The 109,906-nt window shown below is 70.1% G+C and carries 100 protein-coding genes, 2 pseudogenes and 1 riboswitch (1 of these 103 only partly in view); of the genes and pseudogenes, 51 read left to right on the top strand and 51 right to left on the bottom strand.

Translation table 11 applies throughout. The features are described from left to right. Positions 1-145 precede the first annotated feature (145 nt). Genes ACFVDP_RS13755 through ACFVDP_RS13740 form a run of 4 tightly spaced genes read left to right on the top strand, consistent with a single transcriptional unit; the run spans position 146 to position 3,793 of the window. Entirely contained in the window at positions 146-1,993 is a 1,848-nt protein-coding gene (locus ACFVDP_RS13755) for an ABC transporter ATP-binding protein (RefSeq protein ID WP_383488163.1), read from the top strand. Continuing rightward, entirely contained in the window at positions 1,993-3,114 is a 1,122-nt protein-coding gene (locus ACFVDP_RS13750; protein WP_383488160.1) for a serine hydrolase domain-containing protein, read from the top strand. Before ACFVDP_RS13755 ends, ACFVDP_RS13750 begins: the two co-directional genes overlap by 1 nt. Before the next feature lie 54 nt (positions 3,115-3,168). Continuing rightward, on the top strand, positions 3,169-3,408 hold the full coding sequence (locus tag ACFVDP_RS13745) for a toxin-antitoxin system HicB family antitoxin (protein WP_351448126.1): 240 nt from the start codon (positions 3,169-3,171) through the stop codon (positions 3,406-3,408). Positions 3,409-3,454: 46 nt separating this feature from the next. Then, the gene (locus ACFVDP_RS13740) at positions 3,455-3,793 is read left to right on the top strand and encodes a fic family toxin-antitoxin system, toxin component (protein WP_383488566.1); all 339 of its coding nucleotides are present in this window, start codon (positions 3,455-3,457) and stop codon (positions 3,791-3,793) included. 4 nt (positions 3,794-3,797) lie between these two features. Here ACFVDP_RS13740 and ACFVDP_RS13735 read toward each other — a convergent pair whose 3' ends face one another. The 4 genes from ACFVDP_RS13735 to bioB form a co-directional block, all read right to left on the bottom strand. Then, on the bottom strand, positions 3,798-4,469 hold the full coding sequence (locus tag ACFVDP_RS13735) for a class I SAM-dependent methyltransferase (RefSeq protein WP_383488157.1): 672 nt from the start codon (positions 4,467-4,469) through the stop codon (positions 3,798-3,800). A gap of 392 nt (positions 4,470-4,861) precedes the next feature. After that, on the bottom strand, positions 4,862-5,599 hold the full coding sequence (gene bioD, locus ACFVDP_RS13730) for a dethiobiotin synthase (RefSeq protein WP_383488154.1): 738 nt from the start codon (positions 5,597-5,599) through the stop codon (positions 4,862-4,864). 6 nt (positions 5,600-5,605) lie between these two features. After that, positions 5,606-6,883: an adenosylmethionine--8-amino-7-oxononanoate transaminase gene (locus tag ACFVDP_RS13725; RefSeq protein WP_383488151.1), complete on the bottom strand. Its 1,278-nt coding sequence runs from the start codon at positions 6,881-6,883 to the stop codon at positions 5,606-5,608. Further along, positions 6,876-8,018 (bottom strand): biotin synthase BioB, encoded by a 1,143-nt coding sequence (gene bioB, locus ACFVDP_RS13720; RefSeq protein WP_383488148.1) that lies wholly within the window; start codon positions 8,016-8,018, stop codon positions 6,876-6,878. The genes ACFVDP_RS13725 and bioB overlap by 8 nt, the downstream gene beginning before the upstream one ends. 143 nt (positions 8,019-8,161) lie before the next feature. On the opposite strand from bioB, the gene ACFVDP_RS13715 reads away from it, so the two are divergent. Further along, positions 8,162-9,352, top strand: coding sequence for an 8-amino-7-oxononanoate synthase (locus ACFVDP_RS13715; RefSeq protein WP_383488146.1), 1,191 nt, complete (start codon positions 8,162-8,164; stop codon positions 9,350-9,352). On the opposite strand, the gene ACFVDP_RS13710 is transcribed toward ACFVDP_RS13715, so the two are convergent. Together ACFVDP_RS13710 and ACFVDP_RS13705 are read right to left on the bottom strand one after the other, a co-directional pair. Next, a complete protein-coding gene (locus tag ACFVDP_RS13710) occupies positions 9,336-9,560 on the bottom strand; it encodes a DUF397 domain-containing protein (RefSeq protein ID WP_383488143.1) in 225 nt (74 codons plus the stop codon). The two genes, ACFVDP_RS13715 and ACFVDP_RS13710, sit on opposite strands and share 17 nt — an antisense overlap. A 58-nt stretch (positions 9,561-9,618) precedes the next feature. Next, positions 9,619-10,470 (bottom strand): helix-turn-helix domain-containing protein, encoded by an 852-nt coding sequence (locus ACFVDP_RS13705; RefSeq protein WP_383488140.1) that lies wholly within the window; start codon positions 10,468-10,470, stop codon positions 9,619-9,621. 283 nt (positions 10,471-10,753) lie between these two features. Between ACFVDP_RS13705 and ACFVDP_RS13700 the strand changes: the two genes are divergently transcribed. Then, positions 10,754-11,209 (top strand): ATP-binding protein, encoded by a 456-nt coding sequence (locus ACFVDP_RS13700; RefSeq protein WP_383488137.1) that lies wholly within the window; start codon positions 10,754-10,756, stop codon positions 11,207-11,209. Positions 11,210-11,216: 7 nt separating this feature from the next. Here the strand turns inward: ACFVDP_RS13700 and ACFVDP_RS13695 are convergent, their stop codons facing one another. The 4 genes from ACFVDP_RS13695 to ACFVDP_RS13680 all read right to left on the bottom strand — a co-directional run bounded on the left by ACFVDP_RS13695 (position 11,217) and on the right by ACFVDP_RS13680 (position 13,771). Beyond that, entirely contained in the window at positions 11,217-11,714 is a 498-nt protein-coding gene (locus tag ACFVDP_RS13695) for a DUF6328 family protein (RefSeq protein WP_383488134.1), read from the bottom strand. Positions 11,715-11,805: 91 nt separating this feature from the next. After that, positions 11,806-12,279, bottom strand: coding sequence for a C40 family peptidase (locus tag ACFVDP_RS13690; protein ID WP_383488131.1), 474 nt, complete (start codon positions 12,277-12,279; stop codon positions 11,806-11,808). Between the two features lie 3 nt (positions 12,280-12,282). Beyond that, positions 12,283-12,484: riboswitch (cyclic di-AMP (ydaO/yuaA leader) on the bottom strand. A gap of 335 nt (positions 12,485-12,819) precedes the next feature. After that, positions 12,820-13,128, bottom strand: a complete 309-nt coding sequence (locus tag ACFVDP_RS13685) for a hypothetical protein (RefSeq protein ID WP_383488128.1) — start codon at positions 13,126-13,128, stop codon at positions 12,820-12,822. 7 nt (positions 13,129-13,135) lie between these two features. Beyond that, a complete protein-coding gene (locus ACFVDP_RS13680; RefSeq protein ID WP_383488125.1) occupies positions 13,136-13,771 on the bottom strand; it encodes an ATP-dependent Clp protease proteolytic subunit in 636 nt (211 codons plus the stop codon). A gap of 83 nt (positions 13,772-13,854) precedes the next feature. Here ACFVDP_RS13680 and ACFVDP_RS13675 point away from each other — a divergent pair, with 83 nt between their 5' ends. Further along, entirely contained in the window at positions 13,855-14,145 is a 291-nt protein-coding gene (locus ACFVDP_RS13675) for a type II toxin-antitoxin system Phd/YefM family antitoxin (protein ID WP_383488122.1), read from the top strand. A 158-nt stretch (positions 14,146-14,303) separates the two neighbouring features. Here the strand turns inward: ACFVDP_RS13675 and ACFVDP_RS13670 are convergent, their stop codons facing one another. Beyond that, on the bottom strand, positions 14,304-15,296 hold the full coding sequence (locus tag ACFVDP_RS13670) for an ABC transporter permease (RefSeq protein ID WP_383488119.1): 993 nt from the start codon (positions 15,294-15,296) through the stop codon (positions 14,304-14,306). Between the two features lie 119 nt (positions 15,297-15,415). On the opposite strand from ACFVDP_RS13670, the gene ACFVDP_RS13665 reads away from it, so the two are divergent. The 8 genes from ACFVDP_RS13665 (at position 15,416) to ACFVDP_RS13630 (ending at position 22,643) form a co-directional block, all read left to right on the top strand. Continuing rightward, positions 15,416-16,036 carry a TetR/AcrR family transcriptional regulator gene (locus tag ACFVDP_RS13665; RefSeq protein ID WP_383488116.1) on the top strand — a complete coding sequence of 207 codons (621 nt, stop codon included), beginning with the start codon at positions 15,416-15,418 and terminating at the stop codon, positions 16,034-16,036. A gap of 197 nt (positions 16,037-16,233) precedes the next feature. Continuing rightward, entirely contained in the window at positions 16,234-16,536 is a 303-nt protein-coding gene (locus tag ACFVDP_RS13660; RefSeq protein WP_383488112.1) for an urease subunit gamma, read from the top strand. Between the two features lie 16 nt (positions 16,537-16,552). After that, the gene (locus ACFVDP_RS13655; RefSeq protein ID WP_383488109.1) at positions 16,553-16,864 is read left to right on the top strand and encodes an urease subunit beta; all 312 of its coding nucleotides are present in this window, start codon (positions 16,553-16,555) and stop codon (positions 16,862-16,864) included. Then, the gene (locus tag ACFVDP_RS13650; protein WP_383488107.1) at positions 16,857-18,578 is read left to right on the top strand and encodes an urease subunit alpha; all 1,722 of its coding nucleotides are present in this window, start codon (positions 16,857-16,859) and stop codon (positions 18,576-18,578) included. The genes ACFVDP_RS13655 and ACFVDP_RS13650 overlap by 8 nt, the downstream gene beginning before the upstream one ends. A gap of 22 nt (positions 18,579-18,600) precedes the next feature. Then, complete coding sequence (locus ACFVDP_RS13645; RefSeq protein ID WP_383488104.1) at positions 18,601-19,275, top strand: urease accessory protein UreF; 675 nt, start codon at positions 18,601-18,603, stop codon at positions 19,273-19,275. A 154-nt stretch (positions 19,276-19,429) separates the two neighbouring features. Beyond that, on the top strand, positions 19,430-20,107 hold the full coding sequence (gene ureG / locus ACFVDP_RS13640) for an urease accessory protein UreG (protein ID WP_383488101.1): 678 nt from the start codon (positions 19,430-19,432) through the stop codon (positions 20,105-20,107). Further along, positions 20,107-20,874, top strand: a complete 768-nt coding sequence (locus ACFVDP_RS13635) for an urease accessory protein UreD (protein WP_383488098.1) — start codon at positions 20,107-20,109, stop codon at positions 20,872-20,874. The genes ureG and ACFVDP_RS13635 overlap by 1 nt, the downstream gene beginning before the upstream one ends. 131 nt (positions 20,875-21,005) lie before the next feature. Next, a complete protein-coding gene (locus ACFVDP_RS13630) occupies positions 21,006-22,643 on the top strand; it encodes an alpha/beta hydrolase (RefSeq protein WP_383488563.1) in 1,638 nt (545 codons plus the stop codon). Positions 22,644-22,696: 53 nt separating this feature from the next. On the opposite strand, the gene ACFVDP_RS13625 is transcribed toward ACFVDP_RS13630, so the two are convergent. The 7 genes from ACFVDP_RS13625 to ACFVDP_RS13595 all read right to left on the bottom strand — a co-directional run bounded on the left by ACFVDP_RS13625 (position 22,697) and on the right by ACFVDP_RS13595 (position 29,187). Then, the gene (locus tag ACFVDP_RS13625) at positions 22,697-23,725 is read right to left on the bottom strand and encodes an NAD-dependent epimerase/dehydratase family protein (protein WP_383488095.1); all 1,029 of its coding nucleotides are present in this window, start codon (positions 23,723-23,725) and stop codon (positions 22,697-22,699) included. Between the two features lie 62 nt (positions 23,726-23,787). Continuing rightward, on the bottom strand, positions 23,788-24,504 hold the full coding sequence (locus ACFVDP_RS13620; protein ID WP_383488092.1) for a lysophospholipid acyltransferase family protein: 717 nt from the start codon (positions 24,502-24,504) through the stop codon (positions 23,788-23,790). A gap of 82 nt (positions 24,505-24,586) precedes the next feature. After that, positions 24,587-24,745: a hypothetical protein gene (locus tag ACFVDP_RS13615; protein WP_181512557.1), complete on the bottom strand. Its 159-nt coding sequence runs from the start codon at positions 24,743-24,745 to the stop codon at positions 24,587-24,589. Between the two features lie 101 nt (positions 24,746-24,846). Continuing rightward, positions 24,847-25,803 (bottom strand): cytochrome c oxidase assembly protein, encoded by a 957-nt coding sequence (locus ACFVDP_RS13610; protein ID WP_383488089.1) that lies wholly within the window; start codon positions 25,801-25,803, stop codon positions 24,847-24,849. Between the two features lie 125 nt (positions 25,804-25,928). Beyond that, a complete protein-coding gene (locus ACFVDP_RS13605; protein ID WP_383488086.1) occupies positions 25,929-26,954 on the bottom strand; it encodes a 6-phosphofructokinase in 1,026 nt (341 codons plus the stop codon). Positions 26,955-27,175: 221 nt separating this feature from the next. Then, the gene (locus ACFVDP_RS13600) at positions 27,176-27,910 is read right to left on the bottom strand and encodes a type 1 glutamine amidotransferase (RefSeq protein WP_111663520.1); all 735 of its coding nucleotides are present in this window, start codon (positions 27,908-27,910) and stop codon (positions 27,176-27,178) included. Positions 27,911-27,948: 38 nt separating this feature from the next. Further along, the gene (locus ACFVDP_RS13595) at positions 27,949-29,187 is read right to left on the bottom strand and encodes a MurT ligase domain-containing protein (RefSeq protein ID WP_383488082.1); all 1,239 of its coding nucleotides are present in this window, start codon (positions 29,185-29,187) and stop codon (positions 27,949-27,951) included. Between the two features lie 129 nt (positions 29,188-29,316). Between ACFVDP_RS13595 and def the strand changes: the two genes are divergently transcribed. Continuing rightward, positions 29,317-29,865, top strand: coding sequence for a peptide deformylase (gene def / locus ACFVDP_RS13590; RefSeq protein ID WP_383488079.1), 549 nt, complete (start codon positions 29,317-29,319; stop codon positions 29,863-29,865). 149 nt (positions 29,866-30,014) lie between these two features. Here def and ACFVDP_RS13585 read toward each other — a convergent pair whose 3' ends face one another. Then, entirely contained in the window at positions 30,015-30,668 is a 654-nt protein-coding gene (locus ACFVDP_RS13585; protein ID WP_383488076.1) for a TetR family transcriptional regulator, read from the bottom strand. A gap of 163 nt (positions 30,669-30,831) precedes the next feature. Here ACFVDP_RS13585 and ACFVDP_RS13580 point away from each other — a divergent pair, with 163 nt between their 5' ends. After that, positions 30,832-32,058 (top strand): acyl-CoA dehydrogenase family protein, encoded by a 1,227-nt coding sequence (locus ACFVDP_RS13580; protein ID WP_111663516.1) that lies wholly within the window; start codon positions 30,832-30,834, stop codon positions 32,056-32,058. A 9-nt stretch (positions 32,059-32,067) separates the two neighbouring features. Here the strand turns inward: ACFVDP_RS13580 and ACFVDP_RS13575 are convergent, their stop codons facing one another. The 6 genes from ACFVDP_RS13575 to ACFVDP_RS13550 form a co-directional block, all read right to left on the bottom strand. Further along, entirely contained in the window at positions 32,068-32,844 is a 777-nt protein-coding gene (locus tag ACFVDP_RS13575; protein ID WP_383488073.1) for an SDR family NAD(P)-dependent oxidoreductase, read from the bottom strand. A 5-nt stretch (positions 32,845-32,849) separates the two neighbouring features. Then, positions 32,850-33,413: a cupin domain-containing protein gene (locus ACFVDP_RS13570; RefSeq protein ID WP_383488071.1), complete on the bottom strand. Its 564-nt coding sequence runs from the start codon at positions 33,411-33,413 to the stop codon at positions 32,850-32,852. Next, complete coding sequence (locus tag ACFVDP_RS13565) at positions 33,410-34,630, bottom strand: cytochrome P450 (protein ID WP_383488068.1); 1,221 nt, start codon at positions 34,628-34,630, stop codon at positions 33,410-33,412. The genes ACFVDP_RS13570 and ACFVDP_RS13565 overlap by 4 nt, the downstream gene beginning before the upstream one ends. After that, complete coding sequence (locus ACFVDP_RS13560) at positions 34,627-35,709, bottom strand: type III polyketide synthase (protein WP_383488065.1); 1,083 nt, start codon at positions 35,707-35,709, stop codon at positions 34,627-34,629. The genes ACFVDP_RS13565 and ACFVDP_RS13560 overlap by 4 nt, the downstream gene beginning before the upstream one ends. A gap of 245 nt (positions 35,710-35,954) precedes the next feature. After that, entirely contained in the window at positions 35,955-37,277 is a 1,323-nt protein-coding gene (locus ACFVDP_RS13555; protein WP_383488062.1) for an SWF or SNF family helicase, read from the bottom strand. Next, on the bottom strand, positions 37,274-40,207 hold the full coding sequence (locus ACFVDP_RS13550; protein ID WP_383488059.1) for a DEAD/DEAH box helicase: 2,934 nt from the start codon (positions 40,205-40,207) through the stop codon (positions 37,274-37,276). The genes ACFVDP_RS13555 and ACFVDP_RS13550 overlap by 4 nt, the downstream gene beginning before the upstream one ends. Before the next feature lie 320 nt (positions 40,208-40,527). Between ACFVDP_RS13550 and ACFVDP_RS13545 the strand changes: the two genes are divergently transcribed. Both ACFVDP_RS13545 and ACFVDP_RS13540 read left to right on the top strand, forming a co-directional pair. Further along, positions 40,528-41,565 (top strand): fatty acid desaturase family protein, encoded by a 1,038-nt coding sequence (locus ACFVDP_RS13545; protein ID WP_383488056.1) that lies wholly within the window; start codon positions 40,528-40,530, stop codon positions 41,563-41,565. Between the two features lie 167 nt (positions 41,566-41,732). Beyond that, positions 41,733-41,915, top strand: a complete 183-nt coding sequence (locus tag ACFVDP_RS13540) for a hypothetical protein (protein ID WP_383488053.1) — start codon at positions 41,733-41,735, stop codon at positions 41,913-41,915. Here ACFVDP_RS13540 and ACFVDP_RS13535 read toward each other — a convergent pair. The 4 genes from ACFVDP_RS13535 to ACFVDP_RS13520 form a co-directional block, all read right to left on the bottom strand. Continuing rightward, positions 41,912-43,303 carry a tannase/feruloyl esterase family alpha/beta hydrolase gene (locus tag ACFVDP_RS13535; RefSeq protein WP_383488050.1) on the bottom strand — a complete coding sequence of 464 codons (1,392 nt, stop codon included), beginning with the start codon at positions 43,301-43,303 and terminating at the stop codon, positions 41,912-41,914. The two genes, ACFVDP_RS13540 and ACFVDP_RS13535, sit on opposite strands and share 4 nt — an antisense overlap. 112 nt (positions 43,304-43,415) lie before the next feature. After that, the gene (locus tag ACFVDP_RS13530) at positions 43,416-44,279 is read right to left on the bottom strand and encodes a hypothetical protein (RefSeq protein ID WP_383488048.1); all 864 of its coding nucleotides are present in this window, start codon (positions 44,277-44,279) and stop codon (positions 43,416-43,418) included. 202 nt (positions 44,280-44,481) lie between these two features. Further along, complete coding sequence (locus ACFVDP_RS13525; RefSeq protein WP_383488046.1) at positions 44,482-44,823, bottom strand: hypothetical protein; 342 nt, start codon at positions 44,821-44,823, stop codon at positions 44,482-44,484. 230 nt (positions 44,824-45,053) lie between these two features. Continuing rightward, positions 45,054-45,653 (bottom strand): class I SAM-dependent methyltransferase, encoded by a 600-nt coding sequence (locus tag ACFVDP_RS13520; RefSeq protein ID WP_383488043.1) that lies wholly within the window; start codon positions 45,651-45,653, stop codon positions 45,054-45,056. A gap of 217 nt (positions 45,654-45,870) precedes the next feature. On the opposite strand from ACFVDP_RS13520, the gene ACFVDP_RS13515 reads away from it, so the two are divergent. From ACFVDP_RS13515 to ACFVDP_RS13495, 5 genes are all read left to right on the top strand, one after another. Continuing rightward, positions 45,871-46,644: an MHYT domain-containing protein gene (locus ACFVDP_RS13515; RefSeq protein WP_383488040.1), complete on the top strand. Its 774-nt coding sequence runs from the start codon at positions 45,871-45,873 to the stop codon at positions 46,642-46,644. A gap of 48 nt (positions 46,645-46,692) precedes the next feature. Further along, the gene (locus ACFVDP_RS13510) at positions 46,693-49,194 is read left to right on the top strand and encodes a nitrate- and nitrite sensing domain-containing protein (protein ID WP_383488037.1); all 2,502 of its coding nucleotides are present in this window, start codon (positions 46,693-46,695) and stop codon (positions 49,192-49,194) included. Continuing rightward, positions 49,191-49,628, top strand: a complete 438-nt coding sequence (locus ACFVDP_RS13505) for a roadblock/LC7 domain-containing protein (protein WP_383488034.1) — start codon at positions 49,191-49,193, stop codon at positions 49,626-49,628. Before ACFVDP_RS13510 ends, ACFVDP_RS13505 begins: the two co-directional genes overlap by 4 nt. A gap of 124 nt (positions 49,629-49,752) precedes the next feature. Next, a complete protein-coding gene (locus ACFVDP_RS13500) occupies positions 49,753-50,097 on the top strand; it encodes a DUF742 domain-containing protein (protein WP_383488560.1) in 345 nt (114 codons plus the stop codon). Then, positions 50,078-50,680, top strand: a complete 603-nt coding sequence (locus ACFVDP_RS13495) for an ATP/GTP-binding protein (RefSeq protein WP_383488031.1) — start codon at positions 50,078-50,080, stop codon at positions 50,678-50,680. Before ACFVDP_RS13500 ends, ACFVDP_RS13495 begins: the two co-directional genes overlap by 20 nt. A gap of 40 nt (positions 50,681-50,720) precedes the next feature. On the opposite strand, the gene ACFVDP_RS13490 is transcribed toward ACFVDP_RS13495, so the two are convergent. Further along, on the bottom strand, positions 50,721-51,149 hold the full coding sequence (locus ACFVDP_RS13490) for a PPOX class F420-dependent oxidoreductase (protein WP_383488028.1): 429 nt from the start codon (positions 51,147-51,149) through the stop codon (positions 50,721-50,723). Between the two features lie 118 nt (positions 51,150-51,267). On the opposite strand from ACFVDP_RS13490, the gene ACFVDP_RS13485 reads away from it, so the two are divergent. Together ACFVDP_RS13485 and ACFVDP_RS13480 are read left to right on the top strand one after the other, a co-directional pair. Next, positions 51,268-51,681, top strand: coding sequence for a roadblock/LC7 domain-containing protein (locus tag ACFVDP_RS13485; RefSeq protein ID WP_383488025.1), 414 nt, complete (start codon positions 51,268-51,270; stop codon positions 51,679-51,681). A 143-nt stretch (positions 51,682-51,824) separates the two neighbouring features. After that, positions 51,825-52,733 carry a DUF6397 family protein gene (locus ACFVDP_RS13480; RefSeq protein WP_383488022.1) on the top strand — a complete coding sequence of 303 codons (909 nt, stop codon included), beginning with the start codon at positions 51,825-51,827 and terminating at the stop codon, positions 52,731-52,733. A 19-nt stretch (positions 52,734-52,752) separates the two neighbouring features. Here the strand turns inward: ACFVDP_RS13480 and ACFVDP_RS13475 are convergent, their stop codons facing one another. The 3 genes from ACFVDP_RS13475 to ACFVDP_RS13465 all read right to left on the bottom strand — a co-directional run bounded on the left by ACFVDP_RS13475 (position 52,753) and on the right by ACFVDP_RS13465 (position 56,811). Next, entirely contained in the window at positions 52,753-53,277 is a 525-nt protein-coding gene (locus tag ACFVDP_RS13475) for a tetratricopeptide repeat protein (protein ID WP_383488557.1), read from the bottom strand. A 5-nt stretch (positions 53,278-53,282) separates the two neighbouring features. Beyond that, on the bottom strand, positions 53,283-54,155 hold the full coding sequence (locus ACFVDP_RS13470; RefSeq protein ID WP_383488019.1) for an acyl-CoA thioesterase: 873 nt from the start codon (positions 54,153-54,155) through the stop codon (positions 53,283-53,285). Between the two features lie 82 nt (positions 54,156-54,237). Continuing rightward, positions 54,238-56,811: a DEAD/DEAH box helicase gene (locus ACFVDP_RS13465; RefSeq protein ID WP_383488016.1), complete on the bottom strand. Its 2,574-nt coding sequence runs from the start codon at positions 56,809-56,811 to the stop codon at positions 54,238-54,240. A gap of 133 nt (positions 56,812-56,944) precedes the next feature. On the opposite strand from ACFVDP_RS13465, the gene ACFVDP_RS13460 reads away from it, so the two are divergent. Further along, complete coding sequence (locus ACFVDP_RS13460) at positions 56,945-57,739, top strand: metal-dependent hydrolase (protein ID WP_383488013.1); 795 nt, start codon at positions 56,945-56,947, stop codon at positions 57,737-57,739. A 29-nt stretch (positions 57,740-57,768) separates the two neighbouring features. Here the strand turns inward: ACFVDP_RS13460 and ACFVDP_RS13455 are convergent, their stop codons facing one another. Beyond that, entirely contained in the window at positions 57,769-59,556 is a 1,788-nt protein-coding gene (locus ACFVDP_RS13455) for an ABC transporter ATP-binding protein (protein WP_383488010.1), read from the bottom strand. Further along, positions 59,553-61,460 carry an ABC transporter transmembrane domain-containing protein gene (locus ACFVDP_RS13450; protein WP_383488007.1) on the bottom strand — a complete coding sequence of 636 codons (1,908 nt, stop codon included), beginning with the start codon at positions 61,458-61,460 and terminating at the stop codon, positions 59,553-59,555. The genes ACFVDP_RS13455 and ACFVDP_RS13450 overlap by 4 nt, the downstream gene beginning before the upstream one ends. Positions 61,461-61,729: 269 nt before the next feature. On the opposite strand from ACFVDP_RS13450, the gene ACFVDP_RS13445 reads away from it, so the two are divergent. After that, complete coding sequence (locus ACFVDP_RS13445) at positions 61,730-62,473, top strand: hypothetical protein (RefSeq protein ID WP_383488005.1); 744 nt, start codon at positions 61,730-61,732, stop codon at positions 62,471-62,473. Positions 62,474-62,548: 75 nt separating this feature from the next. Here the strand turns inward: ACFVDP_RS13445 and ACFVDP_RS13440 are convergent, their stop codons facing one another. The 3 genes from ACFVDP_RS13440 to ACFVDP_RS13430 all read right to left on the bottom strand — a co-directional run bounded on the left by ACFVDP_RS13440 (position 62,549) and on the right by ACFVDP_RS13430 (position 67,534). Further along, on the bottom strand, positions 62,549-63,985 hold the full coding sequence (locus ACFVDP_RS13440; protein WP_383488002.1) for a Gfo/Idh/MocA family protein: 1,437 nt from the start codon (positions 63,983-63,985) through the stop codon (positions 62,549-62,551). Positions 63,986-64,090: 105 nt separating this feature from the next. After that, entirely contained in the window at positions 64,091-67,051 is a 2,961-nt protein-coding gene (locus ACFVDP_RS13435; protein ID WP_383487999.1) for an FAD-binding and (Fe-S)-binding domain-containing protein, read from the bottom strand. A 39-nt stretch (positions 67,052-67,090) separates the two neighbouring features. Continuing rightward, complete coding sequence (locus ACFVDP_RS13430; protein WP_383487997.1) at positions 67,091-67,534, bottom strand: MarR family winged helix-turn-helix transcriptional regulator; 444 nt, start codon at positions 67,532-67,534, stop codon at positions 67,091-67,093. 94 nt (positions 67,535-67,628) lie between these two features. On the opposite strand from ACFVDP_RS13430, the gene ACFVDP_RS13425 reads away from it, so the two are divergent. Beyond that, positions 67,629-69,446, top strand: a complete 1,818-nt coding sequence (locus ACFVDP_RS13425) for an ABC transporter ATP-binding protein (protein WP_383487994.1) — start codon at positions 67,629-67,631, stop codon at positions 69,444-69,446. 101 nt (positions 69,447-69,547) lie between these two features. After that, positions 69,548-70,384 (top strand): endolytic transglycosylase MltG, encoded by an 837-nt coding sequence (mltG, locus tag ACFVDP_RS13420; protein ID WP_383487991.1) that lies wholly within the window; start codon positions 69,548-69,550, stop codon positions 70,382-70,384. Between the two features lie 55 nt (positions 70,385-70,439). On the opposite strand, the gene ACFVDP_RS13415 is transcribed toward mltG, so the two are convergent. The 5 genes from ACFVDP_RS13415 to ACFVDP_RS13395 form a co-directional block, all read right to left on the bottom strand. Further along, entirely contained in the window at positions 70,440-71,633 is a 1,194-nt protein-coding gene (locus tag ACFVDP_RS13415) for an NAD(P)-binding domain-containing protein (protein ID WP_383487988.1), read from the bottom strand. A gap of 64 nt (positions 71,634-71,697) precedes the next feature. Then, complete coding sequence (locus tag ACFVDP_RS13410; RefSeq protein WP_383487985.1) at positions 71,698-72,867, bottom strand: LLM class flavin-dependent oxidoreductase; 1,170 nt, start codon at positions 72,865-72,867, stop codon at positions 71,698-71,700. Positions 72,868-72,869: 2 nt separating this feature from the next. Next, positions 72,870-73,916 (bottom strand): ABC transporter substrate-binding protein, encoded by a 1,047-nt coding sequence (locus ACFVDP_RS13405; RefSeq protein ID WP_383487982.1) that lies wholly within the window; start codon positions 73,914-73,916, stop codon positions 72,870-72,872. An 82-nt stretch (positions 73,917-73,998) separates the two neighbouring features. Then, positions 73,999-74,769 (bottom strand): ABC transporter ATP-binding protein, encoded by a 771-nt coding sequence (locus ACFVDP_RS13400; RefSeq protein WP_383487979.1) that lies wholly within the window; start codon positions 74,767-74,769, stop codon positions 73,999-74,001. After that, positions 74,742-75,644, bottom strand: a complete 903-nt coding sequence (locus ACFVDP_RS13395) for an ABC transporter permease (protein ID WP_383487976.1) — start codon at positions 75,642-75,644, stop codon at positions 74,742-74,744. Before ACFVDP_RS13395 ends, ACFVDP_RS13400 begins: the two co-directional genes overlap by 28 nt. A gap of 364 nt (positions 75,645-76,008) precedes the next feature. On the opposite strand from ACFVDP_RS13395, the gene ACFVDP_RS13390 reads away from it, so the two are divergent. Then, positions 76,009-76,431, top strand: a complete 423-nt coding sequence (locus ACFVDP_RS13390; protein WP_383487973.1) for a YjbQ family protein — start codon at positions 76,009-76,011, stop codon at positions 76,429-76,431. Positions 76,432-76,695: 264 nt separating this feature from the next. Here ACFVDP_RS13390 and ACFVDP_RS13385 read toward each other — a convergent pair whose 3' ends face one another. After that, a complete protein-coding gene (locus tag ACFVDP_RS13385; protein WP_383487970.1) occupies positions 76,696-78,588 on the bottom strand; it encodes a DUF262 domain-containing protein in 1,893 nt (630 codons plus the stop codon). An 821-nt stretch (positions 78,589-79,409) separates the two neighbouring features. On the opposite strand from ACFVDP_RS13385, the gene ACFVDP_RS13380 reads away from it, so the two are divergent. From ACFVDP_RS13380 to ACFVDP_RS13365, 4 genes are all read left to right on the top strand, one after another. Continuing rightward, positions 79,410-81,032 carry a GxGYxYP domain-containing protein gene (locus tag ACFVDP_RS13380; protein ID WP_383487967.1) on the top strand — a complete coding sequence of 541 codons (1,623 nt, stop codon included), beginning with the start codon at positions 79,410-79,412 and terminating at the stop codon, positions 81,030-81,032. Between the two features lie 341 nt (positions 81,033-81,373). Continuing rightward, positions 81,374-81,823, top strand: a complete 450-nt coding sequence (locus ACFVDP_RS13375; protein ID WP_383487964.1) for a DUF5710 domain-containing protein — start codon at positions 81,374-81,376, stop codon at positions 81,821-81,823. Positions 81,824-81,924: 101 nt separating this feature from the next. Next, a complete protein-coding gene (locus tag ACFVDP_RS13370) occupies positions 81,925-82,293 on the top strand; it encodes a hypothetical protein (protein WP_383487962.1) in 369 nt (122 codons plus the stop codon). Between the two features lie 728 nt (positions 82,294-83,021). Next, complete coding sequence (locus ACFVDP_RS13365) at positions 83,022-84,605, top strand: GGDEF domain-containing protein (RefSeq protein WP_383488555.1); 1,584 nt, start codon at positions 83,022-83,024, stop codon at positions 84,603-84,605. Positions 84,606-85,021: 416 nt separating this feature from the next. Here ACFVDP_RS13365 and ACFVDP_RS13360 read toward each other — a convergent pair whose 3' ends face one another. The 4 genes and pseudogenes from ACFVDP_RS13360 to ACFVDP_RS13345 all read right to left on the bottom strand — a co-directional run bounded on the left by ACFVDP_RS13360 (position 85,022) and on the right by ACFVDP_RS13345 (position 87,607). Then, positions 85,022-85,414 (bottom strand): hypothetical protein, encoded by a 393-nt coding sequence (locus ACFVDP_RS13360; protein WP_383487959.1) that lies wholly within the window; start codon positions 85,412-85,414, stop codon positions 85,022-85,024. A 1,090-nt stretch (positions 85,415-86,504) separates the two neighbouring features. Then, positions 86,505-86,672, bottom strand: a complete 168-nt coding sequence (locus tag ACFVDP_RS13355; protein ID WP_383487957.1) for a hypothetical protein — start codon at positions 86,670-86,672, stop codon at positions 86,505-86,507. A gap of 307 nt (positions 86,673-86,979) precedes the next feature. After that, a pseudogene (locus ACFVDP_RS13350) lies at positions 86,980-87,356 on the bottom strand (hypothetical protein). A gap of 71 nt (positions 87,357-87,427) precedes the next feature. Continuing rightward, positions 87,428-87,607 carry a hypothetical protein gene (locus tag ACFVDP_RS13345; protein WP_383487955.1) on the bottom strand — a complete coding sequence of 60 codons (180 nt, stop codon included), beginning with the start codon at positions 87,605-87,607 and terminating at the stop codon, positions 87,428-87,430. 296 nt (positions 87,608-87,903) lie between these two features. Here ACFVDP_RS13345 and ACFVDP_RS13340 point away from each other — a divergent pair, with 296 nt between their 5' ends. From ACFVDP_RS13340 to ACFVDP_RS13310, 7 genes are all read left to right on the top strand, one after another. Next, a complete protein-coding gene (locus ACFVDP_RS13340) occupies positions 87,904-88,218 on the top strand; it encodes a hypothetical protein (protein WP_383487953.1) in 315 nt (104 codons plus the stop codon). Positions 88,219-88,507: 289 nt separating this feature from the next. Next, entirely contained in the window at positions 88,508-88,834 is a 327-nt protein-coding gene (locus ACFVDP_RS13335; RefSeq protein ID WP_383487952.1) for a hypothetical protein, read from the top strand. A 584-nt stretch (positions 88,835-89,418) separates the two neighbouring features. Next, positions 89,419-90,207, top strand: a complete 789-nt coding sequence (locus ACFVDP_RS13330) for a hypothetical protein (RefSeq protein ID WP_383487950.1) — start codon at positions 89,419-89,421, stop codon at positions 90,205-90,207. A 27-nt stretch (positions 90,208-90,234) separates the two neighbouring features. Beyond that, positions 90,235-91,395, top strand: coding sequence for a sensor histidine kinase (locus ACFVDP_RS13325; RefSeq protein ID WP_383487948.1), 1,161 nt, complete (start codon positions 90,235-90,237; stop codon positions 91,393-91,395). Continuing rightward, positions 91,392-92,078 (top strand): response regulator, encoded by a 687-nt coding sequence (locus tag ACFVDP_RS13320; RefSeq protein ID WP_383487945.1) that lies wholly within the window; start codon positions 91,392-91,394, stop codon positions 92,076-92,078. Before ACFVDP_RS13325 ends, ACFVDP_RS13320 begins: the two co-directional genes overlap by 4 nt. Before the next feature lie 1,380 nt (positions 92,079-93,458). After that, a complete protein-coding gene (locus tag ACFVDP_RS13315) occupies positions 93,459-93,818 on the top strand; it encodes a transposase (protein ID WP_383488552.1) in 360 nt (119 codons plus the stop codon). A 546-nt stretch (positions 93,819-94,364) separates the two neighbouring features. Beyond that, entirely contained in the window at positions 94,365-95,291 is a 927-nt protein-coding gene (locus tag ACFVDP_RS13310) for an LLM class F420-dependent oxidoreductase (RefSeq protein WP_383487942.1), read from the top strand. A 22-nt stretch (positions 95,292-95,313) separates the two neighbouring features. On the opposite strand, the gene ACFVDP_RS13305 is transcribed toward ACFVDP_RS13310, so the two are convergent. After that, positions 95,314-96,300 carry a LuxR family transcriptional regulator gene (locus ACFVDP_RS13305; RefSeq protein WP_383487939.1) on the bottom strand — a complete coding sequence of 329 codons (987 nt, stop codon included), beginning with the start codon at positions 96,298-96,300 and terminating at the stop codon, positions 95,314-95,316. Between the two features lie 157 nt (positions 96,301-96,457). On the opposite strand from ACFVDP_RS13305, the gene ACFVDP_RS13300 reads away from it, so the two are divergent. Continuing rightward, positions 96,458-97,867, top strand: coding sequence for an aminopeptidase P family protein (locus tag ACFVDP_RS13300; protein WP_383487936.1), 1,410 nt, complete (start codon positions 96,458-96,460; stop codon positions 97,865-97,867). A 34-nt stretch (positions 97,868-97,901) separates the two neighbouring features. Here ACFVDP_RS13300 and ACFVDP_RS13295 read toward each other — a convergent pair whose 3' ends face one another. Further along, positions 97,902-98,894 (bottom strand): AraC family transcriptional regulator, encoded by a 993-nt coding sequence (locus ACFVDP_RS13295; protein WP_383487933.1) that lies wholly within the window; start codon positions 98,892-98,894, stop codon positions 97,902-97,904. Positions 98,895-99,020: 126 nt separating this feature from the next. On the opposite strand from ACFVDP_RS13295, the gene ACFVDP_RS13290 reads away from it, so the two are divergent. From ACFVDP_RS13290 to ACFVDP_RS13255, 8 genes and pseudogenes are all read left to right on the top strand, one after another. Continuing rightward, complete coding sequence (locus ACFVDP_RS13290; protein WP_383487930.1) at positions 99,021-99,995, top strand: quinone oxidoreductase family protein; 975 nt, start codon at positions 99,021-99,023, stop codon at positions 99,993-99,995. 26 nt (positions 99,996-100,021) lie between these two features. After that, a complete protein-coding gene (locus ACFVDP_RS13285) occupies positions 100,022-100,900 on the top strand; it encodes a TauD/TfdA dioxygenase family protein (protein ID WP_383487927.1) in 879 nt (292 codons plus the stop codon). Between the two features lie 87 nt (positions 100,901-100,987). Then, positions 100,988-102,040 (top strand): 3-keto-5-aminohexanoate cleavage protein, encoded by a 1,053-nt coding sequence (locus tag ACFVDP_RS13280; protein ID WP_383487925.1) that lies wholly within the window; start codon positions 100,988-100,990, stop codon positions 102,038-102,040. Positions 102,041-102,130: 90 nt separating this feature from the next. Next, positions 102,131-103,459 (top strand): MFS transporter, encoded by a 1,329-nt coding sequence (locus ACFVDP_RS13275; RefSeq protein ID WP_383487922.1) that lies wholly within the window; start codon positions 102,131-102,133, stop codon positions 103,457-103,459. A gap of 86 nt (positions 103,460-103,545) precedes the next feature. Continuing rightward, positions 103,546-104,136 (top strand): annotated as a pseudogene (locus ACFVDP_RS13270) (RBBP9/YdeN family alpha/beta hydrolase). Next, positions 104,133-104,897, top strand: a complete 765-nt coding sequence (locus tag ACFVDP_RS13265) for a CoA transferase subunit A (RefSeq protein ID WP_383487919.1) — start codon at positions 104,133-104,135, stop codon at positions 104,895-104,897. Before ACFVDP_RS13270 ends, ACFVDP_RS13265 begins: the two are co-directional and overlap by 4 nt. Further along, positions 104,894-105,586 (top strand): 3-oxoacid CoA-transferase subunit B, encoded by a 693-nt coding sequence (locus tag ACFVDP_RS13260; RefSeq protein ID WP_383487916.1) that lies wholly within the window; start codon positions 104,894-104,896, stop codon positions 105,584-105,586. Before ACFVDP_RS13265 ends, ACFVDP_RS13260 begins: the two co-directional genes overlap by 4 nt. Then, positions 105,586-107,115, top strand: a complete 1,530-nt coding sequence (locus ACFVDP_RS13255) for a long-chain fatty acid--CoA ligase (RefSeq protein ID WP_383487913.1) — start codon at positions 105,586-105,588, stop codon at positions 107,113-107,115. Before ACFVDP_RS13260 ends, ACFVDP_RS13255 begins: the two co-directional genes overlap by 1 nt. A gap of 262 nt (positions 107,116-107,377) precedes the next feature. Here the strand turns inward: ACFVDP_RS13255 and ACFVDP_RS13250 are convergent, their stop codons facing one another. Then, a protein-coding gene (locus tag ACFVDP_RS13250; RefSeq protein ID WP_383487911.1) for an ATP-binding protein crosses the window boundary here: on the bottom strand, positions 107,378-109,906 show its 3' portion. Its footprint extends 174 nt past the window's final position; 2,529 of the gene's 2,703 nt are visible here — the last part of the coding sequence; its start codon lies off the right edge, out of view; it ends in the stop codon at positions 107,378-107,380.

The raw sequence follows: 109,906 nt of genomic DNA, 5'->3' as shown, positions 1-109,906 counted from the left end.
TTGGGGGGGGGGAGGGTGGGGGGGGTCTCTGGGTGGTTCCCCTGGTTTTGGGGGGGGGGGGGGGTGGGGGGGGGGGGGGGGGGAACCCCCGCGACCAGCCACGACGCACCCGCAGCCCGCAACGCACATCAACGGGAGCCACCTCATGACCCCCCCGATCACCGACATAGAACCCGGCACCGGCACGGGTACCGCAGCCTCCTGCTCCGTCACCGGCCTCCGCGTAGTGCTCGGCCGTACCGGCCCCGACGTCGTCGACGACATCGCCTTCGACGTGGCCGCGGGCGAAATCCTCGCTCTGGTCGGCGAGTCCGGCAGCGGCAAGACCACCATCGCCACGGCGCTGCTCGCCCACACCCGCCGAGGCGCCCGCGTCGACGCGGGCCAGGTCGTCCTCGACGGACGCGAACTGCTCGGCGCCCCGCCCGCGGAGGCCCGCAGGCGCCGCGGCTCCGAGGTCGCCTACGTCCCCCAGGACCCGGCCGCCTCCCTCAACCCCGTGATGCGCGTCGGCAGCCAGATCCGCGAAGTGCTCGACGTCCACCACGCGGGCACCCCGGCCGAACGCGACGCCCGCGTCCGCGAGGTCCTCGCCGAGGTCGCCCTCCCCGACGACGACGCGTTCCTGCGCCGCTACCCCCACCAGCTCTCCGGCGGACAGTTGCAGCGCGTCGGCATCGCCATGGCCTTCGCGCTGCGCCCCAAGGTCCTCGTCCTGGACGAGCCGACGACCGGCCTCGACGTCACCACCCAGGCCCATGTCCTCGCCACCGTGCGGGAATTGTGCGCCCGGCATGACGTGGCGGCCGTCTACGTCACCCACGACCTCGCCGTCGTCGGCGAGTTCGCGCACCGCGTCGCGGTGATGTACGCGGGCCGCATCGTCGAGATCGGACCGCGCGAGACCGTCTTCGCGACGCCCTCGCACCCGTACACCCGCGCGCTGCTCACCGCCGTCCCCAGCGTCAACGAGGCCCGCGTGCTCACCGGCATCCCCGGCAGCACGCCCTCGCCGGGCCGGCGCCCCACCGGCTGCCGGTTCCGCGACCGCTGCGACTTCGCCGAAGAGGCGTGCGCCGAGGGCGAGCCGGAGCTGACCGCCGTCACCGGCAGCGACGTGCGCGCACGCTGCCGTCGGGTGGACCACGTCCGCGCCCGCCCGCTGACCTTCACCGTCGCCCCGCCCGCCGCCACCGAGCGCCCCGCCCCGGTCCTCACGGTCGAGGGGCTGACCGCCCACTACGGCTCCCGGCAGATCCTGCACGGCATCGACCTGACCGTCGGCCGCAACGAATGCGTGGCCGTCGTCGGCCAGTCCGGCAGCGGCAAGTCGACCCTCTCGCGGGCCATCGGCGGCCTGCACGACGAGTGGACCGGCAGCGTCACCTTCCAGGACGCGCCGATGCCGCCCGGCGCCCGGCAGCGCGGCCGCGACCTGCGCAAGTCCGTCCAGTACGTGTTCCAGAACCCGTATCTCGCGCTGAACCCCCGGATGACGGTCGGCAAGATCATCCGGCGGCCGCTCGAACTGTTCGGCCTCGCCCGCGGCGCGGCCGCCACCGAGCGCGTGCACGAACTCCTCGCCCAGGTCATGCTCTCGCCCGGGGTCGCCGACCTGCGCCCCGACCGGCTCTCCGGCGGCGAGCGCCAGCGCGTCGCGATCGCCCGCGCGCTGGCCTGCGAACCCGAGCTGCTGATCTGCGACGAGGTGACCTCCGCACTGGACGTCTCCGTGCAGGCCTCGATCGTGACCCTGCTCGACGACCTGCGCACCAGCCGCGGCCTGTCGATGCTGTTCGTCACCCACAACCTCGCCCTCGTCCGCTCCCTCGCCACCCGGGTCGCCGTCCTCTCCGACGGCCGGATCGTGGAGGAGGGCCCGACCGCCGAGGTGCTGGACCGGCCCTCGCACCCGTACACCCGGCAGCTCCTCTCGGACACCCCCGGCCGGAAGGGCGACAGCACCCCCGAACTCGTGGAAGAAGGCGCCTGATGGCCACGGCACCCGCCGATTCCCGGCCCCGCCCCGACGTCGAGTCGCTGCGCGAACCGCAGCGGCTGATCCCCTGCTCCACCGAGATCCCCCGGGCCGTCGCCCCGCAGCCCTGGCCCCGCGCCGAGCGTCCGCTCGCCGCCCGGATCACCGGCGCCGGACGGACCATGGACCTCGACGAGTTCCTCGACCTCACCTGCACCACCTCGCTCGTGGTGATCGTCGACGGCACCCTGGTGCACGAGCGCTACTTCCACGGCGTCACGCCCGAGGACCGGCTGCTCGGCAACTCCGCCACCAAGTCGGCCCTCGCCCTGCTGGTCGGGGACATCCCGGACCTCGACATCGACACGCCCGCACGGTCGTACGTCCCCGAACTCGACGACCCGGCCTGCGGCTACCGCGAGGTGACGGTCCGTCATCTCCTGGCGATGACCACCGGAGTGGACTGGGCGGAGGACCACCGCGACCCGGACTCGCCCGCCGCCCGCCTGGTCGCCCCCGTCCGCGAGGGCAAGGGCGGCCTGCGCGAACAGCTCACGTCCATCCCGCCGGGCCGGACACCGGGCACGTCCTTCACGTACTGCACCGCCGACTCGCTCGTCCTCGACTGGGTCCGCGAACGCGCCACCGGCCTCGACTTCGCCACCCACCTGTCCCGCCTCTGGGACGCCCTCGGCGCCGAGCACCCGGCGATCGTCGGCCACGACCCGCACGGCGTCGCCATGGCGGGCGGCTCGCTGGCGGCGACGGCCCGCGACTGGGCGCGCCTCGGCTGGCTCCAGATGGACGGCAGTTGGGGCGGTCGCGCCCTCGTCCCGCAGGAGTGGACCGACACGTCGAGCCGCCCCGGGGAGCCGTTCCTGCACCCGGGCCGGCTGCCGGTCTCGCTGACCGCGCACGCCGGGTTCGGCCACCACTGGTGGCCCCTGGACCCGGCGGGCCGGCGCGTCATCGCGGACGGCATGCGCGGCCAGTTCGTGTACGCCGACCGCGACCGGCGCGTGGTCGTCGTCAAGACCTCGGCCTGGCCGCACGGCGACGCCTGGGCCGACATGCAGTACCGCGACCTGTGCTACCTGGCGCTCCCGGCCATCGCGGAGGCGGCCCTGCACGGCTGACCCGGCGCCGTACCGCTCTTGCCGGTGCTAGCGGACGGACGCTAGCGTGATGGCATGCCGAAGACGCAGCTGAACGTCCGGGTGGACGCGGACACCGCGCGCGCCGCCCGGGAGCGGGCCCTGGCCCGCGGGATGAGCGTGAACCGCTACATCGAAGAGCTCGTCCGGCGGGACGCGGGCGAGCAGGGCCGCATGTTCGTCGACGCCGCGGCCGACTTCATGCAGCGCTACGAGACCGTCTTCGCCGAGGAGTTCGGCCCGGACACCGAAGGCCGGCGCCGCCCCGTTGAGTGACGCGAGCGGCGCCCCGCACTTCACGGTCGACCTCGCCTGGCTGCTGATGGTCGCCGAACAGAAAACCCCCGGCGACCCGCAGGTCACGGACTGGGGCGCCCTCGTGGCGGCGGTGTCCCGGCACTCCGCGCGGATTCTCGACCTCCCGGTCTACGACACCCCGCAGGCCCGCGCCGCCGCACTGCTTCAACTCCTCATCCACGTACCTGCGTTGGAGCGGTCGAACGCGATGTACGCCACCGCCGTCGCCTACGCCTACCTGGTCGCGAGCGGCGTCCGGGTGACCACGTCTCCGGAGCAGGTCAGAGAACTCGCCCGGCTGGTGAAGCACGACGGCGCGAGCGTCGCTGACATCGAGAAGGAACTGCACGGCTGGAGCCGGTGAGTTCTCAGTCGTGCTGGTACGGGCGTCGGGCCGTGCCGAGCACGCAGTACGAGGTCGGCAGCCGCGGCCCGCGATCCGGCACGATCAGCTCCCGGTACTCCCCGACCTCGAAACCGGCGGCGCGCACCTCGGCCACGGTGTCGCGCCCGGTGTGACAGCCGCCGAAGAGCAGCGGCCACACCGTCCGGTCGAGGCCCGTCTGCACCCCGCGCATCCCGCGGCCCGGAGCCCGCCCGTGCTCGAAGAACCGCACCTCGCCGCCGGGTCGCAGTACACGCCGTACCTCACTCAGCGCCCGCGCCACATCGCGCACGCTGCACAGCACGATGCAGAGCACGACGGCGTCGTAGCCCTCGCTCTTGACCGGCAGCGCCTCCGCGGCGCCCGGCGCCACATCCACCGGGACCTCCGCGCGCCGGCCCGCCTCGACGGCCAGCCTGCGCAGGGCCCGCTCCGGTTCGATGGCGACGACCTCGGAGACGGTGGCGGGGTAGTGGCCGAAGTTCAGCCCGTTCCCCGCGCCGACCTCGAGCACCCGGCCCGAGAGCCCGGCGAGCAGTTCGCTCCGCACGGGGCCCATGAACGGCTCGATCCGTTCACTGAGGCCCGCGTAGAACCGGGCGAACACCGGGTGACGTACGGCATCCCCTGCCACTTTCCGAGGCCGATCCGCCATCGTGCGCCTCCTTCGTCTCTCGACGTTTCCGGGGTCTGGAACGTGTTGCCCGGAGTGTTCCCCGCGCGGCGCGTTTCCAGTGGCCGGGTGCCGGTTTCGTCGTGGCTGGCCGCGCAGTTCCCCGCGCCCCTGGAGCGTGCGCTTCGCGCTGCTCTTCCTGGTGGTCGGGTGCGGCTCTCGCCCCTGAAGGCCTGCGCTGCGCGCGCCTTCCCCCCGACACCCCTGAAGGCTGCGCTCCGCTCGGCCGCCCCTGGGCGAGCGGAGCTCGCTTCCAGGGGCGCGGGGAACTGCGCGAGAAGCGGCCACCGGGCCGCGCGCGATCGACAACCCAGGGGCGCGGGGAACTGCGCGACCAGCCCCCACCGGCGCGCGGTCGAACGACAACCGTGCGATCAGCTCTCGGCGCGCGCCGGCGGACCCCACCTCCGGGCGAAGGTGGCCGCATCCCACACCCCGTCCAGCTCGGGACCGACCCACCCCCGGGCCGCGGCCCGAAACCCGGGCACCCCGAGCCGCCCGGCCCCCGCAGGCACCGCACCGAGCAGCGGCGCCCCGGCCACGATCGGCAGGTCAGCCACATTGCACCGCTCCGCGAGCCCCGGCTCCCCGGGCCAGCTGCCGATGACCACCCCGGCCTGCACCAGCCCCCGCGAGCGCAGCGCCTCCGCGGTCAACTGCACCGAGTTCAGCGTCCCGAGCCCGGCCCGCGCCACCACGAGCACCGGCGCCCCGACCAGCCGCGCGGCATCCGCGAGCGTGGAACCCTCCCCGTCGAAGTGCACGAGCAGCCCGCCCGCACCCTCGATCAGCACCAGATCGTGCGACGCCGCCAGCTTGACGGCCGCCTCGGCGATCTCGGCAGGCCGCACCGGCGGGAGCCCGGCCCGGGCCGCCGCCGTCCCCGGCGCGAGCGGCTCCGGATACCGGGCCAGCTCCACCCCGGTCACCTGCTCACCGGCAAGCCGCACCACCTCGTCGACATCGCCCGGCTCACCCGGCGCGACCCCGGTCTGGGCGGGCTTGAGCACCGCCACCGAACGCCCGGCCCGCACGGCGACCGCCGCCAGCGCCGCCGTCGTCACGGTCTTGCCGATCTCGGTCCCCGTCCCGGTGACCACCCATACGGTCATGTCCGTTCACCCTTCCCGCGCGGCGGCGCACACCGCACGCGTGATCCGCGCCAGATCCTCGTCACCGGTGACGTACGGCGGCATGGTGTAGACGAGATCCCGGAACGGCCGCACCCACACCCCCTCCGCCACCGCGGCACGCGTGGCCGCGGCGACATCCACCTCGTGGTCGAGCTGCACGACACCGATCGCGCCGAGCACCCGCACGTCCCGAACTCCGGTCACATCCAGGGCCGCCGACAGACCATCACGCAGTCCGGCCTCGATCCGCTTCACCTCGGCGAGCCAGTCCTGCCCGAGCAGCAGATCGATCGAGGCGCAGGCCACGGCGGCGGCCAGCGGATTGCCCATGAACGTCGGCCCGTGCGCGAGCACCGGCACCTCGCCGCGCGAGATGCCCTGAGCCACCCGCGCCGTGCACAGCGTCGCGGCCAGGGTCAGATAGCCGCCGGTCAGCGCCTTGCCGACACACATCACATCCGGGGTGAGCGCGGCATGCTCCGCCGCGAACAACGCGCCGGTGCGCCCGAAGCCCGTAGCGATCTCGTCGAACACCAGCAGCACGTCGTGCGCGTCGCACGCCTCCCGCAGCACCCGCAGATACGCGGGGGAGTGGAACCGCATCCCGCCGGCCCCCTGCACCACCGGCTCCACGATCACGGCGGCCAGCTCGTGCGCGTGCCGCTCGACGGTGGCCCGCAGATGCTCCGCGTACGACTCCTCGTACGCGCTCGGCGGCGCGTCCGCGAACACCTGCTCCGGCAGCACACCGGCCCACAGGCCGTGCATCCCGCCCTCGGGGTCGCACACGGACATCGGCTGCCAGGTGTCCCCGTGGTAGCCGCCGCGCCAGGTCAGCATCCGGCGCTTCTCCGGCCGCCCGAGCGAACGCCAGTACTGCAGGCACATCTTCAGCGCCACCTCGACCGACACGGACCCCGAGTCGGCGAGGAACACGTGTTCAAGACCGGCCGGTGACATCTCGACGAGCCGCTGCGCGAGCCGCACCGCGGGTTCGTGGGTGAGCCCGCCGAACATCACATGGCTCATCCGGTCCAGCTGCCCGCGCGCCGCCTCGTTGAGGACGGGGTGGTTGTAGCCGTGGATCGCCGACCACCACGACGACATCCCGTCGACCAGCTCGCCGTGCCCGGCGACCCGCAGCCGCACCCCGGACGCCGACTCGACGACCAGGGGCTGCTGCCGTCCCGGCATGGGGCCGTACGGATGCCAGACGTGATCCCGGTCGAGCCGGAGCAGTTCCTCGATACGCGGATCAGGCATTGGGCGCGAGATCCGTCCCGGCACCCCGGCGGCGTACGGCGACCAGGTCGGTCCGTGCCTCCGACACCTCGGGTGTCCCGGGGGCCTCGGCGTTCTCCTCGGACCCGCAGACCGAGCCGCAGCCACCGCCCGCCCGGTGCTCGGGCAGCGTCACCTGGTCGGTGCCCTCCACCTCGAACCCCGCGTCCGCGATCATCTCCAGGTCGGCCCGGCCCGCCTGGCCCTCACTGGTCAGGTAGTCGCCCAGGAAGATCGAGTTGGCGATGTGCAGCGCCAGCGGCTGCATCGTGCGCAGATGCACCTCGCGCCCGCCCGCGATCCGCACCTCCACGTCCGGGCAGACGAACCGGACCATGGCCAGAATCCGCAGGCAGCGCTGCGGCGTCAGGTTCCACTCCTTGGCCAGCGGCGTCCCCTCGAAGGGGATCAGGAAGTTCACCGGCACCGAGTCCGGGTCCAGCTCACGGAGCCCGAAGACGACGTCGACCAGGTCCTCGTCGCTCTCGCCCATCCCGGCGATCAGACCGGAGCAGGCGGACAGACCGGCCGCGTGCGCCTTCTGCACGGTGTCGACCCGGTCGGCGTACGTGTGCGTCGTGGTGATGTCGCCGTACGTCGCCTCGGACGTGTTCAGGTTGTGGTTGTAGGCGTCGGCGCCCGCGCCGCGCAGCCGCTCCGCCTGCCCGTCGGAGAGCAGACCGAGACAGGCGCACACCTCGACGCCCTCGTTCTCCGACTTGATCGCGTCGATGGTCGCCGCGACCCGGTCGACGTCCTTGTCCGTGGGGCCGCGCCCGCTCGCCACCAGGCAGACCCGCTTGGCACCGCCCGCGACCCCCGCGGCGGCCGCCTGCGACGCCTCGTCCGGCTTCAGCCAGGTGTACTTGAGGATCTCGGCCTTCGAGCCGAGCCGCTGGGAGCAGTACGAGCAATCCTCCGGGCACAGGCCCGACTTGAGGTTCACCAGATAGTTCAGCTTCACCCGGCGCCCGAACCACTGACGGCGCACCTTGCCGGCCGCGGCCACCACGTCGAGCAGTTCGTCGTCGGGCGTCGCCAGTACGGCGAGCGCCTCTTCACGGCTCGGCACCTCGCGCCGAAGCCCCTTGTCCACCAGCGTGTTCAGCAGGTCCATGGGCCCTGATCCTGGCTCATGGAGGTGTCCCGGCGAAAGGAGAGTTCGTACAAAGGACGGTGCTCGACGTGTGGGTATTGCCACATCCTGGGCCGGTGGCGGGGCGACTAGGGTCTGTGCATTACCTACAAACAGAGGGAGTCATGGCTCCAGCGCACAGCACCCCTGCCCCCGCCCTCGCCCCGGCCTTCGGCTGGCTCGGCGAGCAGCGGCGCGCCCGCGAGGCCGCCGGACTCGTCCGCACCCTGCGCCCGCGTCCCGCCGACTCCCCGCTGCTCGATCTCGCGAGCAACGACTATCTGGGCCTCGCCCGGCATCCCGAGACCGTCGCGGGGGCGGTCGAGGCGGCGCGCCGCTGGGGCGGGGGTGCCACCGGCTCCCGGCTGGTCACCGGCACCACCGAGCTGCACGCCCATCTGGAGCGCGAGCTGGCCGAGTTCTGCGGTTTCGAGGCCGCGCTCGTGCTGTCGTCCGGCTACGCGGCGAACCTCGCGGCCGTCACGGCGCTCGCCCCGCACGGCTCGCTGATCGTCTCCGACGCGGCCAACCACGCCTCCCTGATCGACGGCTGCCGGCTGTCCCGCGCCACCACCCGGGTCGTGCCGCACGCCGACCCCGAGGCCGTCCGCACGGCGCTCGGCACGCACGACGGCCCGGCCGTGGTGGTCAGCGACACGGTCTTCTCCGTGGACGGCGACCGGGCACCACTGGCCGAACTGGGTTCAGTGGCAGATGAGTTCGGGGCCGGACTGATCGTCGACGACGCGCACGGACTCGGCGTCCTCGGCACCGGCGGACGCGGCGCCGCGCACGCGGCGGGCCTCGCGGGCGCCCCCGGCACCGTCGCCACCGTGACCCTCTCGAAGTCCTTCGGCAGTCAGGGCGGCGCGGTCCTCGGCCCGGCGCCCGTCATCGAGCATCTCGTCAACACGGCGCGTACGTTCATCTTCGACACCGGCCTCGCTCCGGCCGCCGTCGGCGCCGCGCTCGCGGCGCTGCGTCTGCTGCGCCGCGAACCCCGGCGGGCGACACGGGCCCGTGAGGTCGCGGCGACGCTGCATCAACTCCTCGCGGATGAGGGCCTGTCGGCCGTCCGCCCGGAAGCGGCGGTGGTCTCGGTGCGCGCACCCTCGCCCGACGATGCGGTGCGCTGGGCCGCGGCCTGCCGGGCGGCGGGACTGGCGGTGGGCTGTTTCCGTCCGCCGTCCGTGCCGGACGGCGTCTCACGACTGCGGCTGACCGCCCGCGCCGACCTCACCGACGAGCAGCTCGCCGAGGCGGTGCGGGTGATCGGCCGAACGGCTCCCCGGGGCGCGGTCAGCGCAGGGAGCTGACGAACTCTTCCCAGGCGGAGGGAGCGAAGAGCACGGCGGGTCCCGCCGTGTTCTTGGAATCGCGGACGGCCAGCAGGCCGGCCGCGGGCCCCGAAGGCAAGGGGGCCGCCTCGACGCAGTTGTTGGCGCCCGTGCTGCGGCTGCTGCGCCGCCACCGTGCGCCGCTCAGCGACATGCTGTCGGAAACGTACCGAGGCAGTGCATTCATGGTGCCTCCCTGACGCAGGCCGGAGCGTGACGGAGCGTCGGCGACCCCGCACACCCGGCTATCCGGCGATCTGTGCGATGAACTCCAGCGAGTCCTCGGGCGAAAGAGCGTGCCCCTGAAGAGCTTCGAAGGCGTCCGTGTACGCCTTGAGGTCTTCTTTCCGCTCGAGGTAGAGACTACTCGTCAAATGGTCGAGAACAACCACATCCAGATCAGTTGTGTTCGGAAATGAGAACACAACGAAAGGCCCGGTGATGCCGATGTGCCCACCTGCCGAGAAGGGAAGCACCTGAATCCGGACATGCGGCATCCGGGCCACCTCGGCCAAATGTGCCAATTGCCTTTGCAGAATGCCTTTTCCGCCCACCTCGCGTCGCAGTACCGCCTCGTCGAGGATGGCCGTCAACTGCAGGGGGGTCTGTGCGCGCAACACCTCCTGGCGTGCGAGACGCACCTCCACCAGTGCCTCGATATGTCGCTCGGCCATGCCGCCCAGTACGGATCGCGTCACCGCGTAGGCGTACTCCTTCGTCTGCAGCAGGCCCGGCATCACACTGGTCTCCAGCGTCCTGATCCGGCACGCCTGCGACTCCAGACTGATGAAGTCGCGGTACGTGGGCGGCAGCAGCCCGCGGTACGCGTGCCACCAGTGATGCCCGCCGGCATCCTCCGCCCCCGCCAACGCCACCACGAGTTGGCGTAGTTGTGGGTCCTTCGCGTCGAAGGCGTCGAGCAGACGGAGTACGTCCGATGCCTTCACGCCGCTTCGTCCTGTCTCGATCCGGCTCACCTTCGACTGGTGCCATCCGACGAGTCGCGCGGCCTCACCACTGGTGAGCCCGGCGCCCACGCGCAGTGCGCGCAATTCGGCACCCAGCTTGCGGCGACGTACCGCGGGACCGTACTTCATGCTGACTCCTCTGGTCCTCAGGCCGCCTGGCCGTTCTCCCTCCCGGCCCGTCGGGGACGGCTCCAGAGCAGACGGTAGAGGAACCGGCGTTCGCTCGCCCAAATACGGGCTACCGTCGCAGAGTTCACCGCTTCGAGCGACAGATATATGCATATCTTGGGGGATCGCCACCCTGGAAGCGCATCCAAGTGGCACGCTGGCGCGAAGCAGTAGCCGGGGCCGGTGAATGAAGGATCCGCGGCGGGCGGTCGAGCGGCCCCGACAGGAAAGGGACGACTTCGCCATGGCAGACCACCAGGAAGCATCAGTAACACTGCCGAGCGATCCCGCGTCGGTCTCGACGGCCCGGAGGTACGTGAGCAACGTGCTGACGGAGTGGGGCATGCCGGGTGACGGCGACACCGCCGACACGGTCCGGCTGATCGTCTCCGAACTCGCGACGAACGCGGTGCAGCACACCCGCGGTCTGTCCCCCACCTTCACCGTCGAGCTGGAACTGGAGCGGGACGAGCGGCTGCGGATCGGCGTCACCGACAGCCATCCCCGCTACCCCAAGCGGCTGCCCGCCGCGGTGCAGCAGGACAATGGGCGCGGCATGGTCATCATCCGCTGTCTCACGGCCGAGTGCGGCGGCAGACTCTCGGTCTGTCCGACGCCCGAGGGCGGCAAGACGGTGTGGATCGCACTGCCCTGGAAGAGCACCGCGGCCGGCGGAGACATCCGCCCGGCCAGCCGCTGAGCGCGGGTCAGCCGGACGCCTCGTCGTCCGGGGGCGCTGCCCGCCCGGCCAGGGACCGGCGCAGGAGCCCGGGAAGAACCCCCCACAGCCCCACGCACACCAGGAACGTTCCGGCGCCCGCGGCGATGCCGCCGCCCCGGCCGACCGTCACATCGACCACGAGCAGCACCGAACCCGTGAGCGCGAGGGCGAGCGCGGCCATGCCGCAGGCGGCGAGCCGCGACGAGACCCGTACGATCCGGGACTTCGCCCCCAGCTGGAACAGCACCCGGTGCAGCGCCGCGGGCGCCATCAGCAGCGCGGCCGCCACGACCGCGAGGAGCAGCGTCGTCACATAGACGGCGCGCTGCACCGTGTCGAGTGCGGGAAAGCGCTGGGTGAAAGCGAGCGTGAGGAGAAAGGCGAACAGGAACTGCACCCCGGTCTGCGTGACACGGAGTTCCTGCAGAAGCTCGCCGAAGTTCCGGTCGGCTCGCTCCAGGGGCGTCTCGTTCCGTTCGTCCATGCTCTCCAGGTAACCCCTTCCGGCCGGTCGAGGCATGGTGGCGGGCCTGGCGCCCGGCCCGCCACCATGAAAAGGGGGCGACGGTGCCGGGTCAGCGCACCCGGCCGTACCAGACGCTCTTGGTCCAGATCTTCTGCAGCTTCACCACGTCCCCGGTCTTCGGGGAGTGCCACATGCGTCCCTTACCGGCGTAGATGCCGACGTGGTAGACGCTCCGGCCGGAGTGGAAGAAGACCAGGTCACCACGCTTGCGGTGGGATGCGGAGACATGGCGGGTCTTGTTGTACTGCTGCGCGGCGGTGCGGGGCAGCTTCTTGCCCGCCCGCTTGAACGAGTAGAGCGTGAGGCCCGAGCAGTCGAACCGGCGCGGCCCGGTGGCGCCCCACTTGTACGGCGCTCCCTTCTTCGAGGCCGCGACCTGGAGTGCCTTGGTCGAGGCCACGGCCGCCGACGCCTCGGGCGCGGCACCGGGGACCATGAGCCCGGCGCTCGCGACGGCGAGGGTCAGGGCCGAGGCGGTGCCGGCCCGGGTCAGCAGCGAGGGGACACGATTGAGCGCGGACATGCGCAACCCTTCGTCAGCCGCCTGCGAAGGATGACCTGTCGGGTTCGGGCTGGCGAAGATGCCCGGCCGCGGGACGCGGCTTCACCCCAAGGACTGCTCGCAGCGGCTGCTGCGGCGGCCCGTCGTGCCTGGGTCCTCCACTCCTGCCGATCCACTCCTGTCGACCTGGCATCCGGGCGGCGGCAGGACTCGGCGTCCGCACGGACCGCCCCGCCGCGGTGGCGGGGGCTTGTCGTCGGAAGGGATCTTGACCCACCTCTGAGGCGAAAGCCGAGCTGAACCGGCGGTAAGTGAGGCTCCTCACGCTTGACCCGTTCAGGTGGACAGTGCGGCTTTCGGGAACCGGCGGCCAGCCGCGACCATGCCCGCACCAGGGGCGGAACCGAAAATTCCGGGATGCGCCTACCGCCGTCGCGCAACTCTTACGGTCTTCAGGGTCTACGCACATCTACGCCATCCGGCGGTACCCCATCTGGGCCGTTTCGCAGGGGACGCGGACGACTTGGCCGCCAAAGGACGTCGGACGACTTCAACTGTCCGTCAGGTGACGTTTTCTGGCGGCAAAGTGACTGCCCGTGTTCGCCTCTCCCCGTCCAGAACGCGCAGCGCCCGCTCCAGGGTCGCCGCGTGCACCCGGCTCTCGCCCCGCTGGTGCATCAGGGTCAGGGCGTCCCGGAGCGCCGTCGCCCGGCTGACCAGCGCCTGGGCCGCGCGCAGGCCCCGATACGTGTCGTCGCCGCGCGCGGGGTTGATGCGCGCCAGCAGATCGACCACGGCCAGATAGCTGTCCACCAGCTCGCACTCGGCGCGGGTCAGCGCGGGCAGCGGCGGCAGTTCCGGTGGATACACGGCCGCCTCACCTCGCGCCCGGTGCGCCGTGCGTGTTCTTGCGGTTCTGCAGGACGTGATCCACCAGGCCGTATTCCAGGGCCTGTTGGGCCGTGAGTACGGTGTCCCGCTCGATGTCCGCGCTGATCCGCTCCGTCGGCCGGCCCGAGTGGCGTGCGAGCAGCTCCTCCAACTGCGCCCGCGTGCGCATGATTTCCCGGGCCTGGATCTCCAGGTCCGTGGGCTGTCCCTGGGCCGGCTCCGGCAGCGCGGGCTGGTCGAGCACCACGCGCGAGCCGGGGAGCATCATCCGCTTGCCCGGCGCTCCCGCGGCCAGCAGCACCGCGGCGACGGACGCGGCCTGTCCCAGACAGGTCGTCTCCACCTCGCAACTGACGTACTGCATCGTGTCGTAGATCGCCGTCATCGCGCTGAACGAGCCGCCGGGGGAGTTGATGTACAGCGAGATGTCCCGCTCCGGCGCCGTGTACTCGAGGTGCATCAGCTGCGCCATCACATCGTTCGCCGAGGTGTCGTCGATCGGTGTCCCGAGGAAGACGATGCGCTCTTCCAGGAGCTTGGAGTAGGGGTCGAGCGTGCGCTGGCCCGACGCGGTGCGCTCGGTGAACTCGGGCAGGACATAACGGCCGGACGGGCGGGTCATGGTGCCTCCAATGGCGATCCGGGCGCGGTGGACGCCGCCCCTGTAAAAAATGTACAGGACGTACATCACGTACGATGGGGAGCATGGCCTACGAGATTCCGGTGACGCAAGCCAGGGCTGAGCTCGCCGACCTGATCAACCGCGTGGTGTACGGCGGGGAGCGCGTGGTCGTCACCCGGCACGGCAAGCCGCTCATCGCCCTGGTCTCGGCGGCTGACCTGGAGCGACTCGAAGAAATGGGCGACCGGGCCGGGGTCCTGGCCGAGGAGCCGGTGATCAGTTCCGTCTCCCGCATGGGCTCCCTGTCGTCCGCTCCGGGCGAACGTCAGCGGTTCGGGATCGCGGCCGAGCGCCGCGGCCCCGAGACCAGGTAGCCGCATCCCGCCCTTGAGCGACCCGCCCCTGAGCACCCCGCCCCTGAGCACCCCGCCCCTGAGCGACCCGCCCTACTGAACAAAAAAGACCGCGCGTCCCCGTCCGCTACAGCGGGGACGCGCGGTCGATCGGTGTCCGCCCCTCTCGGGGCGGTGGCTCAGCCCACCGGCTGAGGTGTCCGGGCCGCGGCGGACGGCTCCTGGCGGGCCGGCTCCCGCCGGGCGCGCAGCCCCCCGAGCAGGACGGCGAGCAGCCCGAGCCCCGCCCACGCCGCGAGCGTGATCGCCGGCGCCCCGGCGCGCGCCCCGTCGAAGTAGGCGACCGACCGGAGCAGGGTGCCGCCGGCGCCGGGCGGCAGCAACTGGCCGAGCGATCCCACCGGTTCGGGCAGCAGCTGTGGCGCCGAGGCCACTCCGGAGAACGGGTTGCCGAGCAGCACCATCAGCAGTGCGCCGACCCCGATCCCGGCCGGGCCGATCAGCGCGGCGAGACCGGCGACGGTGGCGCCCACCGCGAGCGACGAAAGGCCCAGCACCCCGGCCTGGGCCCACCAGTCGCCGGTCAGCACTCCGAGCCAGCTGTCCGCGAGCGCGGCAGCCGCGATGCCCACCACGGCCGAGGCCAGGACCAGCGTGAGCGCGGCGCGCACCCCGCGCAGCCGGAACAGAGTGACGACCGAACCGCCCGCGACCCCCGCGATGGCGAGCGGCAGCACGCTCGAACTCAAGGCGGAGCCGCGGGGATCGGCGGCGGGCGCGGGCACCACGTCGACGGTGGTCACCTTCGTCCCCGCCGGTGCCTGGGCGGTCACCGCCTGCTCCAGCAACTGGGCGACGACCGGGCTCGCCGCCGACGCGGTCAGCAGCTTCGGTCCACCCGGGGTCACCACCACCGCCCCGTACACGGCCCGGTCCTCGATCGCGGCCCGTGCGGCGGCCTCGTCGGCGTACCGGTGTATCTCGAACGAGCCCTTCCGCGCGTCCAGTTGCCGGGCGAGCGGGGCCGTCGCGGCCGGCGGACCGGCGACGCCGAGCGGCAGATCGCGCGGTGCGGTCCGGGTGGCGGGCCAGGCGAAGGCCCACAGGGCGAGGGCGGCGAGCAGCGGGACGAGCAGGATGGTCGCGGCGGATTTCCGGGTCAGGGCTGGCATGGGGTCCCCTGGGGAGGCGTGATCGTCAAAGAATGAGCGTTCGTTTTACGAGCTGACCTCACTGTCGGCACCCGGACCCGCAGTTGTCAAGAATGAATGTTCGTTTTAACTTGAGCGGCATGGCCCGTGTATCCCAAGAGCACCTCGACGCCCGCCGCCGGCAGATCCTGGACGGCGCCGCGCTCTGCTTCGCCCGCAACGGCTTCCACGCCACCTCGATGCAGGACGTGCTGAAGGAGGTCGGCCTGTCCGCCGGAGCGGTCTACCGCTACTTCAGCGGCAAGGGGGAGCTGATCCGTGCCATCGTCACCGAGGTGCTCGCCGACGTCCGGTCGGTGTACGAAGAGGCCGGCCGGCAGACTCCGCCCCCGCCGCCGTACGAGCTGATCGACAAGGTGCTCCGCGATGTGCACGGGCTGCGCCCCGGGCTGCGCGAGGCGGGCGTTCCCGTCTTCGCCCGTCTGATGATCCAGGTGTGGACCGAGACGCTGCGCGATCCGGAGCTCGCGGAGGTCATCCAGGAAGGATTCACCAAGGTCACCGCGGCCTGGGTGAAGATCGTCGAGGGGTATCAGCGGGCGGGGATGATGAGCGCCGACGCGGACCCGGACGCCGTCGCGCGGGTGCTGGTCGCCGCGGCGCAGGGTTTCCTCGCCCAGCAGGCGCTCTTCGACCGGGTGCCCGTCGAGTCCCTCGAGGCGGGGCTGCGCGGCCTGGTGAGTATGCGGGAGGTCAGTTGATCACCATGGCGCGGTCAAGCAACGGTTAACGTCACCGAAACTCCGCAGCATTAGCCTGCGGCCCACGCCACCAGGGGTTTTCGTAACCGGGGTGCGCAAGATCATGCGCATTTCTTGTGTGTTACATCTATATCCGTCGCGGTGGCCGCGGCAGCCGGGCCCCGCACGGCCCGGAGCGAAGACTGTGAGGTGGGACCGTGCAGCTGACCCCGCACGAGCAGGAAAGACTGCTCATCCATGTGGCCGCCGACGTGGCCGAGAAGCGTCGGGCCAGGGGTCTGAAGCTCAATCACCCCGAAACCGTCGCGCTGCTCACCTCCCACATTCTGGAGGGCGCCCGAGACGGCCGCACCGTCGCGGAACTCATGGCGTCCGGGAGGAAGTTGCTCACCCGCGACGACGTCATGGACGGCATCCCCGAGATGATCCACGACGTGCAGGTCGAGGCCACCTTCCCCGACGGCACCAAGCTCGTCACCGTCCACGAGCCGATCGTCTGACGGGGAAGCGGCAGCCATGATTCCCGGAGAGATCCTCTTCGCCGACGCGCCCGTCGTCTACAACGAGGGCCGCGACGTCACCCGCATGACGGTGCTGAACGCCGCCGACCGGCCCGTCCAGGTCGGCTCCCACTACCACTTCGCCGAGGCCAACCCCGGTCTCGACTTCGACCGCGCCGCCGCCCGCGGCAAGCGGCTGAACATCGCCGCGGGCACCGCCGTCCGCTTCGAGCCCGGCATCCCCGTCGACGTCGAACTCGTACCCCTGGCGGGCCGCCGGATCGTCCCCGGCCTGCGCGGCGAGACCGGAGGTCCCCTCGATGCCTGAGCTGTCCCGCGCCGCCTACGCCGATCTGTTCGGCCCCACCACGGGCGACCGCATCCGGCTCGCCGACACCGACCTGCTCGTCGAGATCGAGGAGGACCGCTGCGGCGGCCCCGGCCGCTCCGGCGACGAATCCGTCTTCGGCGGGGGCAAGGTCATCCGCGAGTCCATGGGCCAGTCGCGTGCCACGCGCGCGGAAGGCACCCCGGACACCGTCATCACCGGCGCCGTCATCATCGACCACTGGGGCATCGTCAAGGCCGACATCGGCATCCGCGACGGCCGGATCACCGCCATCGGCAAGTCCGGCAACCCGGACACCATGGACGGCGTCCACCCGGATCTCGTCATCGGCCCCGAGACCGAGGTCCTGGCCGGCAACGGCAAGATCGTCACCGCGGGCGGCATCGACACCCACATCCACTTCATCTCGCCGACCATCGTCGACGAGGCCCTCGCCTCCGGCGTGACGACGCTCGTCGGCGGCGGCACCGGACCGGCCGAGGGATCGAAGGCCACCACCATCACGCCCGGCTCCTGGCACCTCGCCCGGATGTTCGCCGCGATGGAGAACAGCCCCGTCAACATCGGCTTCCTCGGCAAGGGCAACACCATGTCGAAGGACTCCATGCGCGACCAACTGCGCGCCGGAGTCTGCGGGTTCAAGATCCACGAGGACTGGGGCGCCACCCCGGCCGTGATCTCCGCCTGCCTCGACGTCTGCGAGGAGTCCGGCGCCCAGCTCGCCGTCCACTCGGACACCCTGAACGAGGCGGGCTTCGTCCAGGACACCTTCGACGCCGTCGGCGGCCGCACCCTGCACGCCTTCCACGTCGAGGGCGCGGGCGGCGGCCACGCCCCCGACATGATCACCGCCGTGCAGCTGCCCAACATGCTGCCGTCCTCCACCAACCCGACCCGGCCGCACACCGTCAACACCGTCGAGGAGCACCTCGACATGCTGATGGTCTGCCACCACCTCAACCCGGCGGTCCCCGAGGACCTCGCCTTCGCCGAGTCCCGCATCCGGCCCACCACCATCGCGGCCGAGGACATCCTGCACGACATGGGCGCCATCTCGATCATGTCCTCGGACTCGCAGGCCATGGGCCGCATCGGCGAGGTCATCATGCGCACCTGGCAGACCGCGCACGTGATGAAGCGCCGCCGCGGCCTGCTCCCCGGCGATCTGCGCGCGGACAACCAGCGCGCGCGTCGCTATGTCGCCAAATACACGATCAACGCGGCGATCGCCCAGGGCATCGAGGGTGAAATCGGCTCCGTGGAGCCCGGCAAGCTCGCCGACGTGGTGCTCTGGGACCCGAGGTTCTTCGGCGTGAAGCCGCAGGTGGTGCTCAAGGGCGGACAGATCGCCTACGCGCAGATGGGCGACGCCAACGCCTCGATCCCCACCCCGCAGCCGGTACTGCCGCGCCCGATGTTCGGCGCATACGGCAAGGCACCCGCCGCCAACTCCCTCAACTTCGTGACGGAGGCGGCGATCGAGGACGGACTCGTGGAGCGGCTCGGCCTCGACCGGTCCTTCGTCCCGATCCGGTCGACCCGCGGCCGCGGCAAGTCCGACATGATCAACAACGATGCCCTGCCGCGCGTCGAGGTCGCCCCCGACTCGTTCGCCGTGACCATCGACGGCGAACTCGTCGAACCCGCCCCGGCCGCCGAACTGCCGCTCGCGCAGCGGTACTTCCTGTTCTGAGCGCGGAACGGGTGCCTATCTCATGACGCGCGCAACCCTGCTCGTCCTGGCGGACGGCCGCTTCCCCGCCGGTGGGCACGCCCACTCCGGCGGCGCGGAGGCCGCGGTCAGGGCGGGCCGCATCACCGGCGCCGTGAGCCTGGAGGAGTTCTGCCGCGGCCGCCTGCACACCGGCGGAGCCGTCTCGGCGGCCCTCGCCGCGGCGGCGGCGCTCGGCGTCGACCCGGTCGCCCTCGACACGGCGGCCGACGCCAGAACCCCGTCGGCCGCGCTGCGGGTCGCGGCCCGCAGGCTCGGGCGGCAGCTGATGCGGGCCGCCCGCGCCACCTGGCCGCACCCCGAACTCGACGCCCTGGCGGGGAAGTTCCCCAAGGGCGCCCACCAGCCGGTGGTCCTCGGGCTCACCGCCCGGGCCGCCGGGCTCGGCGCCGAGGACGCCGCGTACTGCTCCGCGTACGAAGGGATCAGCGGGCCCGCGACCGCCGTCGTGCGGTTGCTCAGCCTGGATCCGTTCGACGCGACCGGGGCGCTTGCGCGGCTGGCGCCGGAGCTGGACCGGGTCGTCGCCGATGCCGTGGACGCGGCGCGGCGGGCTGTCGACCTCGGGGTCGACGCCCTGCCCGCCGGGAGCGCTCCGCTGCTGGAGATCGGTGCCGAGGCGCATGCCGCCTGGCCCGTGCGGCTGTTCGCTTCCTAGGTGGATTCCGCCTCTGTTCGAAATCGGGGGCTGCGCCCCCGGACCCCCCTATCGGCCTGAACGGCCTCGTCCTCAAACTCCCCCAGCTAACGCTGGGAGGTGCCCCCTGGACAGGCTGAGAAGGCAGATCTCTGGAGCCGTGATTCATATGCACATGCACCTTGGACACACCCACGACGAAGCCTCCGCCGTCTCCGCCGACGCCCGGCGGCCCGACGGGAACCGGCGTGCCCTGCGCATCGGGCTCGGCGGGCCCGTCGGGTCCGGGAAGACGGCCACCGTCGCCGCGCTCTGCCGCACCCTGCGCGACGAGCTGTCCCTCGCCGTCGTCACCAACGACATCTACACCCGCGAGGACGCCGAGTTCCTGCTGCGCGAGGCCGTGCTGCCGCCCGAGCGGATCACCGCCGTGGAGACCGGCGCCTGCCCGCACACCGCGATCCGGGACGACATCTCCGCCAACCTGGAGGCCGTCGAGGACCTGGAGGACGAGGTCGGGCCGCTCGATCTCATCCTCGTCGAGTCCGGCGGCGACAACCTCACCGCGACCTTCTCCAAGGGGCTCGTCGACGCCCAGATCTTCGTGATCGACGTCGCGGGCGGCGACGACATCCCGCGCAAGGGCGGCCCCGGCGTCACCACCGCGGACCTGCTCGTCATCAACAAGACCGACCTCGCCCCCTACGTCGGCTCCGACCTGGGCCGGATGGCCACGGACGCCAAGGCGCAGCGCGCCGAACTCCCCGTCGTCCTCCAGTCGTTGCGCTCCGAGGGCGGCGTCGGCGACGTGGCCGCCTGGGTGCGCGGCCGGCTCGCGGCCTGGACGGCGTGATGTCGGCGGGTGTCCGGTCCGCCGCCCGGATCGCCGCCCGCGGCGACGGCCGAGGCGGCACCGCCCTGCCGGTCCTGGAGGGCGAGGGCTCGCTCGCCGTGCGCCGCACCCGGGCCGCGCACGCCGACGAGGCCCGCGTCATGCTCGTCGGCGCGATGAGCGGCCCCCTCGGCGGCGACCGCTTCACCGTCGGGGCCCGCGCGGACGAAGGGGCGCGGCTGCACGTCGGCTCCGTCGCCGCCACGCTCGCGCTGCCCGGCCAGGCCAGGGGCGAGGCCCGCTACGACGTCCGGCTCACCGTCGCCGACGGGGCCCGCCTCGACTGGCTGCCCGAGCAGCTGATCTCGGCGAACGGCAGCGACCTGCGCGTCACCACCCGCGCCGAGCTGGCCCCGGGCGCCCGGCTCGTGCTGCGCGAGGAGCAGGTGCTCGGCCGGACGGGGGAGGAGCCGGGCCGCCTCACCAGCCGGCTGACCGTCTACCGGGACGGCCGCCCGCTCCTGGACCAGGAACTGGCCTGCGGCCCCGGCGCGCCCGGCGGCTGGGACGGTCCCGCCGTCCTGGCCGGGCACCGGGCCCTGGGCCAGCTGGTCGTCGTACGGCCGGAGTTCGAGAAGGACCGGCCGGCCGCCGCGGTCCTGGACGAGCAGGGCACCGCTGCGCTCACCCCGCTCGCGGGCCCCGCCGTCCTCGTCACCGCGGTCGCCCCCGACGCCCTGCGGTTGCGCCGCACGCTCGACGAGGCATTGCTCCGTCTGGCCGACTGACCGCTCACCGGGGCGAGTTATCCCGTTTATCGGATTGGTAAAGATCGGACGTCGCGACTGTCCTCAGGGTGCTCACAGCCGACAGGATCCCGGTACCGGTCGGCAACCCGATCGACGTAATGATCGAATCCATGTACGGGAGGACTCTCTTGAGACGGACTCGACAGACGGGAAGCGGCAGACGGCGGGTGGCTGCCGGTTCCGCCGGTGCCGTGGCCGTGGCGGCGCTGATAGCGGGAGCGGTCACCGCCCCCGTCGCCAGCGCCTCGGCGCCGCACTCGAAGGGCGCGAGCAGCCACGACCGCGAGGCGGTGGGCGCGGCGATCGCCGCGGCCAAGGCGGCGAAGCACGGCATCGACTGGAAGGACTGTCCCGCGGACTGGGGGTTCGCCCAGCCGATCCAGTGCGGGTACGTCACCGTTCCGCTCGACTACGCGAAGCCGTTCGGCAAGCAGATCAAGCTCGCCGTCGACCGCGCCGCCAGCACCGGCACCAAGGGCGAGCGCCAGGGCGCCCTCGTCTACAACCCGGGCGGCCCGGGCGGCTCCGGCATGCGCTTCCCGACGCGGGTGACCACCAAGAACCCGCTGTGGACGAAGACCTCGAAGGCGTACGACTTCGTCGGCTTCGACCCGCGCGGCGTCGGCCACTCGGCGCCGATCTCCTGCATCGACCCGCAGGAGTTCGTCAAGGCACCCAAGGCCGATCCGGTCCCCGACTCCGAGGCGGACAAGCGCGCCCAGCGCAAGCTCGCCAAGGAGTACGCGGACGGCTGCTACGAGCGCAGCGGCGAGATGCTGCCGTACATGACGACGCCGAACACCGCGCGCGACCTCGACGTCATCCGTGCCGCGCTCGGCGAGAAGAAGCTCAACTACCTGGGCGTCTCGTACGGCACCTACCTGGGCGCCGTCTACGGCACGCTCTTCCCGGGCCACGTCCGCCGCATGATCGTGGACAGCGTCGTCAACCCCGAGAAGAGCAACATCTGGTACCAGGCCAACCTGAACCAGGACATCGCCTTCGAGGGCCGCTGGAAGGACTGGCAGGACTGGGTCGCCAAGAACGACGCGACCTTCCACCTCGGCACCACGCGGGCCGCGGTGCAGAAGCAGTGGGAGACCCTGCGCGCCGCCGCGAAGAAGAACCCCATCGGCGGGGTCGTCGGCCCGGCCGAGCTGATCGGCTTCTTCCAGAGCGCGCCGTACTACGACTCCTCGTGGGTGCCGGTCGCCCAGGTGTGGAGCAAGTACGTCGCGGGTGACACGCAGGCGCTCGTCGACGCCGCCGCCCCCGACCTGTCGGACACCGCGGGCAACGCGTCCTCGGAGAACGGCAACGCGGTCTACACCGCCGTCGAGTGCGCCGACGCCAAGTGGCCCACCAGCTGGTCGAAGTGGGACAAGGACAACACGGAACTGAACAAGAAGTACCCGTTCATGACGTGGGCCAACGCCTGGATGAACCTGCCCTGCGCCACCTGGAAGACCAAGCAGCAGACGCCGACCGACGTGAAGACGGGCAAGGGTCTGCCGTCCGTCCTCATCGTCCAGTCGGAGCGCGACGCCGCCACCCCGTACGAGGGCGCCGTCGAGCTGCACAAGCGCTTCAAGGGCTCCCGCCTGATCACCGAGAAGGACGCGGGCTCGCACGGTGTCACCGGTCTGACCAACCCCTGCATCAACGACCGGGTCGACACGTACCTGCTCACCGGCAAGGTCGACAGCAAGGACGTGACGTGCACCCCGCACGCCACCCCGAAGCCCTGACCCGCGCCGTCTGAGAGGCCCGGCCCCCTTCCCGGGGGCCGGGCCTCTCGCCGTCAGCGCGTGGCCAGCCAGGCGTCCTCGGCCGCGTAGTCGAAGATCCCGGTCGTGTACGAGGCCACCATCTTCGGGAAGGCGTCCTGCCAGTCGCGCTCGCGCAGCCGGCCGGCCAGCCACTCCACCGTCTCCGGCAGCGCCTCGGCGTACGTCGTCACCGGCTTGTACCCCAGTTCGCGCTCGGCTGCCGACATGTCGACGATCAGCGGGTGCGGCACCGCCCACGGGGAGTCGCCGACGTTCGGCGCGGGCGGCGGGCCGTCGACGAGCACCGACTCCGTCTCCACGCCCATCAGCGTGTCGATCATCGCGCCGATCTCGCCGACGGAGGGATGGTCGGGATCGGCGCCGTTCAGCACCCGCGACCCGGGCCTGGCAGCGGCCAGGCGCACCAGCTCCGCCAGGTTGTGCACGCTCGCCGGGTGGAACGTGCTCGCGCCGTTGTACGCGAGCACGCGCGTCCGGCGCCCGTCCAGGTTCCGCTTCACGAAGTACAGCTCGCGCGGGGTGCGGCAGTGCGGGCCGTGCACGGCGGACGCCCGCAGCACGGTCGTCGGAAGCCGGTCACCGAGCGCCAGCAGATCCTGTTCGATCCGCGTCTTGCGCGCGCCGTAGCCGTCGCCGGGGGCCACCGTGTGCCAGGTCTCCGGTATCGGCACGGGATAGTGCGGCCAGCCGTCCGGCTCCTCCTGCGTGTGAAAGCCGCGGCCCCGCTCGTCCACGTAGACCGCGCCGCTCGACACCACGACCGCCGAACCGATCCGGTCGGCGAGCCCCGCGAGCTGCTGCCCGTGCTCCGGTGTGAACGCCACCAGGTCGACGACGAGGTCGACCCCGTCCCCGACGAGCGCCGCGACGGCGGCACCGTCCTCCCGGTCCAGCCGCACCGACCGCACCTCGTCGGGCCAGTGCTCGTCCCGCCCGCCGCCGAGCGACGCCGCCGTCACCGCCCATCCGTCCCGTACGAGCGCCTGTACCGAAGGTCGCCCGATCTGTCCTGCCGCACCGATCACCAAAGCCGTCTTCATGCCCGGACCGTACGGTGATCGGGGCGCCGGGGCCCAGGTTTCTCTGCTCACCGCAGAACGACTCAGCTGAGCGGCATCCGCGGGAACTTCCGGGCCCTGGCCTCCTCGGCCTCCGCCTTCACCTGCGCCGCGTACTTGTCGACGTACTCCTGGCCGGACAGCTCCAGGATCGCGTACATGATCTCGTCGGTGACCGCCCGCAGGATCACCTTCTCGCCGTCCATCCCCGCATACCGCGCGAAGTCCAGCGGCTCACCGAAGCGGATGGTGATCCGCCGCATGCTGGGAATCTTCTGGCCCGGCGGCTGGGCCTCGAACGTGCCGATCATCGCGCACGGAATCACCGGGACCTGCGCCTTCAGGGCCATCGCGGCGACCCCGACCTTGCCCTTGTAGAGGCGGCCGTCGTGCGAGCGGGTGCCCTCCGGATAGATGCCGAGCAGCTCGCCGCGGCGCAGCACCCCGAGCCCCTCGCGGATCGCGGCGCGGCCCGCCTCCTTGCCGGAGCGGTCGACCGGGATCTGCCCGGCGCTGCGGAAGAACGCGGCGGTCAGCCGGCCCTTCACGCCGGGCCCGGTGAAGTACTCCGCCTTCGCCAGGAACGTGATCCGCCGCTTGAGGATCGCCGGCATCAGGAAGTGGTCCGCGAACGACAGATGGTTCCCCGCGACGATCGCGGCCCCCTCGTCCGGTACGTGTTCCAGGCCCTCGATCCTCGGCCGGAACATCAGCCGCAGCAGCGGTCCGAGGATCACGTACTTGAGCAGTCGGTAGAACATGGCCGTCGCCTTCCCCCATGGAGCATTTACGGGCGCGAACGCACAGTAACCAATGCCCGGTCCGTACGTCAGGGGTTGTACCTCAGGGGTTGTGGGAGGCCACCATCGCCACGGTGATCAGGCCCAGCACGATCCAGCCGAACCACAGCCAGCCATTGCTTCCGAGCGCCACCGTGTAGGCGGTCACGGCCACCAGGCCGCCGACGGTGAACACGCCCATCGTCTTCGTGGATCCGGGCATCACACACCCTCCTCCCGGCAGCCGGGACGCCGTACGGCGGTGTTGTGCGGCGCCCGTGCCGCGGCCAGAAGGCCATCCTCACCCGGGAGGGGGCCGTGGCGCTACTGCCCGCGTGCGTTCAGTGAGGCCAGGTAGGCGTTGTAGGCGGCCAGCTCCTTGTCGCCGTCCCGGTCCGCGGCACGGTCCTTGCGCCGCGCCTGCCGCTCCTCGGACTTCTTCCACTGGAAGAGCAGCGCGAGCAGCACCAGGACCGACGGCACCTCGCTGAACGCCCAGGCGATACCGCCGGCCGCCGTCTGGTCGGACATCGGATCGAGGCCCAGCGAGGCCGGCGGGTTCTCGAACGTGCCCACCATCGTGGTGCTCGCCATCATCAGCGCGATCCCGAAGAACGCGTGGAACGGCATGCCCGCGAACAGCTCCAGCATCCGCATCACGTAGCCGGGCCGGTGCGGCCCCGGGTCCACGCCCATGATCGGCCAGAAGAACACCACGCCGACGGCGAGGAAGTGCACCATCATCGCGAGGTGACCGACCTGCGACCCCATCAGGAAGTCGAAGAGCGGCGTGAAGTAGAGGACGTAGAGGCTCGCGATGAACAGCGGAATGGTGAACGCCGGATGCGTGATGATCTTCATGTAGCGGCTGTGCAGCAGCATCAGCAGCAGTTCGCGGGGCCCCTTGCTGCCCCGCTTCGACGCCACCGGCAGCGCGCGCAGCGCGAGCGTGATCGGGGCGCCCATGAGCAGCAGGATCGGCGACAGCATGCTGATCACCATGTGCTGCACCATGTGCACGCTGAACATGACCATGCCGTAGTCGTTGAGCTTGGTGCACATCACCAGACCGATGGTGAGCACGCCGACGACGAACGAGATGGTGCGGCCCACCGGCCAGGCGTCCCCGCGCCGCAGGAGACGGACGAGCCCCCACCCGTAGAGCGCGAGTGCGAGGAGGCAGCCGACCAGGAAGAAGGGATCGGCCGACCATTGAAGGCCGTTCCCCAGCGTGAACGGCGGCAGATCCATGCCGTCCATGCCGTGCCCGCTGTGATCCATCGGCCGGCTCCAGGTGATCGATTCGTACGGATTGTGCGCCACCAGACTAGAACTGCCCCCGGCCGTGACATCGGCCGGGGGCAGTTCTGTGGTGGGAAGGCGGTGAGGAGGCGGCGGGGCGAGGGCTAAAGCACGCACTCCGCCTCGGCGTACCGCTCCTCGGGAACCGTCTTGAGGGTCTCCACGGCCTCGGCCAGCGACACCATCACGATGTCCGTGCCGCGCAGCGCGGTCATGTGCCCGAACTCACCGCGGTGCACGGCCTCCACGGCGTGCCAGCCGAAGCGGGTGGCGAGGACCCGGTCGTACGCGGTCGGCGTGCCGCCGCGCTGCACGTGACCGAGGATCACCGGACGCGCCTCCTTGCCGAGCCGCTGCTCCAGCTCGATGGAGAGCTGGCGGGCGATCCCGGCGAAGCGCTCGTGGCCGTAGACGTCCTTGCCGCCCTCGTCGTACTCCATCGAGCCGACCCGGGGCTTGGCGCCCTCGGCGACGACGACGATGGCGAACTTCTTGCCGGCCTCGAACCGCTCGCCGACCTTCTTCGTCAGCTCGTCGATGTCGAACGGCCGCTCCGGCACGACCACGGCGTGCGCGCCGGCGGCCATGCCCGAGTGCAGCGCGATCCAGCCGGTGTGCCGTCCCATGACCTCGACGATCAGCACCCGCTGGTGCGACTCGGCGGTGGTCTTCAGCCGGTCGAGGGCCTCCGTCGCGACGCCGACGGCGGTGTCGAAGCCGAAGGTCACGTCGGTGACGGCGATGTCGTTGTCGATCGTCTTCGGTACGCCGACGATCGGCAGCCCGTTGTCGGAGAGCAGCCGGGCCGCCTTGAGCGTCCCCTCACCGCCGATCGGGATGATGGCGTCGAGACCGAGGTCGGCGACGTGCCCCTTGGCCCGGTCCACTCCGTCGCGCAGATGGGCGGGCTGCACCCGCGACGAGCCGAGGATGGTGCCGCCGCGGGCGAGGATGCCGCCCACCGCGTCCAGGTCGAGCTTGCGGTAGTCGCATTCGAGCAGACCCTTCCACCCGTCGTGGAAGCCGATGACCTCGTCACCGTGGTCGACGACGGCCCGGTGCACGACCGAACGGATCACCGCGTTCAGGCCGGGACAGTCGCCGCCTGAAGTGAGGACACCAATACGCATAAGCCCGCAATACCTTTGCAAACGTGGCCCGATCACCGGACCACGTCGTCCGGCTGGATTGCCCGTACCTTAGCGGCGCTCGGGGGACCGACCGTATGGGGCGTCCGCCAGGTGGACAGCCCCGCTCATATGGGCGCGGAAGCGCCCTGAAGGGGCGCGGGGAACTGCGCGATCAGCCACGACGAACCCGCACCCGCCGAACCACCGGACGGGGCAGACGTCTAGGCGGGCTGAGCAGCGGTTGCGGAAGCGATCCGCTCGTTGCGCAGCGCCTCGTACCACCGGTCATCCACAGGCGGCAGCGCGTTCACATCCAGCGCCAGCTTCAACAGCAGATCCGCGATCTGCGGATTCCGCGCGAGCACGGGCCCGTGCATGTACGTGCCGAACACCGTGTCGTTGAAGGCGCCTTCGGTGCCGTCTCCCGTGCCGTTGCCCTTGCCGATGCGGGTGCGGGCGAACGGGCGGGCCGACGGGCCGAGGTGCGTGATGCCCTGGTGGTTCTCGAACCCGGTCAGCGGCGGCAGCCCCAGCTGCGGGTCGATGTCGCCCAGGACGTCACCGACGCACCGCTCGCCCTCGCCGCGCGTGGAGACGACGTCGAGCAGGCCGAGGCCCGGCTCCCGCTCACCGAGGTCGTTGATGAACTCGTGTCCGAGGATCTGGTATCCGGCGCACACGGAGAACACGATGGCGCCGTTGGCCACCGCGCGCTGCAGGCCGCCGTCGCGCCGCAGCCGCTCCGCGGCCAGCCGCTGCGGCCGGTCCTCGCCGCCGCCGATCAGGTAGATGTCGCCGGAGGTGGGCACCGGCTGGTCGCTGCGGACGTCGGCCCGCTCGACCTGGAGGCGGCGCTGGTTGGCCCGGCGCTCCACCACCAGGGCGTTGCCCTGGTCTCCGTACGTGCTGAGCAGGTCGGGGTAGACCCACACGAGACGCAGGCTGCTGTCACTCATGCTCATGATCCTTCGCTGGCTCTCGTCGTCGGCAGGGGTCAGTTGCCGACGCGGCGGCGGACGTCCTGGAACGCGGTGTAGTTGGCGATCAGCTCGATCCGTCCGGGCGGCGAGGCCTGCACGGCCTGGTCGATGGTGTCGCAGACCTGGAACTGCAGGCCGGCCACCTCCAGACGCACCGCGAGGTCGAGCTTGCGGTCGCCGATGACGGCGATCGGGTGCCCGGCCAGACGCGTGTAGTCGACGTCCCACAGCCAGGAGGTGTCGGTGCCGTCCGCGCCCCGCGCGTTCACCGAAAGGATCACCGGGGTGGGCGGCGGGTCGATCAGAGTGAACGTTTCGAGCCAGCCCGCCGGGTTCTTGGCGAGCAGCAGCCGCAGGTCGCGGCCCTGGAACTGCACGACGTCGTAGCGGCCGGCCACGGCCTGCACCTGGTACATCCGCTCCAGGGCGACCTGCGGCGGTACGCCGAAGCAGGCGGCGACGGCTGCGGAGGTGGCCGCGTTCGCCTTGTTGGCCCGGCCCGGCAGCTGGAGGTGGATCGGCCAGGCGGAGCCGTGCGGGTCGAGGACGTAGTCGCCCTGGAGCGCCCAGCTCGCCGTCGGGCGGCGGAAGCCGCACTCGCCGCAGAACCAGTCGTCGCCGGGGCGCTGCATCACGCCGCCGCAGGCCGGGCAGGACCAGGCGTCGTCCTTCCACTCCTGGCCCGCTGCGACCCATACGACGTTCGGCGAGGACGACGCGGCCCAGACGACCAGCGGGTCGTCGGAGTTCGCGATGATGATGGCCTTCGAACCGGCAAGACCCTCGCGCCACTTCTCGGCGAGCATGCGGGTCTCGGCGGCGCGGTCGAGCTGGTCGCGCGAGAGGTTGAGCAGCGCGATCGCCTTCGGGGTCACGTCCCGGGCGACGCCGGCGAGGTACTTCTCGTCGACCTCGATGACGCCGAACTTCGCGTCCGAGCCGCCGGCCAGCGCGGAAGTGATTCCAGCAGGCATGTTCGCGCCCAGCGCGTTCGAGACGACCTCGCCGCTCGCGCGCAGTGCCTCGGCGATCAGGCGGGTGGTGGTCGTCTTGCCGTTCGTGGCCGAGACGAGCACCGTGTCCAGGTGCTGGGCGAGCCGTCCGAGCAGCTCGGGGTCGAGCCTGAGCGCGACCTTGCCGCCGATCACCGAACCGCTGCCGCGGCCTGCCGCGCGCGACACCGCGGCCGCGGCCTTGCCCGCCGTCACGGCGAGCTTGGCCCGCGGAGTCATCGACTCCGAGTTGCCTGCCATCTTCTTGGGTCCTCCTTGCGTACGGCGCCGCGCCTGCCCCCGGCATCGCTTTCCTGGCCCAGCCTATCGAGATCCCCTGACAAGCCCGAACTGCGGCTCGGGGTACCGCTCGACCGTACCCTTGCGCTCATGCGACACGGCTCTGTACCGGGCGCCTCCGGGCGCGTAAGACCCCTGACCCTGCTCGGTGATCCCGTGCTGCACCGTCCGTGCGAGGAAGTGACGGACTTCGGGCCGCCCCTCGCACGCCTCGTCGAGGACATGTACGCGACAATGTACGCGGCCCAGGGCGTCGGCCTCGCCGCGAACCAGATCGGGGAATCGCTGCGCGTCTTCGTCTACGACTGCGAGGACGACGACGATGTCCGTCATGTCGGTCACATCATCAATCCCCGCCTGGTCGAGGCGGACGGCGTGGTGATCCGCGGCCCCGAGGGCTGCCTGTCCCTGCCGGGCCTGGAAGCGGGCACCCCGCGCTTCGACCACGCGCGCGTGGAGGGCCAGAACCTGAAGGGCGACCCGATGGTCGTCCACGGCACGGGCTGGTTCGCCCGCTGCCTGCAGCACGAGTGCGATCACCTGGAAGGCCGCATCTACGCGGACCGCGTCACAGGCTGGAGACGCCGCCGCGTATTGCGGCAAGCGTCAAAGGCCCCCTGGGCCAAGGCGCCCCGCTAGGGGCGCGGGGAACTGCGCGCTCAGCCACGACGAACGTGCACTCGACGGCGGCGGGGCGAGTCGCCCCGCCAGGGGCGCGGGGAACTGCGCGACAAGCCACGACGCACCGGCACCCCGCAACGCACCCGCAGCCGCCGCGGCGGAACCCGTCAGAACCCGGGCCCACCGGCCTTGTCGCCCGCGGCGGCGAGCCGCCCCCACAGCAGATCGGCGAGCCCCTGCACCAATTCGGCCCGCGAGCAAGGACGTTCACCGAGCCACCAGTCACCGGCGGCGTGCATCATCCCGACGATCCCGTGCCCCCACACGCGCGCGAGCTGCTGGCTTCCGGGTCCCAGATCGACCCGCTCCTCGATGACCTCGGCCAGTTCCTCGCCCATCCGTCGCAGCAGCGGCGCCGAGTGCCGGCCGACGTCGAACCCCGCCTCGACGGGGGCGCCCTCCGCCGGATGCATCAGGAAGCGGTAGACCTGAGGCCTGGCCTCGATCGCCGCGAGATAGGTGTCCAGCGTGGCCTCGACCCGCTCGCGCCGCTCCGCGGGGGCGTCCAGGGCCGCCCGCAGCGAAGCGAGCAGGGCGTCCGTGTGCCGTTTGGCCAGAGCCGCGTACAGTCCGCCCTTGTCGCCGAAGTGCCGGTACAGGATCGGCTTGGTGATCCCGGCCTCCGCGGCGATGGCGTTCATCGAGGCGCCGGGACCGTCCCGGAGCACCACGCGGTCCGCGGCCTCCAGCAGCTCACGCCGCCGACGCTCGGCGGCGGACTGCTGCTCCGCGCGCTGGTCCGTCCGTTGCTTGGTCTCCATGACGATCTCCCCGCCCGTGCGATTGCTTGACGCACGCGAAAGGTAACACCCGCCACCGCGGCAGGATCGAACGCGCGCTCGGAGGTTGACATGAGCTACTGGCGAGTAACAGACTCTAGTTACCGCAAGTAACATATGCAGTGCACGCAGCCCTGGAGGGGTCATGGCCGAGTTCACAATGGATCTCAACGACGAGCAGAAGGAAGTCCGTGACTGGCTTCACGGCTTCGCCGCCGATGTGATCCGCCCCGCGGCCGCCGAGTGGGACGAGCGCGAGGAAACCCCCTGGCCGGTCATCCAGGAAGCGGCCAAGCTCGGAATCTACTCCCTCGACTTCTACGCGCAGCAGTTTTTCGACCCGAGCGGCCTCGGCATCCCGATGGCCATGGAGGAGCTGTTCTGGGGCGACGCGGGCATCGCCCTGTCGATCGTCGGCACGGGCCTCGCCGCGGTCGGCGTCCTCGCCAACGGTACCGAGGAGCAGATCGGCACCTGGATCCCGCAGATGTACGGCGATGTGAACGACGTGAAGGTGGCCGCTTTCTGCTCCTCCGAGCCGGACGCGGGCTCGGACGTCGCCGCCATGCGCACGCGGGCCGTCTACGACGAGGCCAAGGACGAGTGGGTCCTCAACGGCACCAAGACGTGGGCGACCAACGGCGGCATAGCCAACGTCCACGTGGTCGTCGCCTCCGTGGACCCCGCACTCGGTTCCAAGGGCCACGCGTCCTTCATCGTGCCGCCGAACACGCCGGGCCTGTCCCAGGGGCAGAAGTTCAAGAAGCACGGCATCCGCGCCTCGCACACCGCCGAGGTCGTCCTGGAGAACGTGCGGATCCCCGGCTCCTGCCTGCTCGGCGGCAAGGACAAGCTGGACGAGCGCCTCGCCCGCTCGCGCGAGAAGGCCCAGAAGGGCGGCGAGCGCGTGAAGAACGCCGCCATGGCGACCTTCGAGGCCTCGCGTCCGGCCGTCGGCGCGATGGCGGTCGGCACCGCCCGTGCCGCCTACGAGGAGGCGCTGGAGTACGCGAAGACGCGCGAGCAGTTCGGCCGCCCGATCATCGACAACCAGGGCGTCGCGTTCCAGCTGGCCGACATGCGCACCTCGATCGACGCCGCGCGTCTCCTGGTGTGGCGCGCCTCCTGGATGGCGACCACCGGCAAGAAGTTCGAGAACGCCGAGGGCTCCATGTCCAAGCTGTTCGCGAGTGAGACCGCCAAGAAGGTCACCGCCCAGGCCGTCCAGATCCTGGGCGGCAACGGCTTCACGCGCGAGTACCCCGTCGAGCGGATGCACCGCGACGCCGCGATCTACACGATCTTCGAGGGCACGAGCGAGATCCAGCGCCTGGTCATCGCCCGCACCCTCTCCGGCATGCCCATCCGCTAGCGGCCCGGCTCAGTAGTCGGCCAGCGCCCCGCACGAGATGTTCACCGTCGCGGACGTCATCGTGCGGGCGCGGTCGCAGGCCACGAACGCGGCGACCTCGCCCACGTCGTCGAGAGTCGCCGCCCGGCCCAGCAGCGTGGGCTCGGTCAGCATCTCGGTCAGCTCCGCGCGCCCTTCGAAGTCCGGCGGCAGGCTCTCCGGGATTCCGCCCGTCTTCAGGGTCACCACGCGGATCCCCGAAGGACCCAGTTCGCACGCCCACTGCCGGCGCAGCCCCTCCAGTGCGTCCAGCGAGATCTTGAAACCGCCGAGACCCGGCTCCGTCTGCGGACCGGAGCCGCCGAAGGCGAGCACGACGCCCGACCGCTGGGCCACCATGTGCCGGGCCGCGGCCCGCGTGGTCAGGAACTGGGTGCGCATCGTGTGCGCGATCGGGGCGAGGAACTCGTCGACCGTCAGCTCCGTGAGCGGCTTCTGGACGTCGCCGACGCCGATCAGGTTGAACGAGATGTCGATACGGCCCGTCCGCCGCGCGACGCCGTCCACGAAGCTCTGTACGGCGCTCTCGTCGAGCGCGTCGACCTCGAAGGCCTCCGCGGTACCCCCGGCATCCCGGATCGCGGCAGCGGTCCGCTCGGCGGGCGCCAGGGACCGTCCCGCGAGGAACACCGAGGCCCCTCGGCGCGCGAATCCGCGGGCCGCCGCACCGCCGATGGCTCCGCCGCCGCCGTAGACGAGCGCGACCCTCCCCGCGAGTTCCCCTTCGGTCCTGTCGTCGAACGACACTGGCCTCAACTCCTCGTGATGGTCTCGTCGTCGAGGTGTCCACCATGGCGCAGCGGCGTCAGTTGTTCGATGTCGTAGCGCGAACGGAGGTCGGCGATCGCTGCGTGGTCGGGCGGACCGCCCGCCGAGAGGATCTCCAGCAGTTCCTCGAAGTAGCGCTCGTGGTCCGGCGGGGGAGACGCCTGGAAGAACATCTTCGCCGGCGTGTCCGTCGGATTGGCGAACGCGTGCGGGCAGCCGGGAGGCACCACGATGACCGTGCCCGGCGTCGCACGCACCACCTTGTTGCCCGAAGGGGACTGCCAGCGCCGCCAGTTGTCGGGTGTGCGCACCCGCGGCTCGAAGGCGAGCACGTCCAGCTCGCCCTCGAGGACGTAGAACAACTCCTCGCTCTTCGTGTGCACATGGGCGCCGACGTCGAAGCCCGGCGGGACCACGACCTCGAAACTGGACGCGCTGCGCGAGTGGTCCCCGGTGACCTTGAAGGTGACCTGCTGGGCAGCCGTCTGCACGGTGCGCCCGTGCCCCGGTGGTACCAGGAGCCCTTCCGCGGGTGTCAGCGCGGTCATCCGGCCGCCGACCAGGTCACCGGGACGGCCTCGGGCCCACGGATCAACGCGCCCCTGCGGAACGGGACCTGCTCCGGCGGCACGTCGAGACGCAGCCCGGGAAAGCGGTCGAGCAGCGTTCCCACCAGCAGCTCCGCCTCCAGCTTCGCCAGCATGCCGCCCACACAGTAGTGCGGCCCGAAGCCGAAGGAGACGTGCGGATTCGCCTCCCGGTCGAAGTCGATGCGGTCGGGGTCGGGGAAGACGTCCGGGTCGCGATTGGCCGCCAAGTAGGACACGTAGACCGCATCGCCCTCGGAGATGCGCACCCCCGCCACGTCGACGTCCTCCAGGGCGATGCGGGACAGGCCGACGGCACTGCGGTGCGGGATGTAGCGCAGCAGTTCGTCGATGGCCCGGGGGCGCAGCGCCGGCTCGGCGCGCAGCCGCTCGGCGAGATCGGGGCGCGTGAGCAGGATGTAGGCCATGTTGCCGCAGTTGTTCGTGACGGCCTCGCCGCCGATCTGCACGAGGACCGCGAGGCCGACCGCCTCGTCCTCCGTCAGTTCGCCCGCGCCGACCGCCGTGCCCAGCAAGGAGGTGACGTCCTCGCCGGTGCCGTCGTCGCGCGAGCGGATCAGCCGGGCGAAGTAGGCCGACATCTCGTTCTTGGCGCGCTCACTGACCTCCGCCCCGTGGGCCGACGACAGGATCAGCTGCGTCCAGGTGTGCATCAGCTGCCGGTCGGCCGCGGGCACCCCCATCAGCTCGCAGATGACGGCGATCGGGAACGGCGCCAGCAGACGCTCGGTGAGATCGGCGGGCGGCCCGTCGCGCAGCATGCCGGTCACCAGCTCGTCGAGCATCTCCTGTGCACGCGCGCGCAGACGCTCCACACCGCGCGCGGTGAACGCCGCCGCCACGGCGCGCCTCAGCCGGGTGTGGTCGGGCGGATCGGCGAAGCCGACGGCTCCCGCCTGCGGGATGAAGTGCGGGGCGAGACGGGTGATCTGACGTCCCACGACGGCCTCGCGGCTGAAGCGCGAATCATTGGTCACGGTGCGCACGTCGTCGTAGCGCGTCACCAGCCAGGCCCAGCCCTCGCCGTTCGGCAGCTGGATGCGGGTCACCGGGCCCTCGGCCATCAGCTCGGACAGGACCGGATCGAAGTCGACCCCGTGCAGGTCCAGGGACGGCCACTGACGGACCGGCGGCCTGGTGGTGGTCTCCTCGGTCATACGGCGGCCTCCACGAGCGCTCCGCGGTCGTCAGCGGCTCGCCAGCGGCCCAGCGACATCTCCGCGGTGATCCCGGGGCCGAACCCGGCGAGCATGCCGCGGGCCGTGTCGTGCGCGCCGCCCTCGTCGAAGAGCCGACGCAGCGCGTCCAGCACGACGGCACTGGCGATGTTGCCGTACTCCGTGAGCGTGGCCCGGCTGAACCGGAACGCGTTCGGCGGGACCTGGAGGAACTTGCTGAGGTCGTCCAGGATGCGCGGCCCACCCGCGTGAATGATGTAGAAGTCCAGCTCGGAGGCGTTCCAGCCATGCAGCCCGGCCAGCTCCTGGAGCGCCGGAGCGAGCGGCTCCATGGTGGTCGGCACCCGCTTGTCGAGCAGGAAGTGGAATCCGGTGGCGCGCACGTCGTACGCGATCCAGTCCTCGGTCTTCGGGATGAGGTACGAGCCGTTGCGCTCCAGGGTGATGCCCGTGCCGCCGCGTCCGCGCACCACGGCGGCCGCGACGCCGTCGCCGAAGAGCCCGTTCGACAGCAGTGAGCCGATGCCCAGATCGGTCGGCTGGTAGCACAGCGAGCAGAACTCGCAGGCCACGATCAGCGCGTTCGCGTCCGGATAGGCCGTGCAGAAGTCGTGCGCCCGGTTCACCGCTGCGCCGCCCGCGGCGCAGCCCAGCTGGGCAATCGGTATCTGGCGGGTGTCGCTGGAGAACTCCATCTCGTTGATCAGCCACGCGGTCAGCGACGGCATCATGAAGCCCGTGCAGGACACGTAGATGATCACGTCGATGTCGGCGGTCCTGAGCTGCGCGTCGTCCAGCGCGCGCCGCACCACCGCGGGCACCCGGGCCTTGGCCTCCGCCTGGTAGAGCGCGTTGCGATCCTCGAACCCCGGGTGCTTCAGCGTCTCCTCGATGGGCTGCACGAGGTGCCGGGTGCGTACCCCCGTGTTCTCGATCAGACGGAGCGCCAGCGGAAGTTGAGGATGGTCCGCGTGGTGGGAGCGTGCCAGCGCGAGCGTCTCTTCCATGGTGATGACGTGTTCGGGCACGGAGACAGCGGGTCTGCACAAAGTGGCCATGAGCCTGCGCCTTCTGGTCGCCCCCCGGCTGAAGAGTGGCCTCCCTCGTCGCAGGGAGGTCCACCCACGATCACCCGCCGCGCGCCGTTCGTCCCGTCGGACTACTCCATGCCGGTCGTGCGGAGGGCGCCGCCTTCTCTGTGCCTTGCCTGTGCTTCAGCTGTGACTTCCGTGTGTTTCCCCGCGTCCTTTCAGGCGTCACCGCGCTGCCTCACCCGCTTTCCGGTGCCGCCCTCGCGCTCTTCCTACGCCTCGCCGGTGCCCAGCGCGGTGGCGAGCGCTGCTGCCGGGTCGGACGCGGCGGGCCCCACGGGGGCCCAGCGGCCCCGTTCCTTGCGGTACGGCCACCACCGTCCGTCGCGCCCCAGCCGCAGCTGGGAGGCCCCGCCGGAGACCGTCCAGCGCCCGCGCGCGCCCTTGAGCACCGGCCGCTCGTCCTCCTCCCAGGCCCCTTCGAGCGCCGCACGCGCGCGTGCGGCGCTCTTGGCGTCAGGAGTCCATGCGCCCTCCAGTACGGCCAGTGCGGCGGTGCCCCCGTGCTCCCAGGCACGGGCGGCCAGCGCCAGGCCCTCCCGGTCCCGGCCCGACGCCTGCGCGAGCCGGACGGCGACGTGCTCCGGCGGCGCTGCCGCGGCCAGCCGCGCGGCATCCTCCGCGGGCGTCGGCTCTTCCGCTATGGGGCGCTGCTGATGACCGGTGGCGAGCGCTTCGGCCAGCAGCCGGTGGGCCTCGGTGGCGGCCTGCGTGGCCAGGAACTCCAGCGCGTCGACGTCCGTGTCCCCGGGCGGCGCCGTCTCGGTGTCCAGGGCGGGCGGCAGCCCGGGCTCGGCCGGCAGGGGAGGCGGCGCGGGCAGCGGCGGCAGGACGACCGCGGACGCGTAGGCATCGGCGGCGTCCACACCCTCTGCCTCCCGGACAGCAGGCGCGGGGTCCGCGGCGACCGTGCTGCGCACCTGGAGCTCGTCGAGCAGGGACCGCTCGTCCCGCCCGCGCAGCAGAAGCAGCACGAACGGATCCTGGTCGAGCAACCGGGCCACCTGATAGCTCAGGGCGGTCGTGTGCGCGCAGTGGTCCCAGGCGTCACAGTCGCACCGCGGCTCCAAGTCGCCGATTCCCGGCAGGAGTTCCACACCGGCCGCCGACGCGTCCTCCACCAGATGCGGCGGCATCTCACGGTCCAGGAGAGCCGCGATGTGCCCCGACCGCTCGACCGCCATGCCGAGGAGGCGGTCCCAGTCGTCGCCGTCCAGTTGGTGCAGGAGCACATCGGAACGGTGCAGCGCACCGCCGCGGTCCCGCACGAGCGCGGTGATCCGCCCCGGCCGTACCGACACCGCACCGACCGCCCCGGCCCGCGCCAGCGCGCGGCCCGCCTTGAGCTGGCGGAGTTCGAGGGCGGTGTCCTCCAGGGCCTTCAGCCACGCCAGGCCCCACCAGGTGCCCGCGAAGCCCTTGCCCTGCGCGGGAGGCAGCGCGGCGAAGATGCGCTCCTGGGCTGCGGCCTCGTCGGCCTCGTCGGCTTCGGCAGTCTCGTCGAGCGGGTCCTGGTCGTCGTACAGGTCACTCATCGGGCTCCCCCTCGCAGTTCGACCAGATCGGCCAGTTCGGCATCGCTGAGTTCGGTGAGGGCCGCCTCGCCCGCCCCCAGGACGGCGTCCGCCAGCTCCCGCTTGCGGACGAGCATCTCGGCGATGCGGTCCTCGATCGTGCCCTCGGTGATCAGCCGGTGCACCTGCACGGGGCGCGTCTGCCCGATCCGGTACGCGCGGTCGGTGGCCTGCGCCTCCACGGCCGGGTTCCACCAGCGGTCGTAGTGCACGACGTGCTCCGCGCGCGTGAGATTGAGACCGGTGCCGGCCGCCTTCAGGGAGAGCAGGAAGACCGGAACCTCTCCGTCCTGGAAACGCCGCACCATCTCCTCACGCCGCGCGACCGGGGTGCCTCCGTGCAGGAACTGGCTCGGAACGCCGCGGTCCGCCAGGTGTCGCTCCACCAGGCGGGCCATCTGTACGTACTGCGTGAAGACCAGCACGCCCGCGTCCTCGGCCAGGATCGTGTCGAGCAGTTCGTCCAGCAGCTCCAGCTTTCCCGAACGGCCGGCGATGCGCGGCCGCTCCTCCTTGAGGTACTGCGCCGGGTGGTTGCAGATCTGCTTCAGAGCCGTCAGCAGCTTCACGACGAGGCCGCGCCGCGCGAAGCCCTCGGCGCCGGAGATCTCCGCCAGCGTCTCGCGCACCACGGCCTCGTACAGGCCCGTCTGCTCCTTGGTCAGCGACACGGCCCGGTCGGTCTCGGTCTTGGGCGGCAGCTCGGGCGCGATGCCCGGATCCGACTTGCGGCGCCGCAGCAGGAAGGGCCGTACCAACCGGGCGAGGCGTTCCGCCGCCGCCGGGTCCTTGCCGCCCTCGACGGCCTGCGCGTAGCGGGTGCGGAAGGTGCCGAGCCTGCCCAGCAGGCCGGGGGTGGTCCAGTCGAGGATCGCCCACAGCTCGGAGAGGTTGTTCTCCACCGGGGTGCCGGTGAGCGCCACGCGCGCGCGGGCGCCGATGGTGCGCAGCTCCCTGGCCGTCGCGGAGAAGGGATTCTTCACGTGCTGGGCCTCGTCGGTGACCACCATCCCCCAGGTGGCGGCGGCCAGTTGGGCGGCGTCGAGGCGCATCGTCCCGTACGTGGTGAGGACGAACTCGCCGTCCGCCAGGTCCTCCAGGGACCGGCGCCCGCCGTGGAACCGGCGGACCGGGGTGCCCGGCGCGAACCTCTCGATCTCGCGCTGCCAGTTGCCCATCAGCGAGGTCGGACACACCACCAGCGTGGGGCCCGCGGTCTCGGGCGCGGACTGGCGGTGCAGATGGAGCGCGATCAGCGTGATCGTCTTGCCGAGCCCCATGTCGTCGGCGAGACAGGCGCCCAGGCCCAGCGAGGTCATCCGGGCCAGCCAGTTCAGTCCGCGCAGCTGGTAGTCGCGGAGGTCGGCGGCCAGCGCGGCCGGCTGGCCGATCTGCTGGGCGGGGTCCGTCCCCTCGGGGTCCGCGAGCCGGTCCCGCAGGCCCGCCAGCCACCCCGTAGGGCGTACGTCGACCCTGCGGCCGTCCATCTCCGTCGAGCCCGTCAGAACGGCGCTCAGCGCCTCGACCGGGGTGATCTTGCGGTCCTGGTGGGCGCGGGCCCGCCGCGCCTCGTCCGGATCGATCAGCACCCACTGATCGCGCAGCCGCACCACCGGCCGGTTCGACTCGGCGAGCCGGTCCAGCTCGGCGCGGCTCAACTCCTGGTCGCCGAGGGCGAACCACCAGTCGAACGCCAGCAGCGCGTCGGCGGACAGGAACGACGGCGCGTCCGACGCGAGCCGGTCACCGGCCTTCCCGTCGTTCCCGCCCTCCCTGTCTTCTCCGCCCTCGCCGTCCGGCGGCCCGATCACCGCGCGTGCCGTCAGCTTCCGGGCGAGCTCCTTGGGCCAGTGCACCTCGACGCCCGCCGCCGACAGGGCACGCGCGCCGTCCCCGAGCAGCTCGGTGACCTCCTCGTCGGCCAGTTCGACGGCGTCCGGCACGGCGGCCGACAGCAGCGGAGCGAGCGGCGCCCATGCGCGCGAGGCACGCCGCAGCGCGAGGAGCGCGTCCATCCGGGCACGCGCGCCGAAGGCCCGCGCGGCCGGGCCGCTGCCCGCCCACACCTCCGCCGCGTCCGCCATCAGCGTGGGATCGGCGACGCTGTGCATCTGCGGTACCGCCCGGAACGGCAGCCGCGTCTCGTCGTCGGTGGCCTGCGCCAGGCCGGGCACCTCCACCCGCAGAGAGATCCGCACCCCGGCGTCGTGCCCGGCCGCGACATCCGCGGCCCACGGACGCAGCTCCGGCACCCGGCGAGGGCTCCGCGCGGCGAACACGGCGGACCCGGCCGCCGCCGGCGCGGCGGGGGAGCGCGGCAGAGTGTCGGCCACGGCGTCCAGGAAGGCCCGCAGCAGGCGCTCCGGGGCGTGCAGCCGGGGCGGCTCGTATCCGTCCAGCGGGACGGCGTGCGCCTGCGGCGGCAGCGCGGCGGCCAGCTCGCGCACCCGCTCCACATCCTTCGCGCCCAGCGGACCGAAACGCCACGCGTCATGATCCTCGGCGCTCAGCCCGGGCAACAACAGGCCCCGGGCGGCGAATTGCAGTGCCAGCAGGGCGGCCGCACCCCAGAACGCCGTCGTCGGGTCGGCCGTCGCGGCCGCCCGCGCGCGCGTGAGCACCGGAAGCGCGGCCCGCACCGGAAGGGCCACGGCGGGCACGGTCACCCGCTCGCCGGGCAGCACCAGAGGCACCTCGATCCGGGAGCCGGCCGCCGGCAGGGGCACCTCGTCGCCGTCGGGGTGCCAGAAGGCGACGGTGGACGCGCGGGCGGGGTCGGCGGGCAGGAACAGGGCGCAGCAGCGCACGAGTTCCGCCGTCTCGGCGGGTGTGGGCGCGGGATGCGTGTGCTCGGAGATGGCCGCTTCCTCGTTCTTCCGTCTCGAAGGCATCGGATGCTCGAAGTCGTCCGAATCAGTTGATCAGTTGAACCGGATGAAACTGTCGTCTTAGTCATCAAATTTGACTACCCGCTCTGGAGGCGCCGAGGGTACACCCCTCAACCTGCTGGACGGACATCCTCCAGTCGTGACCTGGATCACCCGTCCCCTAAGGGTGTGGCTAACCCCCCGCCCGCGGTGGGTCTGCCCCCTGCGGCACTCGGGTGGTGGCGCCATGGCTGCCCGTGGCCCCGGATCCGTACGTTTTTCGACGTCGGGCCGACGCGTAGCCCGCCGCTTCGCCGCCGCCCATCACAGACCGGAGAACCGCCATGTCGCTGGCCGTCGCCGTACCGCCGTCCCCGCCCGACACGGGCAGCGAGTTCACCCCCCTGATGAGGGACGTCAAAGGGCAGGGGCTGCTCGACCGGCGCACCGGCTGGTACGTGCGCACCATAGCGAGCAACGCCCTCGCGCTCGCCGCCGTGGTGACCGGCGTGGCCCTCATCGGCGGCTCCTGGTGGGTGCTCGCGCTCGCCCCAGTCCTGGCCGTCCTCGGCGCCCGCACCGCGTTCATCGGGCACGACGCGGGCCACTCCCAGATCACCGGCAACCGTTCCGTGAGCCGTGCCATCGGTCTCGTCCACGGCAATCTGCTGCTCGGCATGAGTTACTCCTGGTGGAACCAGAAGCACAACCGGCATCACGCGAACCCGAACCACATCGACAAGGACCCCGACGTCGCCGCCGACGTCCTCGTCTTCACCAGCGGCCAGGCCGCCACGCGCACCGGTTTCCGCGGCTGGCTCACCCGCCACCAGGCCTGGCTCTTCTTCCCGCTCACGCTTCTTGAAGGCCTCGCCCTCAAGGTGTCCGGATTCCAGGACCTGCGCCGTCAGAGCGGGCGCGAGCGCCTGGTGGAGGGCGCCCTCCTCGTTACCCACGTCGTCGGCTACGTCACCCTGCTGCTGACCCTCATGCCGCTCGGCCACGCCCTCGCCTTCGCCGCGCTGCACCAGGCGCTGTTCGGGCTGCACCTGGGGATGGCCTTCGCGCCCAACCACAAGGGCATGGAGATGCCCGACCCCGACGGCGACAAGTGGGGGCACCTGCGCCGCCAGGTCCTCACCTCGCGCAACATCAAGGGCGGCGCCCTGACCGACTGGTTCCTCGGCGGCCTCAACTACCAGATCGAGCACCACCTGTTCCCCAGCATGCCCCGTCCGCACCTGCGCCTCGCGCAGCCCTTGGTGAAGGCGCACTGCCGGGATCTCGGCGTCCCCTTCACTGAGACCGGTCTCGTCGACTCCTACCGCCAGGCGCTGCGGCACATGTATGAAGTGGGGGAGCCGCTGCGGGCCGACATCTGACAGGCTCCCGCACAGGGCACCCCGATCCTGGGCGCCCAGGGGCGCGGGATCAGGGACATCTCAGGGTCGTCCACAGGAACCGTGGACGACGCGGGACCGTTTCTCACAGCAGAGGCGAGCCCGCTCCACCCATCCGAGGGCGAGCCGCCCCGAAGGAGGCCAGACACATGTCGAGGAACGCGAAGATCGCCGTGGGAGGCGTGGCGGCCGGGATCATCCTGCTGATCTGGCTGCCTTGGTGGGCGGCCCTGCTCATCGTGCTGGGCGTGCCCACCGCGGCCTACCTGATGCTCGACCCGTCACAGCGGCGCCGGCTGCGCCGCGTGTCCCGCAAGGAACTCGGGCGCTAGGACACGCCCTGGGCCGAGCCGCCGACGGAGCAGGAGTTGACGACGTCACCGCTCGCGGGCCGCCGCACGGTGTGGTCCGCGGGCGGCTTCGTGCCGTGCTCCACCCACCGGGTGAGCGTGTCGAAGGCGTCCCGGTAGCACGGCAGGATCGGCCGCAGGCGGTCCGGATACGTGTCGGACAGGCCGTCCGTGTGCGTCCCGTCCTGGACCCGGTACGTGCGATGCAGTCGCCCGCGCCCCTGCGTGGCCGTCATGCGCGCGTACACGTCGGCGTCCGTGGCGATCGGCAGCAGCGTGTCCAGATCGCCCTGGAGCGTCAGCAGCGGCTTGCCGACGCGCCCCGTCAGCGCGATGCGCTCGACGGCCCGGCGGACCGACGCGGGGCGCTCCGCGTAGCGGTAGGCGGCGTCGGAGGCACAGGGCGCGAGGATCTGGTCCAGTGTCGAGCCGGCGGAGGCGCCGGGGCAGTTCGGGTCGTACCCCGGGTCGAACTCGGCGCGGTACACCTTCTGTGTGAGACCCCAGTACGCGCTTTGGTGGTAGGGCCACAGGAACTCGGAGCCGCGGGCGAATCCGGCCGCGTACATGTCGTCCGCATCGGCCTTCCCCTGGCCGTACGCCACGGCGGTCGGCAGGGAGGTGAGCAGGCCTGGGCCGTTCGCCGTCCACAGCACGCCCTCCCAGTCGACTCCGCCGTCGTACAGCTCGGGGTGGTTCTCCAACTGCCAGCGCGTGAGGTAGCCGGCGTTGGAGATACCGGTCATGTAGGTGCGCCGGGGCGAGTGGCCGTAGCGCAGGGCGACGGCCTTTTTGGCTGCTCGCGTGAGCTGAGTGGTGCGGTCGTTCCATTCGGCGACGGCGTCGCCGGCACGCGTGCCGTCACGGTAGAAGTCCGGGCCGGTGTTGCCCTTGTCGGTGGCCGCGTAGGCGTACCCCTGGGCGAGGACCCGGTCGGAGACGGCCGTGTCGGTCGAGTACTGCTTGCGGTTGCCGGGCGCGGCGGTCACCACCAGTCCGCCGTTCCAGTGGTCGGGCAGCCGGATGACGAACTGCGCGTCGTGGTTCCAGCCGTGGGTGGTGTTCGTGTGCGAGGTGTCGCGGAAGTAGCCGTCGAGCTGGATCCCCGGTACGCCGGACGGGTTCTGGGTGCCCTTGGCCGTCAGCCCGGCCTGGTCGGCCATGTCGGTGTACGAGGTGCCCGCGAGGCCCGCCGTGGTCAGGTCGTCCAGACAGGCCCGCTGCTGGAAGGCGGCGCCCGGCACGCGCGTGTGCTCCTGCCGTGCGCACCGCGCGACCTGTGCGGTGGCCGTGCTCGCGAGGTGCGAACCGGAAGCGGTCAGCACCACAAGAGCGGCGGCCAACAGGGGAACGACTCTGGGCGTACGCATCGAACGGCCTCCTCATGAGTGGATGAAGAGGCCTCATCGTCGATGCGCGACACACACGCACCTATGGGTCGGAGCCACACCGAGCGTCAGCGCCCTATGTGGCACCGGCGGTTCAGACCGGACGTACCGCCATCTTGTCGAGCGCCTCCAGCAGTCCGGGCAGTTCGGCGCCCCTGCCGACCGGCAGCACCTCGCCCGGTTCGTCGTCGAGCAGGACGAAGGCGATGTCGTCCGTCCGCGCCACCATGGACCAGCCGGGCCCGTCGGCCCGCAGGGTCCGGGCGTCACCGGAGGCGAACGCCGAACGTACGCGGCCCAGCGGCGGCGGTGAGTCCACGTAGGCGCGGACCTCGGCCAGCACCCTGCGGATGCCCTCGTCCTCTGTGGTGTCAGGGGTGCTCGCCGTGGACGCGTCCGCCGCGCCGTCGGGCGTGTCGCCGTCCCCGGCGCCGTCACCGCCCTCCGTTGCGAACTGGGCGTCGTCGATCTGCGCGCGCCACGCGGCCCACTGGAGGGCAATCTCGTCCGCTCCCAGGCGCCGCTGGGCCGGCCCCCAGGTCTCCGTGTCCGGTGGCGTGAGCGGCGGCCCGTCGTCCGCCTCGGGGTCGGGCGCCGGGTCGTGCGGCGCGGGGACGCCCGGCGCCGACACCGCGAGCGCCAGCGGCCAGCCGGGCAGCGCCGACACCATGCTGTTCTCGTCGGGGGAGAGGTCGTACTCCATGCCGCAGTCCCAGGACGCGATGGCGACGGCGACCAGGGACACGTCGTCGACGACGACCGTCCAGCGCGCGCCGTCCCCGTCCTGGCCGAGCACCAGCCCGTACCCGTCGGCCAGCGGCGCGAGTCCCAGCGCGTCACACGCCTCCACGTAGTCGTCGCCGAGCACGCTGGGGAACTTCGCGGGTGTCAGCAGCACCGCGGTCAGTACGTACAGCGCGTCGTCCCCGGTGGCGACAGCGTCGTCCGTCCCGGCCATGCCAGCCTCCCCTGAGCTACTTTCCGTCGGCGTGACCTTAGTCAGTCGCGGACGATGTCGTACAGGGGCGATGACCAGGAAAATCAGTCGCCGCGGCAGGGGTGTACGCGGCTGGTGGACAGCATGTCGACAAGGCGTGTGCGCTTTGTGTGCCTGGTGTGCCTGGTGTGCCGGGAGACCGGGCGAGGCAGGTGGGCGGACGTCAGCCGGCGGGCAGACCGAGGAGGCTGCGCGCGACGGTCCGGGGCGATTCGTCGCGCTCCCTCGCGAGGGCGATGAGCGCCCGGCACGCCAGCTCGTTGACCCCGAAGGCGAGGGCATTGGGGTCCACCCAGCTCACGGCCTCGTCGACGCGTTCCTGGTCGTCCTCGGCGCAGGCCGCCACATAGGCGGCCGCCGCCTCGAACAGGTTGGGCGTCCGCCGTGGTCCGGCCGCCGAACGCGGGGGCCCGGGCGCGGCCTGAGCCTCGTCCCGTCGGCGTTCTTCGCGCCGCGCGGCCCGCTTGCGCCACGTGCTCCATGTCTTGCGGGCTCTGTCGAGCATGAGGGCCACCGTCCTCAGTTGGTCGTCTTCGGCCGAGCAAACGCGTTGATACGACGTCGAGTTGAAGCCATGGTGGCAGAAGGCGGCCGGTCCGACTCCCGGGCGGCAACCGTCAACTCGCCTCTGGGGAAGGCGATGTGAGCATCTCGCGCAGCCAGGTGACTTCGGTGCGGCTGGTGGCTCGCGAGATGGTCAGGATCCCCCGCCGAAAGGGGCCGGATCGACCCTGCTCAGCCCTCGCGCACCGCCAGCGCGAGGAAGCGCGCGTCCTCGTCGACGTACGACGTCAGGCGCCAGCCCGAACGGGCCAACAGCGGGCGCAGACGGGGCTCCGCGCGCAGATCGTCCGGGGTGAGCTGCCGCCCGTGCCGTGCGGCCAGGGCCGCCCGGCCGATCGGATGGAAGAGGGCGAGCACCCCGTCGGGCCGCACCACACGCGCGAGTTCGCGCAGGTTCTCCTCGGGGTGGGGCAGGTGCGAGATCAGGCCCGCCCCGAAGACGGCGTCCAGGGCGCCCGTCTGCAGTGGCAGCCGGGACACGTCCGTCAGCAGCAATCGCCCGTCGCCGTCCCGGCCCGCTCGCACGGCCGCCGCCAGCATCGCCGGTGTCAGGTCGGCGCCCAGCACCGTCCCCGAGGGCCCCACGGCCGCACGCAACGGCGGCAGCGCCCGGCCCGTCCCGCAGCCGGCGTCGAGCACTCTGCTGCCGGGACGCAAACCCAGGGCGGACACCGCTGCCTCGTACGCCGGACCGTCGTCGGGGAAGCGGGAGTCCCAGTTCTCGGCCCGGGCCGAGAAGAACTCCTGCACGCGTGTGGGGTCATCGCTCATGCGGTCCATGATTGCGCAGCCCACCGACAATCACGGCGGCACGGGAAGGGGACGCGGAGTCGAAAGGTCCCCATCCGAACCGAAAGTGTCGCAAGCGCGTACGGTGCACACGTTCGACCCTGGCGCGATCGTTCAGTGCCGTATCTCAGTCATCTTCCAACGTCTTTCGAAATGCGCCCCAGTTGTGCGCCCGCGCCAGGGCTAGCGTCCCTGAGCCATGGGACACCTGGACCACGCCACCTTCGGCTGGCTGACCCCCGTGCTGTCGTATCTGATGGCCTGCATCGGCGCGGCGCTCGGCCTGCGCTGCACCGTGCGCGCCCTCAACTCCACCGGGCGCACCCGGCGCAACTGGCTCGTCACGGCGGCCTCGGCCCTCGGTACCGGCATCTGGACGATGCACTTCGTGGCGATGCTCGGCTTCGGTGTCACCGGTACCGAGATCCGCTACAACGTGCCGCTCACCATCCTGAGCCTCGTCGTCGCGATGGTCGTCGTCGGCGCCGGGGTCTTCGCCGTCGGCTACAGCCGCGAGCGGGGCCGGGCCCTCGCACTGGGCGGGCTCACCACAGGGCTGGGCGTCGCGAGCATGCACTACCTGGGGATGGCGGCCCTGCGGCTGCACGGCAGCATCGGCTACGACCCCCTCCTGGTGGCGCTCTCCGTGGTGGTCGCCGTCATCGCCGCGACCGTCGCGCTCTGGGCGGGGCTCAACATCAAGTCGCCCGCGGCGGTGGCGGTCGCGTCCCTGGTGATGGGCGGCGCGGTGAGCAGCATGCACTACACCGGGATGCTCGCCGTGAGCGTGCGGGTGACCCCCGCCACCACGTCCCTGCCCGGCGCCTCGGCGATGCAGTTCGTCTTCCCCCTCGCGGTGGGACTGGGGTCGTACCTCTTCTTGACCTCGGCGTTCGTCGCGCTGTCCCCGACCGCGCACGAACAGCGGGCCTCCGCGTCGGCCCAGCAGCCTCTGGAGAGCACGGCCCGCTGACCACCGACCGCGCCGCGTCCGCCGCCCCGCACCCCGATAGAGGAGCCCATGCGCCCGTCCCGCAGTACTCCCGGCGAAGGCCCGCCACCGATACCCGTTCCCATGGCGCGCGGACGGCGCGCACACGCCGGACCGCCCGCTGCCGAGGACGCCGCCACCGGCGCCGGGCTCGCGCCGGACACTCGTCCCACGCGCGTGGGACGCAGACACCTGCGACCCCGTACGGTCCGCGCGAAGATCATCTGTCTGCTGATGGTGCCCGTCGTCTCCCTGCTCGCCCTATGGGGTTTCGCGACCGTGGCCACCACCCAGGACATCGCGCGGATCCGGCAGGCGCAGCAGGTCGACTCCACGGTGCGCAAGCCCGCCGCCCAGGCCGTGGCGGCGCTCCAGGCGGAGCGGGAAGCAGCCGTCGGCTACGCCACCGCACCCGCGGCCGACCGGGGCGACGTGCTCAAGCGACTCGGCACCACCACCGACCGTGCCGTCGCCGCCCTGCGAGCCGGCCGGGGCACCACCGTGGCCGACGGCGCGGACCTGCCGCACGGAGTGGCCGACCGGCTCGACGCCTTCGTGGCAGGCGCCGAGAAGCTGGGCACCGTACGCGCCGATGTCCTGGAGCGGCGTACCGGCTGGGCCGCCGCCTACGGGCAGTACACCAGGAGCCTCGACGCGGCCTTCACGGCACTTGGGGCGCTCACCGGCATCCAGGACCCGGCATCGGGCTCCGACGCGCGCGTGCTGCTCGAATTCGGCCGCGCGGCCGAGATGCTGTCCCGGGAGAACGCGCTGCTGACGAGTGCGCGCCTGACCGGAGACCTGGACGAGGCGCGGCTCCGGCTGTTCATCGGAGCCGTCGACACCCGCAGGACGTTGACCGACACGGCCGCCATCGATCTGCGCGGGCCCGAACGAGCCGCCTGGAACCGCCTCGCGGAGGGGAGCGCGTACGGCGACGTACGCGCCGTCGAGGACCGGACGCTCAGCGCACAGCCCGGGCGCAAGGCGCTCGCCGGGGCGGCCACGGACACCTGGGTCGGGGCGCACGCGACCGTGCAGGACGGCATGCGGGCCATCGCGACGGGCGCCTCGGGCGGCGGCGCGGACCGGGCCGGTCCGTTCACCAGGGGGCTGCTCACACCGGCGGGAGCGGCCGTGCTGTTCGGCCTCGTCGCCGTGGCCGCCTCACTGGTGATCTCCGTCCGGATCGGCCGCGGCCTCGTCGTCGAACTGATCAGTCTGCGCAACACCGCCCTGGAGATCGCCCGGCGCAAACTCCCCAACGCCATGAGCAAACTGCGGGCGGGCGAGGAGATCGACGTACCGGCGGAGGCGCCCCAGGGACCACCCGCGGAGGACGAGACCGGACAGGTCTCCGAAGCACTCACCACGGTGCACCGCGCGGCCCTGCACGCCGCCGTCGAGCGCGCCGAACTCGCCAACGGCATCTCCGGCGTCTTCGTCAACCTGGCCCGGCGCAGCCAGGTCCTCGTCCACCGTCAACTCGGCCTCCTGGACACCATGGAGCGTCGCGCCGAGGACCCGGGCGAACTCGGCGACCTCTTCCGTCTCGACCACCTCACGACCCGGATGCGGCGCCACGCGGAGAGCCTCATCATCCTGTCCGGAGCCGCACCGGGCCGCGCCTGGCGGGTGCCCGTCCCGCTGACGAACGTCTGCCGGGCCGCGGTCTCGGAGATCGAGGACTACGCGCGCGTGGAGGTGCGCCACCTCGCCGCCGTCGACGTCGCGGGCGCGGCCGTCGCGGACCTCACCCACCTGCTGGCCGAACTCGTGGAGAACGCCGCCCAGTTCTCGCCTCCTCACACCAAGGTGCGCATCAGCGGTGAGCCGGTCGCCAACGGCTACGCGATCGAGGTCGAGGACCGCGGCCTCGGCATGGGCAGGGAAACCCTCGACGAGGCGAACGAGCGCATCCAGCAGTCCGAGACGCTCCACCTGTTCGACAGCGACCGGCTCGGCCTCTTCGTGGTGAGCCGCCTGGCCCGCCGGCACGACATCAAGGTGAACCTGCGCACCTCCCCCTACGGGGGCACCACAGCTGTCGTCCTCATGCCGACCTCCTTGTTGCACAAGGACGGCGCCACGACCTCCGACGCCCCCCATCCACCGTCCGCAGAAGAGCGCCGCTACGCGCGCGTGCCCGAGCCCGAAGCAGCGTCCATGAACGGTAATCCCGTCCCCGCATCCACTCCTCGCCCGGCTCTCGCCGCCCCGGCGGGACCGGCACCCGAGGAAACGCCGCATCCTCCCGGGGTCACCGCGCTCCGTACGCGCAAACCCCTGGGCCCGGACGGCAACGAGACCGCGGACGACCGTGGTCTGCCGCGCCGGGTGCGCCAGGCCAGCCTCGCGCCCCAACTGCGTACCCGCCCCGAGGACCAGCCCCCTTCCGCGCGCAGCGTTGCGGAACCGGGGGAGCGCACCCCCGAACAGGTCAGGGCCCGGATGGCGTCCTTCCGGGACGGCTGGGTCCGTGGCGGCGGACGTCCACCAGGCAGTGACAGCAGCGGAGGAGACCTCACATGATCAAGGAACCGACCACGGGTACGGCCCACCGCTCCGGCGAGCTCGACTGGCTCCTCGACGACCTGGTCACGCGGGTCACCGAGCTACGGCACGCCGTCGTGCTCTCCAACGACGGCCTGGCCGTCGGCGCGTCCGACGGCCTCGGCCGCGAGGACGCCGAACACCTCGCCGCCGTCGCCTCCGGGTTCAACAGCCTCGCCAAGGGCACCGGCCGGCACTTCGGCACCGGGGGCGTGCGACAGACCATGGTGGAGATGGACGACGGGTTCCTGTTCGTGGCCGCCGCCGGGGACGGCTCCTGCCTCGCGGTCCTGAGCACTGCCATGGCCGACATCGGGCTCGTCGCCTACGAGATGGCACGCCTCGTGAAGCGCGTCGGCGAACACCTCCGCACACCGACCCGCTTCGCCGGACCGACGACCACCGCGGGCTGAGGGAAGCGGCTGACGCCCCATGGACAACGACGCGGACCACGCGCATCACACGGACCCCACTCACGGCAGAAGCCACACTCACGAGGTGCCGGGCAGTCAGTGGTTCGACCAGGAGGCCGGACCGATGGTCCGCCCGTACACGGTGACCGCGGGCCGGACCTCGGCGGGCCCTCAGGGAGCACAGTGCGATCTGATCGCCCTGGTGTCGCTGGATTCCGCCGCGCAGGACGTCCACGACGACACCGCGCTCGGGCCCGAACACCGGTCGATCATCGAGATGTGCCGAGCCGAGACACAGACGGTCGCCGAACTCGCCGCGGGCGCCGAGGTGCCCGTGGGAGTGGTCCGGGTGCTCCTCGGTGACCTGCTCGAACTGGGCCGCGTCAAGGTCAGCAGCCCGGTTCCGCCCGCACGACTACCAGCCGAAACGATCTTGAGGGAGGTCATCGATGGACTCCGAGCACTCTGACGCCACGGCTGAGGGCACCGCCCTGTCCCTGAAGATCCTGGTGGCGGGCGGATTCGGGGTGGGCAAGACCACCCTGGTCGGCGCGGTCAGCGAGATCCGGCCGCTGCGCACCGAGGAACGCCTCAGCGAGCTGGGTCAATCGGTGGACGACACCGCGGCGGTGGCCCGCAAGACCACCACGACCGTGGCGATGGACTTCGGACGCATCACCATCAGGTCCGGTCTGTCGCTCTACCTGTTCGGCACGCCGGGACAGGACCGCTTCTGGTTCCTGTGGGACGAGCTGTCGCAAGGGTCCCTCGGCGCCGTCGTCCTCGCGGACACCCGACGGCTCGAGGACTGCTTCCCCGCTGTGGACTACTTCGAGCACCGCCGCATCCCGTTCGTCGTGGCGGTCAACTGCTTCGCGGGCGCAAGGGCGTTCGGGGCACACGAAGTGGCACAGGCCCTCGACCTCGACCGCGGAACCCCCGTGGTCCTGTGCGACGCGCGCGACAAGGACTCGGGGAAGGAGGTGCTGATCAGGCTCGTCGAGTACGCCGGGCGGATGTACACCGCCCGGCTGCTCGACTCGGTCGGCTGACCGGCTCAGTCGGCTCAGTTGGTTCAGACGCCTGGACGGCTCAGTCGGCTACGTCACCGAGCGCCACGACCTTGTCGACGCGGACACGGACGACGAGTTCGCCGGGTACGCCGTTGCGCCTGCCGAACTCCTCGGCGCGGTCCGCGCCCATGTACCGGCCGCCGATCCGGGTGGCCGAATCCACCAGCTCGATCGGGTCCTCGCTGAGTTCGGCGTGCCCCTGGATCGTCACGAAGGAGAACGGCGGCCGTTCGTCGTCCACGCACAGGGCGACGCGGCCGTCGCGGGCCAGATTGCGGCCCTTCACCGTGTCCTTGCCGGTGTTGAAGACGATGTCGTCGCCGTCCAGGACGAACCAGACCGGCGCGATGTGCGGACTGCCGTCCGCCCGCACCGTGGACAGCTTGGCCGTGCGCGTGCCCTCGGAGACGAAGGCATGCCATTCCTCATCGGTCATCTTGTGTGCCATGAGCCCATCCTGCTTGCCCGGACGGCGACCGTGGGGAAGGCTTGCGAGACAGATCCTCCGGGCAGGGGAGCGCCGTGCCCGGGGACGGGGAGTCACAGGGGAGCGGGGAGACAGGAACATGGCGGAGAACACGGGACTCGGTTGGCTGCTCGACGACCTGACGGGGCGTGTCGAACACGTGCGCCACGCCCTGGTCCTGTCGAACGACGGCCTCGTCACCGGTGCCAGTACGGATCTGGGCCGGGAGGACGCCGAACACCTCGCCGCCGTCTCGTCCGGACTGCACAGCCTCGCCAAGGGGTCGGGCCGGCACTTCGGCGCGGGCGGCGTACGGCAGACGATGATCGAGTTCGACGATGCCGTCCTGTTCGTCACCGCCGCCGGGGACGGCAGCTGCCTGTGCGTGCTCAGCGACGCGGAGGCCGACATCGGCCAGGTCGCCTACGAGATGACCCTCCTGGTCAACCGGGTCGGCGAACACCTCGGGGTCGGCAAGCGACAGCCGGAAAAGACATCCGCCGGAGAGCTCTGACCTGCGGGTTTCGGTTGTGGGGTGGAGTTATCCACAGGCTCGCACGGAGCTCGGTGATCCGCGCTACGGTTTTCCCGGGTGGTCACGGAGAGTGACTGCTTCACATCGTTCGACGGGGGAGAACCATCGTGCAAGGCAACACCATGACCAGGCCCCAAGGCAGTGCGGCGCGTGAACTGGGACTGAAGCGAGGCGAGTTCGACCTGGCGGTGCGGCTCGGCCGGATCCGCACCGTCGCGGCACCGGACGGCGGCCTGCGCCGGGTACCGCGCGAGGAGATCGACCGGATTCGCGAAGCCGAGGGATTTCCCGACGCCCTGCGCGAGCAGGTCCGCGTGGTGGGCACCGCGCAGGGCGCGGCGATCATGGACATTCCGTCGACCCGGTTCACCCGGCTCGCGCGGGCCGGGATGCTGACGCCCGCGAAGTTCTACATCAACCGCTACAAGACCGTGGTCTGGCTCTACTTGGCGCAGGAACTGAGGGAGTTCGCGCGGTCCGAGGTCCATGCCCCGCTCCTGACGGGCCGGGCGCCGGCCCCGATGCGCGCCCGGATCGCGGCCGGGGAGGACCTGCGGCCACGGACCTGGCGGGCCCGACACGCCGTGTATCTGCTCGGCCAGTGCGCCGATCCCTGGGAGCGGGCCGCCGCGATCGCCACGTTCCTCGACGCGGACCAGCTGGCCGAGCTGGTCGAGAGTCCCTACGAGCGGGCCCAGCTGATTCGGTTGCGCCCCCACGAGAGCTGGTACGGGGCGCCGGAGTCGCCGACCGCACAGGTCGTCGAGCGCATCCTCGTCGCCGACGACCCGGCCGAGATCAGCTGGCTGCGGGCCAATCTCCTGCTGAGCCTGGACAAGGCCCGCCGACTCCGCCCGGCCGCGCACCCTGCCGCTGCGGGCCCGGCCGTCCCGCACCCAGCCGTCCCGCGGCCTGTCATCGACGGACCGCTCGCTCCTGCCAACCCGGCGAGCCCCGAGAACTTCACGGTCCCCGCCCCGGCCGGGCCGGCCCGGAGCCTGTGGGGGCGCCTGCTCGGCAGACGAGGCTGAACTCCGGTGTGCAGGAGGCCTATTCGGTGCCGTCGGCGGTGCCGCCCTCGACGGCGTCCAGGTCTCGGGCGTAGTACTCGATCGCTGTCCGGTATCCCACGATGTCCGGGTCGGCGCTGGTCGCGGCCAGCACCGTCAGCAGCAGCCGCATGCCGTCGTGAGCACGTCCCACGTTGTACAGGGCCATCGCCAGGAACGTCTTGAGCGCGTTGTCCTCGGGGAACTCGACGATCGCCTCGCTCAGCGTGGCCACGGCGTCCGTGTGGCGGCCGAGCGTGCGGTAGGTGCTGCCGAGACCGAGCAGGGCACCGCGCCGGTCCTCCGTGGACAGCCCCGGACCCGCGAGCGCGTCGACATAGTGCGGCACCGCGTCGGCCTCCAGGCCGAGGACGTCATGGGCCCACGCCGTCTGATACGCGATACGGGAGTCGTCGGGGAACCGGGCGCGCAGCACGAGCAGTTGCTCGCGCGCCTCCTCCCGGTGGCCCGCCTCGCGCAGCCGCACGGACTGCGCGAGCAGCGTCTCCGGATCGTCCGACGGCATGCCGCTCACGCTCCGAGCTTTCGGAACAGGCCCTCTTGCACCACGGACACCAGCAGCCGGCCCTCGACGTCGTAGATGCGACCACGGGCCAGACCACGGCCACCCGTCGCGATCGGCGATTCCTGGTCGTACAGGAACCACTCATCGGCACGGAAAGGACGGTGGAACCACATGGCGTGGTCGAGCGAGGCCATGTCGAAACCGCGCGGGCCCCACAGCGGCTCGATCGGCAGTCGCACCGCGTCGAGGAGCGTCATGTCGCTGGCGTATGTGAGCGCGCAGGTGTGCACGAGCGGGTCGTCGCCGAGGGGACCGACCGCGCGCATCCACACGGCGCTGCGCGGCTCGGCGCTCCCGACCTCCTCCGGGGTCCAGCGCAGCCGGTCCACGTAGCGGATGTCGAAGGGCTGGCGCCGGGCCATGCGCTCCAGCGCCTCGGGCAGGGCCCCCAGATGGCCCTTGATCTCTTCGGCGATGGTCGGCAGCGACTGCGGGTCCGGAACCTCCCGGGCCGGCGGCAACTGGTGCTCGAAGGCTCCCTCTTCGGGCTTGTGGAAGGAGGCGGTGAGATTGAAGATCGTGCGGCCCTGCTGGACGGCGGTGACCCGGCGCGTGGTGAAGGAGCGGCCGTCGCGGACCCGTTCGACCTGGTACACGATGGGGACGCCCGGGCGGCCCGGGCGCAGGAAGTACGCGTGCAGGGAGTGCACGGGGCGATCGCCCTCGGTGGTGCGGCCCGCGGCCACCAGGGCCTGCCCGGCGACCTGCCCGCCGAAGACGCGCTGCAGGGACTCCTGCGGGCTGCGCCCACGGAAGATGTTGACCTCGATCTGCTCCAGGTCGAGCAGGTCGACAAGCCGTTCCGCGGGATTCGTCATGCGTCGTTCTCTCTCGTGTGGGCGACCGGAGGGATCCGGCGCGGGGACGCGGACGGACCCTGCCGTCCGGCCGACCGGGGTGCTACAGCTGACCGACGTCCGTGACCCGGACGATGGCACGACCCTCGGTGTCGGAGGCCGCGAGGTCGACCTCGGCGCTGATACCCCAGTCGTGGTCGCCGTTCGGGTCGGCGAAGGTCTGGCGGACCTTCCACAGACCGTGCTCGGGATCCTCCTCGATCATGAGCAGCTTGGGACCGCGCGCGTCGGGCCCGGTGCCGAGGTCCTCGTACTCGTCCCAGTACTTGTCCATGGCGTCGCCCCAGGCGTCGGCGTCCCAGCCCGCTTCGCCGTCCATCTCGCCGAGTTCCCCGACGTTGTCGAGCGCGGCGAGTTCGACCCGGCGGAACATCGCGTTGCGCACGAGGACGCGGAAGGCGCGTGCGTTCGCGGTGACCGGCTTGACCTGGTCGGCCTTCTCCTGGGCCTCCTCCGCGGTCATCACCTCCGGGTTGGCGAGCTGCTCCCACTCGTCCAGGAGGCTGGAGTCGACCTGGCGCACCATCTCGCCCAGCCAGGCGATCAGGTCCTCCAGGTCCTCCGACTTGAGGTCGTCGGGCACCGTGTGGTCGAGCGTCTTGTAAGCGCTGGCGAGATAGCGCAGGACGATGCCCTCGGTGCGCGCGAGCTCGTAGTGGGAGACGAACTCCGTGAAGGTCATCGCCCGCTCGTACATGTCCCGGATCACCGACTTCGGCGACAGCGGGTGGTCGCCGACCCACGGGTGGCTCGTGCGGTACGTGTTGTAGGCGTGGAAGAGGAGCTCTTCGAGGGGCTTCGGGTAGGAGACGTCCTGGAGGCGCTCCATGCGCTCCTCGTACTCGACCCCGTCCGCCTTCATCAGGGCGACGGCCTCACCGCGCGCCTTGTTCTGCTGGGCGTGCAGGATCTGCCGCGGGTCGTCGAGCGTGGACTCCACGACCGAGACCATGTCGAGCGCGTACGACGGCGACTCCTTGTCGAGCAGGTCGAAGGCGGCGAGCGCGAAGGTCGACAGCGGCTGGTTGAGCGCGAAGTCCTGCTGGAGGTCGACGGTCAGGCGCACGATACGGCCCGTGGCGTCCGGCTGGTCCAGCTTCTCGACGATGCCGCCGTCGAGCAGCGAGCGGTAGATCGCGATGGCCCGGCGGATGTGCCGCAGCTGCGCCTTGCGCGACTCGTGGTTGTCCTCGAGCAGCTTGCGCATCGCGTCGAACGCGTTGCCCGGGCGGGCGATGACCGACAGCAGCATCGTGTGCGTGACGCGGAAGCGGGAGGTCAACGGCTCGGGATCGGAGGTGATGAGCTTGTCGAAGGTGCTCTCCGTCCACGCGACGAAACCCTCGGGGGCCTTCTTGCGGACGACCTTGCGCCGCTTCTTCGGGTCGTCGCCCGCCTTCGACAGCGCCTTCTCGTTCTCGATGACGTGCTCGGGCGCCTGGGCCACGACGAAGCCCGCCGTGTCGAAGCCGGCCCGGCCGGCGCGACCCGCGATCTGGTGGAACTCACGGGCACGCAGCGTGCGCACCCGGGTGCCGTCGTACTTGGTGAGCGCCGTGAACAGCACCGTACGGATCGGGACGTTGACGCCGACGCCGAGGGTGTCGGTGCCGCAGATGACCTTCAACAGGCCTGCCTGGGCCAGCTTTTCGACGAGGCGACGGTACTTGGGCAGCATGCCCGCGTGGTGCACCCCGATGCCATGGCGCACGTAACGCGACAGGTTGCGGCCGAACTTGGTGGTGAACCGGAAGTTGCCGATCAGCTCGGCGATCTGGTCCTTCTCCTCGCGCGTGCACATGTTGATGCTCATCAGCGCCTGCGCGCGCTCGACGGCCTGCGCCTGCGTGAAGTGGACGATGTAGACCGGAGCCTGCTTCGTGTCGAGCAGCTCGGTCAGCGTCTCGGTGAGCGGCGTCAGCCGGTACTCGTAGGACAGCGGCACCGGACGGGTGGCCGAGCGGACCACGGAGGTGGGGCGACCGGTGCGGCGCGTCAGATCCTTCTCGAACATCGCGACGTCACCGAGCGTCGCCGACATCAGGATGAACTGCGCCTGCGGCAGCTCCAGCAGCGGAATCTGCCAGGCCCAGCCGCGGTCACCCTCCGCGTAGAAGTGGAACTCGTCCATGACGACCTGGCCGATGTCGGCCTGGGCACCGTCGCGCAGGGCGATGGAGGCGAGCACCTCGGCGGTGCAGCAGATCACGGGCGCGTCCGAGTTCACGGACGCGTCGCCGGTGAGCATGCCGACGTTCTCGGTACCGAAGATCTTGCACAGCTCGAAGAACTTCTCGGAGACCAGAGCCTTGATCGGAGCCGTGTAGAAGGTGACCTCGTCACGAGCGAGCGCCGCGAAGTGCGCAGCGGCCGCGATCATGCTCTTGCCGGATCCGGTGGGCGTCGACACGATCACGTTCGCGCCCGACACCACCTCGATCAGCGCCTCCTCCTGGTGGGGATAGAGGGTGAGACCACGCTCCTGCGCCCACGACTCGAAGGCGTCGTAGAGGGCGTCCGGATCTGCGGTCTGCGGGAGCTGATCGATAAGGGTCACGTCACCATCTTGCCTGCCTTCTGCTCCGATCCGGCAATCGGATGCCCGTACGAAGATCACGAAGGTTACGCTGGGTCGCCGACGGGGCGTCAGGGCGCGCACCCCTTCAGGGGGTCAACGGAGCGTCGGTACAAGGGACATGTCGACACGACGCGGACGGTCGGCACAAGTGGGACAGGGGCGGAACAGAGCGATGATGGGACCGGCACACTCGTTGTCAGGAGCGGCGGCCTGGCTGGGGGTGGGCGCGGCGGCGGCAGCCGCGGGGCACCCGATGCCCTGGCCGGTCGTCCTGGTCGGCGCGCTGATCTGCGCGGGCGCCGCCCTCGCCCCCGACCTCGACCACAAGGCGGCGACCATCTCGCGCGCCTTCGGCCCGATCTCCCGATGGCTCTGCGAGATCGTCGACAAACTCTCGTACGCCGTCTACAAGGCGACCAGGAAGCCGGCCGACCCCCGTCGCTCGGGCGGACACCGCACCCTCACCCATACGTGGCTGTGGGCCGTCCTCATCGGTGCCGGGGCCTCGGTCGCGGCGATCACCGGTGGCCGGTGGGCCGTCCTCGGGATCCTCTTCGTCCACATGGTGCTCGCCATCGAAGGACTGCTCTGGCGGGCCGCTCGTGGTTCCAGCAGCGATGTCCTGGTGTGGCTGCTCGCGGCGACCAGCGCCTGGATCCTCGCCGGCGTCCTGGACCAGCCGAACAACGGATCGGACTGGCTGTTCACCGACCCGGGCCAGGAGTACCTGTGGCTGGGTCTGCCGATCGTGCTCGGCGCCCTGGTCCACGACATCGGGGACGCGCTCACGGTCTCGGGCTGCCCGATCCTGTGGCCCATCCCCGTCGGCCGCAGGCGCTGGTACCCGATCGGCCCGCCCAAGCCCATGCGGTTCCGGGCCGGCAGCTGGGTCGAGCTGAAGGTGCTCATGCCCGTGTTCATGCTGCTCGGCGGAGTGGGGTGCGCGGCCGCGCTCAACTTCATCTGAGCCCGGCCGCACACCGCCCCCTGGCACGGTCACCCGTGCCAGGACCGCCACAGGGCGGCGTACGCCCCGTCGGCCGCGACCAGCTCGTCATGGCTGCCGAGCTCGCGGATACGGCCGTCCTCGACCACGGCGATCACATCCGCGTCGTGCGCGGTGTGCAGCCGGTGCGCGATGGCCACGACCGTGCGGCCCTCCAGTACCCGGGCGAGCGAGCGCTCCAGGTGGCGGGCGGCGCGAGGGTCGAGCAGCGAGGTCGCCTCGTCCAGGACCAGGGTGTGCGGGTCGGCGAGGACCAGCCGGGCCAGGGCGATCTGCTGGGCCTGCGCGGGAGTGAGCGCCGCTCCGCCCGACCCGACCTCGGTGTCGAGGCCCTCGGCCAGAGTGTGCGCCCACTCGTCGGCGTCGACCGCGCCGAGCGCCGCCCACAGCTCGGCGTCCTCGGCGTCGGTGCGGGCCAGCCGCAGGTTGTCCCGGAGCGAACCGACGAAGACGTGGTGCTCCTGATTGACCAGGGCCACGTGCGAGCGGACCCGCTCCGCCTGCATCCGGGACAGCTCCGCTCCGCCGAGCGTGACCTGCCCGGTGCGCGGCGCGTAGATCCCGGCGAGCAGCCGGCCCAGCGTCGACTTGCCCGCACCGGACGGGCCGACCAGGGCGAGCCGCGTGCCCGGCCGCACCTCGAGGGACACCTTGCGCAGCACGTCGACGCCCTCGCGGTAGCCGAAGTGCACCTCGTCCGCGTGCACGTCCCGTCCGTCGGGGCGTACCGAGGCGTCGCCCGCGTCCGGCTCGATGTCCCGTACGCCGACGAGCCGGGCCAGGGACACTCCGGCCACCTGGAGCTCGTCGTACCAGCGCAGGATCAGGCCCACCGGATCCACCAGCATCTGCGCGATCAGCGCGCCGGTGGTCAGCTGGCCGACGTCGATCCAGCCCTGGAGGACGAAGACACCGCCGATCAGGAGGACGGACAGGAGCACCAGCACGTGCACCGCGTTGATCACGGGGAAGAGGACCGAGCGCAGATAGAGCGTGTAGCGCTCCCACGCCGTCCATTCCTTGACGCGACGCTCGGACAGCTCCACACGGCGGTCGCCGAGCCGGTGCGCCTCGACGGTGCGGCCGGCGTCCACGGTCTCCGCGAGCGCCGCGGCGACGGCCGCGTACCCCGCCGCCTCCGAGCGGTACGCGGACGGTGCCCGCTTGAAGTACCAGCGACAGCCGAGCACGAGGACCGGCACCGCGATCAGGATCACCGGGGCGAGCAGCGGCGCCGTCACCGCGAGTCCGCCGATGAGCAGGACCACCCACACGACACCGATGGACAGCTGCGGCACCGCCTCCCGCATCGCGTTCGCCAGGCGGTCGATGTCCGTGGTGATCCGGGAGAGCAGGTCGCCCGTGCCCGCCCGCTCCAGGACACCCGGCGGCAGCCCGACCGAGCGCACCAGGAAGTCCTCGCGCAGATCCGCCAGCATCCGCTCGCCGAGCATCGCCCCGCGCAGCCGCACCTGCCGGGTGAACACGGCCTGCACCACGAGGGCGACGACGAACACGGCGATGACGCGTTCCAGATGCAGGTCGCGCAGTGCGGCGCTGTCCGTGACGTCCTCGATCAGACCGCCCAGCAGATAGGGGCCGACCATGGACGCGACGACCGAGACCGTGTTGACGCCGATGAGCAGCAGAAAGGCGCGCCGATGGCGCTGGTACAGCTCGCGCACATAGCCGCGTACCGTCGCCGGCGCGCCGACCGGCAGGGTGTTCGCCGTGGTCGGGGCCGCCGGGTCGTAGGCCGGTGGCGCTACGCCGATCATGCCGTCTCCTCGATGTCGATCTCGATCTCGTCGTCGGCCTCGGAGGCCGACCGGGGGCCGGTGCGCACGGTCGCCGGATCCGTTTCGGTCCCGCGGGTGACGACCGCGCGGTACCGGGGTTCGGTACGCACCAGTTCGCGGTGCTCGCCGACCGCGACAGCCGTGCCGTCCTGGACGAACACCACGCGGTCCGCGCGGTCCAGGAGCAGCGGGGACGAGGTGAGGACCACCGTCGTACGGCCCTGTCGCAGGGCGCGCACCCCCTGGGCGATCCGCGCCTCGGTGTGCGAGTCCACGGCGGACGTGGGCTCGTCGAGGACCAGTGCCTCCGGGTCGGTGACCAGCGACCGGGCCAGGGCCAGACGCTGGCGTTGGCCACCCGAGAGGGAGCGGCCGCGCTCGGTGATCCGGGCGTTCATCGGGTCCTCGTCCAAGGACGCCTGCGCCAGGGCGTCGAGCACGTCCGCGCAGTGCGCCGCGGCCAGCGCCTCCTCCGGCCGGACCGACCCGGAGGACGGCACGGAGAGGAGTTCGGCGAGCGTGCCGGAGAGCAGCACCGGGTCCTTGTCCTGGACCAGCACGGCCGAGCGGGCGACGTCCAGCGGCAGCTCGTCCAGCGGCACCCCGCCCAGCAGCACGGAGGGCGGCCCGGCCTTCTCGGCCCCGCGGTCGTCGGAACCGGCGGCGGCGTCGTCCACGGCGTGCGGTTCATCGGCCGGGTCCGTCACATCGTCCGGCTCCGTCGAGGCCGGGTGGCCGCCGAGCCGGTCGGCGAGCCGGCCCGCGAGGTCCGGGTCACCGCACACCACGGCCGTCAGGAGCCCGGCAGGGGCGAGCACGCCGGTGGCCGGGTCGTACAGATCACCGGTCGGCGCGGTCGCGTCGAGGAGCCCGCCCGCGGGCTCGGTGACGCGCTGGAGCGCGAGCACCCTGGCGGCACGCTGCGCCGAGGGCCGCGAGAAGGAGTACGCCATGGCGATCTCCTCGAAGTGCCGCAGCGGGTAGTTGAGCATCATCACCGCGCTGTACACGGTGACCAGTTCACCCACGGTGATCCGGCCCTCGCGGGCGAGATGGACGCCGTACCAGACGACCACGACGAGCAGCAGTCCGGGAAGGAGGACCTGGATCGCGGAGATGAGCGACCACATACGGGCACTGCGCACAGCGGCCCTGCGCACCTCCTGCGAGGCGCGGCGGTAGCGGTCGAGGAAGAGTTCCTCGCCGCCGATGCCGCGCAGTACGCGCAGTCCGGCGACCGTGTCCGAGGCGAGTTCGGTGGCGCGGCCCGCCTTCTCCCGCTGATGGTCCGCGCGCCGGGTGGCGCGGGGCAGCAGCGGCAGCACGGCGAGGGCGAGAACCGGCATGCCGATCGCGACGACGACGCCCAGCGCGGGCTGGTACACGACGAGCCCGACACAGACCAGGACGACGGTGAGCGCGGCGGCGGCGAAGCGGGACAGCGCCTCGACGAACCAGCCGATCTTCTCGACGTCACCGGTGGACACCGCGACGACCTCACCGGCGGCGACCCGTCGGGTCAGCGCGGCGCCGAGCGCGGCGGTCTTGCGGGCGAGCAGCTGCTGCACACGGGCGGCGGCGCCGATCCAGTTGGTGACGGCGGTGCGGTGCAGCATGGTGTCGCCGAGCGCGATGGCGATGCCGAGCAGCACGAATAGCCCGCCCGCGGCGGCGAGCCGGGCGCCGGAGCGGTCGACGACGGCCTGGACGGCGTAGCCCACGCCGTACGGGAGGCCGGCGACCGAGCTGAAGTGGAGCAGTCCCCAGGCGAGGGACTTGAGCTGGCCACCGATCTGGTTCCGGCCGAGCCAGAGCAGGAACCGGGGGCCGGAGCGTGCGTCGGGCACGCCCGGATCGGAGTACGGAAGGTCGGAGATCTGCATGACGTCCCAGTTATCGACATGTCGATAGGAAGAGATGGAGGAGGCGGAGGGAGAGGGAAGGCGGGAGAGGGCGGGAGGGGGCGGGAAGGGCGAAAACGGGTGGAGGGCGGGAAGACCGGAAGCGGGCGGAACAAACCGTGAAAGGTTCGCGCCCCTCAGTGACCGGAGGCAAACGGTTTTTAGCCGTGCGGCAAAGATTCGGCCGGGAACGGTCGTGGCGACCGGGCCCGGCTCGGGGGTTCGCAGGCCGAAGTGCGAGCATGGAGCGCATGCGTATTGCGGGTGCGGTTCGGGCGGGTGTCGCGGCGGCGGCCTGCGGAGTGTTGCTGACGACGGTGGCGGCGTGCGGCGCGGATGGCGGGAGTGCCACGTCAGGGGCGCACAGCTCGGAGGACGACGCGCACACCGACGCGGCGCGGCCGGCCGATTCGAAGACGATCCCGGACGTCGGCGCCCGCTACCAGAAGCAGATCCCCGCGAACTCGCGGCAGGTCGTCGCGGTCTATGGGGACGGGAAGAACTCCGCGGACTCCACGATCGTCCTCTACACCAAGTCGGGCGACACCTGGAAGAAGGCCCGCAGCTGGTCCGGGCACAACGGCAAGAAGGGCTGGACGACGGACCACCGGGAGGACGACAAGCGCAGTCCGGTCGGTGTGTTCACCCTCAGCGACGCCGGCGGCGTGCTCGCCGACCCGGGGGCGAAGCTGCCCTACACACAGACCGCGTCGATCCAGGCGCCGCACTACTGGGCGAAGTCGCACTGGCACGACTTCGACTACGTCATCGCGATCGACTACAACCGGGTGAAGGGCACCGCGCCGAACGACCCGACGCGTCCGCAGGGTCAGTCCAAGGGCGGCAGCATCTGGCTGCACATGGACCACGGCAGCGGCACCTCGGCCTGCGTGAGCCAGTCGAAGGCGAACATGCAGTACCTCCTCAAGACGCTCGACCCCGCGCAGCACCCGGTCGTGGTGATGGGCGACAAGGCCGAACTCAAGGCGACCTGACCACAGGCCCGAGCCCAGGGCAGGACAGGGCTCGGGCGTACTTGCGGTACCGGCGCCGGTGGAGGGGGCCGGAAACTACTCCTCGGCCGGCTTCTCCGAGTCGACGCCGCCGCGCTTCTTGCGCCACTCGCCGCGCGTGAAGTCCGGGATCGGCTGCGGCGCGCCCTTCGCCTTGATGGAGAGATGGCTCAGCGGCACCGGAGAAGTCCAGGTCGCGGCGTCGTATACGTCGAAGTCCGGTACGAGGCCGAGCCGCATCGTCTGTGTCAGGCGGTAGACCATGATGTAGTCCATGCCGCCGTGGCCGCCGGGCGGGTTGGCGTGCTCCTTCCACAGCCAGTGGTCCCAGTCGGCGTACTGGCCGAAGTCGCCCCAGGCGTCGTCCTTCTGGTCCGGCTCGATGTAGATGCGCTCCGGGTAGTCCTCGAACACACCCTTCGTGCCGCCGAGCTGATTGATGCGCGAGTACGGGTGCGGGGTGCTGACATCGTGTTCGAGCCGGATCACCCGGCCCTTCGCCGTCTGGACGAGGCTGATCGTGCGGTCCGACTCGATGTAGGACTCCTTCCAGCTCGGATCGTCGGCGGGCATGTGGGCGGCCCGGTACTCGGCGAGACCGAGGGACGGCGTGCCGAAGCTGGAGATGTGCGTGACCCGGTCCCCGCGGTTGACGTCCATGTAGTTGGCGACCGGGCCGAAGCCGTGGTTGGGATAGAGATCGCCGCGCAGCCGGGTGTGCCACAGGCGGCGCCACGGACCCTCGTAGTAGTCGGGGTCGAACATCAGGCCGCGCAGATCGTGGTTGTACGCGCCCGCGCCGTGCAGGAGTTGACCGAACTTGCCCGCGTGCGCCATCCGCAGCACCCGCATCTCGTTGCGGCCGTAGCAGCAGTTCTCCAGCTGCATACAGTGCCGGCGGGTGCGCTCGGAGAGGTTCACCAGCTCCCACAACTGGTCGAGCTGGAGGGCGATGGGGCATTCGACGCCGACGTGCTTGCCGTTCAACATGGCCGTCTTGGCCATCTCGAAGTGCCGGTCCCAGGGCGTCGCCGCGTACACGAAGTCCACGTCGCCGCGCTTGCACAGGTTCTCGTAGTCGTGCTCGCCCTTGGTGTACGTCGCCGGGGCGGGCCGGCCCGCGGCGGTCACCTTGGCGGCGGCCCGCTCCGTCTTGTCCTTCACCGGGTCGCACAGCGCGACGACGCGCACGCCCGGCATCGCGAGGAAGAGGTCGATCATGCTGCCGCCGCGGTTGCCGAGGCCGATGATCCCGACGCGCACCGTGGAACGCCGCTCGAACGGTACGCCGATCATCGTCGCGCCCTGCCGGGCGGGCGCCGTGCTCACCGATGTGTGCTCCTGCGCGGCCGACGCGGCGTACGCCGGTCCTGACTCCAGCGCGCCGAGCCCGAGACCGATCCCCGCCCCCGCGACACCCGCCGTACGCAGGACATCACGGCGTGAACGGCCTTCGGGCTCCGGGGTGTTGAGAGGCAGGCTGTCGTCGTGCATCGGACCTCCAGGGTGGTGGGTGCGGTGCGTGGCAAACGCAAGCCACCCTGGAGGCGGTGAAGGCGGGGCGCAAGAGCCCCAAGTGGTCGGGGAGTTGGACTTTCTTTACTGAGCCTTTGGACTCCCGTGGAGGGATCGCTCGCCACGCGCCGGCCGCGTCGCGCGCTCGAGCTCCACGAGAACCGAGTAGTAGGTGCGACCCGTGGCGTGGTCCATGCCCACCTCGCACATCCGGTTCGCCGACAGATGCGCGTCGAAGGCGCGGGACGTGACCTCGGCGGCCTCCTTCGCCGTCGCCGATTCGGTCAGCTCCTTGTGGAGCATGCCGCGGTCGCCCGCGAAGGCGCAGCATCCCGCGTCGTCCGGCATCACGACCTCATCGGCACAGGCCTCGGCGATCGCCTTCAACTGGGCCACGTCGCCCAGGTGCTCCATCGAGCACGTGGGGTGCAGCACGGCCGAGCCGACCGTCCGCTCGACCGTCAGGTGCGGCAGCAGCTCGTCGGCCGCCCACACCAGGGAGTCGACGATCTTCAGCTCGGCGTGCAGCTCCCTGTTGTCGTCGGTGAGATACGGCACCACCTCGTGCGCGATGCCGAGCGTGCACGAGGACGCGTCCACGACCAGCGGCAGACGGCCGCCCGCGGTCCAGCCCCAGGCCGCCTCGACGATCCGGTTCGCCATGATCGTGTTGCCCTCGTCGTAGCCCTTGGAGTGCCAGATCGTGGCGCAGCACGTCCCGGCGACATCGTCGGGGATCCAGACCGGCCTGCCCGCGCGCGCGGAGACCGCGACGACGGCCTGAGGCAGCGAGACGTCCCCGGGGGTGCCGAAGATGCGGTTCACACAGGCCGGGTAGTACACGGCTGTGGCGCTCGCGCGTGCGGTGCGCGGCAGCTTGCGGGCGGCCGCCGCCGGAATCTCCGGCAGCCACTCGGGGACGAGGTCGGGGCGGATCGCCTTGCGGGCCGCGGTGGTGACGCTCGTCAGCAGTCGGTCACCGATCTTGTCGGCTGCGGCCACGGCGAGCCGGGCCGACGCCTCGACGGCCTTGAAGTTCTTCGCGGTGAGCGCGGCCACCTTCTCCTCGCGCGGTGAGTGCCGCGCGTGCCGGAAGCCCTTCATGAAAGCGCCCGTGTCGATGCCGACAGGGCAGGCCAGTTTGCAGGTGGAGTCCCCGGCGCAGGTGTCGACCGCGTCGTATCCGTAGGCCTCGATCAGCTCCTGCTCGACCGGCGATCCCGACGGCTGGCGCATCATCTCGCGGCGCAGCACGATCCGCTGGCGCGGCGTCGTGGTCAGGTCCTCACTGGGGCAGGTGGGCTCGCAGAAGCCGCACTCGATGCACGGATCCGCGATCAGCTCCACCTTCGGGATCGTCTTCAGACCCCGCAGATGCGCCTTCGGGTCGCGGTCCAGGACGATGCGCGGGGCCAGCACCCCGTCGGGGTCGATGACCTGCTTGGTGCGCCACATCAGCTCCGTGGCCCCGGAACCCCATTCGAGCTCCAGGAAGGGCGCGATGTTGCGGCCCGTGGCGTGCTCCGCCTTCAGCGATCCGTCGAACCGCTCCACCGTGAGCCGGCAGAAGTCGTCCATGAAGGCCGCGTACCGGTCCACGTCCGCCGGCTTCCCCGCGTCGAACGCCAGCAGGAAGTGCAGATTCCCGTGCGCGGCGTGTCCCGCCACGGCGGCGTCGAAGCCGTGCCGCGTCTGGAGTTCGAGCAGCGCCTCACAGGCCTCGGCCAGGCGCGCGGGCGGCACGGCGAAGTCCTCCGTGATCAGCGTCGTCCCCGAAGGGCGCGAACCACCGACCGCCGTCACGAACGCCTTGCGCGCCTTCCAGTAGCCCGAGATCGTCTTCGCGTCCCGCGTGAACTCATTGCTCACCGAGGCGACGGGCGCGACCAGGTCGAGCCCTTCGAGGACCTGAGCGGCCTTCTTCTCGTACGCCGCCTGCTGATCGTCGTCCGGCGCGCGGAACTCCACGAGCAGCGCCGCCGTCTCCTTCGGCAGCTGGGCCCAGTCCTGCGGCACGCCCTGCACGCTCACCGACGCGCGCAGCGTGTTGCCGTCCATCAGCTCGACGGCCAGCGCCCCCGCCTCGTTGAAGACGGGCACCGCCGCGGCGGCCGCCGTCAGCGAAGGGAAGAACAGCAGCGCCGTCGTCACCTTCCGGTCCAACGGCAGGGTGTCGAAGACGACTTCGGAGATGAAACCGAAGGTGCCCTGCGAACCCACCATCAGGCCGCGCAGGATCTCGACCGGCGTGGAGCCGTCCAGGAAGGCGTCCAGCCGGTAGCCGTTCGTGTTCTTGATCTCGTACTTGGCGCGGATCCTGCGGGTCAGCTCGGCATCCGCCTCGATCTCGCGCTTGATCGCCAACAGGCCCTCGCAGAGTGCCGGTTCGGCGTGCGCGAGGTCGGCGTCGGCCTGTGGATCCCCGGTGTCGACGACCGTGCCCGACGGCAGGACGAAGGTGAGCGAGGCGAGCATCCGGTACGAATTGCGGGTCGTGCCCGCCGTCATGCCCGACGCGTTGTTCGCCACCACGCCGCCGATGGTGCAGGCGATGGCGCTCGCCGGGTCGGGGCCCAGGACCCGCCCGTGACGCGCGAGCGTGGCATTGGCGCGCACGATCGTGGTGCCCGGGCCGATACGGGCCCGCTCGCCGTCGCCGAGCACCTCGACGCCCGCCCAGAACCTCCGTACGTCGACGAGGATGTCCTCGCCCTGCGCCTGCCCGTTCAGCGACGTGCCCGCCGCGCGGAATACGACCTCGCGGCCCTTGCCGTGCGCGTACGACATCACCGCCGACACATCGTCGATGTCCTCGGCGACCACCACGACCTGCGGCACGAAGCGGTACGGGCTCGCGTCCGAGGCGTAGCGCACCAGGTCCGAGATCTTCGTCAGCACCTTGTCCGCGCCGAGCAGCTCGGTCAGGTCCGTGCGCAGCGGCTCGGGGGTGCCGCCGGCCTGCCGGCCCTGGACGCGGTCGGGCGCCGGGTCGGACGGTCGGGATCCCGGACGCAGTGCTTCCGGCTTCGGCTCCAGCAGCGGCATGGCTCTCCTCGATCGGCGGACGGTCAGCGGTCCGCGGTGTCAGCAGTCCCGCTCGCGCGGGGCTTCGAACAGGGCGTTCAGCAACACCGTCAGCTGGGCGCGCTGCTCCCTGTCCAATGGGGCCAGGATCTCCTCTGCCGCCGCGCGGCGCGCGCTGCGCAGCTCCCGCAGGGCCGCCCGGCCCCGCTCGGTGAGCTCGATCCGGATGACCCGGCGATTGGTGGGATCCGGCACCCGACGGACCAGCTCGCCCGCCTCCAGGCCGTCCACCACCGTGGTCACGGCCCGCGGGACGACTTCCAGGCGCTCGGCCAGATCAGCCATCCGGGGCGGTGTGTCGTAATGGACGAGGGCGCGCAGCAGCCGCGACTGGGCGGGCGTGATCCCGACCGGCTCCAGCTGGCGCTTCTGGATGCGATGAAGGCGGCGGGTCAGCCGCAGCAGCTGTTCGGCGAGGAACCCGTCGGCGTCCGGGGTGTTCATGCCGGGAACATTACCAGGACTTTGTGCATTGTGAGTATAGGTAACAATGAGCTAAGCTCCTCAAGTCGCTCAGTTCGCAGAATCTAGGAGGCCCATGCCCCGCGACGACATCACCTGGACGCCGCCCCCCGACGCCAAGAGCTCGGGGCAGCCGCGGCAGATCCGCCGCATCCTGTCCCTCTTCCGCCCCTACCGCGGCCGCCTCGCCCTCGTCGGGCTCCTGGTCGGTGCCGCATCCCTGGTCACGGTCGCGACGCCGTTCCTGCTCAGGGAGATCCTCGACGTCGCCATCCCGCAGGGCCGCACCGGGCTGCTCAGCCTGCTGGCCCTCGGCATGATCGTCAGCGCCGTCGTCACCAGCGCTTTCGGCGTGCTGCAGACGCTCATCAGCACCACCGTCGGCCAGCGCGTCATGCACGACCTGCGCACGGCCGTCTACGGCCGGCTGCAGAGCATGTCCCTCGCCTTCTTCACCAGGACCCGCACCGGCGAGGTCCAGTCGCGCATCGCCAATGACATCGGCGGCATGCAGGCGACCGTGACCTCCACGGCGACCTCCCTCGTGTCGAACCTGACGAGTGTCGTCGCCACGATCATCGCGATGATCGCCCTCGACTGGCGTCTCACGGTCGTCTCGCTGCTTCTGCTGCCGGTCTTCGTGTGGATCAGCCGCCGGGTCGGCCGCGAGCGCAAGAAGATCGCCACCCAGCGCCAGAAGCAGATGGCGGCGATGGCCGCCACGGTCACCGAGTCGCTGTCCGTCAGCGGCATCCTGCTCGGCCGCACCATGGGCCGCGCCGACTCCCTCACCCAGTCCTTCGCCGCCGAGTCGGACGAACTGGTCGACCTCGAAGTCCGGTCGAACATGGCGGGCCGCTGGCGCATGGCCATCATCTCCATCGTCATGGCCGCCATGCCCGCGGTCATCTACTGGACGGCCGGCGTGGCCCTCCAGCTCGGCGGTCCCACGGTCTCCATCGGCACGCTGGTCGCGTTCGTCTCGCTCCAGCAGGGCCTGTTCCGGCCGACCGTGAGCCTGCTGCAGACCGGCGTCCAGATCCAGACCTCGCTCGCCCTGTTCCAGCGCATCTTCGAGTACCTCGACCTGCCCGTCGACATCACCGAGCGCCCGGACGCCGTCCACCTCGACACCGTCAAGGGAGAGGTCCGCTTCGAGAACGTCGAGTTCCGCTACGACGTCACGGACGACCGGCAAGGCCCGGTGCTCGACGGCATCGACCTCACCGTCCCCGCGGGCGGCAGCCTCGCCGTCGTCGGCCCCACCGGCTCCGGCAAGTCCACGCTCAGCTATCTGGTGCCCCGTCTGTACGACGTCACGGGCGGCCGGGTCACGGTCGACGGGGTCGATGTGCGCGACCTGGACTTCGACACCCTCGCGCGGTCCATCGGCGTCGTCTCCCAGGAGACCTATCTGTTCCACGCCTCCGTCGCGGAGAACCTGCGGTTCGCCAAGCCCGACGCCACCGAGGCGGAGCTGCACGCCGCCGCGCGGGCCGCTCAGATCCACGACCACATAGCCTCGCTGCCCGACGGCTACGACACCGTGGTCGGCGAGCGCGGACACCGCTTTTCGGGCGGCGAGAAGCAGCGGCTCGCCATCGCCCGGACCATCCTGCGCGACCCGCCGATCCTCATCCTGGACGAGGCGACCAGCGCCCTCGACACCCGGACCGAGCACGCCGTGCAGGAAGCCATCGACGCCCTCTCGGCCGATCGCACCACGCTCACCATCGCGCACCGCCTCTCCACGGTCCGCGGTGCCGACCAGATCGTGGTCCTGGACTCCGGTCGCATAGCCGAGCGCGGCACCCATGAAGAGCTGCTCGGCCGAGCGGGTCGGTACGCGGCCCTGGTGCGGCGCGACGCCCAGCTGGAGAAGGTGGCGGCGTGAGCCGGAGCCCCGGTCGTGGGCACTGGCCCACCCGGGGGCGGTGCGGGTTCCGGAGTGAAGATATGTCGTAAATACCGCGATTTGCGGGTTACCGTTCCCGCATGCTGAACGAGACTCCGCGACGGAGCACGATCCGAATCACGCGCAGAGGGCGCATCGTCCTGCTGGCGACCGGGGCCGTCGCGGCGGCCACCGCTGTGGCGGTGCCGCTGGCCCTGTCCGGTGAGGACCAGGGCGGCCCCGAAGCGCTGACCATTCCCGAGGGTTGGCGGTCGGGCCAGGTCTACGACGCCGTCGACAAAGTGCTCGGCGTGCCGGCCGGTACCACCAAGAAGGCCGTGCCCAAGGCGGGCCTCAAGCTCCCCAGCGACGCGGCCGGCAACCCTGAGGGCTATCTGTTCCCGGCGACGTATCCCCTGAGCGACAAGTCGACACCGCAGTCTCTTCTCGCGTACATGGTCACCACGGCCAACAAGAGGTTCCACGGGCCGAACTCCACGGCGGGGGCCCCGCAGAACACGGTGAGTCAGTACCAGACCGTCACCATCGCGAGCATCGTCGAGGCCGAGGCCGACAACAAGGAGGACATGGGCAAGGTCGCCCGCGTCATCTACAACCGGCTCAACCACGGCATGCCGCTGCAGATGGACTCCACGCTCAACTACGGGCTCGGCCGTTCCACGCTGGCGACCAGCGAGAAGGACACCAAGAGTGACAGCCCGTACAACACGTACGCGCGCATGGGCCTGCCGCCGTCGCCGATCGGCAACCCCGGCGAGCAGGCGCTGAACGCGGCGGCCGCTCCGCCGCAGGGCGACTGGCTGTACTTCGTCACGGTCAAGCCGGGGGACACCCGCTTCACCGCGGACTTCGCGGAGCAGCAGAAGAACGTCGCGGAGTTCAACAAGAACAAGGCCGCGCAGAAGAAGGACGGCTGAGGGCTCGGGTCCTCGCCGGTACGGCGGGCGCGGTGCGGGTCGACCCGCCGCGCCCTCAAGACACTCGGGCCACGACCGCCGATTCCCGGTGTGCCCGGTCCTCGGGGCTCTCCCCGCGCTCGCGACTCTCCCGATCGCCGTTCTCCCGGCTCTCCCGGTCGAGCAGCCGCTGGATCTCCCGTACGGCGGCGCGCCCCGCACGGTTCGCGCCGATGGTGCTCGCCGACGGCCCGTACCCCACGAGATGCACCCGCGGATCGAGCGCCGCCCGCGTCCCCGTCATCCGGATCCCACCGCCGGGCTCGCGCAGCTTCAGCGGAGCCAGATGGTCGATCACCGCACGGAAGCCGGTGGCCCAAAGGATCACATCGGCCGCCACCACACGCCCGTCGTCCCAGGCCACACCCGTCGGGGTGATCCGGTCAAACATGGGCAGCCGGTCCAGGACCCCGTTCGCGCGGGCCTCGCGGATCGCGTCGTTGACCGGCAGCCCGGTCACCGACACCACGCTCAGCGGCGTGAGCCCCTCCCGCACCCGCTCCTCGACCAGAGCCACCGCGGCGCGGCCGCGCTCCTCGTCGAAGGGGCCCTCGCGGAAGACGGGCGGCCGCCGCGTCACCCAGGTCGTCGAAGCGGCGTACGGGGCGATCTCCATCAGGTGCTGGGTCCCCGACGCGCCCCCGCCGACCACGACGACCCGCTGTCCCGCGAACGCCTCGGGACCCGGGTACCGCGCGGTGTGCACCTGCCGCCCGAGGAACGTCTCCTGGCCCGGATAGCGCGGCCAGAACGGCCGGTCCCAGGTGCCCGTCGCATTGATCAGGGCGCGCGTCGCCCACACCCCGTCCGAGGTCTCGACGAGCAGCCGCCCGCCGTCCCCCTCGCGCACCCGGTGAACGTCGACGGGCCGCCGAACCCGCAGCCCGAACGTCTTCTCGTACGTGTCGAAGTACTCGGCGATGACCTCGGAAGACGGCCGCGCCGGATCGGCGCCGGTCAGCTCCATGCCCGGCAGCGAGTGCATCCCGTGCACCTTGCCGTACGTGAGTGAGGGCCAGCGGAACTGCCAGGCGCCGCCGGGCCGGGGCGCGTGGTCGAGGACGACGAAGTCCCGCTCCGGCCGCAGGCCCACCCGCCGCAGGTGAAAGGCGGCGGACAGGCCCGCCTGCCCCGCGCCGATGACCACGACGTCGACCTGCCGTGCGCCACCGGTGTCGACGGCCGCCTCGCGTACCCCGATCTCGTTCACGTTTCTACCAACTCGGCCGGGGCCCGAGATCTTCCCGGGCCCCGTACCGCCGCTCTGCCGGGACTCAGCGCCCGCCGGCGACGAGCAGCGGCGCACCCCCTGCGGCCGCCACCGGCGCCACGAGCCCGCGCGCCACCAGCTCGGGGATCACGCCCTCCCCGAACCAGTACGCCTCCTCCAGATGCGGGTAGCCGGAGAGCACGAAGTGCTCGATGCCGAGCGCGTGGTACTCCTCGATCCGGTCGGCGACGTCGGCGTGACTGCCGACGAGCGCCGTCCCCGCGCCACCGCGCACGAGACCGACCCCGGCCCACAGGTTGGGCGAGATCTCCAGGCTCTCCCGCTTGCCGCCGTGCAGCGCGAGCATCCGCTGCTGTCCGACCGACTCGCTGCGGCCGAGCGCGGCCTGCGCCGCCGCGACCGTCTCGGGGGAGAGGTCGTCGAGCAGCCGGTCGGCGGTGGTCCACGCGTCGCGCGCCGAGTCGCGGGTGATCGTGTGCAGCCGGATCCCGAACCGCACGGTCCGCCCCTCCTTCTCGGCGAGGGACCGGATCCAGTCGATCTTCTCCTTCACCTGCTGCGGCGGCTCGCCCCAGGTCAGATAGACGTCCGTGTGCCGCGCGGCGACCGGCCCGGCGGCCGCCGACGAGCCTCCGAAGAAGATCTGCGGCACCGGCTCGGGCGGCAGCGCCGAGTAGCCCGCGTCGATCCGGTAGTGCTCGCCCGCGAAGTCGTACGGGGCCTGCGCACTCCCGCCCCACACGCCGCGCACGACGGAGAGGAACTCGTCGGTGCGGGCATAGCGGTGGTCGTGGTCGAGATGATCGCCGTAACGGCGCTGCTCGGCCGAGTCACCACCGGTGACGACATTGAGCAACAGCCGCCCCTGGGTGAGGCGTTGATACGTCGACGCCATCTGCGCGGCGAGGACCGGGGAGATCGCACCGGGCCGGAACGCGACGAGGAACTTCAGCCGACGCGTGTGCTGAGCGAGCGCCACCGTCGTCAGCCAGGCGTCCTCGCACCAGGTGCCGGTCGGTGTGAGGACCCCTTCGAAGCCCAACTGTTCCGCTGCTTTGGCGATTTGGATCAGATAGTCGAGGCTCGGCGCCCGCACTCCGGCAACCGCACCGCCCGGTGTGCCACCCAGAGCGCCGCCACTGAAGGCGTGCCGGTCGACCAGGGTGCGCCCGTCGCCGCCGGTCGGCAGGAACCAGTGCAGAGACACGGTCATGGTCAGGACTCCTTGCCGAAGGTGCGCGGGGCGGTGGTGGAGGACGGCAGATCGCCGTTGAACCGGGTGTCGACGAACTCCGCGAAGTCGACCTTGCGCGGGATCAGCTTCAGCTTCGTGAAGGTGTCGGCGATCCGCTGCTCCGAGGCGATGACCCCCTTGTCGATGGAGACGGTCACGCGCGTGCCGTTGGTCCGCTTCACCGCGTCGAGCGCGACGTCGTAGGGCAGCCCGGTGTCCTTCGCCCAGACCTTCGCCCACTGGTCGGGGTGCTTGTAGACCCAGTCCTGCGCGCGCCGCAGCCGGTCCAGATAGTCCTTGATGGCCGCGGACTTCTTCTTGTCGGCGAGCGCGGTCGGGGCGGCGACCTGGAAGGCGAGCCCGTTGGTGACCCCGTCCCCGTCGGTGAGCACCCGGCCCTGCTTCGCGCGCAGCACCTGCGAGGTGTACGGGTCCCAGACCGCCCACGCGTCGACCTTCCCGGCGGTGAACGCGGCCAGCGAGTCCGCCGGTTGGAGGTACTTGACCTTGACGTCCCCGAGTCCGAGCCCGGCCTTCTCCAGGGAGGCGACCAACTGATAGTGCGCGGACGACCCCTGCGCCACCGCGATCGACTTCCCCTTCAGCTCGGACGGCGTACGCAGCGTGGAGTCCTTCGGTACGAGGATGGTGTCGCCCTTCGCGGTGCCGTGACTGGCCGACACCACCTTGATCTTCGAATCGGCGCCGGCCGCGAAGACGGGCGGGGTGTTGCCGACACCCCCGATGTCCACGGCCTTGGCGTTGACGGCTTCGAGCAACGGTGGTCCGGAGGTGAAGGTGGACCAGCGGATCTTGTAGTCGAGATCGTCCAGCTCGCCGGCGGCCCGCAGTACCGCCTCCGAACCGCCCTTCTGGTCACCGACGTTGAGCGTGAGGGAGCCCTTTCCGTCGGTTCCGCCACCGCCCGCGCCCGCGGTGGACGTGCTGGCGGATGAGGCGCCGGAGCAGGCGGCGAGGAGCAGGGCGAGCGGGGCGAGCAGGGCGGGGAGGGGAAGAAGGCGTCGCATGGTCGAAGTCCGTTCGGAGGGAGGGGCGTTGGGCCGTGCGGTATCGGGCCGTGTGTGTTGGGGGAGAGGGGTGCGGGGCGGGTCAGTTCGAGGCTTGCTTCGCGCCGTCGTCCTCGGTGTCGTCGACGCCGAGCCGCCGCAGCAACTCGCCGCGTAGTTCCGCGAAGTGCGGGTCGCCGATGTCGCGCGGCCGCTCCAGATCGATCCGGGTCTCGTACGCGATGACGCCGTCGTCCATCACGAGCACCCGGTCGGCGAGGAGCACGGCCTCCTCGACGTCGTGGGTGACCAGGAGAACGGCGCAGCCCCGCCGCTGCCACAACTCGCCGACCAGGCGCTGCGCCGTGATCCGGGTGAGCGCGTCCAGTGCGCCGAACGGTTCGTCCAGCAGCAGGAGTTCGGGCTCGCGCACCAGGGCGCGGGCGAGCGAGGCGCGCTGGGCCTCGCCACCGGAGAGCGTCTTGGGCCAGGCGTTCGTACGGTGCGCGAGGCCGACCTCGTCCAGCGCCCGCTCGGCGACCTCGCGGCCCGGGGCACCCGGCAGGCCGAGCAGAACGTTGCGCCACACCCGCTTCCACGGCATCAGACGGGGCGCCTGGAAGGCCACGGCCTTGCGGCGCGGTACCAGGACGGTGCCCTCGATGTCGCGGTCGAGCCCGGCGAGGATCCGCAGCAGGGTCGACTTGCCGCATCCGCTGCGCCCGAGCAGCACGACGAACTCTCCCTCCTTAACGTCGAGTTGGAGATCGTCGATGACGGCGCGTCCGTCGAAGGCGCGGGTGAGCCCTGCGACGCGTACCGCGGATCGGGTCGTGGTGGGCGGGGTCACCGGCCCGTGAACGTCGGTCGCCATTGCAGCAACAGCCTTTCGAGGGTTCGGACGACGAAATCGGCGAGCAGGCCGAGGAACGCGTAGACGATCAGGCAGACGACGATGACGTCGGTCCGCAGGAAGTCCCGCGCCTGCACCATCAGGAAGCCGATGCCGGCGTCGGCGTTGATCTGCTCGGCGAAGACGAGCGCGAGCCAGGCGATGCCGAGCGAATAGCGCAGCCCGGTCATGGCCCCGGGCAGCGCCCCCGGCAGCACGACATGGCGGACGAGACCCCAGCGACTCAGCCCCAACGACTCCCCGGCCTCCACGAGTTGGGAGTCGACGCCCCGAATTCCGGCGTAGACGTTGAGATACAGCGGGAACGAAACGCCCAGCGTGATGATGGCGATCTTCGGGGCCTCGCCGATCCCGAACCAGATGATGAACAGCGGGATGAGCCCCACGAACGGCACGGTCCGCAGCATCTGCACACTCGCGTCGACCAGATCCTCACCGACCTGGAACAGTCCCGACACCAGAGCGAGTCCGACCCCGACGACCACGCCGAAGAGCAGCCCGAGGGCGACGCGTTGCAGCGAGACCCCCATGGCGTTGGTCAGCGAACCGTCGGCGAAGAGGTCCCGGGCGACACCGGCGATGGTGCCCGGCGAGGCCAGCACCTCGGGCGTCAACACGTGGGTGGAGCTGAGCAGTTGCCAGAGCGCGAGCAGCAGTACGGGGCCGGAGGTGCGGCGCAGCCATCGGGGGAGACGGGCGCGACGGGCGGAGGACGGGACGATCGGCACCAGCTCCAGCTCGGACACGTCGTCCACAGGACGAGACGAGTCCACATCGCCGGGCTTGCCGGATATGTCGCCGGGGGGATTCTGGGGCGGGGCATGACTGATGCTCATGGCACTCCAGGGCAGGGGAGGATGCGCTCCGGTGGCGGTCGCGGCAGCGCCGGACACGCCTCAGCGACGCGTCGGTGCATGGGTGAACCGAAGCGGTGACTGGGCGGAACGAGAGAAGAAAGAAAGAGGGGGAGCGAGAAGAAGGGCGTCAGCAGCCGCGGCGACACGCGGCGGAGGCCACCCGCAGCAGGTCGATGTGACCGCGCGTGGTGAGCAAGGCTGAACGCAACATGCGCCAGAACGTAGCTACTTGTCGACGTACCGTCAATGCCGTCTCGCTGTGTGGACCCCGGGTACCAGAGTGCGGGACCTCTGCCGACGGCGTTCCGTCGCGCAGGGACCCTGGTGGGCGACAATGGCGTGTATGTCCGATGCCTTCACGACCCACGTCCTCAACGTCGCCACCGGCTCCGCCGAGCAGATCGTCGACCTCACCCGCGACTGCGAGTCCTTCCTGCGGGATGTCGCCCGCGGCCGCGACGGCCTGCTCAACATCTTCGTCCCGCACGCGACGGCGGGCATCGCCGTCATCGAGACGGGCGCGGGCAGCGACGACGACCTCCTCGCGGCCCTGCACACCCTCCTCCCGGCCGACGACCGCTGGCAGCACCGCCACGGCAGCCCCGGCCACGGCCGCGACCACGTCCTCCCGGCGATCGTTCCGCCCCATGCGACGCTGCCGGTGATCGGGGGAGCGCTGGAACTGGGGACCTGGCAGTCGGTGTGCCTGGTGGACACGAACATCTCGAATCTCGACCGTCAGGTGCGGTTGAGTTTCCTCGGGTAGGACGCCGACTTGGTGCGTACTGTAGGTGGCAAGTCCGGCTGCGCCAATCGCCCCCGGAGTGACGCTGCTGTCAAGGCGCCGACGGATACTTGGTCTGCTGGTGGTACAGCACCTGCACCAATGTCGAACACTGAGCTTCTTTGAGTTGACCACCGACCGGGTGATGGGCCGTGAAGCGCAACGAGCGCCCCCCGGGGACCGTTGACCGGGATGCCTGACGTATGCGAGCCGACAGACAACGTGCACGGCCGCGGCTGCCGCCCTTCACCGGATGCTTTGCAGGAGCGCCCCCGTGGCTGTGACCGTCCAGAACGACCATCCGTTGCGATTCGGGTTGACGTGCGGGTTGAGAGCGCGCACGACGGCTACCGCCGCCCCGCTGGGAGAGTCGTACACGCCGCGGCCGGGGCCGGAGGGGACCGTCACGGTGCGGGACGGAGGATCGTAGTAGGCGCTGGTGCGTTGGCCCTCGTAGACGACGTGCAACTCGACGCCCCGCTCCGTGCGCAACGCCTGCACGTCAGCCTTGACCAGTGCGGGCGCGGAGGGTTCCTCCGCGATCACGGTCTCATCGGCGGGCATCTCGTCGGCGTCCTGGCGGATGGCCTTCCCGTCGTAAGCCGGCAGACCCAGGAGCTCGTTGAGGACGTTGGCCAGCACGCTCCTGCGCGCGGCCAGGAAGTCGGGGAACCGGTCCAGGGACCGCAGCTCCGGATCGCCGGGGATCCACTGTTCGGCCAGGCGCTCCGGCGCGATGCCCGCCATGTACTCGGCGGGCAACTTGGAGGAGATCATCTTGTTGGTCTGGCCGGTGACGAAGGCCAAGTTGGCGAGGCTGTTCCACTCCTCCTTCGCGTACGTCCCCTGGACCCGGGCGCGAGGGAACACGTGGTGGAACTCGATCCTGGAACCGCTATTCATCGGCTGATCGTTGATGGTGATGTTGGTCGCCCAGTCCCGCGCCCTGCCTCGCAGCGCGGCGATGTAGAGCAGCTTGAAGAAGGCGTGCGTGGAGTACTTCTGTTCCAGGTCCCTGGGATGGAGGGCGCTGTCCAGTGAGCGGGGGCCCGAGGCCCGTCGGATGAGCTCGGCGAACAGGCCCTCCCCGGCACGGGACCTGATCAGCCGGGATTCCGCGTCGAGCTTGCCCTCGACCTGCAGTGAGTAGTGGCTGAAGGCCATCGCCGTGTACACCCAACGACGCAGCAGCTGCGCCTCTCCCGGACGCAGCTTGCCGCTACGTTGGTGGAGCAGCAGCGCAGGCACGATCGTGACGTTCGGCGAGGAGAGGATCTCGGACCGAGGGATCGAGCACTCGCTTTTCAGGAAGTCGATGGCGAAGCGCAGGGCCCTCTCGGTGTCGTGCCACGCCTCCTTCAGCGCGGTCTCGTCCACCTTCGCTCCGATGAGCTTGATGTGATGGGCGCCGGTGCCCGCTAGGAGACTCATGAGGCGCAGGACGGCTTCCCTGTTCAGGTCGAAGTCGCTGTCACTCAGTTCCTGGTGAAAGGCATCCATGGTGTCCAGGCCGTCGGACCAGCGGGCCGCGATGGCGCTGTACACGAGATCCCCCTTGGACAGCCGTCGGCCGCCCTTGTTCAGCCGGGCGAAGAGCTCGGCGACCTCCTCGTAGTCGTCGGACTCATAGGTGATGACGGCGATCTGGTGATGCCGGATGTTGTTCACCTTCTGCAGCCGCTGCATCCAGGTGCCGAAGTCCGGGTCGCCGGGGGATACTCCGGCTTTGTTCAGGGCCGGATAGAACTGCACGTTCTCCTGCAGGAGCGTCGACACCGGGATCAAGAGCGGATCCTTGCGCTGCACAGCGCTCGGGGTGACGAATTCCTCGGTACGCACGTCGAAGCGCAGGTCCATGTACCGACCGTCGGCCTTTGATTCCGGCCGGTAGACCCAGGCGAGGGAGGTCAGCCGCTGCTGTCCGTCCAGCAGATAGAGGGGTTGGTGCGTCGCTTTGTCGGTCTGGATGACGGCGGCTGTCTTGAACGGGACGTTCAGGCCGGTCTTCCACAGCAGCAGGGCGCCGACGGGATAGCCGCGGTAGAGGGAATCGAAGAGATCACGTACGTCAGGCCGCATCCAGACGAAGTCGCGCTGGATGGAGGGGATGACGACCCTGCCCCGCAGCAGGTCCTCCACCTGGGAAATGATTCTTTCGTTCGCCAGTCCCATGCCGCCCCCAGCATCCGGGTGATCCGCCACATTCACGGTAACCCTCATCCGGATGCGGTCGGTCGGTTTCGGATCTTTCGACACCGAACCAGCAAACCAGCACCTCATGCGTCACCCCATGGCGAAGGCGCATGTGCGTGGCGAAGAGTCGGTGGATCTGGCCTCGGCCGGGAGCGGCCTGATCACCAACGTCGTGACAGATAGTTCTGGGTGGCCTTGGTGGGTGGCATTCGGCGTTCTCCTCGGCGTTGCTGTAGTGCTGGAGATGGTCCTGTCGGCGGATGGGCTCGCTGATTCCGGTCGTAGGGGGGAGAGGGATCGGCATTACAGCGCACCTGGCCTTGGCTCCGTGGCAGTCGGCGGTACGGCATATCAGACGATCACCACGAGCGTCTCCATGGCGGAGAGCGCAGTGACGGAGGGAGCGGGCGCGGTGTCGGTGGGTGGGGAGGCCCAGGGGGCGATCTCCACAAACGTAGAGACGCTCGGCGACAACCCTCCGATAGATCCTGTCCGACAGTTGGGGGACGGTGGTGCCCGCCGTGGGAGCGGGGGATCGCACCAGTGACATTCAGATCGGCCAAGCGCGTCGTTCCCACTGCTACCGCTGCTGAGTAATTCCGGCGCGGCGGTGCCCTGATCGCGTGGAGACGGCCTGCGCCGCGGCGGTCAGCGGGGGCGTCATTCCTCACGCCCAGTCAATCCCTGACGGGGGCATTGACCGTGATCCACGGTGCTGACAACGTTGTCCCGCCTGCTCCTCGGAGATCCAGTGTGGAGGTCCCACCGTGCCACTCCCCAATCCCAGTCGGCGCAAGATGCTCGGCCTGCTCGCCACCACCGGTGCGGGTGTCGGCCTCACCGGGGCGATGCCCAACACCGCGTCGGCCGCGGCTCCGCCGGCTGGCGGCCTGTGGTGGCCGCGCGAGCGAATACTGCCCGGCTTCGCCGAACCGCGCGCACTGGACGTCGCGGACCTGACGGCGGCAGACGCCGACGAACAACTGCTCTTTGCCACGCTGCAGGGCAACGTGAATCGCAGTCGGCCGCGGATCGCCCTGCTGCGCGAGTCCGACGAGGGGCCGACCACCTGGCTGAAGACCGCCAGCCTGACCTACCGTACGGCCGGCGATCCGTGGTCGCTGCTGTCGAAGTACCGCTCGGAGATCAGCGGCGTCATCGTCACCGACCCGGCCCAGCCCGCGACCGTCAACCTCGCTACCACGTTGGCCGGCCTGCGCAACGCCGTGGCCGCCTCCCCCGACCAGTTGCCCAAGCTGACCGCTGCGCCGTACGGCCTGAAGGTCCTGGTCGACCTGCGCGGCCGGTTCTCCGACGAACTGTCCGCCTACCGCTGGGCGGTGGACAAGCTCTGGCCGCACGCCAGCCACCGCTTGTTGGTCGGGCTTGACCCCAGCGTCGGGGCCTATCTGCGCGACTACGCTGTTGCCACCCGGGCGCTGGTGCTGTGGATCCACGCCGACCAGCCCGACTCCCGTGAGCTGGGCGAGCGGGTGATGTCCCAGATGCCGGTCGGCTCCCCCTATCTGGGCTGGTTCCCCTCCGGCGTGGGCGGCGAGAGCGACGGCACCGAGTTGACCTCGGAGCACGGCCTGGTGGTGCTGGCCAGCGACTGGTCGCAGAACCTGACGGTCTTCGGCGGCGTGCAGGCGCCGCTGGCGAGGTCTCAGGTGACGCTGCCGACGCCGCGGCTGAGCAACCGTATCTACGTCACCTTCACCATGACAGAGGGGGACAACCTCCAGTACAACCAGCACCGCATGCGGGTGCTGTGGGACGATCCGGCGCGCGGTACGGTGCCGATCAACTGGTCCACCACCCCGGTGCTCGCCGACGCCGCGCCCACCTTCCTGTCCTACTACCAGCGCACCGCCACCCGGCAGGACTACCTGATGGCCGGGCCTTCCGGCGCGGGCTACGCGTATCCGACGCCGTGGCCGGACGACACCTTCCGGGTCTTCACCGAGACCAGCGCCCGCTACATGCGCCGGACCGGGCTGGACAGCGCGGTGATCCTCAATCGCACGTCCGGCTCGGACGTCCCGCTCACCGGTGCGAAGGCCCGCCAGTACCTCCACGACGTGCGCCCGCTCGGCCTGCTGGAGGCGTGGACCACCCGAACCGGGACCAGCGCCCTGGAGGGCAGCGTGCCGCTGTCCGTCAGCTACCTGACCGACTCCGTGGCGGACGCCCGGGACGCGATCGCGAAGGCATCCGCCGATTGGGACGGGACCAAGCCGCTGTTCCTGTCGATAGGCACCCTCGCCTGGAACTTGGCCCCGGCCGACGTGGTCACGATCGCTGGCTCGCTCGACTCTCGCTATCAGGTGGTCCGCGGCGACCAGTACTTCCGGCTCGCCCGCAAGGCGCTGCACCTTCCGCCCGCCTGACCGACGAGGCCGGACAGCCCGCTGGAGGTCGGGGCAGGCATCGACCGAGGGAGCGGCGCCGCGGTCACATGCAGCGGCCCCTCCCCGCCGTCGGGACCGTCCCGGACGAGCGTGGCGCTGCCGTGCGTGAACCCCGCGGACGCCGACCCGCGGGGCCGACCGTCTGCATGTGGCCGCACGACCGCGACGCACGAAAGTACCTGCACATCGCATCGAGGACGTATCGGATGTGGGGGCCTTGAATCAGTCGGTGGCGATGGGGTCGGCGCTGTCGCTTCTGGAAGAGCCTGCGGGTTTCGGCGGCGAGTTCGGCCCAGTTCCTCCAGCCGACGTACCCGGGCTTGGTCCGGGACGGCCGGTGCTTGTATCTCAATGTCCCGTACGAGCGGAAGGACGATGCGAAGCGCTTACTCAGGGCTCGTTGGGACAAGGTCGCGAGGCACTGGTGGGTAGACGCGGCCCGGCCGCACCGCATGCAACATGGAACAAGACCGTCGACCGCAGGGCGACCGACCCCAAAGGGCGTCACGTGGTCACTCGGATCGGGAACGCGCAGTCATCGCATGGACCCCGAAGTCGGCGGCCACCTGCTCGACCGTTACGCCCGGGCCGCGGTTCCTCGCGACCCGCACGACGTGCTTGCGGAACTCCTTCGGATAAGGCTTGGGCACAGCGACATCCTTCCCACCCGCCCCACAGGGCAGGCCAGTTCAGATGTCATCCGATCGTGCAGCAGACTCCTACAGGACACGAGGCTCCCAGCGGTCAGGGTTTTTGTACCTCGTACCTGACACCCGGTTCTCGGAGGAGCCGAGCGTAGCTTCGACGCGGTCATTCCGTTAGGAGTTGTTATATGGCTCACCGTGTCGGTTGTGCGTTCTATGCTGCCTGCATGCTGATCATCGTACGTTGCCACGCTAGGCAGCCCGAGGATGAACTCCGTTCGCTTCATGGTTGGTTGGAGGCGGACCGGGCTGTACGGCGCCACCTGCAAGCAGAGCTGAAGACCGACCGTACCCGTGTTCCGGGACAGCAGGGTGACGGCATAGACATCCTCTCTCTCGTGCTCAGTAGTGGCTTTAGCGCCGCGTCCCTCGCAGCTGCCATCGCGTCCTGGCGCGCCACGCGCCCGCAACTCCCTGCGCTGGTCATCGAGCGTCCCGACGGCACCCGTATCGCCATTCAGGAAGCGGATCCGGCCGAGACGGAGACGCTAGTGCGTAGGCTGTTGCAGGACGATCAAGCAAGTCCTGAATCGTGACCAGGCTGCCCGACCCGGCTGGAACGAGGGTCCTTCTCGTCGGCTCCGGTGCGTTCACTTCACTGGATGAGTTGCCGGCTGTGTCCGCCAACCTCACCTTGCTACAGGACTTGTTCACCGGGGCCTGGAACCTCCCCCTCTCCCATTGCACGCTACTCCCGGACCCGTCCCTGCCACGCGATATATCCAGAGCAGTCCAGGAAGTGGTGGACGCCGCCACCGACACTTTGCTGGTCTATTACGTCGGCCACGGCTTGATCGAACCGAGGACCGGGAAGTTGCATCTCGCCACCGAGACGACGGACCCCACCTCTGTTCACGACACTGCCACGCCTTATGACTGGATTCGTTGGCCGATCGAGAAGAGCCGGGCCCTGCGTCGAATCGTCGTACTCGATTGCTGCTATAGCGCCCGAGCGTTCGGAGTGCAGTCCTCCGCAGCGGCTTTGGAAGTCGACGGAACCTACTTGTTGGCTGCCGCAGCTGAGACGGCTGTGGCACTGTCACCGCCCGGCGAGCCACTCACGGCCTTCACCGGCGAGTGGCTCACGCTGATGCGGGACGGGATACAGGGCGAGGGAGAATACCTCGATCTCGACACCATTTTCAGACGACTACGTACTCGTCTGATGACGAACAACCGCCCCGAGCCCCACCGGTTGTGTCGTAACCAGCTGGGACAGATTCCCTTCATCCGCAACCCGGCCTATATCCCACCGCCTACGCCGGTGCCCACAGGTCACGTTGGGCCCCCCCGGGCGGACCGTACGGAACGCTCAGTGGCCGAGCTCTATACGGCTCGCAGCTTGGCGGACACTCTTCAGGCCGTCGCCGACGGCGTGGTCTCCGGTCTTGGATACAGGCTGGCAGCAGTAAACCTCGCACGCCCCGACGGCGATCTGGTTGTCGCCGCTCTGGCTGGCAGCCCCGAGGCCGAAGCCCTGATTACAGGCAGAGTGGGAAGCCGTGCATCGTGGGAACGGCGACTGGGCATGGGTGAGGACTGGGACGGCCTCCGCTTCATTCCGCACACCGAGGGATGGATTCTCGACGATGATGACGTACCTCAGTGGCAAACTGAAATTTCAGTGCCGGACGCGGAGGATGGCTGGCATCCGCACGACCGGCTTTACGCGCCGATGTACTCATCGAATGGCGAACTGTCTGGGGTAATCTCCGTAGACCACCCTGCTGACGGCCGCAGGCCGGACGGTGACAGTCGGGCGGCCCTGCGAACGTACGCATTCCATTCTGCTATCGCCCTCGCAAACGCGCGGTTGCGGTCGAACATGCAGCGGGCCCTCGTACGGCTGGAACGCGAACAGCAGGCATTGCGAGCCAGTGAAGAGTCATTCCGGCAGTCCTTCGAGTACGCGCCGTCCGGCATTGCCATCGCTGAAATGGGCGGCGACCTACATGGGCGACTACTCCGAGCGAACGATGCTCTCTGTCGACTCCTGGAGCGTCCCGCTTCCATGCTGCGTCGTTACTCCCTTACCGACCTCGTGCATCCTGAGGACATCGGGCTTCTACTGCAAACCTCCGCTGAGGGAGGTCAGACCGACCTACGCCTGCGCCGCCGCGACGGCACCTTCGTCTGGGTGTCTCTACGTAACTCAGTCGTTGCCGACGCGGCGGATGGGCCCCGTTTCCTCCTTACTCACCTGCAAGATATATCGGCGCGCAAGAGCCGGGAGATGGGACTTCTACGGCGGGCAACCAGAGACGAACTAACCGGGCTGCTGAGTGAGTCAGAGTTGCAAGTTCAGTTGGAAGATCATCTGTGCTATTCCGTCGATACGACGGAAGTGCGGCTGATCCCCTTCGTGTCACCATCCAGGGGGGTGTCGTACCCCTTCGGTGATGATCAGCACAAGCATAGGAGGATGCCGACGAGGGACCGAGCCACCCTTGCGGTAGTGCGCTTAGGCCTTGACGGCTTCAAGACGTTCAACGCAGAACATGGGCGAGCCGCTGGCGATACAGCTCTCCGTGAGATAGCCAACGGGCTGCTGGGCGAACTGCAGTCGTGGGGTGGTGACGGTGCCCTTGGCAGGGCCCAGTGTGACGAGTTCGTTCTGCTTGCACCTGACGTAGACACTCGCGAGGCAGCGGAACTGGAGGCTCGTCTGCACGCGGCCTGTCGGAGACGAGCGATCAGCGTCACCGGCATAGTCTGTTGGGCAACTTGCGGGCATACAGCGAAGCAAGTGCTTCAGTGGTCTGGAGAGCTGTTGCACGAGCGGAAGCTCAAGCGGGCTGCTGGTGGACGATATGTTCTGCCGACAGAGCCGAGCGATCGGCGATCTTGAATGTTGCCTTAACGGAGCTCCGTGGATACCAACGTTGATAACGACAACCGTCACGTTCGGTTGAGCTTCTTCGGTGGGTGAGCCGAGCTGGCTGCACGAGAGTCGGGAAGTCCGGCCGCACCAACTGGACAATCGAGCCGCGTGCCCGAACCTGCCGGCCAAGCCTGCACCAGCCCTGTTGGGCGTTTCTCTGTCGGGGGCGGGATTTGCACCCACGACCTCTTCGCCCCGAATAAGGTCCGGGCAGAGTCCGTGGCTCACTAGCTGAGCGTATGTGCAGTTCAGGGCCTTGGTATGCGCTGGTGCGGATCGGCTCTAGGACGGTGCTGGGAGAAGATCTTCTCCCAGCATTCTCCCAACTTCCGCCGATCGCGTGCGAGATGAGGATCTAGACAAGTCACCGGTGGGCGCGTCGGTTACTCCAAGGCGATCCGCGCATCGATCACAATGTCTGGCACCGCCACGCCCTCAGCAATCGAGAGGTCGACACCATCGATCACCGCGGCCACGGCGTCATACGCTCTCTGGTATAGCGCGCGCTCGCCAGGGGTACCGGCGGCCATGGGCAGCGTTCCCCACAGCGTGCGCTCCATGAACTGTGCCAACTGCGGACCGGTGGGCGATATGCGTAGCATCTCCCGGTCGTCGGTGCCCTTCTCTGCGGCCTCAGGAAACGCGACGGTGCTCCACTGGGTTCGAACCTGAGCACGCAGTAGCCCCCACATTAGGGCTGTGCACAGCAGATCGACCTTGGCGGCATCGTCAATGGGTTGTCCGGAAGAGTCGAAGACTGGTTCTGGCTCCGGCATCGCCGAAGCCCGTCCGTCGCTGGTCTGCTGTCAGCTCGTTCTTGATGTGGTTCGTCAGCTCGGTGATCTGGTTGTACATGGATCGCCGCTCGGTCTCAGCGCGCGGATCTTGCGGGCGAGGTACATCACGGTTGCGTGCTCGCGGGTGGCCGATCTGCGATCCGACGTTCGGTAGCAAGAGGCCAGCGTGCTCAAGGTAGGGGTGGACGGCGAACCGGCGTGAGGTGTGTTGGAGGTCTGCAGGGACTCTCCCTGTGCCGGCTTCTTGTCCACGAGAAGAAGGATGCCCAGCTTTCAGTACCACTTTCGGAAGGAGTCGACCTTGCCGTCGTGGATCGAGTTGATGAACTCGTTGGCCAACTCTTCTGAGACTAGGAACAGGAGACTGAACACCGTTGCTGTCGGGTCAAGTAGCTCTCTCATTGCTGTACTGATCTGAGTCTCGATGTACATTGGGACGCGGTGTACATGTAGCTACACAACGAAGGGCCCAACCCGGCTCCTACCCCAGGTCAGGCCCTTCGTCGCAGTTCACGAGCCCGGTCGCTCATCACGAGACCGGGCTCGCTGCGTATGCAGCCCCGGCCGTGACCGTCTCGTGTGTGGCCGTCCTAGTGGACGAACTGCCCCACCGTGGCGACAACCGCCACCAGTAGACCCGCGAAGGCCAGTCCTACCTGCCACCTCTCGGGGCCGGTCCAACGTCGTCGCGGTTTCCACTCGTTCGGTTCCACCACTGCTCCTCCTGTTCTCCCGGGGTGCCCTGACGGACTGCCAGAGCTAGCCAATCCTCCGAGTCCGGCGGAAAGATCCAGGACGTTGGGGGACGGCACTCGTGGGGGAGAACGGGTGGAACACGAGTAATCCTACTGGGGGCGCTGACAGTCGGTGGGCGCGTAAGTCATGTGGAGGGAAGGCAAGTTGTCGACCGATCATCACGGAGGGCTGACCAGCTTGCGCGGCCGTGTTCTACAACGCCTTCCACCGGAAGGGTTGGGGTCTACTGCAGGAGCGGTTGGCTTCCATGCGGTGAAACGGAGACACACGGCAGCGAGGAGCGAGGGGATCGATCGCGGGCGCCCGAAGTGCGTCACGCCTCTGGCGGCAGCATCGGGCGCGTGACGCCGGGTCTGAACTCGTACGCAGCAGCCTTGCTCTGGTGTCCCTTGGTGATGTCGTCCAGGGGAGGCAGGTCATCGTCGCGAAGATAGGCGGTCAGTGCCTCAATGATTTCGTGGTTTGCGTCCACCATGAACATCGCGCCAACAAGGTACGTCCTGCCTGCGCATCTTCAATTGCCTGCAAGGCGAACAAGTATCATCACTCGGTTGTAGACGGCTCGGCTCGGGATGCGGCGCACCGACATGGTGATGGAGCTCAGATGCTCTGCTGTGGCACGGCCCCAAGGCAGGTCATAGGTCTCCATGGGCGCCTTCAGGTCTCTGTCGGACAGGGACGCGCAGAGAGCAGAGATCTGGTCGCAGCGGGACAGAGCCTCCTCCGCGGCCGCTTCACCCAGGCTTCTTACTGATCGTTTCAGAATGAGACTGGCGGGCTGAGTGGGGTCAGTCCTCGAGGCGGCGCAGGATCTGCGTGAACTCGCCCTTCTCGACCAGGCCGGTGAGGACCTGGCTCATGTTGCTAATGCCGGCGTCGCGGACGATGAGCCCGTCCGAGCACCAGAAGTAGCGTCCTCCCAGAGCTTCGCCGCTCGCCGCCCACCGCTTCATCAGCGTCTCAACCTGAGACTAACCGTGCAAATGGTTGCGCTCCACCGGGATCCGTCCCGCAGCTGCACCTCGACGTCAATGTCGTTCACCGCGTCGAGGTCCTCGTCGGCGTCCGGCAGGAACGCGGCTTCGAAGTGCTCGGTGTGGACGCGGTACCAGGGTTCATCCCAGGGTCGCCTGCACTGGCGTACGTAAGGTGGTCGAGGAACCACCGCTTTAGGAGCGAGGTTGATCGACTCGGTGGCTAACCTGCGGAAGTGGCGCTTCGGTGGACTGCAAGCTCTTAGAGTCCGCGTAGCGCCTCGTGCAGATCGTCGTAGGCGGTCCAACAGTCGATGCTGCCGTCGTCGTTCAGACTGCCCATGTACCAGTCGTCGTCATGGACGGGCTTCACGAGGCACAGGCCGTGGAATCCGAGAACGATCTCTGGTTGCAGGATCTCGTGGTCTCCAGGGCCGGCCACCCATTTCACCGCCCGATCGGTATCCAGGGCGGCAGCCGCTTGATCCCCGGAGACGTCACGGATCCGCTGAAGGGTCCACCGTGGGGGCGGTTGGGCGTCTGTCACTCCCAGATGGTCTCACCAGGCATCGTGCACCACCGCTTTAGGAGTTCGATCACTGTTCGGCACAGCCGGGCAACAATCCGGCCGCACTGTTCATGCTGGACCGTCGAGGAGTACTGGCGTCCGGTGCTGTTGATGTCACTCGTGGATGTCAGCCCAGTGCGACCGCAGGCGCTCGCTGGCACGATAGCTCCGTGATTGACCTGGAGCGCATCAAGGCAGAGCGTGTCGCCTATTTTCGAGCACTTGATGAGAACGCCACTTTGCGGCACCACTTCCGCCACGCTGACGAGGAGGGCGGCTTGTGGTACTTCGAGGCAGTCCCCGACCGTGGCGAACTGGTCGTCATCAAGCAGGCCGAGCTTACTTCGGCCGACCGTCTCCACCGGTATAGCTGGGAGCACTTGGAGGACAAGCACGGCTTCCTGACAGACCAGGCGATCGCCCCTGAAGTGGACCCGATAGAAACCATCCCGGCCGAGGAGTTCCAGCGGGTGTGGACTCGGTGAGTGGGCTGGACAACCGCTTTAGGAGCGAGGTTGGGCGAATTGGTGGCTGACCTGCGGAAGGAGCGCTCCGGCGGACGTGGGGTACATCAGCTGCCAGCGCCCGCCGTTCCCCGTGGCTCCCCGCTTGTTCTGGCACGGTTGTGACACACGGGGAACATCTGATCCGTAGCTCTATGCGGGGCGGATGGTAGGGGTAGAACTGGTTGGGCTACGGCCATAGGCGGGCGTCGCCGCGCGAGATCGGTTGCCGTGGTTGCTGTACTTCGCTGCTGTACGCAGAATCACGCGCATGGGTTCTATGCAGCCAGAGCTGAGCTGGCCATACCAGGGCGGGGCCTTCCCTGAGGGACTGCTGGCGATCGTCCAGCGAACTGTTTCAGAGGGCCAGTTCCCTGCGCTTACCGTGATCCATGATGACGAAGACGACTGGTTGATCAGTGACGACGTGCACGACCCGAACGAAGACGGCGCGTCGGCAGTTCAGCATCTTCGGCACGCCTTGGCCTTGGACCCGTCGCTGGCCGAGCTGGCCACGATGCGACCGGGCTACGTCGCCCACCGTACGAGTGTGACCGCTCCTTGGGAGATCAGTGAGTGGGCCTACGCGGACGACTAGGGTGACTGGGGCACTCAGATGGCTCGTGCCATCGCCTTCCCGCGGCTACCCACCCGTTACGGCATGAACGTGGCCAGACGCTGAGCTTGGGAAGCTTGGGTGATCCAGGGGTAGGTGGGCGTCTGGCCTGCGCGGGAGCGGCTTGACGTCCCTCGGCGGTGACGGTCGGTTGCCCGCTGTTCTCCGTGGCTCCCGCCCAACCTGGCACGGGTCTGGCACGGCCCTAACCGATATGAGTGTTGATCGGGTCCACAGAGTTGAACACCACCGGGAGGGGAAGAATGCTCCCGACCACGATCCATCTGGTCCTGGCAGCGTGGCGGCCTCGGCTCGCTGACGGCGGTGGAACCAGTCGATCTCCCGCTCTGACCGTCTCGGATGGGGCGATCAGGCAGCTACCGGTGCGGTGTTGCTTCCGCCTCAACCATATGAAGACGGCCGCGGCCATCGCTGTAAAGGCGGCGAGCTGCAGATGCTCACTCGGCGAGTCGGCGGCAGTAAGCGTTGGTCATACCCAGGTCTGACCCCGCAGTTCAGCTCTTGGTCCGACGCCCCGGGGACGGGGCAAAGGCATCGTCGTCAGCATGACGAACCTGACGAGGTCCATGGTTGCCCCGGCCGCGACGATCGGCGCCCGACTACGTGACGCGCTGCCTGTGGAGCGGCTGGAAGGCACCGGTTTCCCAGGACGTTGGGTGGGCGGGGCGGCCCTGGTGCTCGGCCCACTCCTGATGCTGACCGGCGCATTGCTGCGGGTCCGCTTCCACTTCTTCTACCCCGGCCAACTCACGGCGTACGAAGGGCATCGCACTCTGGTGGCCACCGCATATGGCCTCTTTGCCGCAGGCAGCTTGCTGCTCTGGCCCGCGGTGGCAGTGGTGGCCGCGCGGATCGGGGCCCGGAGCGCCGGCTGGGGTGTGTGGGGCGGGGTCCTGGTGATGTTCGGGCTGTTCGCCCGCGCCTTCCACGCGGGGGCGGACCATCTCGCCTTCCAGCTGGTGCGTTCCCAGGGGGTCGGGCCCGCCACTGAAGCGGTCTCCGCCGGCTACGGTGCCTTCCACGTCTTTGCCGCGCTGAACCTCGCCGTCCTCGCGGGGTGGATCGTCCTTGCCCTTGGGGCCTGGCGTACCCGGGTGCTCGGTCCGGTCCGCGCTGCCGCACTCGGCCTCACAGCGGCACTGCCTCTCGGAGTACTCAAGGGGACCACCCCTCTGTCGCTGGTGGCCTTGGCCGGACTGTGCGCCGGGTTGGTGCCGTTGGGCCTGGCGCTGCTGCGTGAAAGGCCCCGTCCCACCCGGAAGACGGTGCTGCGCTGGGTGCCACTGACCCTGGTGACGCTCGGGCTCATGATGCTGCTCGGACAGGCCGGCTGAGTGCGCCCGTACAGATACGGTCGGGCCATGAAGCGCAAGGGGCAACAGCATCTCTACGCCTTCGACCTCTGCGTTGCCCTGGCCCTGACCGCCGCGTACGTCGGCTTCGCCCAGATGACCGCCGACGACGGCCAACCCACCTTCACCGGTCCGCTCTGGCTCGGCTGTCTGATCGCCGCCGCGGTCGGCCTGCCGATCGCCGTACGTCGTCGTTGGCCGCTCGGGGTCCTGGGAACCGTGCTCGCGGCCTCGGCCGCGGCGTCGCTCCTCGACATTCCTCGCGAGCCGTACATCGCCGTCGCTCTGGCGGCTTACCTCGTCGGCCTGGCCGAGCCCGCCCGCCGGTCCGTGCTCGCACTCGCGGTGACATTGCCGGGGGCGTGCGGTGCCGTCTACCTCGGCGAGGCGGTGATCACTCCCGCCGAGAGCTGGCGGGGCGCCGTAGGAGTGGCCGGCTTGGTGTTTCTGGTGATCGGCGGGGCCTGGGGCGCAGGGTTCACCGTGCGGGGCCGCCGAGGCGAGGCAGAGCGCGAGGAGCGACGTCGGTCGGAGCGCGCGCTGGACGAGGAGCGCTTGCGGATCGCCCGTGAGCTGCACGACATCGTCTCGCACAACCTCAGCCTGATCGCCGTCAAGGCGGGTGTCGCCGGGCATGTTGCGGAGGCAGACCCGCAGGAGGCGCGAGCCGCGCTCAAGGTCATCGAGGAGACAAGCCGTTCCGCGCTGGCCGAGATGCGCCGCACACTCGGCGTGCTGCGCACCGAAGGCGCGCCCCTGGGCCCTGTACCGGTCCTCGACCGCCTCGGCCTCCTCGCTGCAGAGGCGAACCGGACAGGGGTGAACGTCGACTTGACGGTGCACGGTACGCAGGGCCTCGCCGAGGGCACACAGCTGACCATCTACCGCATCGTCCAGGAATCCCTCACCAACGCGGTCCGGCACGCTGCTCCGACCCGCTGCCAGGTCACGGTCGAGGCCGATGCGCGCGAGGTCCGCATCGACATCGAGGATGAGGGACCGTCGCCCGGACGCCCACCGGCAGACCGCGCAATGCCCGGCGGCCACGGCCTGCTGGGGATGCGGGAGCGGGCGATGATGTACGGCGGGAGTTTCGAGGCGGGGCCCCGGCAGGAGGGCGGTTTCGCGGTGTCAGTCCGGCTGCCTGTCGAGGGGAAGCAACAAGCATGAGTGATGAACCGCAAGTTCGGGTGCTGATCGCCGACGACCAGGCGATGGTGCGCGGCAGCTTCCGCATCCTTGTGGACCACACACCCGGTATGACCGCCGCGGGCGAGGCCGCGGATGGAGCAGAGGCCCTGGAACTTGCCCGCCGTGAACGGCCGGACGTCGTGCTGATGGACGTACGCATGCCAACGCTGGACGGAATCGAGGCGACCCGCCAGATCTGCTCGGACCCGTCCCTGTCCGGCGTCCGAGTCCTCATCCTCACCACCTTCGACCTGGACGAGTACGTCTACGCCGCTCTGCGCGCGGGAGCCGCGGGTTTTCTGCTGAAGGACACTCCGCCGACCGAGGTCCTCAACGCCATCGGCGTTGTTGCTGCGGGCGAGGCACTGCTCGCCCCCTCGGTGACACGCCGCCTGATCGCGGAGTTCGCCCGCCATCCGGAGCCGACACGACCACCGAGCAGCTCGCTTGACGCGATCACCAACCGCGAGTCGGAGGTGCTCGGCCTGATCGCCCTCGGCCTGTCCAACAGAGAGATCGCAGAACATCTCCACCTGAGCCTTGCCACGGTCAAAACCCACATCGGCCGCCTGCTCGCCAAACTGCACGCACGCGACCGTGCTCAGCTTGTCATCGTCGCCTATGAGACTGGGCTCGTCGGCGACCGGCGGCGTGGAGTGTGACGTTCAAAGGACGGACGGCCTTAATCGAAGGTCCGGGGCGCGCACCTGACGTGCCGAGAGCACGAAAGGCCCTGCCGTCTATCAAAACGGCAGGGCCTCTGACCTTGTATTTCGTCTATGCCCCCGGCAGGATTCGAACCTGCGACACCCGCTTTCAGGAGTTCGATCCGACGATGGTTGCGGCCCTGGATTGCTACAGCTGCAGGACCGGATCACTCCACCTGGAACCTTTGTGGCCCGCTGGTGTCCGCTGTCGTTGATGTCAGGCTTGGATGTCAGCCTGCCTTCCGATGGGCACTCCGGCGGAGCAGTATGCGGCGTATCTGAGGCTGAACCTCGGACCTGCCGAGATCCCTTCGCAAGCCAGCGTGCCTACGGTGCAAAGCGCCTCTCATTGAAGCAGATTGACCCTGATGGTGGCTGCGAGTCCCCGTGGCTGTCCGCACGATCTGGCGCGGTTGTGGCACGCAACCGTCGGCCCTGGCCGACATCGCTGTGACTGCCAGCAGCCACGGTCGCGATCCGTGAATCAGACAGCGGGTAGCAATCTGCTGTGCTGAACTCGACACATGCAGTCCGTACTTGTCGCACTCATAGCCGTTGCAGGCACCTTGGGGGGATCGCTCGTCACGGGCCTGCTGCAACACCGCCAAGCAGCCAAACTCGAGCTCGCCGCACGGACGGAACGTGCACGCCGGGAGCGCTTGGCCGCCTACAGCACGTTCGTGGGAGCCATCGTTGAGTTCAGGCGTTGGCAGATCAGGCGGGGATGGATCAAGAGGGATCACGAGCTCACGGACGTGCGGTACATCGACACGAAGGACGCATGCGACCAGGCACGTACAGCGGTACGAAGCGCGCTCTTGGGACTCCAACTCCTACCCGCAGACGAGTCAGCACTGAACGCTGCACGGGCCTCTCTAACCGCCGCCATCAGGATTGAAGATGCGGCTGACACCGTCCAACTGAACCAACAGTCCGAAGTTGCGCGAGAAACAGTGGAGGCCTTCGCGGAAATGGCGGCCCGGCTTGAGCAGCCCCAGGCACCGGGCCGACCGACATCTGCCTTGTAGGGGCGGATGTGGTCGTCGACAGGTCCGCCCAGGCCACTTCGGTTGTAGCGGCAGCCCAGGTGAACGGCGCATCTCGACTGTGGCGGGCCGTCGTTGGCCGCACGATGTGGCACGGCTGTGGCACACGACCGCTTCGTCCCGAAGCAACTCGGGATGGCCACTGCCCTTGGGCTGCTGTGCCAGTCACCTGCGTTGATGGTCCGCTGACGTCCACGGTTGGGCGCGGTTGTGCGTTGCGGTTGTCACGCAGTTAGTGGGTGTCTGAGAAGCCCCTTTCAGGGCAGGCGAGTTGGTAGTTCGTGCGCTGATGGAGGCCGGGATGGCCGGGGAACGGCGCGCGTATCCGACTGACCTGTCTGACGTGGAGTGGGCGGTGCTGGCACCGCTTGTGCCGCCGCCGAAACCGGGCGGGAGACCAGCGAAGCACCCCCGCCGCGAGATCATCGACGCCCTGGCCTACTGGCTACGGGCCGGCTGCGCCTGGCTGCTGCTGCCGCACGACTTCCCGCCGTACCAAACCGTCTACCACTACTGGCGGCGGTGGCGGATCGAGGGCCGCTGGGAAGAGATCCTCGCCGTACTGCGAGCCAGGGAACGTACCGGCCAGGGCCGGGAACGGCGCCCCCCATCCGGTGCCGGCCGCCCCCCGCCGGAGGCATGTCTTTGACCGTGGGCCGGGACGCGTCGGGTGCTCGACTCGTATCCTCCGGGCCTATCCACTGTGGGCGGGCGTCGACGCAGCCGGGCGGCGCTGTCGTCATGGACGGGGTCTTCAAGCGGGATCTGGAGCCGTAGTCACGCAGATAGACACGCACGCAGAAACAGGTGAGGCGCCTACCGAATCCGGTAGGCGCCTCACCTGGTGTTGTGGCTGTCGGGGTGGCGGGATTTGAACCCACGACCTCTTCGTCCCGAAGGAAGTTCACGGCGGCTGCGCTGAGTTCGGGGCTACGCTGACCGTTGTCTTAACGGAGTTTCGCGGACACCAACAAGGACAATCCGCGGCGGCAGGTGCGGTTGAGCTTCCTCGGCGGGTGAGCGTAACCCCAGGTCAACTCGGGCTCACTGGAAGTCGACTCCGCGGCTTCCGGCTCCCCGCCCCCGCTTCGTGTCGCGCCTCGTTTCGTGGTTAGCCTGGCGTCTCCGACCAACAACAACGGCGTGGGCTCGCCGCATCGGTGATGTCGTGCGACCTACGAGAGGAGACCTGTCAGTGAAGTTCGGGATCAACGTGCTCAATTACGGGCCGGGTACCACCCCCGCATCCATGGAGGACTGGGTTCTCCGCGCCGAGGGGCTGGGGTTTCACCTGGCGATGATCTCGGACCATGTGACGCTCCCACAGGAGGCCCTGCCGGTCTTCCCTCCGCCGTTCTACGACCCGTTCACCACCCTCGCCTACCTAGCCGGCCGCACCACGACCATCGAGCTGGGCACCACGGTTATCGTCCTCCCGTACCGGCACCCGCTGCAGACGGCCCGGGTCGCGGCCAACATCGACCAGATGAGCAACGGCCGGTTCGTGTTCGGCGTGGGCGTCGGCTGGTCGGAGCAGGAATTCCAGGCGCTGGGCGTCGACTTCGCCGCCCGAGGCAAGATCACCGACGAGTACCTGACGGCCATCAAGGACCACTGGACCAAGCCGCTGGTCTCCTTCCACGGCGAGCACCTGGACTACACCGACATCACCACCGGCCCCGCCCCGGTCCGTGACCCGCACCCGCCGGTCTGGGTCGGCGGGCTCAACGGCCCCGCCATGCGGCGGGCCGCGCGCTTCGGCGACGCCTGGCACCCGTTCGGTCTCGGCCCGGCCGACCTCCGGGAGCGGCTGCCCAAGCTCAAGGCCGCCGCCGAGGAGGCCGGGCGTCCTACGCCCGCCCTCGCGCCGCGAATCCCGCTGCACCTCACCGAGCAGCCGGTTCCGGAGGAGGGGCGGCTCACCGGGCACGGCACCGTCGCTCAGGTGCGGCGCGACCTGGAGGAGCTGGCCGAGCTCGAGCCGGACTGGATCGTGCTGGACACCTTCCTCACCTTCTACCTCGGCGCCGTCTCCGCGGAGGAGGTTCCCCGCCACGACCCGGCCCAGCTGGAGATCGCCGCGGCGGAACTGCTCGACCTCAAGGGCGAGACCCTGCGCTGACGGAGGCAACGTCGACGATGCTTCACAGCCACCCGTTGCGCTGCGCGTGCAACGCCAGCTGGAAGCGGTTCGCGGCGCCGAGCCGGGCCATCAGGATCTGGAGGCGGCGGAAGAGGGTGCGTCGGCTGAAGCCCAGTTCGCGGGCGATGGTCTCGTCGCTCGCGCCGCCCGCGAGGAGCCACAGCAGACGGCGGTCGGCGGGCGGCGGGCCGCCCGGGATCGTGGTGCGGCCGTGGAACGGCAGGGCCTGGTGCCAGCACTGCTCGAACAGGGCCACCAGCGCGGACAGCAGCCCGCACGGCTGTACGACCAGCATCGTGTGGTTCACGTCGGCCTCTCCGCTGGCCAACGACACCAGGGCGTACGCGTCGTCGATGATCACGAGCTTGACCGGTACCGAGGGCAGCACGCGGGCCTGCTCGCCGGCGTTGATGCACGGTTCGATGGACTCCCGCAGGCGGCCCGGATGCTCCAGCGACTCACGTGAATAGACGACCCGCTGGGTGACGCCGCGGGCGAGCGTCGCCAGCGCGTCGTCCGTGGACTCGGGCATGGGGGAGTACGGCGGTGACTCCAGCTGGCGGATCTGCCGGCGGGCGCTCGCCCAGGCCTGCCGTGTCCGGGGGCCGACGGCATCGCCGGTGACGACCTCGACGAGCGTGTCCCGGTGGGTGGCGAGCCGGCGGCGCCGGAACGACTCGAAGGCACCGCCGACGGCGACCCGTGACTCCTCGAGCTCGGCCGTCCGGTGCCGGGCGAGCACCTCCAGCGCGGCGGCCGGCGGCACCGGCGCCACCGGATCCCCGTCCGGCCCGGCGGCCACGGCAAGGCCCGCGTCGACGAGCGCGCCGTACGCCGCCTCCGGGTCGTCGGCCCGGTCCAGGCCCGCCGCCGTGGCGATCTCGCCCAGCGGAGCGGGAGCCAGGTCGAGCAGCGCCGGATAGAGCCGGGCCGCCGCGTCGTCGAGGCCGAGCAGCCGGAGGGCCGCACCGAGTTTCACGTTCGTCATGAAGCGCATTATCGGCCCCTTCCGGAGCCCGCGCGTGGCCGATCCGTGCCAGTGGCACTACTGAGCACCACAGGGTCGCCGAGCGGCATACGGTGCGTGACGACCGCTGTCGGCAGCGGAACATCCCGAGCACCTAAACGATTGGAAGGCGTGCGTCATGGCGGAAGGCCGCAGGAACGGGCTCTACTCCGGGATCTCCGAGGAACTGTCCGACCTGATGCGTACGCGCTGGGCGGACACCGAGCGGCGCGACCTGACCCTCGACGAGCAGGCCCCGTACGCGGCCGCCCGGCGCACCTCGCTCTCCGCGCGCTTCCCCGGCGAGCGCCTCGTGATCCCCTCGGGGAACCTCAAGGTGCGGTCGAACGACGACACCTACCCGTTCCGCCCGTACTCGGCATACGTGCATCTGACCGGGGACCAGGCCCGTGACGGCGCGCTGGTGCTCGAACCGCGCGCGGACGGCGGCCACGACGCGTACTGCTACCAGCTTCCGCGCGACAGCCGCGACGACGACGGGTTCTGGACCGGTGCCACCGCGGAGCTCTGGATGGGCCGCCGCCGTTCCCTCGCGGAGGCCCGGAGCGTACTCGGCCTCGAGTGCCGGGACGTGCGCACGGCCGCTGCCGACCTGGCTGTCGGCGGCGCACCCACCCGCATCGTCCGCGGAGTGGATCCGGCGTTGGAGGCGGCCGTCACCACGGACGCCGCCCGTGACGCCGAACTGGTGACGGCGCTCGACGACCTGCGCGTCGTCAAGGACGCGTGGGAGATCGCCGAGATCCGTGGCGCGGTCGACTCGACCGTGCGTGGATTCACCGATGTGGTCGGGGAGTTGTCGAAGGCGGTCGAGACGTCCGAGCGGTGGATCGAGGGAACCTTCTTCCGCCGCGCCCGGCTCGAGGGCAACGCCGTCGGCTACGGCAGCATCTGCGCGGCCGGCGAACACGCCACGATCATGCACTGGACCGACAACGACGGCCCGGTGCGCCCCGGCGACCTGCTGCTCCTCGACGCCGGCGTGGAGTCACGGACCCTCTACACCGCCGACGTCACCCGCACGCTGCCGATCAGCGGCCGCTTCACGAGGGTCCAGCGCCAGGTGTACGACGCGGTGTACGAGGCCCAGGAGGCGGGCTTCGCGGCGGTGAAGCCCGGCGCCGCGTACCGGGACTTCCACGAGGCGGCGCAGCGCTGTCTCGCGGCCCGGCTCGTCGAGTGGGGCTTCATCGAGGGTCCGGCCGAGCGCGCCTACGAACTCGGTCTCCAGCGGCGCTTCACCATGGCGGGCACCGGCCACATGCTGGGCCTCGACGTCCACGACTGCGCACAGGCCCACACCGAGGAGTACGTCGACGGAGTCCTCGAACCGGGCATGGTGCTCACCGTCGAGCCCGGCCTGTACTTCCAGGCCGACGACCTGAGCGTGCCCGCGGAGTGGCGCGGCATCGGCGTGCGGATCGAGGACGATCTGCTGGTCACCGCCGAAGGCCACGAGAACCTGTCGGCGGGCCTGCCGCGCTCGGCGGATGAGGTCGAGGCGTGGATGGACCGGCACGCGGGCTGACCCGGCGGCAGATGCCGACCGGGAGACGCCGGTCCTACGGCGCCTGCCAGCGGCTGGGGGCGCAGCCGAAACGGGCGCGGAACCAGCGGGAGAAGTTGCTCGGCGCCGAGAAGGAGAGAAGCTCGGCGATCTCGGTCTGCGAGTATCGCCGGCTCTCCAGCAGCCGGACCGCGAGCTCGGCCCTGGTGTCGTTGAGCACGGTGGTGAACGACTCTCCGTGCTCTGCCAGTTGGCGGTGGACGGTCCTGCGGTCGACGCCGAGGCTGCGGGCGACCTGCTCCATCGAGCAGCGCCCGGTGGGCAGCAGAAGTTCGATCAGCTCGCGGACGCGCTCGAGCACGGTCGTGTCCTTCGCGGGCTCGATGCCGTCCAGGAACTGCAGTGCGTAGGCGAGGAGTTGCGGGTCCGACATCCGGTTCGGCGCGCTCAGATCCGCCGCGTCCAACGCGATGCCCGTGAAGTCGTGGCCGAAGGTGACGGCCGGGCCGAAGATCCGTTGGTGGGTGGACGGATCGTCGGGCCTGCGATGTGCGAAGCACACGGCGAGTGGCTGCCAGTCGGGCCCCAGGAACCCGCACAGCAGCCGGTGCAGAACGCTCACCACGAGCTCCACCGACTGCTTCGTCTCCATCGGTTCGCCCGGCTCCAGGCGGACCCGGACGACGGCGGACCCGTTCGCCTCGGACAGGTACAGGCGCAACGCCTCGTTGTAGACGTGCTCGTAGCGGATGAGGAGCTGCACGGCGCTGCGCACATCGGGCTCCTCCCGGATCACCAGACTCAGCGGTCCGAGGTTGGAGAAGCGCCGCAACTCCCCGAGCCGCAGCCCGAAGTCCTGCTGCCCGGACTCCGACGCCGACTGCTCCAAGAGCTGGATCACCGCGGCCGAGGGCAGCCAGCGGTCCTGAAGGCTCAGGCTCGCCGGGTCGAGCCCGTTCGCCCGCATGAGCCGCGCCGGATCGATACCGACGGAGCGGCTCAGGTCGAGGTAGCCACTGAGGGACGCGTATCGGGACTGCGGTTTCAACGGGCCTCCGATGTCCCCAGAAGATAAATCTGATGTCCGTTCAAGATAAGCGCGTTTCGGCTGTCACGCCTAGCGTTCTCTGCGTCAAACCCCGGTTCGACCAGAACACAGCGCGAGGAGAACACCGTGGCGCATGCCATCCGCTTCTACGAACCCGGCGCCCCGGAAGTGCTGCGCTGGGAGTCCACCGAGGTCGGTGAGCCAGGTCCCGGAGAGGTCCGGGTGCGGCACTCCGCGGTCGGGCTCAACTTCGCCGACACCTATTTCCGCACCGGTGTGTACCCGGCCGCCCTGCCCGCCGGACTCGGCGTGGAAGGTGCGGGCGTCATCGAGGCCGTGGGCCCGGGAGTCCTGGACTTCGCCGCAGGGGACCGCGTCACGTACACCGGCAGTCCCCTCGGCGCGTACAGCACGGAGCGGGTGATGCCGACCGCGTCACTGATCAAACTGCCGGAGGTCATCGCCTTCGACACCGCGGCGGCGATGACGATGCGCGGCCTGACGACCGCGTACTTGCTGCGCCGCATCCATCCCCTGAAGGCCGGGGACACCGTGCTGCTGCACGCCGCGGCGGGCGGCGTGGGGCTGATCTTCTGCCAGTGGGCGAAGCTGCTCGGCATCCGCGTCATCGGCACCGTCTCCACCGAGGAGAAGGCCGATGCCGCCCGGGCGCACGGCTGCGACGAGGTCGTCCTGTACCGGCAGGAGAAGGTGGCGGACCGGGTGCGCGAGCTGACGGACGGCGTCGGCGTCCCCGTGGTGTTCGACAGCATCGGCGCCGCCACGTACGCGACATCGCTGGACTCCCTGTCCCCGCGCGGTCTGCTGGTCTGCTTCGGCACCTCCTCCGGCCCTGTGCCGCCGATCGACGCCATGCAACTCGCGGTCAAAGGCTCGCTGTTCGTGACCAGGCCGGCCCTGGCCGACTACATCGCCGACCCCGAGGAGCGCGCCCGGCTGGTCGGTGAGCTGTTCGGCCACGTCGGTTCGGGGCGCATCCGCATCGAGATCAACCAGCGGTACGCCCTTTCCGAAGCCGTCCGGGCCCACCGCGACCTGGAGGCCGGCCGGACCACCGGCTCCTCGGTCTTCTTGCTTTGAGAGCACCCCGACGAGAGGAGAGAGTGATGAGTACACCTGTCCGTGCCGCCTCCACGATCACGGCACAGCCCCTCACCTGCAGTATCGGAGCTGAGCTGTTCGATGTGGACCTCGGTGAAGTCGCCCGCGACAAAGAACTGTTCGCGGAGTTGAAGACGCTGTTGCTGAAGCACAAGGTGCTGTTCCTGCGTGATCAGCACTTCACCCGCGCCGAACACGTGGCACTGGCCGCGCGGTTCGGGCCGCTCGAGGACCACCCGGTGGCGGCAAGCGATCCGGACCACCCCGGACTCGTCCGGATCTACAAGGACCTGGACAGCCCGCCGGAGCACTACGAGAACGCGTACCACTGCGACGCCACATGGCGGGAGAACCCGCCCATGGGCTGCGTGCTGCGGAACGTGGAGGCACCTCCTGTCGGGGGCGACACCATCTGGGTCGACATGGCCGCGGCGTACGAGAAGCTGCCGGCCGAGGTCAAGGCGCGGATCGACGGACTGCGTGCCCGGCACAGCATCGAGGCGTCCTTCGGCGCCGCACTGCCGGAAGAACAGCGCCACGAACTCAAGGGACGGTTCCCCGACGCCGAGCACCCCGTGGTGCGCACCCACCCGGAGACCGGGGAGCGGATCCTCTTCGTCAACGCGTTCACCACGCACTTCGTCAACTACCACACCCCGCGGAACATCCGGTGTGGCATCGACTACGCGCCCGGTGCCGCCAACTTGCTCAGTTATCTGATCAGTCAGGCCACCGTCCCCGAGTACCAGGTGAGGTGGCGGTGGACGCCGAACAGCGTCGCCATCTGGGACAACCGCTCCACGCAGCATTACGCCGTCCAGGACTACTGGCCGGCCGTCCGCAAGATGGAGCGCGCCGGGATCATCGGCGACCGCCCCTTCTGAACGGCTCGAACCTCCTCTTCACCCATCCGCCATCCGTGCCCGACCGGATGGAACACCCAGCGCCAGCACCGTGATCGGAGTACACCCATGCATTTCCACGACGACGCGCTCTTCCCCGAGAACCAGGACAAGCTGGTCATCACCAGCGCGCCGTACGGCCCGGAGTGGGAGCCGGACGACTTCCGTGAGGACCTGCCGCTGACCATGGACGAGCACGTCCAGCAGGCGGTGGACTGCTTCGAGGCGGGCGCCACCGTCCTGCACATCCACGTGCGGGAACTGGACGGCAAGGGCTCGAAGCGGTTGTCGAAGTTCAACGAACTGCTCGGGCGGCTGCGCGAGGCGGTGCCGGAGATGATCCTCCAGGTCGGCGGGTCGATCTCGTTCGCGCCCGAGGGGTCTGGCGCCGACGCCAAGTGGCTGTCGGACGACACCCGTCACATGCTGGCCGAGCTCGATCCCAAGCCGGACCAGGTGACCATCGCGATCAACACCAGCCAGATGAACATCATGGAGCTGATGACCCCCGACGACATCGCGGGTACCTCCATGACGCGCCCCGAACTCGCCGAGGCCTACCGGGAGATGACGGTGCCGGCCGGGCCCGCCTGGGTCGAGGAACACCTGCGCAGGCTGCAGGCGGCGGGCATCCAGCCGCACTTCCAACTGTCGAGCATTCCGCAGCTGGAGACCGTCGAGCGGCTGATCCGCCGGGGCGTCCACACCGGCCCGCTGAACGTCACCTGGGTGGGCATCGGCGGTGGGTTCGACGGCCCCAACCCGTACAACATCATGCAGTTCGTCAACCGCGTGCCGGATGGGGCGATCCTCACCCTGGAAACCCTCATGCGCAGCGTTCTGCCGGTCAACGCGATGGCGATCGCCATGGGACTGCACACCCGCTGCGGCAACGAGGACACGCTGTGGGGTCGGAAGGGCACCAAGGCCACCTCTGTCGAGCAGGTCGAGCAGTTGGTCCGGATCGCCGGTGAGCTCGGTCGCGAGGTCGCCACCGCCAAGGACGCCCGCGAGATCTACAAGATCGGTACCAGCTACGCGGACGCGGACGAGACGCTGGCCAAGCTCGGCTACGCCCCGAACCGCAGGCCCGGCCAGGTCGGGTTCACCCACCACGCCTGACCGGTCGACAGCGACCGTCACCCGCCCCCGCCCGGCGTGCCACCGACCGGGGCGAAACACCGGCAGTTCCCGCAGCTGTGAGGAGTGAACGTGACATCGCGCGACATCGTGGGCCGGGCGCCGACGCCACCCACCGGAACCAGAAACAGAAACCCGGTGGGTACCCGGCCCGGCCGCAGGTACCCCTGGCTCGTCTTCGCCCTGGCCTTCGGGCTGCTGCTCTCGGACTACATGTCCCGGCAGGTGCTCAGCGCCGTCTTCCCGGTCCTGAAGACCGAGTGGTCCTTGTCCGACGCCCATCTGGCCTCGCTGAGCAGCGTGGTGGCGCTGATGGTCGGGTTGCTCACCCTGCCGCTCTCGCTCGTTGCGGACCGCTGGGGCCGGGTCAGGAGCCTGGTCGTGATGGCGGTGGTGTGGAGCCTGGCCACGCTGCTGTGCGCGGTCGCGGGGAACTTCCACGAGATGCTCGCCGCGCGATTCCTGGTCGGGGTCGGCGAGGCGGCCTACGGCAGCGTGGGCATCGCGGTGGTGCTCAGCATCTTCGCCCCTCGTGTCCACGCGGCGCTCGGTGGGGCGTTCATGGCCGGCGGGTCGTTCGGCTCGGTGGTCGGCGTCGCCCTCGGCGGCAGTCTCGCCGTGCAGGTGGGCTGGCGCTGGTCCTTCGCGGCCATGGCGGTCTTCGGACTGCTGCTGGTCGCCGTGTTCCGGGCGGTGGTCAGTGAGCGGAAGCTGGACGAGTACGCCGTCGAGCCGAGACTGCCCGCGGCGGCCGGCGGCCGGGCACCGTTCGCGAGCCTGTTCACGAACCCGGCGCTGCTGTGCGCCTACATCGGCGGCGGGCTGCAGATGTTCACCCCGGCCGTACTGCTTTCCTGGGCGCCGAGCTACTTCAACCGCTACTACCACCTCCCGGCGGACGAGGCCGCCGCGACCGCCGCGGTCTTCGTCCTGCTCATCGGCAGCGGCATGGTGATCTGCGGGATCATCTCCGACCGGTTCGCCCGCTCCGGATCCTCCCGCCAGTGGACCGCGGCGGTGGCGTTCTGCGTCGTCGCACTGGTCTGCCTGTCGGCCGGCTTCGGCATGACGTCCGGTACGACGTCGCTGCTCCTCATCGGCTGCGGAGCGTTCTTCGCCGCCGGCTCCTCGGGGCCCACGGCGGCCGTCGTCACCGAACTGTCCCACAGCTCCGCACGGGCGACCGGGCTCGGGGCGCTCACGGTCGCCAACAACGTACTGGGCCTCGCCCTCGGCCCCTTCGTCGTCGGGACGCTCGCCGATCACCTCGGGCTCCTCGGAGCCCTGCGCCTCGCCCCGCTGATGTACGCCGTCGCCATCGCCGCGCTGTTGCTCGGCAGGCGGTACCACCCGGCCGGGAAGCTCCGGCTCGCCCGGCTCGCCCTGTCCACTGCCCGCTGAGCCCCCCCGCCTGCTGAGCCCCCGAACCAGCCGATCCGCCTGATCCAGCCGATCCACCTGATCCAGTCGAACTCTCAGGGACGCACATGACAGCCACCCCGACACCGACCGTGGTGATCGTGCCCGGACTACGGGACCACGTCGCCGACCACTGGCAGACCCACCTCGCCGAACAATTCGACGGCGCGTGCACCGTGCCCCCGCTCGAACACGACAGGCTCAGCCGGGCCGCCCGCGTCGCCGCGCTCGACGAGGTGCTCGCCTCGGTCGAGGGCCCCGTCGTACTCGTCGCCCACAGCGCCGGGGTCATCACCACCGTGCACTGGGCCCGAAATCCGACGCGGCAGATCCATGGTGCTCTTCTCGCCACCCCCGCGGACCTGGAACGACCGCTGCCCGAGGGCTATCCCTCCGTGTAGGAACTGGAGCGTGCAGGGTGGTTGCCGATACCGCGCCGCCGACTGCCCTTCCCGAACATCCTCGGCATCAGCAGGAACGACCCGCTCGCCGACCGCCGCCACGTCGCCGGTCTGGCGGAGGTGTGGGGCAGCCGTCCGGTCGACCTCGGTCCGGTCGGCCACCTCAACCCGGCGTCCGGGTACGGGTATTGGCCGCGAGCGGAGGAACTGGTGCGTGAGCTGCTCGGCAGCCGGGAGACGGAAGGGGCGGTCTCGTGACCCAGGTCTGCGCAACGGCGGCCGAGGCTGTCGCCGGCATCCCGGACGGAGCCTCACTCAGCGTCGGCGGCTTCGGCCTCTGCGGCGTCCCCGACGCCCTGATCGCGGCCGTCGCCGCCGGGTCGGCCACGGGGCTCCGCGTGATCTCCAACAACTGCGGTACGGACGGTCACGGGCTCGGGCAACTGCTCCAGCGAAGGCGAGTCCGGCGGGTGACGGCCTCGTACGTCGGCGAGAACGCCGAGTTCGCCCGGCAGTACCTGGCGGGGGAGTTGGAGGTCGAACTGACTCCCCAGGGCACGCTGGCGGAGAAGCTCCGCGCCGGCGGGGCGGGTATCGCCGCCTTCTTCACCCCGGCAGGGGTCGGCACCCCGGTCTCCGACGGAGGCCTGCCGTGGCGCTACGACGCCGACGGCTCGGTGGCGGTGGCCTCACCGCCCAAGGAGACACGCGAGTACGGAGGGCGGCGCCACGTCCTCGAGGAGTCGATCACCTCCGACTTCGCCCTCGTGCACGCTCTGATCGGGGACACGGAGGGGAACCTGCTGTTCGACAAGGCCGCACGGAACTTCAACCCGCTCGCGGCGATGGCCGGGCGGGTGTGCATCGCTCAGGTCGAACAGCTGGTGCGGCCCGGCGAGTTGGATCCCCGGCACGTCCATCTGCCCGGAATCTTCGTCGACCGGATCGTCCACACCGGCGTCCAGGACAAGCAGATCGAAAAACGCACGGTGACCGCGACGAAGGAGAACGACGCATGAGCGCGACAAGGGCTGCGGCGAAGAGCGCGGCACCCTGCAGGACCCAGGGCTGGACCCGGGACCAGATGGCGGCCAGGGCTGCCTCCGAACTCGTACCCGGCGAGTACGTCAACCTCGGCATCGGACTGCCCACGCTCATCCCCGGCCATCTGCCGCCCGGCCTCGGCATCGTCCTGCACAGCGAGAACGGGATCCTGGGCACGGGTGCCTACCCCGACGAGGACTCCGTGGACGCGGACCTGATCAATGCGGGCAAGGAGACGGTGACCGTCAATCCGGGCGCCTCCTTCTTCGACTCCGCGCTGTCCTTCGCGATGATCCGCGGTGGCCACATCGACACCGCGGTCCTGGGCGGCATGCAGATCTCCGAGTCCGGGGACCTGGCGAACTGGATGGTGCCCGGTGCGATGGTCAAGGGGATGGGCGGGGCGATGGATCTCGTTCACGGCGCCCGCCGGGTGATCGTGCTCATGGAACACACCAGCAGGTCCGGGGCGCCGAAGATCGTGCGCCGGTGCTCCTTGCCGCTGACCGGGCAGGGCGTGGTCCATCGGATCATCACCGACCTTGCCGTCATCGACGTCACCCGACGGGGGCTCGTGCTGCGTGAATGCGCGCCCGGGGTGAGCGAGGACAGCGTACGTGCGGCCACCGGCGCTCCGCTGGGACGACCGGAGGCGAGCGCCTGATGCTGAACCTGTCCGTCCTCCTGGAGGACTCCGCCCGGCGTCACCCCCATCGCACGGCGCTGGTGGCCGGCGACCGTCGGCTCGACTACGCCGAGGTCGAGGCCCGAGCCTCCCAGATCGCACGGCTGCTGGTCGAACGCGGCGTCAGGCCGGGGGACCGGGTGGCCCTCTCCTGTCCGAACCTGCCCGAGTTCCCGATCGTCTACTACGGCATCCTCAAGGCCGGCGCGGTGGTCGTACCGCTGAACATCCTGCTCAAGCCCCGCGAAATCGCCTACCACCTGGCGGACTCCGGAGCCGTGCTGTACTTCTGCCACGATGGCACGGCGGACCTGCCGATGGGGGACTACGGGCGGGAGGGCTTCGAGCAGACCGCAGGTTGCCGGGAGTTGTTCCCGATCACCGACGGCATGTTCCAGGACAGGCCCGAAGCCTTCGAGTCCGTGCCCCGCGAGCCCACGGACACGGCAGTGATCCTTTACACCAGCGGCACCACCGGACAGCCCAAGGGCGCCGAGCTGTCGCACGCCAACATGGTGTTCAACGCCCTGACGGCCACCCGGCTCCTCGGCAGCACTCCGGCCCGGCCCGACACCCACCTCCTTGCCCTCCCGCTGTTCCACTCCTTCGGACAGACCGTGAGCATGAACGCGGGCCTGTCGGTCGGCGCCACCCTTGTACTGATGCCGCGCTTCGAACCACAGGTGGCGCTAAGGCTGATGCGCGAGGAGCGCGTCACCGCGTTCGCCGGTGTGCCCACCATGTACTGGGGGCTGCTCGGCGCGCTCGACCGTGACACCTGCGGCGTCGACCGCCTCTCCCACAACCTCCGCCTGGCCGTCTCCGGTGGCTCCGCGCTGCCCGTCGAGATCCACACACGGTTCGCCGAGCGGTTCGGGATCCCGATCCGCGAGGGCTACGGCCTCTCCGAAACCTCTCCACTGGCCCTGTTCACGGACCCGGAGGGCGAACCGAGACCCGGTTCGATCGGGGTGCCCGTCTGGGGTGTCGAGGCCCGGCTCGTCGACCGGCACGGCGAGACGGTCACCAGCGAAGGCCAGGTCGGCGAGCTGGTGCTGCGCGGACACAACGTCATGAGGGGGTACCACAACCGACCCGACGAGACCGCCCGCGTCCTGTGCGACGGGTGGCTCCGCACCGGTGATCTCGCACGGGTCGACGAGGACGGCCACTACTACATCGTCGACCGTGCGAAGGACTTGATCATCCGAGGCGGGTACAACGTCTACCCACGCGAGATCGAAGAGGTCCTGATGACCCATCCCGACGTGTCCCTGGCATCTGTCATCGGCGTCCCGGACACGCGTAACGGCGAGGAGGTCAAAGCCTTCGTCATCCCTGAACCGACCGCTCGGATCACCGAGTCGGAGCTGATCGACTGGTGCAAGGTGCAGATGGCGGGCTACAAGTACCCGAGGTCCGTCGTCTTCACTGCCTCGCTGCCGATGACCGCTACGGGAAAGATCCTCAAACGGGAACTGTCCGGCAGAGCCGGAGCCGGCGCATGACCGAAGCGTCTGCGGGAGTCATGGCTGATCGAGTCTCACAGCTATATGGCGTTTCTGATGGCTCTGGACGGTGTCGCGGAGCCAGGTGATGACTGCTGTGACGGTCAGGGTGCCGTTGAAGACGTAGTCGCGTTTGCCGTAGCGGGTGGCGACCGCACGGCACTGTTTCCGTTTGCTGACGCACCGTTCGGTGGTGCCGCGCTGGATGTCCTCGACGTAGGTGCCTGCCCGGGCGGGTCCGGAGCGCGACCGGGTCCTCGGGTCAGGAAGCGACGGACTCGGTGGCCCCGGGACGACTCAACAGGTAACCCCATACGGTGCTGAGGTTCTCGTCGTCCAGTTGCAAGGTGTCCGACCAGTTCCGGCGCTCGACAGGGGCAAGGAGCGACTCAAGCGTGCAGGACCAGGCCTCGCACAGGAGGCGCAGGATATATCCGTCGAGGCTGCTCGAAAACCGCCACCATGCCTTCTGCCAGGTGGTTCCCGTGTGGTTGCGGGCGAACTCGTAGTCGGCGTCGCGGTTGGCCCCGAGCGGGAAGACTTCCGACAGTGGCGGGTACGGATATATCTCACATAGCAGGATCCAGTCGGCGGGCAACTGTACGGGCTCCAGGGAGGCCGAGTGATATGCCCTCGGAGGTCTCGCGTGCCAGAGCAGGGGAGCTCCGCGGGCCAGGAAGACCCGGTCACGCCGCGCGGCCCACGCGACGACCTCGGACGAACGCATCGGTCCCTGGGACGTGAGGGCGAAGGCCACGTCCTCAGGGAGCGCGTTGAAAGCCCGGTACAGGATTCCGGCCAGATCCAACTGGAGGGACTTGTTGAATTGGTTGGTGTCGCGGAAGTGTTGTTCCTGGGCCCGTAGCCAGCGCTGAACCTGCTCTTGATCGGCGATCGGGTCGGCTTTATCCCGAGACGCGCGGCTGGGCTGTCCGGCCAGGTAGCCGGAGAAATTCATCGAGCGGTCGGCCAGGAAGCCGCTGAGTGTCACGACGCCTCGGAAGTTGTAATTGCTGTGGGCGTGGAGGCTGGTCCAAAGTGTGGCCAGCCCGATGCGATTGTTGTCGCCGTCCATCAATTCGGTGGCCCGTGCGACGAAGTCGTCCCGCATCTGCAGGCGTTGCTTCTCGTCTCCGATGCGCAAATTGTCGGGCGAGGGCGGGTAGAGACGGTCGAAAACCTCGTCCGGTGACCCAGTGGCCAAGGAGAACGGTGCGAGCACATCGTTCTTGGCGACGCCGGGCTCCCAGGTGTGGATCGGCACCGCGTTCTCCAGCACCAGACGTCGGATGAGCTGTGTGAGACGGTCATCTGCCGCGGTATAAAGAAGACCCTGCACGTCGTTGGGGTTCTTCTTGAGCGTGACGCGCACGGTCGTGCCCTCCGGGATCCAGCCCCGTGTCTCCACGGGAGTGAGCAGGGGCCGACGGGAGGGGCCGTCGAAACTGAGACGCCGGGCATCCTGGACCGAGGCGTCGTAGCGACGGGTGATCAGTTCCACCTGGTCGCCGAGCAGGAACACCGAGAAGAATCCGATGCCGAACCGGCCGCTGGGTTTGAAGCCGCCGCCGGCCAGCCCGGGCAGCCTATTGCGCAGGCTGGGGGAGCTCCAACCACTGTTGCCGAAGTCGAGCAGGCCGTGGATGAGAGTCTCCTCGTCCATGCCGACCCCGTTGTCCCGGACTTCCAGGCACCAGGAACCTTCGGTTTCGGTAAGTCGTATCTCTATGCGCCCGTCCGGAAAGCCGGTCTGCAGTGCCTCGCGGGCGAGGACGGCGTCCTGGGCATTCTGGATGAGTTCCCTTACGGCGACCTCGGGTTCATTGCCATAAAGTTGTTCCCCGCCCAGCCCCTTGACCAAGGAGGGGACGTCGGAGACCTTCACCGTCGCGTCTATGGGGCGCCAGCCCTGGACGCGGAAGTGCTCGGCGAAGCGCTCCGGGGAATCGACCCCGGCGACAGCGCGGGCGGCGAGCCGGTCCCGGCCCAGGTCGTGCAGGAGAGCGTCGACGGCTTTGAGTTCTTGGTCGATGCCGCGCAGATAGTCGAGCGCCAGCCACCACGACGGTGCGTCCTGCGCGAGGAACGGGCGCAGTGAGGTGTACGTGACGCGGTCACCGTTGAGATCGGGACGGCTGACGTGGGTCTGGAACTGCCAGTGTTCTCGGGCGACGCCCTGAGGATTGCGGAGTGCGAACAGCAGAGTGGGAGCGCGGCGGCCGTCGATCTGCGTCGCGTCGGCCAGCCGGAGGATGCAGGCCAGTCTGAGCGGGTCGATGGTCCAGTCACGGGGCTGCCATGGCCATGAGTTCGCTTCCCGGCGGAACTCGCCGGCGATCCGGTCCACCGGCCACCAGTGACTCGCCGCCAGATCGCCGATGAGCGGGCCGTAGGCCTCCCGCAGCAGAACGTCGTCGACAAGATGGATTTCGTTGCCCGCGCTGGACCGCCAGGAGTGGTCCACCAGTCGGCGCGCCTGCTCGGCGTGCGTTTCACGGATGGCCGTGGCTCGGCACGCGTCCGCCACTTCTGCGGGAGGCGAGTCGAGCTGGTCCCGGTCGGGCCAGCACCCCTCCTTGCGGTAATAGGCCACCGAGAGGAGATCGCGCCATCGGTCCTCTCCCAGGGTCTCGGGGACGCTCGTTCCGTACGCGGCCTCACCCATCGCGGCATCGTGGAGCACGAAGGAACACCCCAGCACGTAGGCCTCGGCCGGATTCAGCGTCACCTTGTCACGGCAGATGAGATCGGCGGTTTCCCACAAGGCGTCCACGTGCGTGATGTCGTGCAC

The organism is Streptomyces sp. NPDC057694 (assembly GCF_042799415.1).
Lineage (GTDB): Bacteria > Actinomycetota > Actinomycetes > Streptomycetales > Streptomycetaceae > Streptomyces.
The sequence above is the reverse complement of the archived record's forward strand: the minus strand, read 5'-3'. Positions and strand labels throughout refer to the sequence as shown.

Excerpts from the sequence above, each read along its gene's own strand:
- ACFVDP_RS13745 (WP_351448126.1), top strand. The coding sequence starts at position 3,169 with ATGCCGAAGACGCAGCTGAACGTCCGGGTGGACGCGGACACCGCGCGC.
- ACFVDP_RS13430 (WP_383487997.1), bottom strand. The coding sequence starts at position 67,534 with ATGAACACCCCGGACGCCGACGGGTTCCTCGCCGAACAGCTGCTGCGG.
- ACFVDP_RS13470 (WP_383488019.1), bottom strand. The coding sequence starts at position 54,155 with ATGACGAATCCCGCGGAACGGCTTGTCGACCTGCTCGACCTGGAGCAG.
- ACFVDP_RS13520 (WP_383488043.1), bottom strand. The coding sequence starts at position 45,653 with ATGAGCGATGACCCCACACGCGTGCAGGAGTTCTTCTCGGCCCGGGCC.
- ACFVDP_RS13560 (WP_383488065.1), bottom strand. The coding sequence starts at position 35,709 with ATGGCCACTTTGTGCAGACCCGCTGTCTCCGTGCCCGAACACGTCATC.
- ACFVDP_RS13315 (WP_383488552.1), top strand. The coding sequence starts at position 93,459 with ATGGAGGCCGGGATGGCCGGGGAACGGCGCGCGTATCCGACTGACCTG.
- ACFVDP_RS13665 (WP_383488116.1), top strand. The coding sequence starts at position 15,416 with ATGGCCCGTGTATCCCAAGAGCACCTCGACGCCCGCCGCCGGCAGATC.
- ACFVDP_RS13705 (WP_383488140.1), bottom strand. The coding sequence starts at position 10,470 with ATGAAGTACGGTCCCGCGGTACGTCGCCGCAAGCTGGGTGCCGAATTG.
- ACFVDP_RS13435 (WP_383487999.1), bottom strand. The coding sequence starts at position 67,051 with ATGCCGCTGCTGGAGCCGAAGCCGGAAGCACTGCGTCCGGGATCCCGA.
- ACFVDP_RS13335 (WP_383487952.1), top strand. The coding sequence starts at position 88,508 with ATGGGTTCTATGCAGCCAGAGCTGAGCTGGCCATACCAGGGCGGGGCC.
- ACFVDP_RS13425 (WP_383487994.1), top strand. The coding sequence starts at position 67,629 with ATGCCCCGCGACGACATCACCTGGACGCCGCCCCCCGACGCCAAGAGC.
- ACFVDP_RS13255 (WP_383487913.1), top strand. The coding sequence starts at position 105,586 with ATGCTGAACCTGTCCGTCCTCCTGGAGGACTCCGCCCGGCGTCACCCC.
- ACFVDP_RS13405 (WP_383487982.1), bottom strand. The coding sequence starts at position 73,916 with ATGCGACGCCTTCTTCCCCTCCCCGCCCTGCTCGCCCCGCTCGCCCTG.
- ACFVDP_RS13565 (WP_383488068.1), bottom strand. The coding sequence starts at position 34,630 with ATGACCGAGGAGACCACCACCAGGCCGCCGGTCCGTCAGTGGCCGTCC.
- ACFVDP_RS13330 (WP_383487950.1), top strand. The coding sequence starts at position 89,419 with ATGACGAACCTGACGAGGTCCATGGTTGCCCCGGCCGCGACGATCGGC.
- ACFVDP_RS13495 (WP_383488031.1), top strand. The coding sequence starts at position 50,078 with ATGGACTCCGAGCACTCTGACGCCACGGCTGAGGGCACCGCCCTGTCC.
- ACFVDP_RS13605 (WP_383488086.1), bottom strand. The coding sequence starts at position 26,954 with ATGCGTATTGGTGTCCTCACTTCAGGCGGCGACTGTCCCGGCCTGAAC.
- ACFVDP_RS13600 (WP_111663520.1), bottom strand. The coding sequence starts at position 27,910 with ATGAGTGACAGCAGCCTGCGTCTCGTGTGGGTCTACCCCGACCTGCTC.
- ACFVDP_RS13355 (WP_383487957.1), bottom strand. The coding sequence starts at position 86,672 with ATGTTCATGGTGGACGCAAACCACGAAATCATTGAGGCACTGACCGCC.
- ACFVDP_RS13580 (WP_111663516.1), top strand. The coding sequence starts at position 30,832 with ATGGCCGAGTTCACAATGGATCTCAACGACGAGCAGAAGGAAGTCCGT.
- ACFVDP_RS13595 (WP_383488082.1), bottom strand. The coding sequence starts at position 29,187 with ATGGCAGGCAACTCGGAGTCGATGACTCCGCGGGCCAAGCTCGCCGTG.
- ACFVDP_RS13490 (WP_383488028.1), bottom strand. The coding sequence starts at position 51,149 with ATGGCACACAAGATGACCGATGAGGAATGGCATGCCTTCGTCTCCGAG.
- ACFVDP_RS13360 (WP_383487959.1), bottom strand. The coding sequence starts at position 85,414 with ATGCCGGAGCCAGAACCAGTCTTCGACTCTTCCGGACAACCCATTGAC.
- ACFVDP_RS13480 (WP_383488022.1), top strand. The coding sequence starts at position 51,825 with ATGACCAGGCCCCAAGGCAGTGCGGCGCGTGAACTGGGACTGAAGCGA.
- ACFVDP_RS13630 (WP_383488563.1), top strand. The coding sequence starts at position 21,006 with ATGTACGGGAGGACTCTCTTGAGACGGACTCGACAGACGGGAAGCGGC.
- ACFVDP_RS13695 (WP_383488134.1), bottom strand. The coding sequence starts at position 11,714 with ATGGACGAACGGAACGAGACGCCCCTGGAGCGAGCCGACCGGAACTTC.
- ACFVDP_RS13280 (WP_383487925.1), top strand. The coding sequence starts at position 100,988 with ATGCATTTCCACGACGACGCGCTCTTCCCCGAGAACCAGGACAAGCTG.
- ACFVDP_RS13510 (WP_383488037.1), top strand. The coding sequence starts at position 46,693 with ATGCGCCCGTCCCGCAGTACTCCCGGCGAAGGCCCGCCACCGATACCC.
- ACFVDP_RS13440 (WP_383488002.1), bottom strand. The coding sequence starts at position 63,985 with ATGCACGACGACAGCCTGCCTCTCAACACCCCGGAGCCCGAAGGCCGT.
- ACFVDP_RS13750 (WP_383488160.1), top strand. The coding sequence starts at position 1,993 with ATGGCCACGGCACCCGCCGATTCCCGGCCCCGCCCCGACGTCGAGTCG.
- ACFVDP_RS13675 (WP_383488122.1), top strand. The coding sequence starts at position 13,855 with ATGGCCTACGAGATTCCGGTGACGCAAGCCAGGGCTGAGCTCGCCGAC.
- ACFVDP_RS13500 (WP_383488560.1), top strand. The coding sequence starts at position 49,753 with ATGGTCCGCCCGTACACGGTGACCGCGGGCCGGACCTCGGCGGGCCCT.
- ACFVDP_RS13610 (WP_383488089.1), bottom strand. The coding sequence starts at position 25,803 with ATGGATCACAGCGGGCACGGCATGGACGGCATGGATCTGCCGCCGTTC.
- ACFVDP_RS13540 (WP_383488053.1), top strand. The coding sequence starts at position 41,733 with ATGTCGAGGAACGCGAAGATCGCCGTGGGAGGCGTGGCGGCCGGGATC.
- ACFVDP_RS13400 (WP_383487979.1), bottom strand. The coding sequence starts at position 74,769 with ATGGCGACCGACGTTCACGGGCCGGTGACCCCGCCCACCACGACCCGA.
- ACFVDP_RS13450 (WP_383488007.1), bottom strand. The coding sequence starts at position 61,460 with ATGCAGATCTCCGACCTTCCGTACTCCGATCCGGGCGTGCCCGACGCA.
- ACFVDP_RS13525 (WP_383488046.1), bottom strand. The coding sequence starts at position 44,823 with ATGCTCGACAGAGCCCGCAAGACATGGAGCACGTGGCGCAAGCGGGCC.
- ACFVDP_RS13395 (WP_383487976.1), bottom strand. The coding sequence starts at position 75,644 with ATGAGCATCAGTCATGCCCCGCCCCAGAATCCCCCCGGCGACATATCC.
- ACFVDP_RS13710 (WP_383488143.1), bottom strand. The coding sequence starts at position 9,560 with ATGAATGCACTGCCTCGGTACGTTTCCGACAGCATGTCGCTGAGCGGC.
- bioD (WP_383488154.1), bottom strand. The coding sequence starts at position 5,599 with ATGACCGTATGGGTGGTCACCGGGACGGGGACCGAGATCGGCAAGACC.
- ACFVDP_RS13390 (WP_383487973.1), top strand. The coding sequence starts at position 76,009 with ATGTCCGATGCCTTCACGACCCACGTCCTCAACGTCGCCACCGGCTCC.
- ACFVDP_RS13680 (WP_383488125.1), bottom strand. The coding sequence starts at position 13,771 with ATGACCCGCCCGTCCGGCCGTTATGTCCTGCCCGAGTTCACCGAGCGC.
- ACFVDP_RS13300 (WP_383487936.1), top strand. The coding sequence starts at position 96,458 with ATGGCGGAAGGCCGCAGGAACGGGCTCTACTCCGGGATCTCCGAGGAA.
- ACFVDP_RS13550 (WP_383488059.1), bottom strand. The coding sequence starts at position 40,207 with ATGCCTTCGAGACGGAAGAACGAGGAAGCGGCCATCTCCGAGCACACG.
- ACFVDP_RS13585 (WP_383488076.1), bottom strand. The coding sequence starts at position 30,668 with ATGGAGACCAAGCAACGGACGGACCAGCGCGCGGAGCAGCAGTCCGCC.
- ACFVDP_RS13485 (WP_383488025.1), top strand. The coding sequence starts at position 51,268 with ATGGCGGAGAACACGGGACTCGGTTGGCTGCTCGACGACCTGACGGGG.
- ACFVDP_RS13755 (WP_383488163.1), top strand. The coding sequence starts at position 146 with ATGACCCCCCCGATCACCGACATAGAACCCGGCACCGGCACGGGTACC.
- ACFVDP_RS13620 (WP_383488092.1), bottom strand. The coding sequence starts at position 24,504 with ATGTTCTACCGACTGCTCAAGTACGTGATCCTCGGACCGCTGCTGCGG.
- ACFVDP_RS13570 (WP_383488071.1), bottom strand. The coding sequence starts at position 33,413 with ATGACCGCGCTGACACCCGCGGAAGGGCTCCTGGTACCACCGGGGCAC.
- ACFVDP_RS13555 (WP_383488062.1), bottom strand. The coding sequence starts at position 37,277 with ATGAGTGACCTGTACGACGACCAGGACCCGCTCGACGAGACTGCCGAA.
- ACFVDP_RS13635 (WP_383488098.1), top strand. The coding sequence starts at position 20,107 with ATGTCGGCGGGTGTCCGGTCCGCCGCCCGGATCGCCGCCCGCGGCGAC.
- ACFVDP_RS13740 (WP_383488566.1), top strand. The coding sequence starts at position 3,455 with ATGGTCGCCGAACAGAAAACCCCCGGCGACCCGCAGGTCACGGACTGG.
- ACFVDP_RS13305 (WP_383487939.1), bottom strand. The coding sequence starts at position 96,300 with ATGACGAACGTGAAACTCGGTGCGGCCCTCCGGCTGCTCGGCCTCGAC.
- ACFVDP_RS13455 (WP_383488010.1), bottom strand. The coding sequence starts at position 59,556 with ATGATCGGCGTAGCGCCACCGGCCTACGACCCGGCGGCCCCGACCACG.
- ACFVDP_RS13645 (WP_383488104.1), top strand. The coding sequence starts at position 18,601 with ATGACGCGCGCAACCCTGCTCGTCCTGGCGGACGGCCGCTTCCCCGCC.
- ACFVDP_RS13460 (WP_383488013.1), top strand. The coding sequence starts at position 56,945 with ATGATGGGACCGGCACACTCGTTGTCAGGAGCGGCGGCCTGGCTGGGG.
- ACFVDP_RS13535 (WP_383488050.1), bottom strand. The coding sequence starts at position 43,303 with ATGCGTACGCCCAGAGTCGTTCCCCTGTTGGCCGCCGCTCTTGTGGTG.
- def (WP_383488079.1), top strand. The coding sequence starts at position 29,317 with ATGCGACACGGCTCTGTACCGGGCGCCTCCGGGCGCGTAAGACCCCTG.
- bioB (WP_383488148.1), bottom strand. The coding sequence starts at position 8,018 with ATGGACCTGCTGAACACGCTGGTGGACAAGGGGCTTCGGCGCGAGGTG.
- ACFVDP_RS13475 (WP_383488557.1), bottom strand. The coding sequence starts at position 53,277 with ATGCCGTCGGACGATCCGGAGACGCTGCTCGCGCAGTCCGTGCGGCTG.
- ACFVDP_RS13715 (WP_383488146.1), top strand. The coding sequence starts at position 8,162 with ATGGCTCCAGCGCACAGCACCCCTGCCCCCGCCCTCGCCCCGGCCTTC.
- mltG (WP_383487991.1), top strand. The coding sequence starts at position 69,548 with ATGCTGAACGAGACTCCGCGACGGAGCACGATCCGAATCACGCGCAGA.
- ACFVDP_RS13285 (WP_383487927.1), top strand. The coding sequence starts at position 100,022 with ATGAGTACACCTGTCCGTGCCGCCTCCACGATCACGGCACAGCCCCTC.
- ACFVDP_RS13625 (WP_383488095.1), bottom strand. The coding sequence starts at position 23,725 with ATGAAGACGGCTTTGGTGATCGGTGCGGCAGGACAGATCGGGCGACCT.
- ACFVDP_RS13700 (WP_383488137.1), top strand. The coding sequence starts at position 10,754 with ATGGCAGACCACCAGGAAGCATCAGTAACACTGCCGAGCGATCCCGCG.
- ACFVDP_RS13670 (WP_383488119.1), bottom strand. The coding sequence starts at position 15,296 with ATGCCAGCCCTGACCCGGAAATCCGCCGCGACCATCCTGCTCGTCCCG.
- ACFVDP_RS13545 (WP_383488056.1), top strand. The coding sequence starts at position 40,528 with ATGTCGCTGGCCGTCGCCGTACCGCCGTCCCCGCCCGACACGGGCAGC.
- ACFVDP_RS13735 (WP_383488157.1), bottom strand. The coding sequence starts at position 4,469 with ATGGCGGATCGGCCTCGGAAAGTGGCAGGGGATGCCGTACGTCACCCG.
- ACFVDP_RS13690 (WP_383488131.1), bottom strand. The coding sequence starts at position 12,279 with ATGTCCGCGCTCAATCGTGTCCCCTCGCTGCTGACCCGGGCCGGCACC.
- ACFVDP_RS13615 (WP_181512557.1), bottom strand. The coding sequence starts at position 24,745 with ATGCCCGGATCCACGAAGACGATGGGCGTGTTCACCGTCGGCGGCCTG.
- ACFVDP_RS13505 (WP_383488034.1), top strand. The coding sequence starts at position 49,191 with ATGATCAAGGAACCGACCACGGGTACGGCCCACCGCTCCGGCGAGCTC.
- ACFVDP_RS13370 (WP_383487962.1), top strand. The coding sequence starts at position 81,925 with ATGCTGATCATCGTACGTTGCCACGCTAGGCAGCCCGAGGATGAACTC.
- ureG (WP_383488101.1), top strand. The coding sequence starts at position 19,430 with ATGCACCTTGGACACACCCACGACGAAGCCTCCGCCGTCTCCGCCGAC.
- ACFVDP_RS13650 (WP_383488107.1), top strand. The coding sequence starts at position 16,857 with ATGCCTGAGCTGTCCCGCGCCGCCTACGCCGATCTGTTCGGCCCCACC.
- ACFVDP_RS13410 (WP_383487985.1), bottom strand. The coding sequence starts at position 72,867 with ATGACCGTGTCTCTGCACTGGTTCCTGCCGACCGGCGGCGACGGGCGC.
- ACFVDP_RS13445 (WP_383488005.1), top strand. The coding sequence starts at position 61,730 with ATGCGTATTGCGGGTGCGGTTCGGGCGGGTGTCGCGGCGGCGGCCTGC.
- ACFVDP_RS13530 (WP_383488048.1), bottom strand. The coding sequence starts at position 44,279 with ATGGCCGGGACGGACGACGCTGTCGCCACCGGGGACGACGCGCTGTAC.
- ACFVDP_RS13725 (WP_383488151.1), bottom strand. The coding sequence starts at position 6,883 with ATGCCTGATCCGCGTATCGAGGAACTGCTCCGGCTCGACCGGGATCAC.
- ACFVDP_RS13320 (WP_383487945.1), top strand. The coding sequence starts at position 91,392 with ATGAGTGATGAACCGCAAGTTCGGGTGCTGATCGCCGACGACCAGGCG.
- ACFVDP_RS13325 (WP_383487948.1), top strand. The coding sequence starts at position 90,235 with ATGAAGCGCAAGGGGCAACAGCATCTCTACGCCTTCGACCTCTGCGTT.
- ACFVDP_RS13655 (WP_383488109.1), top strand. The coding sequence starts at position 16,553 with ATGATTCCCGGAGAGATCCTCTTCGCCGACGCGCCCGTCGTCTACAAC.
- ACFVDP_RS13515 (WP_383488040.1), top strand. The coding sequence starts at position 45,871 with ATGGGACACCTGGACCACGCCACCTTCGGCTGGCTGACCCCCGTGCTG.
- ACFVDP_RS13260 (WP_383487916.1), top strand. The coding sequence starts at position 104,894 with ATGAGCGCGACAAGGGCTGCGGCGAAGAGCGCGGCACCCTGCAGGACC.